Genomic DNA, 112,594 nt, shown 5'->3' with positions numbered 1-112,594 from the left:
CGACCTCACGCCCACCCCGCGCGACCCGCGCCCCGAGCCCGGCGCCGCCTCCCTGTACCAGACCGTCCCGTTCCGGCAGGACACCTCGTACCTCGCGATCGGCGAGCGGACGAACGCGAACGGGTCGAAGAAGTTCCGCGAGGCCATGCTGGACGGCCGCTGGGACGACTGTGTGGAGATGGCGCGGGACCAGATCCGCGAGGGCGCGCACATGCTGGACCTGTGCGTGGACTACGTGGGCCGGGACGGCGTCGCCGACATGGAGGAGCTGGCGGGCCGTTTCGCGACCGCCTCGACCCTCCCGATCGTGCTGGACTCCACCGAGGTCGAGGTGATCCGGGCCGGCCTGGAGAAGCTGGGCGGCCGCGCGGTCATCAACTCCGTCAACTACGAGGACGGCGACGGCCCCGACTCCCGCTTCGCCAAGGTCACCCGGCTCGCGCAGGAGCACGGCGCCGCGCTCATCGCGCTGACCATCGACGAGGAGGGCCAGGCCCGCACGGTCGAGAAGAAGGTCGAGATCGCCGAGCGGATCATCGACGACCTCACCGGCAACTGGGGCATCCACGAGTCGGACATCCTCATCGACACGCTGACCTTCACCATCTGCACCGGGCAGGAGGAGTCCCGGAAGGACGGCATCGCCACGATCGAGGCGATCCGCGAGCTGAAGCGCCGCCACCCGGAGGTGCAGACGACGCTGGGCCTGTCGAACATCTCCTTCGGCCTCAACCCGGCCGCCCGCATCCTGCTCAACTCGGTCTTCCTCGACGAGTGCGTGAAGGCCGGCCTGGACTCCGCCATCGTCCACGCCTCCAAGATCCTGCCGATCGCCCGCTTCGACGAGGAGCAGGTCACCACCGCCCTCGACCTGATCTACGACCGGCGCGCCGAGGGCTACGACCCGCTGCAGAAGCTGATGGAGCTCTTCGAGGGCGCCACCACCAAGTCCCTCAAGGCCGGCAAGGCCGAGGAGCTGGCGGCGCTGCCGCTGGAGGAGCGCCTCAAGCGCCGGATCATCGACGGCGAGAAGAACGGCCTGGAGGCGGACCTCGACGAGGCCCTGACCACCACCCCGGCCCTCGACATCGTCAACAACACCCTCCTCGACGGCATGAAGGTCGTCGGCGAGCTGTTCGGCTCCGGGCAGATGCAGCTGCCGTTCGTGCTCCAGTCCGCCGAGGTCATGAAGACCGCGGTGGCCTACCTGGAGCCGCACATGGAGAAGTCCGACGCCGACGGGAAGGGCACCATCGTGCTGGCCACCGTCCGCGGCGACGTCCACGACATCGGCAAGAACCTCGTCGACATCATCCTGTCCAACAACGGCTACAACGTCGTCAACATCGGCATCAAGCAGCCCGTCTCCGCCATCCTCGAAGCCGCCGAGGAGCACAACGCCGACGTCATCGGCATGTCCGGCCTGCTCGTGAAGTCCACCGTGATCATGAAGGAGAACCTGGAGGAGCTCAACCAGCGCGAGCTGGCCGCCAAGTACCCCGTGATCCTCGGCGGCGCGGCCCTGACCAGGGCCTACGTCGAGCAGGACCTCCACGAGATCTACCAGGGCGAGGTCCGCTACGCCCGCGACGCCTTCGAGGGCCTGCGGCTCATGGACGCGCTCGTCGCCGTCAAGCGCGGCGTCCCCGGAGCCGTGCTCCCCGAGCTGAAGCAGCGCCGGGTCGCCAAGGGCACCGCCGCCCTCCAGGTCGACGAGCCCGAGCCCGGCGGCCGCTCCGACGTCGCCACCGACAACCCCGTCCCCACCCCGCCGTTCTGGGGCACCCGGGTCGTCAAGGGCATCCCGCTCAAGGACTACGCCTCCTGGCTCGACGAGGGCGCCCTCTTCAAGGGCCAGTGGGGCCTCAAGCAGAACCGGGCCGGCGACGGACCGACGTACGAGGAGCTGGTGGAGACCGAGGGCAGGCCGCGGCTGCGCGGCTGGCTGGAGCGGCTGCACACCGAGAACCTGCTGGAGGCGGCCGTCGTGCACGGCTACTTCCCGTGCGTCTCCAAGGGCGACGACCTGATCGTCCTCGACGAGGCCGGCAACGAGCGGACCCGCTTCACCTTCCCCCGCCAGCGCCGCGGCCGCCGTCTCTGCCTCGCGGACTTCTTCCGCCCGGAGGAGTCCGGCGAGACCGACGTCGTCGGCCTCCAGGTCGTCACCGTCGGGTCGCGGATCGGCGAGGCCACCGCCGAACTCTTCGCCTCCGACTCCTACCGCGACTACCTGGAGCTGCACGGCCTCTCCGTGCAGCTGGCCGAGGCCCTCGCCGAGTACTGGCACGCGCGCGTGCGCGCCGAGCTGGGCTTCGCCGGCGAGGAGCCCGCCAGGGTCGAGGACATGTTCGACCTCAAGTACCGGGGCGCCCGCTTCTCGCTCGGCTACGGCGCCTGCCCCGACCTGGAGGACCGCGCGAAGATCGCCGAACTGCTCCGGCCGGAGCGGATCGGCGTCCACCTCTCCGAGGAGTTCCAGCTCCACCCCGAGCAGTCCACCGACGCGATCGTCCTCCACCACCCCGAGGCGAAGTACTTCAACGCCCGGTGACCGTCCGGTGACCGCGCGCTGACGCCGGACCGCAAATCACAGCACCGGCGATGATCGGGACGTACACTTGTCGGTCCAGTGCAGGCCGGTCCCTCCTCCCCGTACCGGGAGTGGGGGCCGGCCTTTCCGTCCCTCCATGGAGGTGTGCCGGATGACCAGTACGGTCCCCGCGTCCCTGATCCACGCCAACGGAAGCTCCGCCCTGCAGGCGGTCTTCCTCGACATGGACGGGACCCTCGTCGACACCGAGGGCTTCTGGTGGGACGCCGAGGTCGAGGTCTTCGCCGACCTCGGACACCGGCTCGACGAGGCATGGCGGGACATCGTGGTCGGCGGGCCGATGACCCGCAGCGCCGGCTACCTGATCGAGTCCACCGGCGCCGACATCACCCTCGACGAGCTGACCGTGCTGCTCAACGAGAAGTTCGAGCAGCGCATCGAGCGGGGCGTGCCCCTCATGCCCGGCGCCGAGCGGCTGCTGGCCGAGCTGGCCCGGCACTCCATCCCCACCGCCCTCGTCTCCGCCTCCCACCGGCGGATCATCGACCGCGTCCTGGAGTCCGTCGGCCGCGACCGCTTCCACCTCACCGTCGCCGGCGACGAGGTCAGCCGCACCAAGCCGCACCCGGAGCCGTATCTGACTGCCGCCCGCGGCGTCGGAGCCGACCCCGCCCTGTGCGCCGTCATCGAGGACACCGCGACCGGCGTCGCCGCCGGCGAGGCGGCCGGCTGCCGGGTCGTCGCCGTGCCCTCCGTCGCCCCGATCCCCGCCATGCCCGGACGGGTCGTGGTCCGCTCGCTCGAAGAGGTCGACGTACCGTTCCTGCGCACCCTCGTCTCGGGAATCTGAGCGAAGCCGAGCGGGAATCTGAGCTTTCTCTGAGGATTACCGCGGGTATTCGCCGAGGCCGCCTTCCGTGAGGTTCTCCCGCCCGCCGCCGCCCGTCTCCCGCGCAATAGGTTCAGGCCACTCCTCGCATTTCCATCGCGTGACCTTGGTCACCCAGCGTGCTCGCCGAGGGGTGGCCTGACCGCGTTCCCCGCCCGGAATGCGAACCTCCGCCGCCCCCTTGTGTCCCGATTCGCTCAGGACCGTCCACCTCGTGCGGCGCATGACTATCGAAGCGGACGCATTCATGATCACCCTTCGATTACTCCCCACCGGCCACCCCGTCCGGCAATAGCGGCGCCGCCCACTAATCTTTCGCGAGTACTTCGCCGCAATCACCGCGTGCGCCGGCGCATACCCAAGTCGCCGAGAACACAGGACCGATCGCAACTTCCCGGCCCGATCGCTCCCGCCCCGACCGGGCGGCCGGCGGCGGAGTGTCGTCCTACCGCTGTACCCCAGGCCGGCTGAGGAGAACGTCCCTTGATGAACCGCAAGACCTTGGTGCTGCCGGCCGTGGCCGGACTGCTCGCCCCCCTGCTCGCCGCCTGCGGCACGGGCGAGGACAACAGAGCCATCGTCGTCGGAACCACCGACCAGTTCGTCGCCACCGAGGAGGCGCCCGCCCCCCTCGACCCGGCCTACGCCTACGACACCGGCGCCTGGAACATCCTCCGCCAGACCGTCCAGACCCTCGTCCACGTGCCCCGCGGCGGCGGCCAGCCCGTCCCCGAGGCCGCCGAGAGCTGCGGCTTCTCCGACACCGCCAGCGAGAGCTACCGCTGCGTCCTGCGCCCCGGCCTCACCTTCGCCGACGGCACCCCCGTCACCGCCGAGGACGTCAAGTACTCCATCGACCGGGTCCGGAAGATCAAGTCCGACAACGGCGCCGCCGCCCTCCTGTCGACCATCGACACCGTCGAGACCAAGGGCGACCGCGAGATCGTCTTCCACCTCAACGCCCCCGACGCCACCTTCCCGTACAAGCTCTCCACCCCCGTCGCCGGCATCCTCAGCAAGGACAAGTACGCCGCCGACGCGCTCCGCGAGGGCTTCGAGGTGGACGGCTCCGGCCCGTACACCCTCAAGACCGAGACGGACGGCGACCAGGCCACCCGCTTCGTCTTCTCCCGCAACCCCCACTACAAGGGCGACATCACGCCCCGCAACGAGAAGGTCGAACTCCGCGCCTACGCCGACGCCGGCACCATGGGCAAGGCCCTGGAGAGCAAGGACATCGACATGATGGCCCGCTCCCTCTCCCAGGAGCAGGTCCGCGACCTCACCGAGAGCCCCAGCGAGGGCATCCGCGTCTCCGAGGTCCCCGGCCTGGAGATCCGCTACCTCGGCTTCAACACCAAGGCCCCCGCCGTCGAGGAGAAGGCCGTCCGCCAGGCCATGGCCGCCGTCGTCGACCGCGGCGCCCTCGTCAACCGGGTCTACGGCCCCACCGCGGAGCCGCTCTACTCGCTGATCCCCTCCAGCATCGCCGGTCACGCCACCCCCTTCTACGAGGAGTACGGCGAGGGCGACCCCGACCGCGCCGCCGCCATCCTCCGCAAGGCCGGCGTCCAGACCCCGGTCAAGCTCACCCTCCACTACACCACCGACCACTACGGCGCCGAGACCGCCCAGGAGTTCGCGACGCTGAAGAACCAGCTCATCGCCAGCGAACTCTTCGACGTCACCGTCAAGGGCACCGCCTGGTCCGAGTTCCGCCCCGCCCAGCGCCGCGGCGACTACGCCGTCTACGGCCTCGGCTGGTTCCCCGACTACCCGGACCCGGACAACTACGTCGCGCCCTTCCTCGACAGCGACAACTTCCTCGGCACCCCGTACGTCAACAAGAAGGTCCGCGACCAGCTCATCCCGCGCTCCCGCCGCGAGGCCGACCGCACCGCCGCCAACCCCGTCTACCAGCAGATCCAGAAGATCGTCGCCCAGGACGTGCCCGTCCTGCCGCTCTGGCAGGGCAAGCAGTACGTCGCCGCGCGCGACGACATCACCGGTGTCGAGTACGCCCTCAACACCTCCTCCGACCTGCTGCTCTGGGAGCTGAGCCGGGGCACCACCGCCTGACCCCTTCGTTGTACCGGCCGCGCAGCCACGCGCGGCCGGCCTGGCAAGAGATCACGAGGCAAGTTCTGTGAAGACGCACCACAAGTGGCTGACCGCCCCGCTCGCCGCGGGCCTCTCCGCCGCCCTCCTCGGCGGCTGCGGCACCGAACAGATACCGGGCTCCGGCTCGGCCGACGCCGTCCGGGTCGGCATGTCCGACGAGATCCTGGCGACCGACCCCGCCGCCGGCTACGACCCCGGCTCCTGGCTGCTGTTCAACAACGTCTTCCAGTCCCTCCTCGCCTTCCCCAAGGGCGGCTCCCTGCCCGAGCCCGAAGCCGCCGAGAAGTGCGCCTTCGGCGACGGCAGCACCGTCTACACCTGCACCCTCCGCCCCGGCCTGAAGTTCTCCAACGGCAACCCGCTCACCTCCGAGGACGTCAAGTTCTCCTTCGAGCGCGCCCTGAAGATCGCCGACCCCTCCGGCCCGGCGCCGCTGCTCTCCACCATCGACACCATCGAGACCCCCGACGAGCGGACCGTCGTCTTCCGCCTCAAGGTCCCGGACGCCACCTTCCCCAGCAAGATCGCCTCCGGCGCCGGCTCGATCGTCGACCACCGCGAGTACTCCGCCGACGCCCTCCGCACCGACGGCAAGGCCGTCGGCTCCGGCCCCTACAAGCTGGACTCCCTCAGCGACACCGAGGCCGTCTTCTCCGCCAACACCGGCTACCAGGGCACCGCCGAGCGCCGCAACGACCGGGTCGCCCTCAAGCTCTACCAGGGCGACCGCGCCGCCCTCGCCAAGGCGTTCGCCGACGGCGACCTCGACGTCGCCTACCGCGGCCTGTCCGCCGGCGACATCTCCGCCCTGGAGGCCTCCACCGAGGACCGCGGCGTCCAGGTCGTCCAGGGCAGCAGCGCCGAGGTCCAGCACCTCGTCTTCAACATGAAGGACCCCGTCGCCGGCAAGCTCGCCGTCCGCAAGGCGATCGCCCACCTCGTCGACCGCGACGCCCTCGTCGAGGACGTCTACAAGTCGACCGCCACGCCGCTCTACTCGATCGTCCCGGCCGGCATCAACGGCCACAACACCGCCTTCTTCGACACCTACGGCGCCCCCGACCCGGCGAAGGCCAAGAAGGCCCTCCGCGCCGCCGGCATCACGGACAAGGTCACCCTCACCCTCTGGTCCACCCCCAGCCGCTACGGCCCCTCCACCGACGCCGAGCTCAAGGCCATCGCCGCCCAGCTCAACGCCAGCGGCCTCTTCGACGCCGACGTCAAGTCCGTCGCCTTCGACCAGTACGAGAAGGACATCGCCGCCGGCAAGTACGGCGTCTACGTCAAGGGCTGGGTCCCCGACTACCCCGACGCCGACAACTTCACCGCGCCCTTCTTCGGCGAGGGCAACGTCCTCTCCAACCACTACGAGAACAAGACGATCACCGGCACCCTGCTGCCGAAGACCGCCGCCACCGCCGACCGCTCCGCCACCGACAAGGAGTACGGCGCGCTCCAGGACGTCGTCGCCGAGGAACTCCCCGTCCTCCCGCTCTGGCAGGGCAAGCAGTACGCCGTCACCCGCGACGGCGTCACCGGCCTCGAATGGACCCTCGACGCCTCCACCGTCTTCCGCTTCTGGGAGCTCCGCACCAGCTGACCCCCGCGGGTACGGCGAAGGGCCCGGCGCGCACCCCGCGCGCCGGGCCCTCCCGTACCGCACCGCCGCTACTGGCCGTTGCCCCCCGGCCGCACCAGACCGCTCTCGTACGCGTACACCGCCGCCTGCACCCGGTCGCGCAGGCCCAGCTTCGTCAGCACATGGCCCACATGCGTCTTGACCGTCGTCTCGCTGACGAACAGATCCGCCGCGATCTCCGCGTTCGACAACCCGCGCGCCACCAGCTTCAGCACCTCCACCTCACGGTCGGTCAGCGTGCCCAGCGTGTCCGGCACCTGCTCCTCGCCCGTCGGCAGATGCGCCGAGTACTTGTCCAGCAGCCGCCGCGTGATCGACGGGGCCAGCATCGCCTCGCCCGCCGCCACCACCCGGATCGCCTGCACCAGCTCGTTCGCCGGAGCGTCCTTCAGCAGGAAGCCGCTCGCCCCCGCGCGCAGCGCCTCCACCACGTACTCGTCCAGGTCGAACGTGGTCAGCACCAGCACCTTCGCCGGCCCGTCACGGCCCGGACCGGTGATCTGCCGGGTCGCCTCCACCCCGTCCATCCGCGGCATCCGGATGTCCATCAGCACCACGTCCGGCTGCAGCGCCCGCACCTGGTCCAGCGCCTGCAGACCGTCCCCGGCCTCACCCACCACCGTGATGTCCTGCTCCGCCTCCAGAATCATCCGGAAGCCGGTGCGCAGCAGCGGCTGGTCGTCGACCAGGAGGACGCGAATCGTCACAGGGGCTCCTTCACGAGGCGGTCGGGTCGCCGCCCATTCTGCCCTGCCCCGCCGGGCCCGCCTCCGCCGGGCGCGCGGAAACGATCTCCAGCGGATAGACCGGGGGAGTCCCCCCGAACTCCGGGCAGACCGCCCGGTGATCGCACCAGCCGCACAGCTTCGTCGGCCGCGGCCGCCAGTCGCCCGTCTCCGTCGCCGTCCGGATCGCGTCCCACAGCGCGTGCAGCTTCCGCTCCACCCGCCGCAGATCCGCCTCCACCGGGTCGTACGTCAGCACGTCACCGCTGCCCAGGTACACCAGCTGCAGCCGGCGCGGGACGATCCCCTTCAGCCGCCACACCACCAGGGCGTAGAACGTCATCTGGAACAGCGCGCCCTCGCTGTACTCCGGCCGCGGCGCCTTCCCCGTCTTGTAGTCGACGATCCGCACCTCACCCGTCGGCGCCACGTCCACCCGGTCGATCACCCCGCGCAGCCGCAGCCCCGACTCCAGCTCCGTCTCCACGAACAGCTCGCGCTCCGCCGGCTCCAGCCGCGCCGGATCCTCCAGCGTGAACCACCGCTCCACCAGCGCCTCGGCCTCCGCCAGCCACTGCCCGAGCCGCTCGCCCGCCGGATCGTCCGCGAACAGCTCGCCCAGCTCCGGCTTCGACTCCAGGAGCCGGTCCCACTGCCCCGGGATCATCGCCTTCGCCCGCGGCACCGTCCGCTCCGCCGCCGGATCGTCGAAGAGCCGCTCGAGCACCGCGTGCACCAGCGTCCCCCGCGTCGCCGCAGCGCTCGGCCTCTCCGGCAGCCGGTCGATCACCCGGAACCGGTACAACAGGGGACACTGCATGAAGTCGCTCGCCCGCGAGGGCGACAGCGACATGGGCGCCCGGGGCCCCTCCGGGAGCCGCTCGCTCGTACTCATGACACAGACCCTACGGCCCGCCACCGACAGCGAGCCGCCTACCATCGACGTATGACCCGTCGCGCTGCATGATCGACCCGTGACGCAGCGGCGCGGTCACCCCCGGCGACGAGAGGAACCCGTGAACCAGGACGAGCCCAAGCCGCAGCGGACCGAGGAACCCGGCGGCGGGATCCTCATGGGCCGGCCCTTCGGCGTGCCCGTCTACGTCGCACCCAGCTGGTTCCTCGTCGCCGCCCTCATCACCTGGGTCTTCGGCGACCAGATCGAACGCGTCCTGCCCGACCTTGGCGCCGCCCGCTACCTGGTCTCCCTCTTCTTCGCCGTCGCCTTCTACGCCTCCGTCCTCGTCCACGAACTCGCGCACACCATCGCCGCCCTCCGCTTCAAGCTCCCCGTCCGGCGCATCCAGCTGCAGTTCTTCGGCGGCGTCTCCGAGATCGAGAAGGAGTCCGAGACCCCCGGCCGCGAATTCGTCCTCGCCTTCGTCGGCCCCCTCCTCTCCCTCGTCCTCGCCGGCGTCTTCTACGCCGCCATGCAGGCCGTCGAGCCCGGCACCGTCCCCGGCGTCCTCCTCGCCGGCCTGATGATCTCCAACCTCATCGTCGCGATCTTCAACCTCCTCCCCGGCCTCCCGCTCGACGGCGGCCGGATGCTCCGCGCCGTCGTCTGGAAGCTCACCGGCAAGCCCATGAGCGGCACCGTCGCCGCCGCCTGGGTCGGCCGCGCCCTCGCCATCACCGTCCTCATCGGCCTCCCCCTCCTCACCCGCACCGGCTGGCTCGGCAACTCCACCGCCGACATCGACGGCTTCACCACCGTCACCGACGCCCTCCTCGCCGCCATCCTGGCCGCCATCATCTGGACCGGCGCCGGCAACAGCCTCCGCATGGCCCGCCTCCGCGAACACCTCCCCGACCTCCGCGCCCGCGCCCTCACCCGCCGCGCCATCCCCGTCGAACCCGAGACGCCCCTCTCCGAGGCCCTCCGCCGCGCCAACGAGGCAGGCGCCCGCGCCCTCGTCGTCGTCGACGGCACGGGCAGTCCCACCGGCATCGTCCGCGAGGCCGCCATCGCCGCCGTCCCCCAGCACCGCCGCCCCTGGGTCGCCGTCACCACCCTCACCCAGGACCTCACCGACGGCATGCGCGTCCCCGCCGAACTCACCGGCCAGCCCCTTCTCGACCACCTCCGCGCCACCCCCGCCACCGAGTACCTCGTCATGGAGGAGACCGGCGAGATCTACGGCGTCCTCTCCACCACCGACGTCGAGCGCGCCTTCGTGAAGGCCATGGCACGACCCTCCCCGTAAGCCCGGTACTCTTGTTCACATGTCCGAACCGACCGGTGCCGCCCGCCGACGCGGGCCCTTCAAGGTCGGGGACCAGGTTCAGCTGACCGACCCCAAGGGCCGCCACTACACGTTCACGCTCGAAGAGGGAAAGAACTTCCACACCCACAAGGGTTCCTTCCCGCACGACGAGCTGATCGGCGCCCCCGAGGGCAGCGTTGTCCGCACCACCGGAAACGTGGCCTACCTCGCGCTGCGCCCCCTGCTCCCCGACTACGTCCTGTCCATGCCCCGCGGCGCCGCCGTGGTCTACCCGAAGGACGCGGGACAGATCCTCGCCTTCGCCGACATCTTCCCCGGCGCTCGCGTCGTGGAGGCCGGCGTCGGCTCCGGCTCGCTCAGCAGCTTCCTGCTCCGCGCCATCGGCGACAGCGGCATGCTGCACTCCTACGAGCGCCGCGAGGACTTCGCCGAGATCGCGAAGGGCAACGTCGAGCGCTACTTCGGCGGCCCCCACCCGGCCTGGCAGCTGACCGTCGGCGACCTCCAGGACAACCTGACCGACACCGACGTCGACCGGGTCATCCTCGACATGCTCGCCCCCTGGGAGTGCCTGGAGGCCGTCTCCAAGAGCCTCGTCCCCGGCGGCATCCTCTGCTGCTACGTGGCCACCACCACCCAGCTCGCCCGCACCGTGGAGTCCATCCGCGAGATCGGCTGCTACGCCGAGCCGCAGCCCTGGGAGTCCATGATCCGCAACTGGCACGTCGAGGGCCTGGCCGTCCGCCCCGATCACCGCATGATCGGCCACACCGGCTTCCTCGTCACCGCCCGCCGCCTCGCGGACGGCGTGGAGCCCCCGATGCGCCGCCGCCGCCCCGCCAAGGGCGCCTACGGCGAGGACTACGACGGCCCCAACAAGGGCTGACACCCCGACAGGAACCAGGCCGACGCCGCCGCCCGACCACCCCGCGCACGGGGAACCGGGCGGCGGCGTCGCCGTGTTCGGCCCCCCTGTTCGACACCCCGGCTGTTCCGCCGCCCTGTGACGTATGGCACGATGCCCGCAACCCCTCGGCACGACCCTCACAGGAGACGTCTCGCGTGCAGCCCTCCGCCGCCCCGGACCCCGTGGACCTCGCACACACCCACGCCCGGCCGCTGCACTGGCTGGCCACCGCCACCGCGACCGCCGCGGTCGTCGCCCTCGCCGGCGCCCTGACCCCCGACGCCGCCGAAGCGGGCCCCGCCACCGCCTCCGCTTCCGCCCCCGCGGCCCCCGGCCCGGCCCCCGCGCCCGACGCCGACACCGCCGCCTACCCGCTCCGGTGCGGGGGAGCGGACCACCGCGTCGCCCAGCGCGTCACCGGCGACCTCGACGGCGACAAGAACCCCGAGACCATTGCGGTCGTACACTGCGAAGCCGGATCCGGAACCCCGCCCGCCGGGCTGTACGTCCTCACCCGCGGCCGCGGCGACCGGGCCGCCGCACGCGTCGTGGCCACCCTCGTCGACCCGCGCGAGCAGCGCAGCGTCACCGGCCTCGCGATCCGTGACGGCGCCGTCCACGCCACCCTGCTCGGCTACTCGTCCCCCGACGTCCCCAGCTGCTGCCCCGACGAGAAGGAGCAGGTCACCTGGGAATGGACCGGCGGCGCCTTCGTCCGCACCGCCGGCACCCAAGCACGCGGCGCCTGACCGTCACTCCGCGTCGGGGCCGTACACCTCGACGCGGTCCCGGACCCGCCGCACATGGATGCAGTCGCCCGGGCACTCCTTCGCCGAGTCCACCACGTCCTGGAGCAGCACCAGCGGCACCGGCGTCGTCGCCCCCACCTCCTGGAGCAGCTCGTCGTCCGCGCTCTTCACATACGCGAGCCCGTCGATGTCCAGCTCGAAGACCTCGGGGGCGTACTGCGCGCAGATCCCGTCCCCGGTGCACAGGTCCTGGTCGATCCAGACCTCCAGAGCCTCCTCGGCCCCTTCGGCCGGCGCCTCGTGCTGCACGCTCATCTCTTCTGCCGTTTCTGCTCCGCGCGGACAATTGAGGCCGCGACCCGCGGGTGTTGACCCCTCACGACGATACAACTGCCCGCTTTCAGAGCGTGAAGGGTGGGTATTCCCCTGGCGAGAGGGGAAGCGCAAGGGTGAAGATCGGACACACCCCCGAGTCTTTTTGATCTAGGGGTTTCAATCATCACCCACGCAGGTAGGGTCAGGATGCGTCCAGCTCCCCTTGGAGGAGGTGAGGACCGTGGCAGCCCACGACGACGACAACAACCGCGGCATCCGGCCGGGGCGGGGGTCTGAAGACCCCGCCGGCCAGGTTGCCTATCTCGAGCAGGAAATCGCCGTCCTGCGCCGCAAGCTCGCCGACTCTCCGCGACACACGAGGATTCTCGAAGAGCGGATCGTCGAGCTGCAGACGAACCTGGCCGGCGTGTCCGCGCAGAACGAAAGGCTGGCGAACACGCTCCGTGAGGCACGCGACCAGATCGTGGCCCTCAAGGAGGAGGTCGACCGGCTCGCGCAGCCGCCGGCCGGCTTCGGTGTCTTCCTGCAGGCGAACGAGGACGGCACATGCGACATCATCACCGGGGGCCGCAAGCTCCGGGTGAACGTGAGCCCCAGCGTCGAGCTCGAAGAGCTCCGGCGCGGCCAGGAAGTCATGCTCAACGAGGCGCTCAACGTGGTCGAGGCCATGGAGTTCGAGCGCGCCGGGGACATCGTCACCCTCAAGGAGATCCTCGAGGACGGCGAGCGCGCCCTGGTGGTCGGGCACACCGACGAGGAGCGGGTGGTGAGGCTCGCCGAGCCTCTGCTGGACGTCACCATCCGCGCCGGCGACGCCCTGCTCTTCGACTCCCGCTCCGGCTACGTCTACGAGGTCGTCCCCAAGAGCGAGGTCGAGGAACTCGTCCTCGAAGAGGTCCCGGACGTCGACTACGACAAGATCGGCGGTCTGGGCAACCAGATCGAGCTGATCCGCGACGCGGTCGAGCTCCCGTACCTCTACCCGGACCTGTTCAAGGAGCACGAACTGCGGCCGCCCAAGGGCATCCTGCTCTACGGGCCGCCCGGCTGCGGCAAGACGCTCATCGCCAAGGCCGTCGCCAACTCCCTGGCCAAGAAGGTCGCCGAGGTCACCGGCCAGCCCGCGGGGAAGTCCTACTTCCTCAACATCAAGGGCCCCGAGCTCCTCAACAAGTACGTCGGCGAGACCGAGCGGCACATCCGCCTGGTCTTCCAGCGGGCCCGGGAGAAGGCGAGCGAGGGCACCCCCGTCATCGTCTTCTTCGACGAGATGGAGTCGCTCTTCCGCACCCGCGGATCGGGCGTCAGCTCGGACGTGGAGAACACCATCGTCCCCCAGCTGCTCGCCGAGATCGACGGCGTCGAGGGCCTGGAGAACGTGATCGTGATCGGCGCCTCCAACCGCGAGGACATGATCGACCCCGCGATCCTCCGCCCCGGCCGGCTCGACGTGAAGATCAAGATCGAGCGCCCGGACGCCGAGGCCGCGAAGGACATCTTCGCCAAGTACCTCACCGCCAACCTCCCGCTCCACACGGACGACGTCGCCGAGCACAGCGGCTCCAAGGCCGCCGCCGCACACGGAATGATCCAGTCCGTCGTCGAGCAGATGTACGCGGAATCCGAGGAGAACCGCTTCCTCGAAGTCACGTACGCCAACGGCGACAAGGAAGTCCTCTACTTCAAGGACTTCAACTCCGGCGCGATGATCCAGAACATCGTCGACCGGGCCAAGAAGATGGCCATCAAGGCATTCCTCGACCACAACCAGAAGGGCATCCGCGTCTCCCACCTCCTCCAGGCCTGCGTGGACGAGTTCAAGGAGAACGAGGACCTGCCCAACACCACCAACCCGGACGACTGGGCCCGCATCTCCGGAAAGAAGGGCGAGCGGATCGTCTTCATCCGCACCCTCGTCACCGGAAAGCAGGGCGCGGACACCGGACGCTCCATCGACACGGTGGCCAACACCGGTCAGTACCTGTAAAACGCACACCGGCTGCGGATGTCCGGAAACCGGGCATCCGCAGCCGTCGCATTCACCCAGGAAAAACTCCCGGCCACATCCGGGAAATACCGCAAGTGATCTCCCCACCAGCGCGGAGCCGCTCTAGGCTCTTCGGTACCGCCGAGTCGCGCACTGAGAGCGCCGCCGGGCAAGGAGGGCCGCATGACCGTACGGCGAGTAATGGGCATCGAGACGGAGTACGGGATCTCCGTCCCGGGACACCCGAACGCCAATGCCATGCTCACCTCGTCCCAGATCGTCAACGCCTACGCCGCGGCGATGCACCGGGCGCGCCGCGCCCGCTGGGACTTCGAGGAGGAGAACCCGCTGCGGGACGCCCGCGGCTTCGACCTCGCCCGCGAGGCCGCCGACTCCAGCCAGCTCACCGACGAGGACATCGGCCTCGCCAACGTGATCCTCACCAACGGCGCCCGGCTCTACGTCGACCACGCCCACCCCGAGTACAGCGCCCCCGAGGTCACCAACCCGCGCGACGCCGTCCTCTGGGACAAGGCCGGCGAGCGGATCATGGCCGAGGCCGCCGAGCGCGCCGCCCAGCTCCCCGGCGCCCAGCCCATCCACCTCTACAAGAACAACACCGACAACAAGGGCGCCTCCTACGGCACGCACGAGAACTACCTGATGAAGCGGGAGACCCCCTTCTCGGACATCGTGCGCCACCTGACGCCCTTCTTCGTCTCCCGCCAGGTCGTCACCGGCGCGGGCCGGGTCGGCATCGGCCAGGACGGGCGCGAGAACGGCTTCCAGATCAGCCAGCGCGCCGACTACTTCGAGGTCGAGGTCGGCCTGGAGACCACCCTCAAGCGGCCCATCATCAACACCCGCGACGAACCGCACGCCGACGCGGAGAAGTACCGCCGGCTGCACGTGATCATCGGGGACGCCAACCTCTCCGAGATCTCCACCTACCTCAAGCTGGGCACCACGGCGCTCGTCCTCTCCATGATCGAGGACGGCTTCATCACCGTCGACCTCGCCGTCGACCAGCCCGTCCGCACCCTCCACCACGTCTCCCACGACCCCGGCCTCCAGTACCTCGTCACGCTGCGCAGCGGCCGGACACTCACCGCCGTCCAGCTCCAGATGGAGTACTGCGAGCTGGCCAGGAAGTACGTGGACGAGCGGTACGGGCCGGACGCCGACGAGCAGACCAAGGACGTCCTGTCCCGCTGGGAGGACACCCTCAACCGGCTCGAGAACGACCCGATGAGCCTCGCCGGCGAGCTGGACTGGATCGCCAAGCGGGAGCTCATGGAGGGCTACCGGCGCCGGGACGGCCTCGACTGGGACGCGGCCCGGCTGCACCTGGTGGACCTCCAGTACGCGGACGTACGGCCCGAGAAGGGCCTGTACAACCGCCTGGCGGCCCGCGGGCGCATGAAGCGGCTCCTCGACGAGGCCGAGGTGGAGCGAGCCGAGACGGCGCCTCCGGAGGACACCCGGGCCTACTTCCGGGGCCGCTGCCTGGAGCAGTACGCCGACGACGTCGCCGCGGCCTCCTGGGACTCGGTGATCTTCGACCTGCCGGGCCGCGACTCGCTCCAGCGCGTCCCGACCCTGGAGCCGCTGCGCGGCACCAAGGCCCATGTGGCGGCGCTCCTGGACCGCTGCCGCACCGCGGAGGAACTCGTCAGGGTTCTCTCCGGCAACTGATTCGAGACCTGAACAGGGGCTGAAACGGCCGGCCCCTGGGAATCATGAAAGCAGTGCCCGGACGTTGTGGAAACGCGGGGGCCGATGTCGGTCCCGGCTTGTAGGGTCTGATCTTGAAGGACCCGTAGCACCAGTCCGAGCGATCCGATTCGAGCGGGGTGAGGAAATGGCGACCAAGGACACCGGCGGCGGACAGCAGAAGGCGACGCGTTCCACGGAAGAGGTCGAGGAGACCACCACGGAGGCGAGCTCCGACCTCAAGGAGCGCCAGGAGAAGCTGAGCGACGACGTCGACTCGGTCCTCGACGAGATCGACGACGTCCTCGAGGAGAACGCGGAGGACTTCGTTCGAAGCTTCGTACAAAAAGGCGGCCAGTAGCCTTCGAATCGAAGGTGATGTCGCAGGGGCGGGGAGATGTCGGAGGCTGTCAAGTTCTGCCGTGGCTGTCGTCGGGACGTGCTGCTCACCGGATTCGCGCGGGACTCCAATCGCGGGGACGGACTACAGCCGAGGTGCCGGGAATGCGTTTCCGTCTATGGGGCCGAGCGCTACCGGATGAGTCAGGCAGCCAAGGGCAAGGTCGTCCGAAGCAAGGCGGATGTGCCGGTGGGTCACAAGCTCTGTCGGCAGTGCGGTGAGATCAAGCCGCACGACGACTGGCACCGCAACGCCACCGCGTCGGACGGCCTCGCCACTTGTTGCAAGACATGCAAGAAAGCGCAGGGGAGAGCCGGGCATCTGAAGCGCCAGTACGGCATCACCGAAGCCGAACGCGACCGGATGATCGCCGCCCAGAGCGGCGTCTGCGTGATCTGCCAGGAGGGTCCGGCGGAACATGTGGATCACGATCATCAGACGGGTAAGGTCCGAGGCGTGCTGTGCTTCAGTTGCAACGCGGCGCTGGGGCAGTTCAAGGATCGGCCGGACGTCATCAGGCGTGCGGCCGCATACGTGGAAGGAAACCTGTGGAACCCAACACTCGTAGCACAGGGCGTCTACCGGCTGCCTTCCTGACGCCGGGCTCTTCGTCCTTCATCGACTTCCTCGCCGACCACTCGCCCGAGCTGCTGCCGGGGAACCGGAAGCTGCCGGAGGGGATCGTCGAGGCTCCGCACGGGACGACCATCGTGGCCGCGACGTTCCCGGGGGGCGTCGTGCTCGCCGGTGACCGGCGAGCCACCATGGGCAACATGATCGCGCAGCGGGACATCGAGAAGGTGTTCCCGGCGGACGAGTACTCGGCCGTCGGCATCGCCGGCACCGCCGGCCTCGCCGTCGAGATGGTCAAGCTCTTCCAGCTGGAGCTGGAGCACTTCGAGAAGGTGGAGGGCGCCACGCTCTCCCTGGAGGGCAAGGCGAACCGTCTCTCCACCATGATCCGCAGCAACCTCGGCATGGCCATGCAGGGCCTCGCCGTCGTGCCGCTCTTCGCGGGCTGGGACGAGGGCCGGGAGAAGGGCCGGATCTTCTCGTACGACGTGACCGGCGGCCGCTCCGAGGAGCACGGGTACGCCGCCACCGGCTCGGGTTCGATCTTCGCGCGCGGCTCCATGAAGAAGCTGTACCGCGAGGACCTCACCGAGCAGCAGGCGACCACCCTGGTCGTGCAGGCGCTGTACGACGCGGCGGACGACGACTCGGCGACCGGTGGCCCGGACCTGGCCCGCCGGATCTTCCCGATCGTCACCGTCATCACCGACGAGGGCTTCCGCAGGCTCTCCGAGGCGGAGTCCTCCGAACTCGCCCGTTCGGTCACCGAGCGGCGTCTGGAGCAGCCGGACGGACCGCGCGCCGCCCTGCTCTGATCCGTACGTCGCCCCCTCACAGCCCAGAAGAAAGGGACGAGCGCCGGTGTCGACACCGTTCTACGTCTCACCCCAGCAGGCCATGGCCGACCGCGCGGAGTACGCCCGCAAGGGCATCGCGCGCGGCCGCAGCCTGGTGGTCCTCCAGTACGCCGACGGCATCGTCTTCGTCGGCGAGAACCCGTCCCGTGCCCTGCACAAGTTCAGCGAGATCTACGACCGGATCGGCTTCGCCGCGGCCGGCAAGTACAACGAGTACGAGAACCTGCGCATCGGCGGCGTCCGCTACGCCGACCTGCGCGGCTACACCTACGACCGGGACGACGTCACCGCGCGCGGCCTGGCCAACGTGTACGCGCAGACGCTGGGCACCATCTTCTCCAGCGCCGGCGAGAAGCCGTACGAGGTGGAGCTGGTGGTGGCGGAGGTCGGCACCGAGCCGGCCGGTGACCAGATCTACCGGCTGCCGCACGACGGTTCCATCGTGGACGAGCACGGCTCGGTCGCGGTGGGCGGCAACGCGGAGCAGATCAGCTCGTTCCTGGACCAGCGGCACCGGGACGGGATGTCGCTCGCGGAGGCCCTGAAGCTGGCCGTGCAGGCGCTCTCCCGGGACACCAACGGCACCGAGCGGGAGATTCCCGCGGAGCGCCTGGAGGTGGCGGTGCTGGACCGGACGCGTCCGCAGCAGCGGAAGTTCAAGCGGATCGTCGGGCGCCAGCTCTCCCGGCTCCTGGAGGCGGACGACGCCGCCGTGACGAAGACGGACGACCCCTCGGACGAGCAGCCCGAGGAGTAGACCCGCACGCGTACGGAGGGGCCCGGTCCTGGTGGACCGGGCCCCTCCGCCTTCTCCGGGACTCAGACGGCCGCTGCCGGGCCCGTGGAGCCGCGCGGGACCAGCTCGACGGGCAGGACGTCCGCCCGGGCCGGTTCGCCCGCCAGGACGGCGAGGAGGGCCTCCATGCCACGACGGCCGAACTCCTGGGCGGGCAGGCGGACGGTGGTGAGCTCCGGTTCGACCGCGGTCGCCAGGGCCATGTCGTCGAAGCCGGTGACGGAGAGGTCCTCCGGGACGCGCAGGCCGAGCCGCCGGGCGGCCTTGCAGACGCCGGCGGCGAGGATGTCGTCGTCGCAGATCACGGCCGTGGGGCGCGGCCCGGGGGCGGCGAGGGCGGCCGCGGCGGTCTCCCGTGCGGCGGCGACGGTCAGCGGCGACCGCACGGTCCGCACCTCGGCCCCGCGCAGCGCCTCGGCGAGCACGGCGGCGCGGACGTCGAAGGTCCAGGAGGGCGCCGCCGACGCCAGGTGCAGGAAGCGGCGGTGGCCGAGGGCCAGCAGGTGGGCGGTGACCAGGCGCATGCCCTCGGCGACGTCGAGGTTGACGTGGGCGGCGGCGCCGGGGCCCGCGGGGTCGCTGTCGAGCATGACGAGGGGGAGGTCGCTGCCGCGGAAGGCGTCCAGGGCGTCGGTCGCCATGGAGGAGGCCAGCACGCCGTCCAGGGCGGCCTGGGCGGAGGCGAAGGGGTCGCGGGCCGGGCCGAGGCCGTCGGGGGAGGGGTAGAGCACCACGCCGAAGCCGTGGTCGGCGGCGACCGCCGCGGCGCCGGTGTACACGTGGGCGAAGAACTCGTTGGTGAGGGCGGGCACCACGAGCAGCGCGGTGCGGGTGCGGCCGAGGCGCAGGTTGCGGGCGGCCAGGTTGGGCCGGTAGCCGAGCTCGCGGGCGGCGGCCCGGACGGTGTCGGCGGTGCGTTCCGAGACCCGCCCCCGCCACTTGTCGCCGAGGACGAGGGAGACGGTGGCCTGTGACACCCCGGCGGTGCGGGCCACGTCCCGGCTGGTGGGGCGGGCGCCGCTACGGGGCTCGGGGGTGTGCACGGGGCCTCCGCGGGGGCGTGTCCGGCCGGTTCGCCGGGTGGGTGTCGAGCGGCGCCGGGTGGACCGGCGTACCGTCGCCATGGTACGTATGACCTCGGACGTTATACGTAAAACCTCGGCGCGAGCCGACGGAGGGGAGACCCGCATGGCCACGGCGCACGGCGGCTACCGCGACATCCTGCGGGCGCCACACGCGCTCCGCCTGCTCACCGGCACCCTGGTCGGCCGGCTGCCCAACGGCACCGGCCCCGTCGCCATGACCCTCTTCGTCCGCGACCAGGGCGGCGGCTACACCCTCGCGGGCGGGCTGGTCGCCGCGTACGGCCTGGCCAACGCCGTCGGGCAGCCGCTGCTGGGCCGCGCCGTCGACCTCAAGGGGCAGCCGCGCGTCCAGCTGCCCGCCGCCGTCCTCTCGGCCCTCGGCATGGCCCTGTTCGCGTTCGCCGGCATCGGGAACCTCCCCCTCGCCTACGCCGCCGTCGTCCTCGCCGGGTTCTTCACCCCGCCCCTGGAGGGCGGTCTGCGGGCCCTCTGGCCGAGCGTCCTGGGCCGCGAGGACCGGGTCCACCGGGCCTACGCCCTCGACGCCGTCGCCCAGGAGGTCATGTTCACCGTCGGCCCGCTCCTGGTGACCCTCCTCGTCGCCCTGTGGTCGCCCGCCGCCGCCCTCCTCGTCATCAACCTCATCGGCGTGCTCGGCGCGCTCTCCGTGGTCCTCTCCGCGCCCTCCCGCGCCTGGCGCTCCGCCCCCCGCGAGGCCCACTGGCTCGGCGCGCTGCGCTCGCCCGGGCTGCTCGCCCTGCTCGGCTCGTTCTTCTTCGTCGGCCTCGCCCTCGGCTCCATCACGGTCGCCGCCGTCGCCTACGCCGACGACCGCGGCACCCCGTCCGTCTACGGCTGGCTGATGGCCGCCCTCGGCCTCGGCGCACTGCTCGGCGGCGTGCTCTACGGCGCCCGCCAGTGGGCCGGCGCCCCGGAGGGCCGGCTCCGGGTCCTGGTCGCCCTGCTCGCGCTCTGCTACCTGCCCCTGACGCTCACCCCCGGACCGGTCGCCATGGCCGCCCTCTCGGCCCTCGCCGGCGTCTTCCTCGCCCCCGTCCTGGCCTGCGCCTTCATCGTGGTGGACCGGCACGCCCCGGCCGGCACCGTCACCGAGGCGTTCTCCTGGCTCGTGACCACCTTCGGCGTCGGCGCCGCGCTGGGCTCGGCCGCCGCCGGACCCGCGATCGAACTCGCCGGAACCGTCGCCGGGTTCGCCGTGGCCGGCGCCGGCGGCCTGGTCGCCCTGCTGGTCCTGCTCGCCACCGGGCGGGTGCTGAACGATCCCGACGCGCCCGGCCGGCGCACGCGACACGCCGCGAGCGGGGGCGCCGCCACCCCCGTACACACGGAAAAGAACGCCCTCTGATCGGAAAATGATCGAAACGGGAACGTCCAACCCGGTTTCAGCACAGGCCGTCAGGCGTAATGTTCAGACATGGACCGCCGCATTTTCGGGCTGGAGAACGAGTACGGCGTCACGTGCACGTTCAGGGGACAGCGCCGACTGTCTCCTGACGAAGTGGCGCGGTACCTCTTCCGCCGAGTCGTGTCATGGGGCCGCAGCAGCAATGTCTTCCTGCGGAACGGTGCCCGCCTGTACCTCGACGTGGGTTCGCATCCGGAATATGCCACACCGGAATGCGACGACGTGATCGAACTCGTCACCCACGACAAGGCCGGCGAGCGCATTCTCGAAGGTCTTCTCGTGGACGCCGAACGCCGCCTGCACGAGGAGGGAATCGCGGGCGACGTCTATCTCTTCAAGAACAACACGGACTCCGCCGGAAACTCGTACGGCTGCCACGAGAACTATCTCGTCGCCCGCCACGGCGAGTTCTCCCGCCTCGCCGACATCCTCATCCCGTTCCTGGTCACGCGTCAGCTGATCTGCGGCGCGGGCAAGGTCCTGCAGACCCCGCGAGGCGCCGTCTACTGCGTCTCCCAGCGCGCCGAGCACATCTGGGAGGGCGTCAGCTCCGCCACCACCCGCTCCCGGCCCATCATCAACACCCGGGACGAGCCGCACGCCGACGCGGAGCGCTACCGCCGCCTCCACGTCATCGTCGGCGACTCGAACATGTCCGAGACGACCATGCTCCTCAAGGTCGGCGCCACCGACCTCGTGCTGCGCATGATCGAGGCCGGCACCGTGATGCGCGACCTGACCCTGGAGAACCCGATCCGGGCCATCCGCGAGGTCAGCCACGACATCACCGGACAGCGCAAGGTGCGCCTGGCCAGCGGCCGCGAGGCGTCCGCCCTGGAGGTGCAGCGCGAGTACTTCGACAAGGCGTCCGACTTCGTCGACCGGCGCGGCATCCGCTCCGGCACCGTCGCCCAGGTCCTCGAACTGTGGGGCCGCACGCTCGACGCGATCGAGCAGGAGGAGCTGGACCGCATCCAGACCGAGATCGACTGGGTGATGAAGTACAAGCTCATCGAGCGCTACCGCGCCAAGCACAACATGACCATGTCGAACCCGCGGGTCGCCCAGATAGACCTCGCCTACCACGACATCCACCGCCGCCGCGGGCTCTACTACCTGCTCCAGAAGAACGGGCAGGCGGCGCGGATCTGCAACGACGTGAAGATCTTCGAGGGCAAGTCCGTGCCCCCGCAGACCACCCGGGCCCGGCTCCGCGGCGACTTCATCCGCCGCGCCCAGGAGCAGCGCCGGGACTTCACCGTCGACTGGGTCCACCTCAAGCTCAACGACCAGGCGCAGCGCACGGTCCTGTGCAAGGACCCGTTCCGCTCGGTCGACGACCGGGTGGAGAAGCTGATCGCCGGAATGTAGGACGATCGCAAGAGCAGGTCGGGGCCCCGCGCGGACGACGCGCGGGGCCCTGGACGTCACGGGCGGGTCCCCTAGAGTGTCCGGACAACTACCGTGCCGTCTGAGATCTGAGGAACACGTGCGCCGACTTGCCGGCCTTCTCGTCGTCCCACTGCTGCTGCTCACCACAGCGGCGTGCGGCAGCGAAACCAAGGGCTCCGATAACGCCTCGATGACCAACGGGCTGCCCGCCATCACCGCGGGGCAGAAGTTCGGCGAGAAGCCGACCCTCTCCAAGGGCGAGGGCGACCCGCCGAAGGAACTCAAGGTCAACGTCATCAGCGAGGGCGACGGCCCGGTGACCAAGGACGGCGACGCCCTCCAGGTCAACTACCTCGGTCAGACCTGGGACTCCACGACCCCCTTCGACAACAGCTTCGACCGGGGCGAGCCGTTCACCCTCACCCTCGGCGCCGGCCAGGTCATCAAGGGCTGGGACCAGGGCCTGAAGGGCCAGAAGGTCGGCAGCCGCCTGGAGATCGGCATCCCGCCGGAGCTCGGCTACGGCGAGCAGGGCTCCCCGCCGAGCATCAAGGGCGGCGCCACCCTGGTCTTCGTCGTCGACATCCTGAAGGCGACCACCATCCCGAAGTCCGCCGAGGGCACCGTCGTCGCCCAGGAGAACAAGGACCTGCCCAAGGTCGGCACCAACACCGACGGCAAGGCCCCCTCGCTGACCGTGCCCAAGACGGACGCGCCCAAGGCGCTCGTCTCCAACTACGTCATCGAGGGCAAGGGCGAGGCCGTCAAGGCCACCGACACCCTGACCGTCCAGTACCAGGGCGTGCTCTGGAAGGACGGCAAGAAGTTCGACAGCTCCTACGACCGGGGCGCCCCGGCCACCTTCCAGCTCTCCGGCGTCATCCCGGGCTGGACCAAGGGCCTGGAGGGCAAGAAGGTCGGCAGCCGCGTGCTGCTCGTCGTCCCGCCGGCCGACGGCTACGGCGACAAGGCCCAGGGCCCGATCCCGGCCAACTCCACCCTCGTCTTCACCGTGGACATCCTGGCCAAGCAGTAGCCGGTCCCCGCGCGACCCGGCCCGCCGCGAGGTAGGTTGTCCGGGTCGCGCGGGCCATCGTCCGCGCGGTTCCACCCGTATGAGGAGCACACTGCAGTGAGCATCGAGAAGCCCGAGGTCGACTTCCCGGGCGGCGAGCCGCCGGCCGACCTGGAGATCAAGGACATCTGGGAGGGCGACGGCGCGACCGCCGCCGCCGGGAACACCGTCCAGGTCCACTACGTCGGTGTCTCCTTCAGCACCGGTGAGGAGTTCGACGCCTCCTGGAACCGCGGCGAGGCGCTGGAGTTCCCGCTCGGTGCCGGCATGGTCATCGCGGGCTGGGACCGCGGCATCCAGGGCATGAAGGTCGGCGGCCGCCGCCAGCTGGTCATCCCCGCGCACCTCGCCTACGGCGACCGCGGCGCCGGCGCCAAGATCGCCCCCGGCGAGACGCTGATCTTCGTCTGCGACCTGGTCGGCGTGAAGTAGGACCGACCGGCTCCGCGCCCCCGGCCGAGGGCCCCCGCCTCCGCGGCGGGGGCCCTCGGCTTTTGTCCGGACACCCCGGGGCGGTACGGTCGGACGTCCGAGAACGGAACCGGGGAAGAGGGTGCAGGGCGTCCATGGCGATTGCCAAGGCCGAGCGGCTGATGAATCTCGCGCTGTGCCTGCTCGGGACGCGCCGCGCGCTCAGCAAGCGCGAACTGCGCGGCTCGATCGAGGCGTACCTGGAGGCCAGCGGGGACGAAGCCTTCAACCGCATGTTCGAGCGGGACAAGGACGACCTCCGCGAGCTCGGCCTGGTCATCGAGACCGTCGAGAACCTCGACGGCGAGACCGGCTACCTCGCCCGCCGCGACTCCAACCGCCTCCCGCCCATCACCCTGGACGCCGAGGAGGCCGCCGCGCTCGGCCTCGCCGCCCGGGTCTGGCAGCAGGCCCGCCTCGCCGGCGCCGCCAGCGGCGCCCTCCAGAAGCTCCGCGCCGCCGGCATGCCCGAGGCCGAGGAGACGTACGACATCCAGCCCAGCGCCCTCGAACCCCGCATCCCGGTGCACGAGGCCGCCTTCGAGCCGCTGATGCTCGCCTGCCGCGACCGGCGCCCCGTCTCCTTCGACTACCGCAAGGCCAACGCCGCCCGCCCCGAGCCCCGCCAGGTCGAGCCCTGGACGCTGGAGTGCTGGCGCGGCCACTGGTACCTGGCCGGCTGGGACCGCGACCGCGGCGCCGAGCGCGTCTTCCGCCTCTCCCGCATCACCGGCCGGGTCCGCTCCCGCGCCGGCGCCTTCACCGCGCCCGTGCCCGACGCCGTCACCGTCCGCGAGACCGTCGAGAGCTGGGCCGGCGAGACCGCCACCCGCTCCGCCCGCATCCGGCTCCGGGCCGGCTGCGGCTACCCGCTGCGCGCCCGCGCCACCGAGACCAGCGAGGGCACCGACGGCTGGGACGAGCTGGAGATCCCGTACGGGCACGGCCTCGACGCCTGGCTCGTCGAGTTCGGACCCGACGTCGTCGTACTGGAACCGGCCGACCTGCGGGCCGACGTGGTGGAGCGGCTGCGCGCCGTCGCCAAGGGCTGAGGGGGAGACGAACCGCATGGCTGCCAACGCGATCGACCAGACGAGGCGGATGCTCTCCCTCGTCACCTACCTCCGCGAGCGCCCCGGCGCCCACGTCGCCGACGTGGCCCGCGCCTTCGGCATCACCGAGGACGAGCTGATCTCCGACCTGGACGTGCTGCCCATGTGCGGCACCAGCTTCCGGGGCGGCGACCTCCTCGACATCGACACCGACGGCGACCGGATCTGGTGGCACAACCCGGACGACGTCGCCGAACCGCTGCGGCTCGCCGCCGACGAGGCCACCGCGCTGCTCGTCGCCGCCCGCGCCGTCGCCACCCTGCCCGGGCTGCGCGAGGGCGACCGGGACGCGCTGGTCCGCGCCACCGCGAAGCTGGAGGCCGCCGCCGGTGAGGCCGCCGGCGCCAGCGCCCGCCTCTCGGTCACCTTCGAGTCCGAGGGCGGCGTCTTCGCCGAGGTCGACCGGGCCATCTCGGAGCGCAAGCGGCTCTGGCTGCGCTACTACTCGCCGGCCCGCGACGAGCTCACCGAGCGCGAGGTCGACCCCATCCGCCTCTTCGCCGTCGGCCACACCTACATGGAGGCGTGGTGCCGGCTGTCCGAGGCGCGCCGCACCTTCCGGCTGGACCGCGTGGCCGAGATCCGGATCCTGGAGGAGGCCGCCGCGCCGCCGGAGCTGGAACTGCGCGACCTCTCCGAGGGGCTGGTGCAGCCCTCGGCCGACGACCCCGAGGTGGTGGTCGAGGTCGGCCCCGGCGGCCGCTGGGTCGCCGAGTACTACCCGCACGACCGGGCCGACGAGCTGCCCGACGGCGGGCTGCGGATCACCCTGCGCACCCCCGACCCGGCCTCGCTGAAGCGGCTCGCGCTGCGGCTCGGCAGCGACGGGCGGATCGTCTCGCCCGCCGGGCTCGCGGACAGCGCCCGGGAGGCGGCGAGCGCCGCGCTCGCCGCGTACGAGGGCGTGTGAGCCTGCCCCGTACGCCCTTCGGAGAAGGAGCCGGGCGGGGCGGGTGGCGGAAGGTCCAGGGAGTTCGAGACAGGGAGAGTTGAGGGAAATGTCCGTGATGCCCGATCTGTCGGTGAGTCCGGTCCTCTTCAAAGCCGCCTGCCCCGACTGCCGCTGCCGCTTCGAACTCACCGCCGGCGCCCTGCGCCTGGCCATCGGAGCCAGCCGCCGCACCACCTTCTACTCCTTCACCTGCCCGGAGTGCGGCAGCGCCGTCCGCAAACCCGCCGGCGAACGCATCGTCGAACTCCTCACCGGCGGCGGCGTCCGCACCCTCCGCCTCCACACCACCGCCTGACCACCGGCCCACCCCCCAACGGCTAGGCTCGCCCCATGCTCTGGCCCATGCTCGCGATCGCCCTCGGCTTCCTCGGCCTCGCCGTCCTCGGCGTCCTCGCCGTCAAGGTCTTCCTGGAGGTCCGGCGCCTCGCCCGCCAAGTGGCCGTCACCACACAGCGCATCCAGCGCGCCGCCGAGGACCTGGAGACCGCCGCCACCGGACTGGCCCGAACCAGCCGCTCCCTGCCCTGAGTCGGCCCCTCGCCCCGCCCCGATCCGGCCTGATCAGGGCCCCTCGGACGCAATCGCGAGTATGCACGGGCATTGCCCGACGTTTACTCCTGCGGGTTACGATCGCAGACAGCGCGGTGGCCGGACGCATGTCCGACCGGCCGGGCACGCACCCATGCCGCCTCGGTGAGAAGAGAGACCACAGTATGTTCCGTCAGATCGGTCCCCTTGAGATCAGCCTCATCCTGCTGGTCGTCGTGCTCCTCTTCGGCGCCAAGAAGCTCCCGGAGATGGCCCGCTCCCTCGGCAAGTCGGCCCGCATCCTGAAGAGCGAGGCGAAGGCCATGAAGTCGGAGGGCCAGGAGTCCGCCCCCGCCGAGGCGCCCGCCGAGCAGGCCGCCCCCGCCCAGCGCACCATCAAGGCCGCCCCCGGCGACGTGACCGGCGGCCGCCCCGTGACCGAGGCGTCGGACTCCACCCAGCGCTGACCACCCCCCGGCGCTGAACCGCCCGCCCCGCACGTACGCCGCACCGCGGCCTGCCCGCACGAGATGAGGACGTGGGTTGCCCAAGTCTGCCCGCATGAAGAAGGAGAAGGATCCCGAGGGGCGGATGCCGCTCGCCGATCACCTCCGTGAGCTGCGCAATCGCCTCGCCAAGGCGATGCTGGCGGTCGTCGTCGCCTCCGTGGTGGCGGCGTTCTTCAGCCAGCAGCTGATGGACCTTCTGTCGTCCCCCGTACCGAAGTGCGACCCGGACAGCTCGCTGGCCGCGAACACCGGCGGACGCTGCGTCGTCCTCGCCTACCAGACCATGCTCTCGCCGTTCACCTCCACGGTGAAGGTGGTCATGCTGGCCGGCCTCATCGTCTCCAGCCCGGTCTGGCTCTACCAGCTCTGGGCCTTCGTCGCGCCCGGCCTGCACAAGAGCGAGAAGAAGTACACGTACTGGTTCGCCTCCGTCGCCGTCCCCCTCTTCGTGGCCGGTGCCTGGACGGCGTTCTACATCATGCCCGTCAGCGTGCGCGTCCTCATCAGCATCACCCCCGAGGTCGCCTCCAACTTCCTCTCCCTCGACGACCTCCTGGACTTCACCACCAGGATGGTCCTCGTCTTCGGCCTCGCCTTCGAGCTGCCGCTGTTGCTGATCATGCTCAACCTCACCGGCGTGGTCACCGGCAAGCGCATGGCCGGCTGGTGGCGCGCCATGGTGATGGGCACCTTCGTCTTCGGCGCCGTCGCCACCCCCTCCACCGACCCGCTCGGCATGATCGCCCTCGCCGGACCGATCATCGTGCTGTACTTCATCGCCGTCGGCTTCTCGATCCTCAACGACAAGCGCCGGTCCCGCCGCGACCCCGACGCCCAGCTCGCCGACGACGAGGCGTCCGTCCTCGACCTCACCCCCGAACCGGTCGGCGCCCTCGACCCCGTCCCCACCGCCCACGCCCTGCCCGAGCAGGCCGGCGGCGACAGCGACGGCGCCCGCGCCCACCGCACCGGCGGCTACGACGACATCACCTGACGTCACCGGCGGGCACGACGACGCCGCCCGACGCCGACGACGGCCACGACGCGACACCGGCGGCCACGGCATCGCCCGACGTCACCGCGCCGTCACCGCCCGTCCGCAAGGTCCCCCCGGTCACCGTCCGCGGGGACCTTCGCCGTCCCCGGCCGCCCCGCACGGCCCTCCATAAAGATCGCGTGGCTGTCAGAGGGGGCGGGTAGTCTCGAAGACAAGATGACAGAGGACCTCACCCCAGCCGAGGCGTACGCGGCCGCACGCGCGCGCAACGCAGAGCAGGCCACCGCACTGGCCCCCTTCCGAGAGATGTACGAGTTCGGCCTGGACCCCTTCCAGATCGAGGCGTGCCAGGCTCTCGAAGCGGGCAAGGGCGTGCTCGTCGCCGCCCCCACGGGCTCCGGCAAGACCATCGTCGGCGAGTTCGCCGTCCACCTCGCCCTCACCCAGGGCCGCAAGTGCTTCTACACGACCCCCATCAAGGCGCTGTCGAACCAGAAGTACGCCGACCTCGTCAAGCGGTACGGCCCCGACAAGGTCGGCCTCCTCACCGGCGACAACAGCGTCAACGGCGACGCGCCGATCGTCGTCATGACCACCGAGGTCCTCCGCAACATGCTCTACGCGGGGTCCCAGGCCCTCTCCGGCCTCGGCTACGTCGTCATGGACGAGGTGCACTACCTCTCCGACCGCTTCCGCGGCGCCGTGTGGGAGGAAGTGATCATCCACCTCCCCGAGTCGGTCACCCTCGTCTCCCTCTCCGCCACCGTGTCCAACGCCGAGGAGTTCGGCGACTGGCTCGACACCGTGCGCGGCGACACCGACGTCATCGTCTCCGAAGAGCGCCCCGTCCCCCTCTGGCAGCACGTCCTCGCCGGCCGCCGGATGTACGACCTCTTCGAGGAGGAGACCGACCACGGCGGCCGCGGCGCCGCCCGCCGCGAGGTCAACCCCGACCTCCTCCGCCTCGCCCGCACCGAGAACTCGCGCACCTACAACCCCCGCGACCGCCGCCGCGGCAAGATGGTCCGCGAGGCCGACCGCGAGCGCGAGCGCCGCCAGCGCTCCCGCATCTGGACCCCCGGCCGCCCCGAGGTCATCGAACGCCTCGACGCCGAGGGACTCCTCCCCGCCATCACCTTCATCTTCAGCCGCGCCGGCTGCGAGGCCGCCGTCCAGCAGTGCCTCTACGCCGGCCTCCGGCTCAACGACGACGCCGCCCGCCTCCGCGTCCGCGAGATCGTCGAGGCCCGCACCGCCGCCATCCCCGACGAGGACCTCCACGTCCTCGGCTACTACGAGTGGCTGGAAGCGCTGGAGCGCGGCATCGCCGCCCACCACGCCGGCATGCTCCCCACCTTCAAGGAGGTCGTCGAAGAGCTCTTCGTCCGCGGCCTCGTCAAGGCCGTCTTCGCCACCGAGACGCTCGCCCTCGGCATCAACATGCCCGCGCGCACCGTCATCCTGGAGAAGCTCGTCAAGTGGAACGGCGAACAGCACGCCGACATCACCCCCGGCGAGTACACCCAGCTCACCGGCCGCGCCGGCCGCCGCGGCATCGACGTCGAGGGCCACGCCGTCGTCCTCTGGCAGCGCGGCCTCGACCCCGAGCACCTCGCCGGCCTCGCCGGCACCCGCACCTACCCCCTGCGCTCCAGCTTCCGGCCCTCCTACAACATGGCCGTCAACCTGGTCGACCAGTTCGGCCGGCACCGCTCCCGGGAACTCCTGGAGACCTCCTTCGCCCAGTTCCAGGCGGACCGCTCCGTCGTCGGCATCTCCCGCCAGGTCCAGCGCAACGAGGAGGGCCTGGCCGGCTACCGCGAGGGCATGACCTGCCACCTCGGCGACTTCGAGGAGTACGCGCGGCTCCGCCGCGACCTCAAGGACCGCGAGACCGAACTCGCCAAGCAGGGCGCCGCCCAGCGGCGCGCCCAGGCCGCCGCCTCCCTGGAGAGGCTGAAGCCCGGCGACGTCATCCACGTGCCCACCGGCAAGTTCGCCGGCCTCGCCCTCGTCCTCGACCCCGGCATCCCCGCCGGCCGCACCAACGGACACCGCGGCTTCGAGCACCACGACGGCCCCCGCCCCCTCGTCCTCACCGCCGAGCGGCAGGTCAAGCGCCTCGCCTCCATCGACTTCCCCGTCCCGGTGGAGGCCCTGGAGCGGATGCGCATCCCCCGGACCTTCAACCCCCGCTCCCCGCAGTCCCGCCGCGACCTCGCCTCCGCCCTGCGCTCCAAGGCCGGGCACATCAACCCCGAACGGCACCGCAAGCAGCGCTCCGGCGCCGCCGACGACCGCGAGATCGCCCGCCTGCGCAGCGCCCTCCGCGCCCACCCCTGCCACGGCTGCGACGAGCGCGAGGACCACGCCCGCTGGGCCGAGCGCTACTACCGGCTCCAGCGCGACACCCGGCAGCTGGAGCGGCGCATCGAAGGCCGGACGAACACCATCGCCCGCACCTTCGACCGGATCGTCGCGCTCCTCACCGAGCTCGACTACCTCCGCGCCGACGAGGTCACCGACAACGGCAAGCGGCTCGCCCGGCTCTACGGCGAACTCGACCTGCTCGCCAGCGAATGCCTCCGCGAAGGCGTCTGGGAAGGACTCGACCCCGCCGAGCTCGCCGCCTGCGTCTCCGCCCTCGTCTTCGAGGCCCGGCAGGCCGACGACGCCGTCGCGCCCAAGGTCCCCGGCGGCCGCGCCAAGGCGGCGCTCGGCGAGATGGTCCGCATCTGGGGCCGCCTCGACGGCCTGGAGGAGGAGTTCAAGATCAGCCAGGCCGAAGGCGTCGGCCAGCGCGAGCCCGACCTCGGTTTCGCCTGGGCCGCCTACCAGTGGGCCTCCGACAAGAGCCTCGACGAGGTGCTCCGCGAGGCCGAGATGCCCGCCGGCGACTTCGTCCGCTGGTGCAAGCAGGTCATCGACGTCCTCGGCCAGATCGCCGCGGCGGCCCCCAAGGAGAACAGCACGGTCGCGAAGAACGCGCGCAAGGCCGTGGACGCCCTCCTGCGCGGCGTGGTGGCCTACAGCTCCGTCGGCTGACACACCCTCACATCCCTGGAGGACGGCCCGTGGTGGAGACACCACGGGCCGTTCCCGTACGAACTCCCGGGTTGTCCACAGGGGGTTGTCCACAGGGCTGGCGCGAGGACCGGACCGTCCGCTTGCATGGACCCACACACCGCGCAAGCCAGTGGGGGAGGGGACGAACGTGACCACGCACGCCGGCACCGAGACCGGGATCACCATCGCCGAAGGACCACGCGGCGTGCCGCTCCTCGGCAACCTCCCCGCCTTCGGGAAGGACCCCCTCGCCTTCTTCGAACGGCTCCGCGAGCGGGGCGACGTCGTCCGCTGGCGCTTCGGCCCCAGCCCCGTCCTCTTCATCGCCCACCCGGACACCATCGGAGAACTGCTCACCGAGGTCGAGAACACCTTCGACCAGCCCGACCTGGGCATCGCCCTGCGCACCCTGCTCGGCAACGGCGTGGTCGTCGCCAAGGGCCGCGACTGGCGCCGCAAGCGCTCCCTGGTCCAGCCGTCCGTCCGCCCCAAACAGGTCCGCTCCTACGCGGCCACCATGGCGGAGTGCGCCGTCGCCCTCGCCGACCGCTGGACCGACGGACAGCGGATCGACATCAAGAAGGAGATGGCCGCCCTCACCCAGCTCATCGCCGTCCGCACCATCTTCGGCACGGACACCGCCGCCGACGCCGAAGCCATCGGCCGGGCCATGGACGTCGCCCAGCAGGAGATCGGGGCCGAACTCAGCGGCATCGGCGCCCTGCTGCCCGACTGGATCCCGACCCCCGGACGCGCCCGGGTCAGGCGCGCCACCGCCGTCATCGACGCCGAGGTCTCCCGTATCGTCTCCCGCCACCGCGACGGCGGCGAGGACCGCCCCGACCTCCTCAGCCGGCTCCTCACCGCCCGGGACGAGACCGGCGCCCACCTCTCCGACCGCGAGATCCGCGACGAGACGGTCACCCTCTACATCGGCGGCCACGAAACCACCAGCTCCACCCTCGTCTGGGCCTGGTACCTGCTCTCCCGCAACGAGAAGGCAAGGCGCACCCTCACCGAGGAACTGGACCGCGTCCTCGCCGACCACGAGCCCGGCTACGACGACTACGCCTCGCTCACCTACGCCCAGGCGGTGGTCAAGGAGACCCTCCGCCTCTACCCGACCATCTGGCTCCTCACCGGCATCGCCAAGGAGGGCGCCACCCTCGGCGGCAGCCCCGTTCCGCCCGGCACCCGCGTCTGGTCCAGCCAGTGGGCCACCCACCGCGACCCCCGCTGGTACGGCGACGCCGACACGTTCCGCCCCGAGCGCTGGCTCACCGACGCCGAGGGCCGGCCGGCGGAGAAGATCCCCGAATACGCCTGGTACCCCTTCGGCGGCGGCCCCCGCGTCTGCCTCGGCACCCGCTTCGCCCTCGTCGAAGCCGTCCTCGTCCTCGCCGTCCTGGCCCGCCGCTACGACCTGAACGTGGAACCCGAGGAGATACGCCCGGTCCCCAGCCTCACCCTCCAACCGGACCGCGAGGTCCTCGCGACGGTCCACTCCCGACAGCGGGGCTGAGGCGCCACCACCGCACCGCGACGGCCGAGCCCGGTCACGCCCCGTCGGCGAGAGCGCCCGCGAGCGCCCGCAGCTCGTCGGCGCGGAGGACGCGGTCGCCGAAGCCGGGGAGCGGGACGTGCAGCGCGGCCGTCCAGCGTTCCGGGATGGCCCCGGAGCCGTACACGGCGCCCGCCAGCATGCCCGTGACCGCCGCGACCGTGTCCGTGTCCCCGCCGAGGTCGACCGCGGCCACCAGGGCCTCCTCGAAGGTTCCGGTGGTGCGCAGCGCCCACACGGCGGAGCCGAGACAAGGCCAGACGGCGCCGTTGAACTCCGTCGCGTCCTCGGGCCGCCACCCGGGCGCCAGGACCGTGGCCCAGCGCTCCCGCTCAGCCGCGTCCACCTCGGCCAGGGCCTCCGGAACCACGGCCGACGGGTCCTCGCCGAGCAGGGCGACACGGACCAGTTCGTGCAGGAGGGCGGTGCCCTCCCAGGCGGCCCGGTGCCCGTGGGTGAGGGCGGCCAGCCGGCGGCCGGCCTCCATGGTGGCCGCGCGGCCCCGGGGAGCGAAGTGGACGGCGGACGTGGAGGCCCGCATGAGACAGCCGTTGCCGGCGCCGCGGCCTTCCACCTGGTAGTCGACGGCGGCGGCCAGGTCCCACGTACCGCCGCCCAGCAGCACCCGTTCCGTCTGAAGACCGATGTCCTTGGGGTCCGCCGCCGCCCAGCGGCGGAACCGGTCGAACACGTCGGGCAGATCGAGCCCGCCCCGTTCGACCAGCGACTCCCCGACCAGCACGGCCATCTGGGTGTCGTCCGTGGCCTCCCCCGGATCCCAGCCGCCACCGCCGCACAACTCCCCGACACCGTCAGGGAATCGGTCACGGAAGGCGCCGGGAAGGCCGAACTCGAAGGGCGCGCCCAGGGCGTCGCCGACGGCGGAGCCGAGGACGGCGCCCACGGCGCGGTCGAGGGAGGTCATGGCGTCAGCGTAGGCGGCGGGGCTGGGACGCGGGGCCGGGGGTGGGATCCGGGGTGGGGTGGGGGAGGGAGGGGTGGGTGGGGGAGGGGGAGGGGGGAGCCCCCCGGAGGGAGAGGGTGGTGGCTGCTGTCGTGAGGAGTGCGATCGTGGCCGCCGTCGTGAGGGTGGTGGCGTCGGGGTGGAGGAGGGGCTGGCCTCGGAGGGCCTGCCAGGTGAGGAGGGCGAAGGTGGCGGTGTAGGCGGCGGAGGCGGTGAGGACCAGGCGGAGGCGGACGCGGGGGTCGGCGAGGCGGGGGAAGCGCGGGGCGAGGGCGGTCAGGACGAGGAGGAGCAGGGGCAGGAGCTGCAGGGCGTGCATGCCGAAGAAGTGGGCGATGCGCAGGTCTCCGCCGGTGGCCGCCCAGCCGGTGACGGGGAGGGCGGCGCCGCCGTCCGGGACGCCGACGCTGTGGGCGCCGACGATCGGCGGGTCGGTGGCGGCGAGCTGGTCGGGGGTGGGCTGGACCATCAGGAAGCCGACGGCGGCGCCGGCGAGCGCGATGAGCGAGGAGAGGCGGACGGCCCAGGCGGTGGCGCGGTCGAGGATGCGGGCGCGGAGCAGGAGGACGGCGATGGTCAGGGCGCCCAGCCAGAGGATCACCACGGTGAGGCCCATCGCCTGGAAGACGGCGGCGTCGAAGGGGGTCTCCTGGTTGAAGTGGCTCTGCCTGCCGCGGACGACCTGGAGGGTGATCATCACCATCTCCAGGGCGCTGGCGACCGTGACGACCGTGCCGGCCCACCAGCCGACGCGCTTGCCGCGGGGCAGCAGGCTCAGCATCCAGGCGAGCGACAGGCAGTAGGCGACGAACGAGACGGCGAACTTGAAGGGCTTGGTCCAGATCGGGGCGCCGACGAGGGTGCGGTCGTCGAGCAGGATGCCGCCGGCGCTGACGAGGGCGAAGACGGCCATCGCCGCGGCGAACCAGAGGAGGGGCCGGTGCAGACGGTCGCTCGTGGGTGGTGAGGCCGCGGCGGCGGAGGCGGGCATGGGTGTGCGCGTGGACATACGGATCCCCCCGTTGTCGTTATGGATAGTGGCGCTTGCCGCTATCTGATAGTGCCACTATCTATGATGGAGGGGAGTCCGGCAAGGCCGTCACGGCAGGGGAAAGGTGAACACGCGGTGCGCATCGGCGAGTTGAGTCGCAGAACCGGGGTCTCGGTGCCCACGATCAAGTTCTACGTGCGGGAGGGACTGCTTCCGGCCGGCCGGCTGACGAGCCCGAACCAGGCCACGTACGAGGAGACACACGTACGGCGGCTGCGTCTGATCCGGGCCCTGATCGACGTCGGCGGGCTGTCCGTGGCGGCCGTGCGCGAGGTGATCGCGGCCGTCGACGACCCCGGCCGGCCCGTCCACGACCTGCTCGGCGAGGCGGCCGTGCGCATGGTGCCCCGCTACGGCGGCGAGCCCGCCGAGGACGGCCGGTTGTCCGAGGCGCGGGAGCGGGTCACCGAACTCGTCCGCGAGCGGGACTGGCGCGTCTTCCCCGGCAACCCCGCCGCCGAGGCGCTGGCGGTCGCGCTCGCCGCCCTCGGCTCCGTCGGGCACGAGCGGTTCGGCGAGGTGCTCGGCGCCTACGCGGACGCGGCCGAGCAGGTCGCCCGGGCCGACCTCGCCTACGTCGCCCACCACGTGGCCCGCGAGGAGCTGGTCGAGAGCGTCGCCGTCGGCACGGTCCTCGGGGACGCGCTCTTCGCCGCGCTCCGCCGCCTCGCCCAGATCGACGCCTCGGACCGCGTCTTCGGGGGCAAGGGGGAGGTCTTCGGGGGCGACGGGGAGGGGGAGGAGGGGAAGTGAAACGGAGGAGGGGTGGGAGCCGTTGTCGGCTCCCACCCCTCCTCCGTCGGCTCCCGCCCCTCCCTGCGCGGGCGTCAGGCGGCCCGCGGGTGCTCCTGCTCCCGCTCCACCTGCTCGTTCCACTCGCGCTTGATCGCGCGCCACGCCTCGTCCGTCTTGCCCAGGCGCCAGTAGCCCGAGATGGACAGCCGCTCGCGCGCCACCCGCCGCTCCATGCGCAGATGGCGGCGCAGCTCCTTCACGAAACCGGCCTCGCCGTGGACGAAGGCGTGCACGTCGCCCGCCGGGAAGTCCAGCTTCCGCACGGCCTCGACGAGCGCCTCGCCGGCCGGGCGGCCGGAGCGGTGCAGCCAGGTCACCTCGACGCCGTCCGCCGTCGCGAACTTCTGCTCGTCGGCGGCGTCCTCGATCTCCACGAAGGCGTGCACCCGCGCGCCCGCGGGCAGCCGCTCCAGCGCCACCGCGATCGCCGGCAGGGCGCTCTCGTCGCCCGCGAGAAGGTGCCAGTCGGCCGCCGGGTCCGGGGCGTAGCCACCGCCGGGACCGAGGAACCGCACCGTCTCGCCCACCTGCGCGCGGGCCGCCCAGGGGCCCGCGAGGCCCTCGTCGCCGTGGACCACGAAGTCCAGGGTCAGCTCGCGGTGGACCGGATCCCAGGCGCGCACCGTGTACGTGCGGGTCGTGGGCCACTCCTCGCGGGGCCGCTCGGCCCGGATCCGCTCCATGTCGAACGGCTCCGGGTAGGTCACGCCCTCGGGGGCGAAGAGCAGCTTCACGTAGTGGTCGGTGTAGGTGCCGGCGTCGAAGCCGTCGAGGCCCGGTCCGCCGAGGACGACCCGCACCATGTGCGGGGTGAGCCGCTCGGTGCGGACGACGTGCGCCTCGGTGGCCTTGGGGGCCTTGCGGGCCGGCTGCTCTGCCACGGCGGACTCTCCTGACTGCCTGGGGGCGTGCCGCGGGGCACACCTGAGACTTAGGTATGCCTAAGCTAGCATCCCGCGCCCGCTCACGCCCCGGCACGGCGGTGCGTGAGCACCGCTACCGCGAGAACCCCGCCCGGCGCGTGCGTCAGGCCCCCGGCCGGACGCCCGCCAGGACCGGCAGCAGGCGGGTGAGCGCGCCGCCGAGGTTCCAGCGCGTCGCGAGGGCCTGCAGGGCCGCCGGGTCGTGCGGGGCGGCGGGCAGCGTCGGGTCGAAGTCCGGCAGCGGCACGTCCCGGGCCACCCGGACCACCGTCGGCGCCACGTCCAGATAGGCCGCCGCCTCGACGATCCCGCGCCGCTTGGCCGGCGTCAGCTTCGAGGTGCGGTCCTCGGCGGCCGCCCGTACGCCTGCCAGGTCGCCGTACTCGGTGATCAGCTGCGCGGCGGTCTTCTCGCCGATGCCCTTCACGCCGGGCAGGCCGTCGCTGGCGTCGCCGCGGAGCGCGGCAAAGTCCGCGTACTGGTCGGGCCGCACCCCGTACTTCGCGCGGATCAGCTCGGAGTCCACCAGATCGCAGTCGCCGACGCCCTTGCGCGGGTACAGGACCCGGACCGCCCGCTCGTCGTCGACGAGCTGGAAGAGGTCCCGGTCGCCGGTCACGATGTCGACCGGGCCCTCGGCCCGCTCCGCCAGCGTGCCGATCACGTCGTCCGCCTCGTACCCGGCGGCGCCGATCCGGGCGATGCCGAGCGCCGCGAGGACGGACTCGATCACCGGGACCTGCGGGGACAGGGTGTCCGGGATCTCCTCCTCGTCCGGCCCGGTCTCCGTCTCCACGGCGACCCGGTGCGCCTTGTACGAGGGGATCAGGTCCACCCGCCACTGGGGCCGCCAGTCGTCGTCCCAGCAGGCCACGAGCTCGTCCGGCCGGTGGTCCTGCACCAGTCGGCCGATGAAGTCGAGCAGCCCGCGCACGGCGTTCACCGGCGTCCCGTCCGGGGCCCGGACCGAGTCCGGCACGCCGAAGTACGCGCGGAAGTAGAGGCTGGCGGTGTCCAGGAGCATCAGGCGTCGCGTCACACCCCGATCATGCCGCACCCCACCGACAGCGCGGCGGAGCCGGCCGCGCACGCCGCTCCCGTGACCCCCGTCACCTTTCCGTTTGCCCCCGGAGGCCCGGGGCAGGCGCGTGCCCGGAGCGGACCCGGTAAGGGGCCCTGAGCAGTGGGCCCCGTACGCGACGGGTGGTGCGGGCAGATCCCGCCGCGCTCCACGGCGCGTGCGCGGGGGTGGCGCGCCGTTTCTCCCCGCTACCCGTGAGGTGAATGTGTCCAGGCTCCAGGCCGACCACCTGTTCAAGGTGTTCGCCAGACGCCCCGCCGACGAGTCGGAGGCCGTCCGTGCCCTCGTCGCCGGCGCCGACCGCGACGCGCTCCGCGAGGACGGCGTCACCGCCGCCGTCGTCGACGCGTCCTTCGTGGTCGAACCGGGTCAGATCTTCGTGGTCATGGGCCTCTCCGGATCCGGCAAGTCGACCCTCCTGCGCATGCTCAACGGCCTGCTCGAACCGACCGCGGGCCGCGTCCTCTACGACGGCGACGACCTCACCGCGCTCACCCCCCGCGCGCTGCGCGAGGTCCGTTCCCGCCGCGTCAGCATGGTCTTCCAGCACTTCGCGCTCTTCCCGCACCGCACCGTCCTGGAGAACGCCGGCTACGGCCTGGAGGTCCAGGGGGTCCCGCGCGCCGAGCGCGAGAAGCGCGCCGCCGAGGCGCTGGCCCTGTGCGGCCTGGCCGGCTGGGAGAAGTCCTGGCCGGACGAGCTCTCCGGAGGCATGCAGCAGCGCGTGGGCCTGGCCCGGGCGCTCGCCACCGACGCCGACCTGCTCCTCATGGACGAGTCCTTCAGCGCCCTCGACCCGCTGATCCGCCGCGACATGCAGGACCAGCTCCTGGTCCTCCAGAAGAAGCTGAAGAAGACCATCGTCTTCATCACCCACGACCTCAACGAGGCCATGCGCCTCGGCGACCGCGTCGCCGTCATGCGCGGCGGCCGGATCGTGCAGCTCGGCACCGCCGAGGACATCCTCGTCCGGCCCGCCGACGACTACGTGGCCTCCTTCATCCAGGACGTCGACCGCTCCCGGGTGCTCACCGCCTCCGCCGTCATGACCGCCGCCGAGGGCCCCGTCGACCCGGACGCCCCGGTCGTCGGCCCCGACACGCTCCTCGCCGACCTGTGCGCGCTCGCCGCCGCGGGCCCGCACCCGGTGACCGTGCGCGAGGACGGCGGTCCCGCCCTCGGAGTCGTACAGAAGGAAAGGCTTCTCGCCGTGCTCGGCGGACAACCGACCGGGCCGGCCGCCGAGGAGGTGGCCCTCCATGCCTAGGCTTCCCCTCGGCTCCTGGGTCGACAGCTCCGTCGACTGGCTCCAGGCGCGGCTCTCCTGGCTGTTCGACGCGGTCAGCGGCGGCATCACCGGCCTCTACGACGGCATCGACGCCGTCCTGTCGGCGCCGCAGCCGCTGCTGCTCGCCGGCATCCTCGCCGTCGTCGCCTGGTGGCTGCGCGGTCTCGCCGCCGGTCTGCTCTCCTTCGCCGGGCTGGCTCTCGTCGACTCCGTCCAGCTGTGGGACGAGGCGATGGCGACGCTCTCGCTGGTGCTCGTCGCCACCCTCGTCACCCTGGTGATCGCCGTCCCGCTCGGCATCTGGGCGGCCCGCTCGAAGACGGTCAGCACGGTGCTGCGGCCCGTCCTCGACTTCATGCAGACCATGCCGGCGATGGTCTACCTGATCCCCGGCATCATCTTCTTCGGCGTCGGCGTCGTCCCCGGCATCATCGCCACCATCGTCTTCGCGCTGCCGCCCGGCGTCCGGATGACCGAGCTCGGCATCCGCCAGGTCGACGCCGAACTCGTCGAGGCCGCCGAGGCGTTCGGCACCACCCCGCGCAGCACCCTGCTCCGCGTCCAGCTGCCGCTCGCCGTCCCGACGATCATGGCCGGCGTCAACCAGGTCATCATGCTGGGCCTCTCCATGGTCGTCATCGCCGGCATGGTCGGCGGCGGCGGACTCGGCGGCGCCGTCTACCGCGCCATCGGCAACGTCGACATCGGCCTCGGCTTCGAGGCCGGCGTCTCCATCGTCGTCCTCGCCATGTACCTCGACCGGATGACCGGCGCCCTGGGCCGCCAGGTCTCCCCGCTCGGCCGACGCGCCCTCGCCAAGGCCCGCGCGGCCACCGCCCGCCGCCGCACCGCCCAGCTGTGGGCGCACCGCCCGCAGCCCGTCACCGCGCTCGTCGGCGTCGTCGTCCTCGCGCTCGTCGCGGGCGGGTCCGGCTTCCTCGGCGGCTCCGGCGCCACCTCGACCACGGCCTCCGGCGCGGGCGCCGGCCACGGCAGGAAGGTCAGCATCGGCTACATCCCGTGGGACGAGGGCATCGCCTCCACCTACCTGTGGAAGGAACTCCTGGAGCGCCGCGGCTACGAGGTCGAGACCAAGCAGCTGGAGGCCGGCGCGCTCTACACCGGCCTGGCCGGCGGGCAGCTCGACTTCCAGACCGACGCCTGGCTGCCCGTCACCCACGCCCAGTACCTGGAGAAGTACGGGAACAAGCTGGAGGACCTCGGCTCCTGGTACGGCCCGACCTCCCTGGAGCTGTCCGTCCCCTCGTACGTCAAGGACGTGCGGTCCCTCGCCGACCTGAAGGGCAAGGGCGACCGCTTCAAGGGCCGGATCGTCGGCATCGAGCCCAGCGCCGGGATGATGGGCATCCTCAAGGACAAGGTCCTGAAGGAGTACGGCCTGGAGGGCGAGTACGAGGTCGTCGACGGCTCCACGCCCGGCATGCTCGCCGAGCTGAAGCGCGCCTACGAGCGCAAGGAACCGGTCGTCGTCACCCTCTGGTCCCCGCACTGGGCCTACTCCGCCCACGACCTGACGAAGCTCGCCGACCCGAAGGGCGTCTGGGGCAAGGGCGACGGCGTGCACACCCTGGCCCGCAAGGGCTTCAGCGAGGACAACCCCGAGGTGGGCGCCTGGCTGAAGGACTTCACGCTCACGGAGAAGCAGCTCACCGGCCTGGAGGCGCAGATCCAGCGCACCGGCAAGGGCAAGGAGCAGCAGGCCGTCCGGACGTGGCTGGACGCCCAGCCCGGGCTCGCGGAGCGACTCGCCCCGCAGTGACCGGACCTCACCCGCCGGACAGGGGCGGTCGCCGGACGTGACCGGCGGCCGCCCCTTTCGCCGGCCCTTTCCGCCACGACGCGAAACCCCGGCCCAAAGCTGCGTAAGGTGCAGGTAACCGGTCGGTACGCGACGAGGCAGCCGGCAGAGGGAGGGAGTGGCCATGGACGAGAAGGAAGCACCCCGCGTGGGCGCGGCCGTCAAGAGGCGGCGCCGGGCCCTCCAGCTCACCCTGGCCGTGGTCGCCGCCCGCAGCGGCCTGTCCGTGCCCTTCCTCAGCCAGATCGAGAACGAGCGCGCCCGCCCCAGCCGCCGCTCCCTGGAGCTGGTCGCCGAGGCCCTCCAGACCACCGCCGCGGAACTCCTCGCCGTCGCCGAGGCCGCCCGCACCGTCGACGTCGTCCGCGCCGACGAGGGCACCGACGCCATGCCGGACGGGGTACGGCGGCTGGTGCGCGGCCGGCACCAGCTGCACGCCCTGGAGTTCACCGGCGAGCAGGACGCGGGCCGCGAGTGCCAGCACCGCAACGACGAACTGCTGTACGTCGCCGACGGCGCCGCCGAGGTCGAGGCCGAGGGCCGCGCCCACCGGCTGGGCCGCGGCGACTCCCTGTACCTCTCCGGCGGCGTGCGGCACCGCTGGCGCGCCACCGAGCCGGGCACCCGCCTCCTGGTCGTGGCGGTCGCGGACCACGTCGAGGTCGAGGAGGAGTGACCGAGGTCCGGGGGCGGACGCCGCGGGTGGTGTCCCTGGTGCCCTCGCTCACCGAGGCCGTCGCCGTCACCGCGCCCGGCCTGCTCGTCGGCGCCACCGACTGGTGCAGCCACCCCGCCGGGCTCGACGTCGCCCGGATCGGCGGCACCAAGAACCCCGACGTGCCCGCCGTGCTCGCGCTCCGGCCCGATCTCGTCCTCGCCAACGAGGAGGAGAACCGGGCGGCCGACCTGGACGCTCTGCGGGCCGGCGGCGCCGAGGTGCTGGTCACCGAGATCCGCACCCTCGACCAGGGGCTGACCGCCCTCGGCGACGTCCTCGCCGCCTGCGGCGCGCCCCGCCGGCCGCGCTGGCTGGCGGAGGCGGAGGAGGCGTGGGCCGCCGTGGAGCCGGTCGCGGACGGGGGCGTCACCGCCGTCGTCCCGATCTGGCGCCGGCCGTGGATGGTGCTCGGCCGGGACACCTTCGCCGGCGACCTCCTCGCCCGCCTCGGCGTCCGCAACCTGTACGCGGGCCACCCCGAGCGCTACCCGAAGGTGCCGCTCGGCGAGCTGACCGGGGCCCGCCCGCGGCTCGTGGTGCTCCCGGACGAGCCGTACCGCTTCACGGCGGCCGACGGCCCCGAGGCGTTCCCCGGGACCGCGGCCGCGCTCGTCGACGGGCGGATGCTCACCTGGTACGGGCCGTCGCTGGCACGGGCACCGCGGGTGCTGGCGCGGGAGCTGCGAGCAGCGCTCCGCTGACCAGGCCGCGCACGGTGTGGGTGCCGGCCACCAGCCAGGCCGCGGCGAGGAACGCGTACAGGCCGATCGCGAGCCAGCGGAAGGCGTCCAGGCCGGTGTGGCGGGCGAGCCCCTCGGCGCCGGTGACGCAGGTGCCCACGGGGAAGGTGAACGCCCACCAGGTCATCGCGAAGCCCATGCCCGCGCGCCGGGCCCGCACCACCATCGCCCCGGCCAGTGCCAGCCACAGCAGCGCGAAGCCCGTCACGGGCACGCCGTAGAGGACGGCGAAGGCGGCGAAGCCGTGCGCGTAGGTGGCGGGGAGGACGCCGGCGGCGGCGTCGGCGAAGGCGTTGGCGGCGGTGGTCGACTGGCCGAGGGGGCCCAGGACGAGGAAGAGCGTCGGGGTGAGCGCGAGGGGCAGCGGGCCGTCGAGGACGAGCCGGCCGAAGACCAGCGGCAGCATCACCAGGGTGGCGAGCAGGCTGATGCCGAACATCGCGTAGCAGGCGATCAGCAGCGTCTGGCGGGCCTGGCCCTCGGGCAGGTGGGGGAGGAGCAGGGGGCCGAGCGCGGCGGAGACCATGGGGGCGACGACGGGCAGCAGCCAGACGGGGGACGCCTGCTCGATCCGGTGCCGGACCACCATCAGGTACGGCACGGCGACGGCGGCGGCCAGTCCCACCGCGGTGCCGGCGGTGAACAGGACGGCGTCCAGGGCGACCGCGGCGGGGAGGCCGATCCAGTCCCGGCCGAGGGTCAGCGTGCCGCCGCCGACGGCGAGCAGCGCCATCGACAGACAGCCGTAGAAGGGGGCCACGGCCGGGTCGAGGAGATGGGCGCGGGCCTGGTCGCGGTGGCGGTGCCAGTGCGCGGCCCGGGCGGTCAGCAGGGCCAGCAGCATCGCGAGGGAGAGCGCCCAGACGGCGGTGCAGACGGTACGGAGACCGGGCACGGTGACGGGGAGCGCGGCGCCCGCGGTGCCGACGACGGAGGTGCCCATCACGGAGGCGTACCAGTTGGGTCCGAGGTGACGGACCGAACGGGTCGCCCGGGCGCCGGGGGTGGTGGCGCCGAGGAGGGGGCGGGAGGGTGCGAGGCTTGCCATGACTCCACCGTCGCCGCCGGCCGCGGCCCCCACCAGGGATCATGGGGCTATGACGTCATAAGCTGGCTTTATGAGCAGGGAGCGGGACGGCGGCGCGGGGGCGGAGCGGGGCACGGCCACGGGCGGGGGCGCCGGGGGGAGAAGGACGGCGGCCGCGGCCCTCGCGGCCGCCGGCGGCGGCGCGGGTACGGGGGCGGGCCCGGGCCCCGGGGCGTGGGAGCCGGCGACGGCGCACCTGTCGCACCGGGTCCCCGACCTCGGCGCGCTCGAACTGCTCCTCGCCGTCGCCCGGCACGGCAGCCTGGGCGCCGCCGCCCGCGAGGTCGGCATCACCCAGCCGGCGGCCAGCAGCCGCATCCGTTCGATGGAGCGGCAGCTCGGCGTGGCGCTCGTGGACCGCTCGCCGCGCGGTTCCCGGCTCACCGACGCGGGCGCCCTGGTCACCGACTGGGCGCGGCGGATCGTGGAGTCCGCCGAGGCGTTCGACGCGGGGGTGCAGGCGCTGCGGGGGCGCCGGGACTCTCGGCTGCGGGTGGTCGCGTCCATGACGATCGCCGAGTACCTGCTGCCGGGCTGGCTGATCGCGCTGCGCGCCGAACGCCCGGACACCGCGGTGTCGCTCCAGGCGGGCAACTCGGCGGTGGTCGCGGAGCGGCTGCTCGCGGGCGAGGCGGACCTCGGCTTCGTCGAGGGGCTCGCCGTCCCGGACGGGCTCGACGGCACCGTCGTCGCGCACGACCGGCTCGTGGTGGTGACCGCGCCCTCGCATCCGTGGGCCCGCCGCCGCACCCCGATCGACCCGGCCGAGCTGGCCGCGACGCCGCTGGTGCTGCGGGAGCGCGGTTCGGGCACCCGGCAGGTCCTGGACGCGGCCCTCGCCGGGCACGGCGGGCTGGCCCGCCCGCTGCTCGAACTGGCTTCCACCACCGCCGTGAAGGCGGCGGCGGTCACCGGCGCGGGTCCGGCGGTCCTCAGCGAGCTCGCGATCGCCGAGGAGCTGTCCGGCCGCCGTCTGGTCGCCGTGCCGGTGGCCGGCGTCCGGCTCAGCCGCGACCTGCGGGCCGTCTGGCCCACCGGCCACCGGCCCACCGGTCCGGCCCGCGACCTGCTCGCCCTGACGAGGGCCCGGCCGGGCGGCTGAGGCCGGACCGGGACCCGTCACAGCCGCGCCGCCCGGTGGGTGATCCGACCGTCGACCGCCGTCAGGAGGACCGGGACGTCGGGGAGTTCGGCGGCCGGGGTGGTGAGCGGGTCGGCCGCGAGGACCGTGAGGTCGGCGCGGTGGCCGAGGGCGAGCCGGCCGGAGGACCGCTCCTCGCCCGCCGCGTACGCGGGGCCCGTCGTCAGCCCGCGCAGCGCCTCCAGCGGGGTCAGCGCCTGCTCCGGGCCGTGCGGCGGCTGGGCCAGGTCCCGGGTCGGGCGGCGGTGCACGGCGCCGGCCAGCACGCCCAGCGGGGGGAACGGCGCGATCGGCCAGTCCGAGCCCAGCACCACGGTCGCCCCGGAGTCCACCAGGTCCCGGCAGCGCCAGGCGCGCCCGGCGCGCTCCTCGCCGAGCCGGCGGGACCAGTTGTCGGTGTGGTCGGCGCGGGTGAAGTCGCAGCAGTGGGTGGGCTGCATGGAGGCGATGACGCCCAGCTCGGCGAAGCGGCGCAGGGTGTCGTCGGGGACCGTCTCGATGTGCTCGACCCGGTGTCGTACGGCCGGGTCGCCGCCGGTCGCCCGCGCCGTGGCGACGGCGTCGAGGACGTGCCGGACGGCGGCGTCGCCGATGGCGTGGGTCGCGGTCGGCACCCCGGCCCGGTGCAGCGAGCCGATGATCTCCGTGTACGCCTCCGGGTCCGGCCAGAAGGCGTGGGTGGACTCGCCGTGGCGGTCGGGCCGCTCCAGCCAGGCGGTGCCGTTGTCGATGGTGCCGTCCATGAAGAGCTTCACGCCGGCGACCTGCCACAGCGCGCCGCCGCGTCCCTGGAGGTCGATCAGCTCCTGGACGCCGGCGGCGTCGGCGCCGGGCTGGCACCAGGGCGCCACCCGGAGCCGCAGCGGCAGCCGGCCGGCGGCGTCGAGCTCGGCGAAGAGGTCGAGGCTGGCGCCGTTGGCGTCCATGACGTGCCCGCCGGTCAGGCCGGCCGCCGCCATCCCGTCCAGGGCCGCGGCCAGCCGCTCCAGGCGCTCGGCGCGGGTCGGCTGCGGGGCGACGCGTTCGACCAGTTCGCAGGCGGCGTCCTCCTGGAGCAGCCCGGTGGGGCGCCCGTCGGCGTCGCAGACGATCTCGGCGGACGCCTGCTCGAACGTGCGCGGGCCGTCGATGCCGGCGAGTTCGAGGGCGCGGCGGGAGGCGAGGGCGGAGTGCGCGTCGAAGAGCAGCAGGAAGGCGGGCACCCCGTGCAGGACGGTGTCGAAGGGGGCGATGCCGACCGGCCTGTCGCCGAAGACGTTCGGGTCGAGCCCCCAGGCGAAGAGCCACTCGCCCCGGCGCAGGCGGCGCGCCTCGCGCCCCAGCGCCTCCCGGACGTCGGCGAGATCGGCGCAGCCGGAGAGGTCGAGGCCGCCGGTCAGCTCGGCGCCGGTGACGGGGTGGACGTGCCCGTCGACGAGGCCGGGGGTGACGACGGCGCCCTTCAGGTCGACGACGGGTGTGGCGGGCCCGGCGAGTTCCCGTATCTCGCGGTCGTCGCCGAGCGCGGCGATCCGCCCGTCCTCGCCCACGGCGAGCGCGCTCGCCGCGAGGAAGGCCCCGGTGCCGGGGTCGAGCAGACGGGCGGAGTGCAGGACGAGTCGGGTGGACACGGGGGAGCTCCTTGCGGTGGTGGTACGGGAGGGCTGAGCGCGGCGCGGCGGGCGGGGGAGGGCACGCGAGGGTGCGGGGTGGGGCAGGGCACGTGAGCGTGCGCGGTGGGGCAGGGCATGCGAGGGTGCGGGGCGGGGGAGGGCACGCGAGGGTGCGGGGTGAGGGAGGGCACGTGGGCGTGCGGGGCTGGGCAGGGCACGTGAGCGTGCGGGGTGGGGGCAGGTCACGCGAGCTCACCGGGGCGCGTAGGGGCGTCCGGTGCCGTCAGGCCGGGGTGGCTCCCGTCGTGCCCGCCGTCACCGCCGCTTCGGCGGCGTCGGCCGGGGAGAACGTGAGCGGCAGGGTGCCGGTGGCGCCGGGGGCGTCGAGGGTGCCGTGCGGGAGGGCGAGGGCGCGTTCGGCGGTGCTGACGGCGAGACGGGTCACGGCCGGGGGCCGGTCGGTGCGGTCCGAGTTGGCGTGGGCGCCGAGGCCGTCGAGGACGACCAGGATCTGGATGGCCGCCGACCTGGGGTCGTCGGTGCGGAACTCGCCGCGGTCGACGCCGTCGCGGATCAGCTCCTCCAGCCGGTCGTCGGAGGCCAGTTCCATCCGCGTGACCCGCTCCCGCAGGACGGGCCGGTAGCGGCTCAGGTGCCGGGCGTTGATCCAGAGGCGGCTGATGTCGTCGTAGGCCTCGCCGGACGACAGCGCGAAGTAGCGGGCCAGGTACTGCGCGGGCGTGCCGTCCGGGCGCTCGGCCGGCAGCAGCGCGTCGAGCTCGCCGAGGGCCGCGACCGAGAACGCCTCGGCCACCAGGTCCTCGGCCGAGGGGAAGTAGTGGCTGATCAGTCCGGGCCGGACGGCGAGCTCCTCGGCGACCCGCCGCAGCGTGACGCACTCCAGCCCTTCGGTGAGGGCGACGCGCGCGGCGGTCGCCACGATCTCCGCCCGCCGGGCCTCGGGTGATTTCCGGATGCGCTTGCGCTGAACGCTTGACGACATACCGGCGATGCTATTGAGTGTGCGACCAATAAGCAACCAGGTGGGCAATCACGCACCGGAGGGCCGCATGGCTTCCACGATCCCCGACCCGCGCCCCGGGACAGAGCGCGCGCCGGCACCCCCGCCGGCGGGCGACCGGCCCGGCCGCGTCGAGGCCCACGGCATCGACCACATCCCGGACGGCGAGCGCCACGGACACCCCCGTGAGCTGTTCTCCGTCTGGGCCGCGGCGAACGTGAACTACCTGAGCCTCGTCATCGGCGGCACCCTGGTCCTGATGGGCCTCACCCTGGCGCAGGCCATCGGCGTCATCGTCGTCGGCAACCTCTTCTGGGTCCTCACCGGCGTGCTCGCCACCTCGGGACCGGCCGCCGGCGCGCCCAGCGAGGTCGTCACCCGCACCCTCTACGGGGTCCTCGGCAACCGCGTGAACAACGCGGTCGGCGGCTGGCTGGTCTCCGTCTGCTACTTCGCGCTCAACCTCGCCGCCGCCGCGACCGCCGCCTTCGCGCTCGTCGCGAAGACCGGCATACCCGTGAACACCCCGGTGCAGGTCGCGGTCATCGTGGTCATCGCCGCCCTCACCCTGGCGATCAGCGTCTACGGCCACGCGCTGATCATCAAGCTGTACCTGCCCATCACGCTGGCCCTGAGCGGGGCGTTCGCCGTCGTCGCCCTCGCCGTGTTCCGGCACGCCGACTTCTCGTACGCCCCCGCCGAGCGGCTCTCCGGCGCCCCCCTGTGGGCGGTGCTGATCGCGGGCACCACGATGATCGCCTCGGGCCCGCTCTCGTACACCACGAGCGCCGACTTCTCCCGCTACCTGCCCCGCGACAGCTCCCCGCGCGCCATCGCGCTGTGGACCGCGCTCGGCGCGTTCGTCCCGAGCGTCGTGGTCTGCTCGCTGGGCGCCTTCGCCGCCACCGCCGTCGACATGACGGACCCCCAGACGGCGCTCCAGGGAATCCTGCCGGGCTGGTTCACGCCGGTCTTCCTGCTCGCCCTGGTCCTCGGCACCATCGCCATCAACGCCCTCACCGCCTACAGCGCCGGCCTCGCCCTCCAGGCCGTGGGCCTGCGCGTCCGGCGTACCGTCAGCGTCCTCTTCGACGGGGCCGTCGCGGTCGCCCTCACCCTCTACGGGCTGCTGGTCTCCGACTTCCTGGACACCGTCAGCAACGCCCTCCAGGTCATCACCGTCCTCACCGGACCGATGATGTGCGTCTACGCCGCCGACATCCTGCTCCGCCGCAACCGCTACGACGCGGCCGCCCTCGCCGACGAGCGCCCCGGCAGCCCCTTCTGGTACACCGGCGGCGTCAACCCGGCCGGCGCCACGGCCCTGCTCGGCGGCGTCGCGGCCGGCGCCCTGTGCGTCGACAGCGTCTACACGGGACCGGTCGCCGCCGCCCTCGGGATGGACCTCTCGCTGCCCGTCGGCATGGCCGTCGCCACCGCCCTCTACCTGGTCCTCGGCCGGCGTCCGGTCGCGGCCACCACCCCCGCCGCCTGACCGCGGCCCCCGCACCGCGGGGCGGCCGGACCGCCCACCCCGGCCGCCCCGCACACCTTTCCCCAGCCTGGCGCGCCTCCCTCGGCCCCGCGCACCCCCCCCGGCTCTCGGCTCGGCCTCAGCCGTACCCCGCAGGGCCGCCCTCCGTGCGGCGGCCGGCCGGACGAGCCCCCGGATGAGGGCACCAGGCCCGCGCCCAGCCGGTCCACGGCCTGGTGGTGGTGCCGCGCGCCTCAATGGGCCGCGGACATACCTTTCACGCCAGGAAGCCGCGCAACAGCGCCGCCGTCCCCGCGCAGTGCTCCCGCGCCACCTCGCGCGCCGCGTCCGCCTCCCCGTCCAGGACCGCCTCCACCAGGGCCGTGTGCTGGTGCTGGGAGTGCTCCAGATTGCGTACGAGGAGCGGGATGCCGTCCAGCAGGTCGTTGACGGTCGCGCGGACCGCCGCGTACTGGGCCGTCAGGCTGGGGGAGCCGGAGAGCTCCGCGAGCGTGAGGTGGAGCAGGGTGTCCTGGCGGCGGTAGTCGGCCAGCGGCGCGTCATGGGTGGCCGCCAGCGCCGCCCGCAGCCGCTCGGCGCCGGCCTCGTCGAGCCCGTGCGCCGCGCACAGCCCGGCCGCGCCCACCTCCAGGACCTCCCGGAAGCGCAGGGCGTCCTCCATGTCGACGGCGGCGATCCGGCGGCGCAGCTCGTCCTCGTCCGCCGTCCGCGTCCGGGGCAGCACGAACGTTCCGCCGTACCGGCCGCGCCGGCTCTCGACCAGCCCCTGCTCCTGGAGGACCTTGAGGACCTCGCGGAGCGTGACCCGGCTGATCCCCATCCGCTCGGCCAGCTCCCGCTCGGCGGGCAGCCGCTCGCCGTCGGGGACCAGACCCAGGCGGACCACCTGGAGGATCTGCTCCAGGGCCTCCTCGAAGCCGTTGCCGGCCCGCACCGGCCGCAGCACCGGCGTCAGCCGGTCGGCCGGGCCGGCCGGTTCACTCGTACGGACCACTTCTGGTCGCCCCTTCCCCTGGTACTTCCCAAGCAATGGTGTCTCCCCATACCTTATGACTCCCGGCAGGCCCGAACGAGGAGAGTCGTCCCGTGGCAGACCGCACAGCACCGCTCGCCGTCGAGGAACTGCGTTCCCTGGTGGCGGGTGGTGAGATCGACACCGTTGTTTTGGCGTTCCCGGACATGCAGGGCCGGCTTCAGGGCAAGCGGTTCGCGGCCCGGTTCTTCCTGGACGAGGTTCTCGCCCATGGCACGGAGGGCTGCAACTACCTTCTCGCGGTCGACACCGAGATGAACACCGTGGACGGCTATGAGATGTCGTCGTGGGACCGGGGTTACGGTGATTTCGCGATGCGCCCGGATGTGGCGACGCTGCGCCGTGTTCCGTGGAACGAGGCGACCGCCATGGTGACGGCGGATCTGGCCTGGGCGGACGGCTCGCCCGTCGTCGCGGCGCCGCGCCAGATCCTGCGCCGGCAGCTGGAGCGGCTCGCGGAGCTGGGTTTCACCGCGCATGCCGGTACCGAGCTGGAGTTCATCGTCTTCCGCGATTCCTATGAGGAGGCGTGGGATGCCGGTTACCGGGGCCTCACGCCGGCCAATCAGTACAACATCGACTACTCGGTTCTCGGCGGGGGGCGTGTGGAGCCGCTGCTGCGGCGGATCCGCAACGAGATGGCCGCTGCCGGGCTGACCGTGGAGTCGGCCAAGGGGGAGTGCAATCCCGGGCAGCACGAGATCGTCTTCCGCTATGACGAGGCTCTGGTCACGTGTGACCAGCACGCCGTCTACAAGACGGGCGCGAAGGAGATCGCCTCCCAGGAGGGCTGCTCGCTGACGTTCATGGCGAAGTACAACGAGCGTGAGGGCAACTCCTGCCACATCCACCTCTCCCTCCAGGATGCCGCGGGCACCAACGTGATGGCCGGCGACGACGGGCACGGCATGTCCGCGGTCATGCGGCATTTCCTCGCCGGGCAGCTCGCGGCCCTGCGGGACTTCTCCCTTCTCTACGCCCCGAACATCAACTCCTACAAGCGGTTCCAGCCCGGTTCCTTCGCCCCGACCGCTGTCGCCTGGGGCCACGACAACCGCACCTGCGCGCTGAGGGTCGTCGGCCACGGCCCTTCCACCCGCTTCGAGAACCGGGTCCCGGGCGGGGACGTCAACCCCTACCTGGCCGTCGCGGCGATGATCGCCGCCGGCCTGCATGGCATCGAGCACGGCCTCGAACTCCCGCCCGCGTGCACCGGCAACGCCTACGCCGCCGACCACGCCCACGTCCCCACCACCCTGCGCGAGGCCGCGGAACTGTGGGAGACCAGCGAGATCGCCAAGGAGGCGTTCGGCACCGACGTCGTCGCCCACTACCGCAACATGGCCCGCGTCGAACTCGCCGCCTACGACGCCGCCGTCACGGACTGGGAACTGCGCCGCTCCTTCGAACGCCTGTGACAGAAGAGAGAAGTACGTTGCTTCAGGTATTGAATCCGGCGACCGAGGAGCTGGTCGCCACCATCCCGGCGGCCACGGCCGCCGACGTCGACGCCGCCGTCACCCGTGCGGCCGCCGCCCAGCGCGGCTGGGCGGCTGCCGCGCCCGGTGACCGGGCCCGGCTGCTGCGCCGATTCGCCACCGTCGTCGACGCCCACACCGAGGAACTGGCCCTTCTGGAGGTCCGCGAGGCCGGACACACCCTCGGCAACGCCCGCTGGGAAGCCGGCAACGCCCGCGACCTCCTCGACTACGCCGCCGGCGGTGTCGAGCGGCTGACCGGCCGGCAGATCCCCGTCCCCGGCGGCCTCGACCTCACGATCCTCGAACCTCTCGGCGTGATCGGCGTGATCGCACCCTGGAACTTCCCCCTCCCGATCGCCGCCTGGGCCACCGCTCCCGCCCTCGCCGCCGGCAACGCCGTGATCCTCAAACCCGCCGAGACCACCCCCCTCACCGCGCTCCGCCTCGCCGAACTCGCCCTGGAGGCCGGACTCCCCGAGGGGCTGTTCCAGGTCCTGCCCGGTACCGGCCCGGTCGCCGGCAACGCGCTCGTCGAACACCCGGGTGTCGCGAAGATCGTCTTCACCGGCTCCACCCGCGTCGGGAAGTCGATCATGGCGAAGTGCGCGGGCCAGGTGAAACGCGTGACCCTCGAACTCGGCGGCAAAAGCCCCAACATCATCTTCGCCGACGCCGACCTGGAAGCCGCTGCGGCAGCCACACCGATGTCGTTCCTGGACAACAGCGGCCAGGACTGCTGCGCCCGCACCCGCATCCTCGTCCAGCGCAGCGTCCACGACCGTTTCCTCGCACTCCTCACCCCCGCGATCGAGGAGATCACCGTCGGCGACCCGCTCGACGAACGGACCCAGATGGGACCGCTGATCTCCCGCGCCCACCTCGACCGCGTCCGCTCCTACATCCCCGACGACGCCGACGCCATCCGGGGCAAGGCGCCCGAAGGCCCCGGCTTCTGGTTCCCCCCGACCGTCCTCACCGGCGTTGCCGAGACGGCGCCCTGCGCCGTCGAGGAGATCTTCGGCCCCGTCGCCGTCGTCCTGCCCTTCGACGACGAAGCCGACGCGATCCGCCTCGCCAACGCCACCGACTACGGCCTGTCCGGCTCGATCTGGACCCGCGACATCGGCCGCGCCCTGCGCACCTCCCGCGCGGTGCGGGCCGGGAACCTGTCGGTCAACTCCCACTCCAGCGTCCGCTACTGGACCCCCTTCGGCGGCTACCGGCAGTCCGGCCTCGGCCGCGAACTCGGCCCCGACGCGCTCGCCGCTTTCACCGAGACCAAGAACGTCTTCATCAGCACGGAAGGCTGACCATGAGCACCGAAGAGATCATCTGCCGCCGGCTCGCCGGCCGCACCGCCGTCATCACCGGCGCCGGCAGCGGTATCGGCCTGGCCACCGCCCGCCGTCTCGCCTCCGAAGGCGCCCACATCGTCTGCGGCGACATCGACGAGAGGGCCGGCAAGGCCGCCGCCGAAGCCGTCGGCGGCACCTTCGTGAAGGTCGACGTCACCGACCCCGAAGAAGTCGAGGCACTGTTCCGGACGGCCTACGACACCTACGGCTCGGTCGACATCGCGTTCAACAACGCCGGCATCTCACCCCCCGACGACGACTCCATCCTCGACACCGGCCTGGAGGCCTGGAAGCGGGTCCAGGAGGTCAACCTCACCTCCGTCTACCTCTGCTGCAAAGCCGCCCTCCCCTACATGCGCCGCCAGGGCAGGGGCTCCATCATCAACACCGCCTCCTTCGTCGCCCGCATGGGCGCCGCCACCTCCCAGATCTCCTACACCGCCTCCAAAGGCGGCGTCCTGGCCATGTCCCGCGAACTCGGCGTCCAGTTCGCCCGCGAAGGCATCCGCGTCAACGCCCTCTGCCCCGGCCCCGTCAACACCCCCCTCCTCCAGGAGCTGTTCGCCAAAGACCCCGAACGCGCCGCCCGCCGCCTCGTCCACATCCCCCTCGGCCGCTTCGCCGAAGCCCACGAGATCGCCGCCGCCGTCGCCTTCCTCGCCAGCGACGACTCCTCCTTCATCAACGCCACCGACTTCCTCGTCGACGGCGGCATCTCCGGCGCCTACGTCACCCCGCTGTAGGCCCTACAGGAAGGTCCGGCCCTCGCCCCGGTAGGTGGGGACCGTGTCCACGACCCGGTCCCCCTCCACCAGGTGCAGCACCTCGAACCGCTCGCACAGCTCGCCGGCCTTCGCGTGCCGGAACCACACCTTGTCGCCGATCCGCAGATCGTCGGCCGGCGAGCCCAGCAGCGGGGTCTGCACCTCGCCGGGGCCCTCCTGCGGGTCGTACCGCAGCCCTTCCGGCAGGTACGGGACGGGCAGCCGGTCCCGGCCGGCCGCGCCGGACGCCGGGTAGCCGCCGCCGAGCACGGTCACGACGCCGACGCCCGGCCGACGCACCACGGGCTGCGCGAAGAGCGCCGCCGGCCGGCCGCTGAAGGACGAGTAGTCGTCGAAGAGCCGCGGTACGTAGAGCCCGGACCCGGCGGCGATCTCGGTGACCGCGGCCTCGGCCGCGGTGTGCTGCACGCTGCCGGTGCCGCCGCCGTTCACGAACTCCAGGTCCGGCGCCACCGCCCGTACGGCCCCGACCACCGCCGCCCGCCGCTCGGCCAGCTCCCGGCGGGCCACCGCCTGCATCGCCCGGACCGCCCGGGACCGCAGCGGCCGGCCGGCCACCGCGTCGCCGACTCCCGCCACATGCCCCTCGTAGGCCATCAGGCCCACCAGCCGGAACCCCGGCCGGCGGACCACCGAGCGGGCCAGCTCGGCCAGCTGCGCCGGGGTCCGCAGCGGGGACCGCCGGGCCCCGATCCGTACCCGGCCGCCCAGGAGCCGCAGCGAGGTGTCCATCTCCAGACAGACCCGGATCTCCTCCGTGCCGCCGGACCGCGCCGCGTCCACCAGATCGAGCTGCGCCACGTCGTCGACCATCACCGTCACCGCGGCGGCGAGCTTCGGATCCCGGGCGAGTTCGGCGAAGCCGGCCCGGTCGGCCGACGGATAGGCGAGGAGGACGTCCTCGAACCCGGCCCGTGCCAGCCACAGCGACTCGGCGAGCGTGAACGACATGACCCCGGCGAAGCCGTCCCGCGCCAGCACCCGCTCCAGGAGCGCCCGGCACCGCACCGACTTGCTGGCCACCCGGACCGGTTTCCCGCCCGCGCGCCGCACCAGATCGTCCGCGTTCGCGTCGAACGCCTCCAGATCGACGAGCGCCAGCGGCGCGTCGAGGGCGGCGGTGGCCCGGTCGTACCGGGCGCGGTCGGCGGCACGAGGAGTCATGGCCCGAGCTTGCCAGACCGTCAGGGGGGTGGGTACCCCTGGGTTCCCGCGCGGCGGGGAACAGCCCGTAGAGTGACGGGCATTGTCGGCAGGAGCAGGGGGCGGGATGACCAGCGAGCAGAACCCCCGCGCGTCCCGCGTCACCGAGACCCTCCCGCCTCCCGCGGCCCCCACGGGCGCTCCCGCCGAGCCCGCGCCGCAGGCCCCCGCGACGCCCTCCGCCTCCGGCGCCCCGCAGCCCCCCACGAGCGGCCTCGCGGCCCTCACCACCGAACTCACCCCACCCCGCCCGACCTCCCCGGCACCCGCCGCGCCCGGTACGCCCCCGCGCCCGGAGCCGCGTACCTCCGCGCGCCCCGCACCCGCCTCGGCCCCCCTCCCCCCGGCCCGCTCCCCGCAGCCCCCGGCCGCCGGCCCCCAGCGCCCCGACGCCACCCCGCCCCGCCCGGCCGCCACCCCGCCGCGCCCTGCGTCCGCCCCCCTGCCTCCGGCATCCACTCCGCCCCGCCAAGCCGGCTCCGGGCCCTCCCGCCCGGCCGCCGGCCCACAGCACCCTGACGCGCCCGCACCCCGCCCGGCCGCCACCCCGCCGCGCCCGGCGTCCGCCCCGCCGCGCCCGGCCGCCGCCTCGCCGGCTCCCGCGTCCGTCCCCCAGCCCCCGGCACCCACCCCGCCGCGCCAGGTCGGCTCCGGGTCCTCCCACGCGGCCGCCACCCCGCCGCGCCCGGCCGCCGCCCCCTCGCGCCCGGCAGCCCAAACCCCCGCGCCCGCAGCCGCCCCCGCGCGTCCCGCCCCCGCCTCCGCACCCCTTCCCCCGCCCCGTGCCCCGCACCGTCCGTCCGCCGCGCCATCCGCCGCGCCACCGTCCCTCACCCCGCCCGTCCTGCCGGGCACGCCGGGCGTCGAGACGACCGCCCGGCTGCGGCCCGTGCGGGTGCCCGCGTACGGGGCGGGGACGGACGAGACGCCGGTCGAGACGACCACCCGGCTGCGGCCGATACGGGAGCGACGGCGGGGCAGGGCCCTGGCCGTCGGCGCCTGTGTCGTGCTCGGGATCGGGCTGATCGGCGGCGCCCTCGCCGGGGTCTGGCTCGCCGCCTCCGGCGACGGGAAGCCCGCCGAGCCCGCCGGGTACGCCGTCGCCAAGGAGCTCTGGCACAACGCGCCCGTCGACACCCTCTTCCCCCGCACCCTCACCGCGCCGCACGCCGGCCCCGGTCCCTCCGCCCGCACCTGGACCCGGATCGTGGTCGCCCCCGACGCGCCCTGCGCCCCCGCCTCCGTCGCCCCGAAGCTGCTCGCCGCCCTGCGCCCGCTGGACTGCCGGCGCGTGCTGCGCGCCACCTACACCGACGCCACCGCCAGCAGCGTCCTCACCGTCGGCCTCGTCTTCACCCAGGCCGACGTCACCGCCCAGCGCGCCCTCGACGGCCGCAGGCTCGCCGCCCGCCTCGGCCAGGACGTGCCGCCCGCGCTGCCGGGCCCCGGCACCGTCGCCGCCCGCTTCGGCCCCGCCCAGCGCGCCGGCTGGTGGGTGACCGCCCCCGCCGACCTGCCCGTCGTCGTCACCGCCGTCTCCGGCTTCGCCGACGGCCGGGTCGTCGAGCGCCCGGTCCCCGCCGACCAGGCCATGAAGAAGGGCCGCACGGACGCCGTGGCCCAGTCCGGCCTCGGCCACGAGGCCCTCGGCATCGCCGAGCGCCTGGAGAAGCAGCTCCGCACCACCGCCCTCGACGCGGCGAAGGAAGAGGAACAGCGGTGACCCGGCCCCGTACCCGCGTCCGCGCGGCGGCGACCGCGCCCGCCGCCGTCCTGCTCGCCGCCGCCTTCGCCGTGCTGCCCGCCGCCGCGCCCGCGCACGCCGACGCCATCCGCGACCGCCAGTGGGGCCACGAGACCCTCCGCGTCGACGAGGCGTGGCGCACCACCAAGGGCGAGGGGATCACCGTCGCCGTCCTCGACACCGGTGTGGACGCCGGCCACCCCGACCTCTCCGGCTCCGTCCTGCCCGGCAAGGACCTCATCGGCTTCGGCGCCGCCGAGGGCGACGCCACCTGGGCCCGGCACGGCACCGCCATGGCCGGCATCATCGCCGGTCACGGCCACGGCTGGGCCGACGACAGCGGCGTCCTCGGCATCGCCCCCGGCGCCCGGATCCTGCCCGTGCGGGTCATCCTCGAAGGCAAGGACAAGGCCCGCGACAAGGCCCGCAAGACCCGCGGCACCGCCCTCGCCCAGGGCATCCGCTGGGCCGCCGACCACGGCGCCGACGTCATCAACCTCTCCCTCGGCGACGACTCCGAGTCCGCCCACGCCGACCCCGGCGAGGACGCCGCCGTCCAGTACGCCCTCGGCAAGGGCGTCTCCGTCGTCGCCTCCGCCGGCAACGGCGGCGAGAAGGGCGACCACATCTCCTACCCGGCCGCCTACCCCGGCGTCATCGCCGTCACCGCCGTCGACCGGTACGGCACCCGCGCCTCCTTCTCCACCCGCCGCTGGTACGCCACCGTCAGCGCGCCCGGCGTCGACATCGTGATCGCCGATCCCGACCGCAAGTACTACGAGGGGTGGGGCACCAGCGCCGCCGCCGCGTTCGTGTCCGGCGCCGTCGCCCTGGTCCGCTCCGCCCACCCGGACCTCACCCCGGCCCAGATCAAGCAGCTCCTCGTCGACACCGCCCGCGACCGCCCCGACGGCGGCCGCAGCGACGCCAAGGGGTACGGCACGGTCGACCCGGCCGCCGCCATCGAGGCCGGCGCGGCGCTGAAGGGCGGCGACCCGAAGAACGCCACCGCCGGCCACCGCGGCCGGTACTTCGGCCCCGGGCCCGTCCCGGCCGCCGAGGAGGACACCGCCCCCGGCCTCCTCGCGCCGCTCGCCGGCGGCCTCGGCGCGCTCCTCCTGGTGGCCGCCGTCCTCCTCCACCGGGCCGGCCGGACCCGCTGACGGCCCGGCGGCCGGAGCCCGGGGACCGGCCGGTTAGGCTCGGGGCGTGGAGCTCAAGAACATCCCGGACCCCGGTTTCTCCGACGACGACGGCACCGCCGACCCGGCGCTCGCCGCGGCCCTCGCGGCCTGGGCGGAGGACAGAACCGCCCACGGGCCGGTCCTCGACGCGCTGCGCGGAGCTCGGCTCCTCGTCCCCGTCGTGGCCATGCTCGGCGAGGTGGAGACCGACCCGGAGACCGGGCTGAAGCGCGAGAAGACCAGCGACATGGCGGTGCCGACGCTGACCGCCGGCGACCGGCGCGGCCTGCCCGCCTTCACCTCGATCGCCTCGCTCGCCCTGTGGGACCCGGCCGCCCGGCCCGTCGCCGTCCCGCTCCGGCAGGCGCTCGCCGCCCTCGTCCACGAGAAGGCCGACACCCTCGTCCTCGACATGGCCGGCCCGGTGCCGTACCAGGTGAGCGGCTCCGCCCTGCTCGCCCTCGCCGAGGGCCGCACCAGCACCGACCCGCTGGACGACCCGGCGGTACGGGACGCGGTCCGCGCCGTGGTCGCCGCCGAGCCCGCCGTCCTCCGCGCCCACCTCGGCCCCGGCACCGCCGACGGCACCCTCGCCCTGGTCCTCGCCGACGACGCCGCCCCCGCCGAGGCCGCCCAGCGGGTGGCCCGGGCCCTGGCCGCCGACGAGACGCTGAGGGCCCGCCTGGTGCGGGGCCTCGACCTGGCACTGCTGCCGGCCGCGGCCACCCCTCCGGGCGAGCCCTTCTATGTGAAGCGGTCCTGAAGAAGAAGCGGTCCCAGCCGCACTCGCGGCTGCCAGCCGTACCCCGCCCCCGTGGCCCTTCGGGCCGGGAGCGGTGGTGGCGGCTGCCAGCCGTACACCGCCCCCGTGGCTGCGGTCTTCCGGGGGGCGACCCCCGTACCCCCGTGGCCCTTCGGGCCGGGCGCGGTGGTGGCGGCTGCTAGCCGTACACCGCCCCCGTGGCTGCGGTCTTCCGGGGGGCGACCCCCGTACCCCCGTGGCCCTTCGGGCCGGGCGCGGTGGTGGCGGCTGCTAGCCGTACACCGCCCCCGTGTACTTCTCGCCCGGGCCCTGGCCCGGCTCGTCGGGGACGAGGGACGCCTCGCGGAAGGCGAGCTGGAGGGACTTCAGGCCGTCGCGCAGGGGGGCCGCGTGGAAGGACGAGATCTCCGTCGTGCTCGCGTCCAGCAGACCCGCGAGCGCGTGGATCAGCTTGCGCGCCTCGTCGAGGTCCTTGTGGGCGTCGCCCTCCTCGGTGAGGCCGAGCTTGACCGCTGCGGCGCTCATCAGGTTGACGGCGACGGTCACGATCACCTCGACCGCCGGGACCTCGGCGATGTCGCGGGCCATGGCCTCGAAGTCGGGGTTGTCGCCGGCCTGGTCGGGGGCGGTCGTGGACTCGTTCTGGGGGGTCTCGCTCATGCCCCACACGATAAGCGGGCGGACGGTTCGCGCCGACCGCCGGGTCCTGCTAACCTGGTGTAACGACCGGCCGGACACCTGTGTGCCCGGCCCACAAGTGGAGGCTCCGATCTCCCACCTGACCGCCCTCGCGGGCGGCGGGTCACCGGTCAGGTGGCGCCCATCGTTCCGTACGGACGATGGAGCCGCCCGATATTGCGCCCCGCGGCAGACCGTGGTGGTGCTCCGGTTTGCGTTGGAGCCCCGCCTGTGTCCCGTCGGGGCATTTTTTGTTTGCCCGCTCGGTTGGTCTCAGTGATTTGACGTGACGTGTCCGTCCGCCAAGGCGGTCGCGTGGTGCTACCGAGGAGGATCCATCAGCGCCGAGCCCCGCATCAACGAGCGGATTCGCGTTCCCGAGGTGCGTCTTGTCGGCCCCAGCGGCGAGCAGGTGGGCATCGTCCCCCTTGCCAAGGCCCTGGAGCTCGCGCAGGAGTACGACCTCGATCTTGTCGAGGTCGCGGCGAACGCCCGTCCGCCCGTGTGCAAGCTCATGGACTACGGGAAGTTCAAGTACGAGTCGGCCATGAAGGCCCGTGAGGCGCGCAAGAACCAGGCGCACACGGTCATCAAGGAGATGAAGCTCCGGCCGAAGATCGACCCGCACGACTACGACACCAAGAAGGGCCACGTCGTCCGCTTCCTCAAGCAGGGCGACAAGGTCAAGATCACGATCATGTTCCGTGGTCGTGAGCAGTCCCGGCCCGAGCTTGGTTACCGCCTGCTGCAGCGCCTCGCCGAGGACGTCCAGGAGCTGGGCTTCATCGAGTCCAACCCGAAGCAGGACGGCCGGAACATGATCATGGTTCTGGGTCCGCACAAGAAGAAGACCGAGGCCATGGCCGAGGCGCGCGAGGCCCAGGCCGCGCGCAAGGCGGAGCGCCAGGGCACCGCCCCCGCGGCCGGTGCCGAGGAGGCTTCGGCCGACACGTCGGCCGAGAACGCCGAGGCGTGATCCGACGGGGCTGCCCCAGCGGCAGCCCCGGGTCCCGCCCGGTAACCACACGAAGAATTGACGCTCCCGGTTGTCCGGTGCCCGCACCGGGGGAGCGCCACTGACGAGGAGATAACGGCGCCATGCCGAAGAACAAGACGCACTCCGGTGCCAAGAAGCGCTTCAAGGTCACCGGCTCCGGCAAGATCATGCGGGAGCGCGCCGGCAAGCGCCACCTGCTCGAGCACAAGTCGTCCAAGCTGACGCGTCGCCTCACCGGCAACGCCGAGATGGCCCCGGGTGACGCCGCCAAGATCAAGAAGATGCTGGGCATCTGAGCTTGATCTCCCGCCCTCGGCCGACGAGGGCATCCGGCCAAGACCGGGACCCATCCGTTTTCCGGGTCGTGTGAACACACCACGGCCCCGCTACAAGGAGTAAGAAGTGGCACGCGTCAAGCGGGCAGTCAACGCCCACAAGAAGCGCCGGGCGATCCTCGAGCAGGCCTCCGGCTACCGCGGTCAGCGTTCGCGCCTGTACCGCAAGGCCAAGGAGCAGGTCACCCACTCGCTGGTCTACAACTACAACGACCGGAAGAAGCGCAAGGGCGACTTCCGTCAGCTGTGGATCCAGCGCATCAACGCCGCTGCCCGCCAGAACGGCATGACGTACAACCGCCTCATCCAGGGTCTGAAGGCCGCCAACATCGAGGTGGACCGCAAGATCCTCGCCGAGCTGGCCGTCAACGACATCAACGCGTTCGCCGCGCTGGTCGAGGTCGCGCAGAAGGCCCTCCCGGCCGACGTCAACGCCCCGAAGGCCGCCGCCTGATCTTCCAGGCCGCAGTGCTTCCGACCGGACCCGCAGGCCCCGCGCCTGCGGGTCCGGCGCGTTGACACCCTCCGTACCCGAGCCGAGCCGAGACTGAGAGCCCCAGGCACATGTCCACCCCCGAGCTGATCTCCCCGCGTTCCCCGCGCGTCGTCGCCGCCCGGCGGCTCGCCAAGCGCAACTTCCGGGGCAAGGACCGCCTCTTCCTCGCCGAGGGACCCCAGGCCGTCCGCGAGGCCGTCGCACACCGGGGCCCGGACGGCGCCCCCACGCTCGTCGAGCTCTTCACCACCGTCGAGGCCGCCGAGCGGTACGCGTCCATCGTCGACGCCGCCCTCGCCTCCGGCGCCCGCGTCCACCACGCCTCCGACGCCGTCCTCGCCGAGGTCTCCCAGACCGTCACCCCGCAGGGCCTCGTCGGCGTCTGCCGCTTCCTCGACTCGCCGTTCGAGGAGATCCTCGCCGCCCGGCCCAAGCTCGTCGCCGTCCTCGCGCACGTCCGCGACCCCGGCAACGCCGGCACCGTGCTCCGCTGCGCCGACGCCGCCGGCGCCGACGCGGTGATCCTCACCGACGCCTCCGTCGACCTGTACAACCCGAAGTCGGTCCGCGCCTCCGTCGGCTCCCTCTTCCACCTCCCCGTCGCCGTCGGCGTCCCCGTCGAGCAGGCCGTCGCCGGCCTCCAGGGCGCGGGCGTCCGGATCCTCGCCGCCGACGGCGCCGGCCAGGACGACCTCGACGACGAGCTCGACGCCGGAACCATGGGCGGCCCCACCGCCTGGATCTTCGGCAACGAGGCGTGGGGGCTGCCCGAGGAGACCCGGGCCCTCGCCGACGCCGTCGTCCGCGTCCCCATCCACGGCAAGGCGGAGAGCCTCAATCTGGCCACCGCCGCCGCGGTCTGCCTGTACGCCTCCGCCCGCGCCCAGCGCCCCCGCCGCTCCGCCTGACCGTCCCGGGGGCCGCACTTCACCGCTGTGATTCGGCCACCGGGTGTGCTCTTCCGGCTCCCGTTGGTCACCCTCGCCCAGTAGAGTGACGCACTCGGGGCCCACTGCGGTACACGGAGGGGTGGGAGCAGGGGATGACGGCCGGCACGGACAGTCCCGCGCGGACCGCGCAGCGACGAGCCGACGGGGCGCGCGCGCCCGAGCCGTGGCCCGGGATCGATCCGGACGACCTGCCCGACGGGCTCGTCGTCGCCGACGAACGGGGCCGCGTGGTCTGCTTCAACGCCGCCGCCAGCCGCATCACCGCCGTCCCCGCCCCCGAGGCGCTCGGCCTTCCGCTCGACCAGGCGCTGCCCCTGGAGGACCTCAAGGGGCACCGCTGGTGGCCCCTCACCGACCCGTACGGCGGCCTCGCCACCCGGCGCGGACAGCCCGAGCGGAACCTGCTGCTGCCCGGCGGGCGCGAGGTCCTCGTCTCCGCCCGGTACGTCCGCGAGCACCCCACCGGCCCCGTCCGCCGGGTCGTCGTCTCGCTGCGCGGCACCGAGGCCCGCCGCCGCTCCGAGCGCAGCCACGCCGAGCTCATCGCCACCGTCGCCCACGAGCTGCGCTCACCGCTCACCTCCGTGAAGGGCTTCACCGCCACCCTCCTCAGCAAGTGGGAGCGGTTCACCGACGAGCAGAAGCGGCTGATGCTGGAGACCGTCGACGCCGACGCCGGCCGCATCAAGCGGCTGATCGCCGAACTCCTCGACATCTCGCGGATCGACTCCGGGCGTCTGGAGGTCCGCCGCCAGCCCGTCGACATCGCCGCCGCCATCGGCCGGCACGTCCAGGTGCACACCACCGGCGGCCAGGCCCCCGACCGCTTCTTCGTCCGGACCCGGCCCGGACTGCCGCCGCTCTGGGCCGACCCCGACAAGATCGACCAGATCCTCGGCAACCTCCTGGAAAACGCGGTGCGCCACGGCGCCGGAACCGTCACCATCGAGGTGGCGCCCCGCACCGCGGGCACCGACGGCACCGGCGAGGACGGGACGGAGGTCACCGTGAGCGACGAGGGCCCGGGCATCCCCGAGGAGTCCATGAACCGCGTGTTCACCCGCTTCTGGCGGGGCAGCAAGCGCGGCGGCACCGGACTCGGCCTCTACATCGTCAAGGGCCTCGTCGAGGCCCACGGCGGCACCATCACCGTCGGACGCGGCCCGCGCGGCGGCGCCGAGTTCCGATTTATCCTGCCCGTCGGCGCCCCGGCCCATCTCGTCTGACGTCTCACCCACCGAGACCTGACGGGATCCAGAGCCACCGGGGCCCCCACGGGCTCATCAGCGTGTCCCCACCCCGTTAGACTCGACCTTTGGCACGTTTGCGCCCTTGTCGTCTGTCGTCGAACCGGGGTCGCCCCAGCCAAGCCCAACGGAAGCACGGGAAGAGATGTCGGCACCCAATAAGTCGTACGACCCGGTCGAGGTCGAAGCCTTGAAACCGGAAGAGATCGAGCGCATGCGGGACGAGGCGGTCGCCGCCTTCGCGGCCGCCGGCGACCTCGACGCGCTCGCGCACGCCAAGACCGCGCACACCGGCGGCACCTCGCCGCTCGCGCTCGCCAACCGCGAGATCGGCGCGCTGCCCCCGCAGGCCAAGGCCGCGGCCGGCAAGCTCGTCGGTCAGGCCCGCGGCGCCGTCTCCAAGGCGCTCGCCGCCCGCCAGGCCGAGCTGGAGGCCGAGCGTGACGCCCGCGTCCTCGTCGAGGAGGCCGTCGACGTCACCCTGCCGTACGACCGGATCCCGGCCGGCGCCCGCCACCCGCTGACCACCCTCATGGAGCGCGTCGCCGACGTCTTCGTCTCCATGGGCTACGAGGTCGCCGAGGGCCCCGAGGTCGAGGCCGAGTGGTTCAACTTCGACGCGCTCAACTTCGTCCCGGACCACCCGGCCCGGCAGATGCAGGACACCTTCTTCGTCCAGGGTCCGGAGGGCACGACCGGCGACGAGTCCGGTGTCGTGCTCCGTACCCACACCTCGCCGGTCCAGGCCCGCACCCTCATCGACCGGGAGCCCCCGGTCTACGTGGTGTGCCCCGGCCGCGTCTACCGCACCGACGAGCTCGACGCCACGCACACCCCGGTCTTCCACCAGATCGAGCTGCTCGCCGTCGACGAGGGCCTCACCATGGCCGACCTCAAGGGCACCCTCGACCACATGGTCCAGGCGCTCTTCGGCCCGGACATGAAGACCCGGCTCCGCCCGAACTTCTTCCCGTTCACCGAGCCGTCCGCCGAGATGGACATGCTCTGCTACGTCTGCCGCGGCGAGTCCGTCGGCAACCCCGACCGGCCCTGCCGCACCTGCGGCAGCGAGGGCTGGATCGAGCTCGGCGGCTGCGGCATGGTCAACCCGAAGGTGCTCATCGCCTGCGGTGTGGACCCGGAGAAGTACAGCGGCTTCGCCTTCGGCTTCGGCATCGAGCGGATGCTGATGTTCCGGCACAACGTGGAAGACATGCGAGACATGGTCGAGGGTGACGTCCGGTTCACCCGGCCGTTCGGGATGGAGATCTGATGCGGGTCCCGCTTTCTTGGCTGCGGGAGTACGTCGACCTGCCGGCGACGGAGACCGGCCGCGACGTCCAGGCCAAGCTCATCACCGCCGGCCTCGAGGTCGAGACCGTCGAGCAGCTCGGCGCCGGCCTCACCGGCCCGCTGGTGGTCGGCAAGGTCCTCACCATCGAGGAGCTGACGGAGTTCAAGAAGCCCATCCGCTTCTGCACCGTCGACGTCGGCCAGGCCAACGGCACCGGCGAGCCCCAGGAGATCATCTGCGGCGCCCGGAACTTCGCCGTCGGCGACAAGGTCGTCGTGGCCCTGCCCGGCGCCGTCCTCCCCGGTGACTTCCGCATCGCCGAGCGCAAGACGTACGGCAAGGTCTCGCGCGGCATGATCTGCTCCAGCGAGGAGCTGGGCATGGGCGAGGACCCGAACCACGGGATCATCGTCCTGCCGCCGGAGCACGAGGTCGGCCTCGACGCCACCGTCCTCCTGGAGCTGTACGACGAGGTCCTCGACATCGCCGTCACCCCGGACCGCGGCTACTGCCTCTCGATGCGCGGCGTCGCCCGCGAGGCCGCCATCGCGTACGGGCTGCCGCTGCGCGACCCGGCGCTCCTCGACGTGCCCGCGCCGAACTCGTACGGCTACCCGGTCCAGGTCACCGACCCGATCGGCTGCGACCGCTTCACGGCCCGCACGGTCGTCGGCCTCGACCCCGAGGCCCGGTCGCCGATCTGGCTGCAGCGCCGCCTCCAGAAGGCCGGCATGCGCCCGATCTCGCTCGCCGTCGACATCACCAACTACGTGATGCTGGAGCTCGGCCAGCCGCTGCACGCCTACGACCGCACCCGGCTCGACGGCCCCATCGGGGTCCGCCGCGCCGAGGCCGGCGAGAAGATCACCACCCTCGACGGCACCGCGCGCGTCCTCGACGCCGCGGACCTCGTCATCACCGACAACCGCGGCCCCATCGGCATCGCGGGCGTCATGGGCGGTGCCCACACGGAGATCGCCGACCCGGTGACCGACCCCGAGACCGGTGCCGTCACCGGCTCCACCGAGGTCGTCATCGAGGCCGCGCACTTCGACGCCATCTCGATCGCCCGCACGGCCCGCCGCCACAAGCTGTCCTCCGAGGCGTCCAAGCGCTTCGAGCGCGGCGTGGACCCGCAGGCCGCCGCCGCTGCCGCGCAGCGCACGGTGGACCTGCTGGTGCTGCTCGCGGGCGGCACCGCCGAGGCCGGCGTCACCGAGATCGCCGCCCCGTCGGCCCCGCGCACCATCTCCATGCCGGCGAACCACCCCGACAAGGTCGCGGGTGTGGCGTACGGCCGCGAGACCGTCGTCCGCCGCCTCCAGGAGATCGGCTGCGACGTCTACGGCCAGGACGAGCTCGTCGTCACCGTGCCCTCGTGGCGCCCCGACCTGAACGAGCCGAACGACCTCGCCGAGGAGGTCATCCGGCTGGAGGGCTACGAGAACCTGCCCTCCACGCTGCCGAAGCCCCCGGCCGGCCGCGGCCTCACCGAGCGCCAGCGCGTCCACCGCCGGGTCGGCCGCGCCCTCGCCGGCGCCGGCTACGTCGAGGCCCTGAACTACCCCTTCATGGGGCAGCAGGCGCTCGACCAGCTCGGCCTCGACGCGGACGACGCCCGCCGCGAGGTCGTCACCCTCGTCAACCCGCTCTCCGACGAGGAGCCCGCGCTCCGCACCACGCTGCTCCCCGGCCTGCTCGCCGCGCTGCGCCGGAACGACAGCCGCGGCAGCCACGACCTGGCCCTCTTCGAGACCGGTCTGGTCTTCCGCCCGGAGGGCGAGCCGAAGGTCGCCGTCCGCCTGCCGGTCGACCGGCGTCCCACCGACGAGGAGATCGCCGGCGTCAACGCCGCGCTGCCCGCGCAGCCGCGCCGCGCCGCCGTCGTCCTCGCCGGCGCCCGCGAGCAGTCCGGCTGGTGGGGCAAGGGCCGCCCGGCCGACTGGGCCGACGCGATCGAGGCCGCCCGCACCGTCGCCGCCGAGGCCGGCGCGGAGCTGCTGATCGAGGCCGACCAGCACGCCCCGTGGCACCCGGGCCGCTGCGCCGCCTTCCACGTCATGGTCGACGGGGTCAAGACCCTCGCCGGCCACGGCGGCGAGCTCCACCCGCGCGTCGTCAAGGCGCTGGGCCTGCCGGCCCGCTCCTGCGCCATGGAGCTGGACCTGGACGTCCTGGAGCGGTCGAGCACCGGCCTTGTCAAGGCCCCGCGCATCTCCGCCTTCCCGGTCGCCACCCAGGACGTGGCCCTGGTCGTCGAGCAGGCCGTCCCGTCCGCCGAGGTCGAGCGGCACCTGACCGAGGGCGCGGGCGAGCTCCTGGAGTCCATCCGCCTGTTCGACGTCTACACCGGCGACCAGGTCGGCGAGGGCAAGAAGTCCCTGGCGTACGCGCTGAAGTTCCGCGCCGAGGACCGCACGCTCACCGTCGAGGAGGCCACCGCCGCCCGCGACGCCGCCGTCGCCCGGGCCGCCGAGCACACGGGCGCCGTCCTGCGCGGCGCCTGACGCCACACCGGCACCCACGAAGGGCCGCCCCGGGACCACCTCCCGGGGCGGCCCTCCGCCGTTCCCGGGCCCCTCGCACCCGTACGGGCCGGCGGTGGCCGGTCGTCCGTTCGCGTGGCGCGCCCCTGGCGTGGGGCGGCGCGCCGGGGGCGCTCACTCCTTCGGGTGAGATCGCCGGGGGGTGTTCCGCCGTGGTCCGCGCGGTCGGCAGAATCGACGCGGCCACAGGGGCGGACCTGTGTGCCGCGGGGCCTTCGGGCGCCGTCGGGGCTCGGGAAGGGCCGTACATGATCCGTACCAGCCGTGACGACCGCCGCCGTACCAGGGCCCTGAGTGCCGTCGCCTCCCGGCTCCGCCGGTCCGCCCCGCTCGCGCTCCCCGTCGGCTGGGGCGCCGCGGCGGTGGCGTGGAAGTTCGGCTGTCCGCTGGCCCGGCAGCCCGGGCTGCCGATGCGGATCGCGACCAGCATCGTCTTCCTGACCGTCGGCACGGGGCTGGTCCTCGGGGTGCGGTGGCAGCTGCGGCGCGAGCTGGCCCGGGTGCGGGCCGTCGCCGAGGCGACCCAGCTGGTGCTGCTGCGCCCGCCGCCCGCCCGGCTCGACGGACTCGCCCTCGCCGCCGGGCAGTTGTCGGCCACTCGTGGCGCCTCGGTGGGCGGCGACCTGTACGAGGCGGTGGCGACGCCGTACGGGGTGCGGATCGTCGTCGGGGACGTGCGGGGCCACGGCCTGGCCGCCCTGGGCGCGGTCGTCGCCGTCCTGGGGAGCTTCCGGGAGGCCGCCCACGACGAGGCCGAACTCGGCGGGGTGCTGCGGCGGTTGGAGCGGGCGCTCCAGCGGCACCTGCGGGAGCGGGCCCGGGACGAGCATCCGGCGGGCGGCGGGGGAGAGCCCGAACACCCGGTGGCCGAGGAGTTCGTGACGCTGCTGCTCCTGGAGGTCCGGCCCGACGGGCGGCTCGCCGTCCTCGACTGCGGCCACCCGGCCCCGTACCGGATCGGCCCCCGGGTGGAGCGGCTGCCGGTGGGCGAACCGCTGCCGCCGCTCGGCGTGCTGCCGCTGCCGGACGTGCTCGTCCCGTACACCGCCGCCCGCCTGCTGCCCGGCGAGACGCTGGTGCTGTACACCGACGGGGCGGAGGAGGCCCGGGACGACCGCGGCCGGTTCTTCGGCCTCGAAGCGGCGCTCGCCCGGAGCGCGGGACGGCCGCCCGGGGCCGTCGTCCGGCAGACCCACGAGGCGCTGCTGCGGCACACCGGCGGCCGGCTCGACGACGACGTGGCCCTGCTCGTCGTCCGCAACGACCGCGTCCGCGTACCGGCGCAGCCCGCCGAACCCGGGCTGCGCCGTCCCCGGCCCGCTCCCTCCACCCACTGCTGAGCGGAGGGACCGGGGATACGGGCGCCGCCCGCCCCGCCACGGAGTGTCGGGCAGATCTGGCGGGGCGGGCGGCGCGGACCGGGCGACCGCACTGTACGAGGGGGAGCCGGCGGCCCGGTCGTTCTCGCCTGCTGGCGAGAACCCCAGTCAAGCGCTACGGCTCCGCCGGCGGGAGCGCGCACGGACCGGAAGAACGGGTACTTCGTTCACACCCCGTGCGAAATCGCACCGCGCGAATTCGGCCACCGCTACGCTGAGTTCACCGAGCGACCGGAGGGGCCATGCAGCCCAACACCCTGCTCGACGCCCTCCTGGACGAGGCGGGCGTCTCCAACGCCGGGCTCGCCGACCGTGTGAACCGGGCCGGACGGGCCAGGGGCCTTGCCCTGCGTTACGAACACACCGCCGTGGCACGGTGGTTGAAGGGCCAGCGGCCGCGTGGCCAGGTGCCCGACCTGATCTGCGAGGTGCTCGCGGCCCGGCTCGGCAGGCCCGTCACCCTCGACGACATCGGGCTCGGCGTGCCCGGCGGCGGCCCGCCCGCGCCCGGCACCCCGCTCTCCGGCTTCGTCGACCGGGCCACCGCCCTGTGGCGCTCGGACGAGCAGCAGCGCCCGTACCTGGTCTCCGCCCCGGCGGTGACCGGCACGCCGGCGGTGATGCCGGTGTGGGAGTGGGAGAACCCGCCGGAGGACACCGACGTCTCCCGGACGGGACTGACCCGGGTGGAGCCCGCCGACATCGCCCTGCTCATGGCGGCCCGCGCGCACTACGAGCAGATGTACCGGAAGGCCGGCGGCATCGCGACCCGGGCCAGGATCGTCGGCTTCCTGACCACCGAGGCCGCGCCCCGGTTGCGCGGCTCCTACAGCGACGCCCTGGGGCGCGCCCTGCACCGGGCCACCGGGGGACTGGTGGCGGTGGCCGGGATCTGCGCCTACGACGGCGACGCGCACGGTCTCGCGCAGCGCTACTTCCACCAGGCGCTGCGGCTCGCGAAGGCCAGCGGGGACCGGGCGTTCGGGGCGTACGTGATCGCGCTGATGGTCAACCAGTCGTTGCTGCTCGGGGAGTTCCGGCAGGCGGTGGCCTTCGCGGAGGCGGCGCTGCGGGGGGCCGACGGGACCATCACCCCGGCGCTGGCGGCCGATCTGACGGCGATGCAGGCGAAGGCGTACGCCCGGCTCGGCGACGGGCGGGCGGCGCTCGACTGCATCCGGCGGGCCGAGGCGGCGGCGGAGCGGATCGCGCCGGCGGCGGAGCCGGCCGAGACGGGGTACGTGCAGCCCGGCCTCGTCAACGTGCAGGTCGCGGAGGCGCTCCTCAGTCTGGGTGATCTCGCGGGGGCGTACGAGCAGGCGGCGCGGGCGGCGCGGGCGCCTTCGCACGACCGGGGCCGGGTGCACCGGCTCGCGCTGCTCTGCCAGGTCGAACTGCGGCAGGGCGAGGCGGACTCGGCGGCGCGGACGGCGGTCGAGATGACCGAACGGGCGCGCGGGATGGAGTCCCGGCGGCTGCGGGACCGGCTGCGGCAGGCCCGGGAGTACCTGCTGGCCAGCGACGCGGGGGACGCGCGGGAGGCGGCGGAGCTGATCGACGGGGCGTTGCGCGTTCCCCTCTGACCGTCGAACTGATGCGATATTGCCACCGAACACGCGCCTACCAGTCGGAAGGTGGCAAGAACGTGCAGTGGACGAAACTGAGTGAACGCTCCGTCTATGAAAACCGTTGGTTCCGAGTGAACCTCGCGGACGTCGAACTCCCGGACGGCCGCCACCTCGACCACTATCTGATCCGACTCCGCCCCGTCGCCGCCGCGACCGTCGTCAACGACGCCGACGAGGTCCTCATGCTCTGGCGCCACCGCTTCATCACCGACAGCTGGGGGTGGGAGCTGGCCGCCGGCGTCGTCGAGGACGGCGAGACCCCCGAGGCCGCCGCCGCCCGCGAGATGGAGGAGGAGACCGGCTGGCGGCCGGGGCCGCTGCGCCACCTCCTCACCGTCGAGCCCTCCAACGGGCTCAGCGACGCCCGGCACCACCTCTACTGGACGGACAGGGCCGGCTGGACCGGCCCGCCGGCCGACGGCTTCGAGTCCTCGCGGCGCGCCTGGGTGCCGCTGAAGGAGGTCCCGGAGCTGATCGCCCGCGGCGAGATCCCGGCCGCGAACATGGCGGCGGGGCTGCTGATGCTCCGCCATCTGCGGCTCGGCTGACGTCCGCCTGACGGCGGGGAAAGGCGAACGGCCCGTACCTGTGCGGGGGTACGGGCCGTTCCGGTCGCGGAGAGCGACATCCGTGGGACGCCGGGGGCGTCAGGGGGTGGGTCAGGAGTAGACGTAGAAGCCGGAGCCCGTCTTGCGGCCCAGCCGGCCCGCGTCCACCATCCGCTGGAGCAGCGGGGGAGCGGCGTACAGCGGCTCCTTGAACTCGGAGTACATCGAGTCGGCGATCGAGGCGATCGTGTCGAGGCCGATCAGGTCCGAGAGCTTCAGCGGGCCCATGGGGTGGGCGCAGCCGAACTCCATGCCGTTGTCGATGTCCTCGCGGCTCGCGATGCCGGACTCGAACATCCGGATCGCCGAGAGCAGGTACGGCACGAGCAGGGCGTTCACGATGAAGCCGGAGCGGTCCTGGGCGCGGATGGCGTGCTTGCCGAGCACCTTCTCGGCGAAGGCCTGCGCCCGGCTGATGGTGCCCTCGGAGGTGGTGAGGGCGGGGATCAGCTCGACCAGCTTCTGCACGGGGGCCGGGTTGAAGAAGTGGATGCCGACGACGTGGTCGGGGCGGGAGGTCGCCACGGCCAGCTTCACCAGCGGGATGGAGGAGGTGTTCGAGGCCAGGATGGCGTCCGGCCGGGTCAGGACCTGGTCGAGGACCTGGAAGATCTCGGTCTTGACCTGCTCGTTCTCGACGACCGCCTCGATGACGAGGTCGCGGTCGGCGAACTCGCCCAGGTCGGTGGTGAAGCTCAGGTTCGCCAGCGCCGCGTCCCGCTCCTCCTCGCTGATCTTGCCGCGTTCGGCGGCCTTGGTCAGCGAGTTCAGCAGCCGGGTACGGCCGATCTCCAGGGCCTCGCCGGTGGTCTCGGCCACCTTCACCTCGAGGCCGCTCCGGGCACACACCTCTGCGATGCCCGCGCCCATCTGGCCGCAGCCCACCACTCCGACGCGCTCAATGTCGGCCATGGAGTCCGTCACCTCGTGCCTTTCGCTCTTCTCTGGCGGCGGGCCCCCGTGTGATTCCGGTGCGCACGCCTCGACCCCATGACGTTACTCCGATTCGCGCGATGATCGATCGGTCGAGGAGGGGGCATGCTGTCCGTGGGGGTGTGACGTATCCGACAGCTGAGGGGTACAAGTGCGGCCTATCGGGAGAAGAGGGTTTGTGACGACCGCAACGGGAGCGGCATTCGCCGTCGTGGGGCCGGGCGCCTCCGGTGCCTCCGCCCGACGCCCCTCGATACGGGAACGGGACGGGGGGCGGACCTCGGCGCGGGCCGCTCGTTCCGGGGGATTCCGGGGCATGTGGGTGGCGACGGTCGCCAACCGGGACTGGCCGTCGCGCGCCGGTCTGACCGCCGCCGAGCAGAAGGCCGAGCTCCTCGCCCACCTGGACAAGGCGGTGGAGCGGCGGCTCAACGCGGTCGTCCTCCAGGTCCGGCCCACCGCCGACGCACTGTGGCCTTCGCCTCACGAACCCTGGGCGCAGTGCCTCACCGGCACCCAGGGACGCGACCCCGGCTGGGACCCGCTGGGCACGGCCGTCACGGAGGCGCACGCGCGCGGTCTGGAGCTGCACGCCTGGTTCAACCCGTACCGGGTGGCGAACCACACGGACCCGTCCCGGCTCGCCGCCTCCCACCCGGCCCGGCTCCACCCCGACTGGGCCGTGCCGTACGGCGGGAAGCTGTACTACGACCCCGGGCTGCCCGAGGTCCGCCGCTTCGTCCAGGACGCCATGCTCGACGCGGTGCGCCGCTACGCGCTGGACGCCGTCCACTGGGACGACTACTTCTACCCGTACCCGGTGGCGGGGGAGGGCTTCGCGGACGACGAGACGTACGCCCGGCACGGCGCGGGCTTCCCGGACCGCGCGGACTGGCGGCGGCACAACACCGACCTGCTGGTCTCGGAGATGTCCGCCCGGATCAAGGAGGTCAGGCCGGGGACGGCCTTCGGGATCAGCCCCTTCGGGGTGTGGCGGAACATCGCCGACGACCCCGAGGGCTCGGACACCCGCGCCGGGGTGGCCACCTACGACGACCTGTACGCGGACACCCGCAAGTGGGTCAGGGAGGGCTGGATCGACCACGTGGTGCCGCAGCTGTACTGGCACCTCGGCCACCCCTCCACCGACTACGCCACGCTGCTCGACTGGTGGCACGCGGCGGTACGGGGGACGGGCGTCGGGCTCTACATCGGCGAGGCGCTCTACAAGGCCGGCGACCCGGGCCAGCCCGAGGCGTGGCAGGACCCGAAGGAGCTGTCACGGCACCTCGCGCTGGCCGCGGAACGGCCGGGCGTCGGCGGGCACTGCTTCTTCGCGGCGAAGGAGGTCACGGAGGACCGCAACGGCGCTCTCGCCACCGCCGTGGCCGACCACTACCCGACCCGGGCCCGGGCTCCCCGGACCGCCTAGCGCTGCTGTCCGGGGTGGCGGACGACGGTGTCGGGGCCCGGCGACATCAGGGCCTCGTGACCGTCGTCGTCGAACTTCACCTTGTACGGGGGAGCGCCGTTCTCCCCCCGCACCTCGAGGACCTGGGCCGTACGGTCGTGCTGACCTACGGTCCGGCCGTGCACCAGCAGTTTGTCGCCCACATTCGCCTGCATCACGGACCTCCTCGCGCGCGAAACGACCCCTGCCCTGCCATTGTGACGCAGGTCACGGCGGGGCGCCGCCTCCGGGTCAGCTCTTCGCGCGCTGGGTCACCGCGATGCAGACCAGCACGCCGGCCGCCGCGACCGGGGCGGCCAGCGGCAGGGTCTCGCCGAGCAGGAAGACCGACCAGAACAGGGTGAGCAGCGGCTGGGCGAGCTGGAGCTGGCTGGCGCGCGGGATGCCGATCGCGGCCATGCCCCGGTACCAGACGTACAGGCCGAAGAAGGTGGAGCCGGCGGCCACCCAGACCAGGCCGATCACGCCGTGGGCGGTGAGGTGCACCGGCTCCAGGGCGAGCGCCACCGCCGAGGCGGGGGCCATCAGCGGCAGACAGAGCACCAGCGCCCAGCCGATCACCTGCCAGCCCGGCATCAGCCGCGCGAGCCGACCGCCCTCGGTGTAGCCGGCGGCGCAGACCAGCAGCGCGCCGAAGAGGTAGAGGTCGCCCGCGGAGAGCGCGCCGCCGCTCTGCTGGACGGTGAAGGCGATCACGACGGCGGCGCCGGAGACGGCCGCGAGCCAGAAGGTGCGGGACGGGCGGCGGCCGGTCCGGACGGCGGCGAAGGCGGCGGTGGTGAGCGGCAGCAGGCCGACCACGACGGCGGCGTGCGAGGTCGTCGAGGTCTGGAGGGCGAGCGTGGTGAGCAGCGGGAAGCCGACGACCACGCCGCCGGCGACCACCGCGAGCCCGGCCCAGTGCCGGCGCTCCGGCAGCGGTACGCGGCCGACGAGCAGGAAGGCCCCGGCGATCAGCGCGGCGAGCGTGGAGCGGACGGCCACCAGCGACCACGGGCCGAAGCTCTCCAGGCCCCACACCGTCGACGGGAAGGTCAGCGAGAAGGAGACCACGCCGAGCAGGGCGAGCAGGGTGCCCTGGAGCGGGGCGGTCCCGGCGGGCGGCGCCGTCGCCGGAGCGCTTCCGGTCGTCGTGTCGACCGCTATCGTCATCGGGGCAGTAGCGCTATTCTGTGCTCTCATGCATGAGCGTAGCAGTGTGGCCGAACTGGCGAAATCCCTGAAGGCGGAGCTCGACCGCTACTCTCCTGGTGGAAAGCTGCCGTCGAGTCGGGCCCTGGTCGAGCGCTACCGGGTCTCCCCGGTGACCGTCAGCCGCGCCCTCGCCCAGCTCGCCGCCGAGGGGCTGGTCGTCACCCGCCCCGGCGCCGGCGCCTTCCGGGCCGAGACCCGCGCCCCCGCCACCGCCGGCGACACCTCCTGGCAGGAGCTGGCCCTCAGCGCCGACGCCGCCTCCGAACTCGTCCCCCGCGCCGTCGACGCCTCCGGCGTCCTCGTCACCCTCGCCGCGCCCCCGCCCGGCGTCATCGAGTTCAACGGCGGCTACCTCCACCCCTCCCTCCAGCCCGAGCGCGCCCTCTCCGCCGCCCTCGCCCGGGCCGGCCGCCGCCCCGGCGCCTGGGGCCGTCCGCCCACGGACGGGCTCACCGACCTCCGCGAGTGGTTCGCCCGCGAGATCGGCGGCGGCGTCACCGGTGCCGAGATCCTCATCACCGCCGGCGGTCAGTCCGCCCTCACCACCGCCCTGCGCGCGCTCACCGCGCCCGGCACGCCCGTGCTCGTCGAGTCGCCCACGTACCCCGGCATGCTCGCCGTCGCCCGCGCCTCCGGACTGCGCCCGGTGCCCGTCCCCACCGACGCCGACGGCGTCCGCCCCGACCTCCTCGAAGCCGCCTTCCGCGCCACCGGCGCCCGGGTCCTGGTCTGCCAGCCGCTCTTCCAGAACCCCACCGGCGCCCTCCTCCCGCCGGACCGCCGCCGCGAGGTCGTCCGCATCGCCCGCGCCGCCGGCGCCTTCGTCGTCGAGGACGACTTCGCCCGCCGGCTCGTCCACGAGGACGCCGGACCCCTCCCGCCGCCGCTCGCCGCCGACGACCCCGACGGCGTCGTCGTCCACGTCTGCTCCCTCACCAAGATCACCTCGGCGAGCCTCCGCGTCGGCGCCCTCGCCGCCCGCGGCCCCGTCCTCGAACGCCTCCGCGCCATCCAGGTCGTCGACAGCTTCTTCGTCCCCCGCCCGCTCCAGGAGGCCGCCCTCGAACTCGTCGGCTCCCCGGCGTGGCCCCGCCACCTGCGGACCGTCTCCCAGGAGCTGAAGGCCCGCCGCGACACCCTCACCGCCGCCGTCGCCCTCCACCTCCCCGAACTCGCCCTGCCCCACGTGCCCTCCGGCGGCTACCACCTCTGGCTCCGCCTCCCCGACACCCTTGCCGAGCCCACCTTCCTCGCCACCGCCCTCCGGGCCGGCGTCACCGCCGCCCCCGGCCGGCCCTACTTCTGCGCCGAACCCCCGGCCGGCCACATCCGGCTGAGTTTCGCGGGTGTCGCCGGGCCCACGGAGATCGCCGAGGGCGTCCGCAGGCTCCGGACCGCCATGGACGAACTCCTTCCGTGACACCGGGCGGCGCGGGCGGGCGCCCGCGCACCTCTCCGCCGGCCCGGAAAACCCGCCTGACACGTGCCCACGGCTTTGGCATCCTCCGGCCATGAACGACACCACCACCGCCACCCTCCACGGGAGCTACGAGATCTCGGCCGACCCGGCCCGGCTGGACGCCGCCCGCATCCACCACTGGCTCTCCACCGACGCCTACTGGGCCCTCGGCCGCACCCGGGAGAAGCAGGACAGCGCCATCGCCGGCTCGCTCAACTTCGGCGCCTACCACCGCGACACCGGCGAACTCGCCGCCTACGCGCGCGTGGTCACCGATCACGCCACCTTCGCCTGGCTCTGCGACGTCTACGTCGACCGCCCGGCCCGCGGCACCGGACTCGGCACCGCCCTCGTCACCGCCGTCCGCGACCACCTGGAGCCGTACGGGCTCCGCCGGATCATGCTCGCCACCGCCGACGCCCACGGCGTCTACGAGAAGGTCGGATTCACGCCACTGCAGAATACGGACAAGTGGATGGCTCTCGGACAGCACTGAACCGGGGCCTCCCGGTCCCCCCGCCGCGCCCCTTGACCCGCGGCCCCACCGGCCTCACGATCGCGGCCATGGGTCTTCGGGTCACGCTGGTCGCGGCGGCGCGCAGCTCCTCCCTGCTCGCCGAACGCTTCGACGACGACCGGCCGCTCGACGAGGCCGGATGGTACGAGGTACAGCACGCCGCGCCCGCCCTCCTCCCGCTCGGCGCGGCCGAACTCCGCTACTGCTCCCCGACGCAGCGCAGCCGCGCCACCGGCACCGCCCTCGGCTACGCCCCGCTCGCCCAGCCCGCCCTCCGCGACTGCGACATGGGCCGCTGGCGCGGCCTCACCCTCGCCGAGGTCGCCGCCCTCGAACCGGCCGCCGTCGACGCCTGGCTCGCCGACGCCCGCTCCGCCCCGCACGGCGGCGAACCCCTCCTCGCCTTCATCTCCCGCATCGGCGGCTGGCTCGACACCCGCCCGGACGGCGACCCCGCCGGCGGCGACGTCACCGTCGTCGCCGTCGCCGAGCCCTCCGTCGTCCGCGCCGCCCTCGTCTACGCCCTCCGGGCCGCCCCCGCCACCTACTGGAGCGTCGACGTCCGCCCCCTCTCCACCGTCACCCTCATCGGCCGCCCCGGCGCCTGGCACCTCCACCTGGACGCCCCGGCGCTGCGCTGACCGGCGGGGACGGCCGGGCCCCGGCGCGGAGCGGCTAGCCTGGGGGCACGATGAACCGTTTGACCACGCCATGGGGCGACGTCACGCTCACCCGCCACCCCGAGGACCCGCGCGATCCGCTGCGCGCCTGGGACGCGGCCGACGAGTACCTGCTGAACCACCTGGCCGAGACCGGCACCGGCCTCTCCGGCACCGTCGCCGTCCTCGGCGACCGCTGGGGAGCCCTCGTCACCGCGCTCCACGCCGCCGGGGCCGGGGAACTCGTCCAGATCTCCGACTCGTACCTGGGCCGCGAGGCCACCCGCGCCAACCTCGCCCGCGCCGGGGCCGCCCCCGACGCCGTCCGGCTCCTCACCACCCAGGACCCGCCGCCCGAGCGGATCGACGTCCTCCTCGTCCGCGTCCCCAAGAGCCTCGCGCTCCTGGAGGACCAGCTGCACCGGCTCGCCCCCGCCGTCCACGCGGACACGGTGATCGTCGGCACCGGCATGGTCAAGGAGATCCACACCTCCACCCTGACCCTCTTCGAGCGGATCCTCGGCCCCACCCGCACCTCGCTCGCGGTGAAGAAGGCCCGGCTCATCCACACCACCCCCGACCCGGCCGCCGCGCCCGGGCCGAACCCCTGGCCGTACCGGTACGCCCTCCCGGCCGACACCCCCGCGCCCGGCCTCGCCGGCCGCACGGTCGCCAACCAGGCGGGCGTCTTCTGCGCCGACCGCCTCGACATCGGCACCCGCTTCCTCCTCGGCCACCTGCCGCGCGGCCTCGGCCACGCGCGCGTGGCGGACCTCGGCTGCGGCAACGGCGTCGTCGGCCTCGCGGTGGCCCTCGCCGAGCCCGACGCCGAACTGCTCTTCACCGACGAGTCGTACCAGGCCGTCGCCTCCGCCGAGGAGAACTTCCGCACCCACGCGGGCGAGGACCGCACGGCGGAGTTCACCGTCGGCGACGGCCTCGCGGACGTCCCCGCCGGCTCGCTCGACCTCGTCCTCAACAACCCGCCCTTCCACAGCCACCAGGCCACCACCGACCGCACCGCCCGCCGGATGTTCTCCGACGCCCGGCGCGCGCTCCGGCCCGGCGGTGAACTGTGGGTCGTCGGCAACCGCCACCTCGGCTACCACGTCACCCTCCGCCGCATCTTCGGCACCAGCGAACTGGTCGCGAGCGACCCGAAGTTCGTGGTCCTGCGCGCGGTCAAGCGCTGAACCGCCGAGGGGCCGCCGGGACCGACGGCCCCTCACGTGTCCGGGAAGACCAGGTCCAGGGTGCGGAGACGGTCCGCGTCCGTCGTGATGTCCAGACTGACGATCCGGTCGCGGCGGAAGCCGACCGCCACCGCCGCGACGGGACCCCCTCCGGCGGCGAACGCCACCACCCCGACCGCGCCGTCGACCAGCGCGGGCCGGACCGCGCCACCCGGCCGCGCCGACAGCGCCGCCGAGGCCGCCAGGGCCACCGCCGCGGCCCCGTGCACCGGCCCCCGCTCCGCGTACGCGACGGCCTCCGGGTCGAGCAGTCCGGCCAGCGCGACGGCGTCACGCGCGCGTGCGGCGGCCAGGAAGGCCTCCACGAGCGCCCGCCGCCCCGGAACGCCCCCCTCCCGCGCCGCGCCGCCGCCCCGCAGCCGCTCCCGGGCCCGCCGCGCCCGCCGGGCGGCGTCGTCGGCGGACCCGCCCATGACCCGGGCCGTCTCCCCGGGCGCCAGCCCGAAGACGTCGTGGAGCAGGTACGCGAGCCGCTGACGGGGGCCGAGCCGGTCCAGCACGGCGAGGAAGCCCATCAGCACGGTCTCGTCCAGCCCGTCCGGTACCGGTTCCGGGCCCGGCCGGTCGTTCCCCGCCGCCCCGCGCACCTGCCCGCCGGCGTCGAGGCAGGCGCGGGCGACCAGGGCCGTCAGACAGAGCCGCGCCACCGCCGGAGCGTCCGTCCCGAGGCCGGCCCGGACCCGGCCGAGGACGGCCTCCGCGCCGGCCTCCGCCCCCGCGCCGAGCAGCCGCAGGGCCACGCCCCGCAGCCGCTCCTCGTCGGCGTCGAACCACGCGCCCAGCGCGGTCACCACAGCGTCGTCGTGCATGGGGCCACTCACTTCCCGTCAGGTTCCGTCACCTGGATGACGGGGCGGCCGCGCCCGTTGTGACGCGGGGCCGGGACGGGCGTTGTCGGTGCCGGGTGTCACGATCGAGGCAGCGACACACGGGACGCGGGGGAGGGGCCGGGATGACGGAGCGGGAGCGGGCGGTCGGGGAGATCGTCGCGGTGTTCGCCGAAGCCGCGCCGGTGGGATGGCGGCGGGCCGCGTTCCACTGGCAGGAGAGCGACGGCGGGATCTCGATGGGGGGCGGGTACGAGACGGCGGACGGCGGACAGCAGCGGCTGCCGCTGCGGACCGTGCACCGCCGCCTCGTCGAACCCGCCCGGGTCCTGCGGGAGTCGTGCGGGACGTCCGGCAGCACCGCCGAGCTGGAGTGCGCCGCCGACGGGACGTACCGCCTGGTCGTCGCCCCCACCGCGGGCACGCGGCCCGGTCTGGGCGGCGGCGGGATCATCCTCGACCCGGCCGCCCGGCTGCCCGAGCCGGGGCTCGCGGAGGAGACCGGCACGGCGGCCCCGGCCGGCGACCCCGAAGAGGCGGTCGCGCTCTTCCGCGCGATCCTGGCGCGGCGCGCCGCACTCCTCGGCGGCCCCGAGCGACTGCCCGCGCCCGCGCGCGAGAGCGCGATCGAGACGGCCGAGCGGCGACTCGGCGCCCGGCTCCCCGCCGACCTCCGCGCCCTGTACGCCCTCGCCGACGGCGACCTGGTCGACGGCAGGCACCGCGACGTCCTGGGCGAGGCGGGCTGGCTGAGCCTCGACGGGATGGTCGCCGCGCACGCGCACCAGGCGGTGCCGGACTGGATGGGCTGGAGCCTCGGCTGGGACGCGGTGATCCTCGACGCCGAACCGCCCCGGCGGGTGCGGCGCTGCACCGGCGATCCCACCCGGATCCCGTTCCTCACCAACGAGGACGGCAACTACCGGGCGGTGGACCTGGCCCCGGCCCGGCACGGCCACCCCGGACAGGTCATCGTCGTCGGCCGCGACCACGCCCACGGCGCCACGTACCTCACGGAGTCGGTCACGGCGCTGCTGAGGTGGGCGCTCGGCGAGCTGGAGCGGGGCGCGTACGAGGTCGCCGACGGGAACGTCTGGCTCGACCGCGCCCTCAGCTCCGCCCAGCGGCTCCGGCCGCGCCCCGGCACGGTGGCGGAGCCGCCCGGCCCGGAGGTCCAGGAGGTCGAGGCGCGCGGCGCGGACGGCCCCGTCGACCTCGGCGCCCTCGCGGGCGCCCCGGCCCTGCGCCGGGTGACCCTGTACGGCGGGGCGTCGGCCCGGGACCTGACCCCGCTCCGTACGGCCCCGGTCGAGTCGCTGACCACCGCCCTGACCGGCACCGCGGGCGGCCTGGCCCCGCTCGCCGGCCATCCCCGCCTTCGCGCCCTGCGCCTGACGGGTGCCGCTGCACCGGTCGACCTGGCTCCGCTCCGCACGGTCCCCGGCCTCTGCGGCCTGGCCCTGAGCGGGGTGCCGCTCGCCGACCCGTCGGTCCTCGCGGAGCTGCCCGGCCTGCTGTACCTGGTACTGGACCGGCGCCAGTGGGCGGCGCTCCTCGACGCGGGCGGGGCGCCGACGGGCCTGGCCGCGGCGGGCCTCGGCGAGCCGGACGCCGGGCTCGACGAGACGCTCGACCTGGCCGCCCGCCTGGGGCACCCCCTGGACGCCTTCCGGGCCGAAGGAACCCTCCCCGCCCCGCCCGTACCCGCCTCCGCGAGGAACCGACAGACGGCCGCGACCCCGAGGAGCCCCGGCGCCCCCGGGCCGACCCCGTAGGCCGGCGACGCGGCCCGCCGGTCGGCCGGCAGGGGGCCCGGGCAGGGCTCAGCCGCGCAGCAGCAGCTCGCGGGCGAGCGTCCGCCGTGCGTCGCCGAGTTCGGCGTCGACGCGTGCGGCCCGCTCGGCGTCCAGCACGATCCGGGGCGCGAAGGCGCCCGCGGCGAGGAGCCGGTGTCGCAGGTGCGTGGGCGGATGGGTGCTGTCGACGCTGTGCCCGCGGAGCTCGGCGACGCGGCGCAGCCGCTCGTACTCGGAGGCGGGGACCGCGCCGGCCTGGGCGGCGAGTCGCTGCCACAGGCCCTCGGCGGCGTCCTCGGAGCGGGCGCCGGTCCGCCGGGTGCGGGTGGCGACGGCCTCCCGGCGGAGCATGCCCGCCACGGCGTCGGCGCTGAGCAGCCGGTCCATCAGCGCGGCGGCGGCCCGCGAGCCGCCGGTCCGGGCGGCGGCCTCGTCGGCCAGGTACTCGGCGCGCTGCGCGCCCCGCAGCGTCAGGTGGTCCAGCAGGCCCGCCACCCCGTCGACGGCCATCCGGGGCAGCGCGGTCGCGAGGTTCGTCAGGTCGTCGAGCAGTGACTCGGACGGCTGCGGGGCCAGCGTGTACGACCAGGTGTCGAGGGACTGGAAGGCGGTGGAGACGACGAGGGCGTGACGGGTGTCGCCGTGCGCGTAGTGGCCGAACTCGTGGCCGAGGAGGACGACCCGTTCCTGTGGGGAGAGCGTCTCCCACAGTCCGAGGCCCACGGTCAGGACCCGCTGCCGGCGGATGCCGTAGGTGCGCACGGAGGCGTTCACGTCGGCGTCGACCACCACCGCCTCGACCCCCGTGGTGCCGACCGCGGCGGCGACGTCGTCGAGAAGGCCGAAGAGTTCCGGCGCGTCGGCGCGGCGCAGCACGGGCAGGTGCGCGGCGGTCTTCCGGAGGCTGCCGAGGCGGGGCCGGAGCACCAGCGCGACGAGGAGCGGGAGCGCGCCGAGGACCGGGACGAGGCCCTGGCCCGCGGCGATCATCGCGATGCCGCCGCCGAGGAGGGCGAGGGTGAGGCCGTGGACGGCCAGGGCGAGGCAGGTGGCGAGCCACCCGGACCGGCCGCGTCCGGCCCGGGACGCCTTCTCGCCGGACTCGTCGGACGGGCCGGGCTCGCCGGGCCCGCCGCTCGCGATGAGGTCGGCGAAGAGCTGTTCCCCGTAACGGTGGGCGAGCCGCCGCCTCACCCGGTCGATCCGCCCGGCTGGCGGTGCCTCCTCGCTGGCGCCGGGATCGGTGTTCCAGCCGCAGCCGGCGCACCAGGCGACGTAGGCGCCGCCGCCGGTCAGGGCGGTTCCGCAGTCAGGGCAGCCGGTGTCGGCCGCCCGTCTTTCGTCGACCGTCTCGGTCATGGTGGTCCCCCCACCGGGGGAGGCCGCGACGGCGACCGTCCCCCTCGTTCTCGTGCCGTGTCCGTGCCTGACGTGTTCCTGTCGTACACGCAGGTGAGGGGGACTTTAGGCCATCGGGACCGGTCGTTCTCGGCGAGGCCGCGAGGCCGCGAGGCCGCGAAGGGCCGTCAGACCTCCGTCGCGCGCTCCAGCGCCGCCAGCTCCCGGTCGGCGCGTTCGGTCACGAGGGCGAGGACGCGGCCGGCGGCCGCCAGGTCCTCGGGCGGGATGCCGCCCCAGACGCGGGCCGAGAGGGGGGCCGCCTCGGCGGCGACGGTGGCGAGCAGCTCGCGGCCGGCGTCCGTGGGCAGGAGGTGGGGACCCTCGGCGACGAGCAGGGCCTTGGTCAGCAGGGCGTCGAGGGCGGCGTGGGCGTCGGCCGGGTCGCCCTTGACGCTCGCGCGGACCCGGGCGACGAGCTCGTCCGGGGTCGACGGGGCGTCGGCGGTGACCGCCGCGCGCAGCGATATCTGCTGGAGGAACGTGACGCCGTGCCGGCCAAGGACGTGCTCCAGGACGCCCCGGGCCGCGTAGTGGGCCAGGCCGAGCATGCGGGAGTCGGCGGCGGGCGCGGTGGTGTTCGTGGTCATGGTGTTGCCCCCTGAGTGGTCTCGTCGGTGGTCGTACCGGTCTGTTCTCGTACGGAAGGTGCGGAGGGTGCCGAGGGTGCCGGCGGTGCGGAGGGTGCCGAGGGAGTGGCGGAGGGAACGAGGGGCACGTCGAGCAGGGCCGCCAGCTCCGCGGTGAACGCGTGGGTCCGCGCCCCGTCGAGGCCGCCCAGCGGCTCCAGGAGCTGCTGGAGCAGGTCCTGCACCACGGCGACGGCCCGCCGGGTGACGGTCCGCCCCTCCTCGGTGAGGGAGAGCTGCACGGCGCGCGGGTCCCGGGGGTCCCGTACCCGCTCGATCAGCCCGGCCGACTCCAGGGAGCGGGCGAGCTTGGAGACGTACAGCGCCTCCATCCCGGTGTGGTCGGCGAGCCGCCGCTGGCTGGGCCGCTCTCCGTTGCGCTGCATGCCGTGCAGCGACGCGACCAGCGAGTACTGCGCGTGCGTGAGGCCCAGCGGGGCCACGGCGCGGTCGACCGCGACCCGCCACTTGTTGGCGAGCCGCCACACCAGAAAGCCGGGCGTCGGGCCCGGGGTTCCCTTGCTCATGACGGATACAGTACATGGCTACTATGTACATGGCTACTAAATAGGGGAGCGTCGCGGATGCGCCCCGCCCGGGCCCCCGGCACCCTGGGGAGTGAACCCTTCGCGCGACCTCATGCGGCTCGTTGCATAAAACTACGGCGACACGTATAGTCATGCCATCCATGAGGAGGGTTTCGATGACGGTACGAGCAGCAGTCGCAGGCGCGAGCGGATACGCGGGCGGGGAACTCCTGCGCCTGCTCCTCGCGCACCCCCACGTCGAGATCGGCACCCTGACCGGCCACTCCAACGCCGGCCAGAAGCTCGGCGGCCTCCAGCCCCACCTGCTGCCGCTCGCCGACCGGGTTCTCGCGCCCACCACCGCCGAGGAGCTGGCCGGCCACGACGTCGTCTTCCTCGCCCTGCCGCACGGCCAGTCCGCCGCCGTCGCCGAGCAGCTCGGCCCGGACGTCCTCGTCGTCGACATGGGCGCCGACTTCCGGCTGAAGGACCCGGCCGACTGGGAGGCGTACTACGGCTCCCCGCACGCCGGCACCTGGCCCTACGGCCTCCCCGAACTGCCGGGTGCCCGCGCCGCGCTGGAGGGGTCCAAGCGCATCGCGGTGCCCGGCTGCTACCCCACCGCCGTCTCGCTCGCCCTCTTCCCGGCGTACGCGGACGGGCTCGCCGCCCCCGAGGCCGTGATCGTCGCCGCCTCGGGCACCTCCGGCGCGGGCAAGGCCCTCAAGCCGCACCTCCTCGGCAGCGAGGTGATGGGCAACATGACCCCGTACGGCGTCGGCGGCGGCCACCGGCACACCCCGGAGATGATCCAGAACCTGTCCGGCCCGGCCGGCGAGCGGGTCTCGGTCTCCTTCACCCCGACCCTGGCCCCGATGCCCCGCGGAATCCTCGCCACCTGCACCGCCGCCGCGAAGCCCGGCACGACCGCCGAGGCCGTCCGCGCCGCCTACGAGAAGGCGTACGCGGACGAGCCCTTCGTCCACCTCCTCCCCGAGGGGCAGTGGCCCGCGACGGCGTCCGTCCACGGTTCCAACGCCGTCCACCTCCAGGTCGCGTACGACGCCGACGCGCACCGGATCATCGCGATCAGCGCCATCGACAACCTCACCAAGGGCACCGCCGGCGGCGCGGTGCAGAGCATGAACATCGCCCTCGGCCTTCCCGAGGACACCGGACTCTCCACGATTGGAGTCGCTCCATGAGCGTCACCGCAGCGCAGGGATTCACGGCGGCGGGCATCGCCGCCGGGATCAAGCAGAACGGCAACCCGGACCTGGCCCTCGTGGTCAACACCGGGCCGCGCCGCGCCGCCGCGGGAGTCTTCACGTCCAACCGCGTCAAGGCCGCCCCGGTCGTCTGGTCCCAGCAGGTCCTCGCCGACGGCGAACTGACCGCGGTCGTCCTCAACTCGGGCGGCGCCAACGCCTGCACCGGCCCCAAGGGCTTCCAGGACACCCACGCCACCGCCGAGAAGGTCGCCGAGGTCCTCAGCGGCCAGGGCACCGAGGTCGGCGCCGGCGAGGTCGCCGTCGCCTCCACCGGCCTGATCGGCGTCCTCCTGCCGATGGACAAGCTCCTCCCGGGCGTCGAGAAGGCCGCCGCCGAACTCTCCGCGCACGGGGGTGAGAAGGCCGCCATCGCCATCAAGACCACCGACACCGTCCACAAGACCGCCGTGGTCACGAAGGACGGCTGGACGGTCGGAGGCATGGCGAAGGGCGCGGGCATGCTCGCCCCCGGCCTCGCCACCATGCTCGTCGTCCTCACCACCGACGCCGACGTGGACGCCGAGGGCCTCGACACCGCGCTGCGGACCGCCACCCGGCTCACCTTCGACCGGGTCGACTCCGACGGCTGCATGTCCACCAACGACACCGTCCTCCTGCTCGCCTCCGGCGCCTCCGGCACCGCCCCCGCCCAGGACGACTTCGCCGAGGCCGTCCGGGAGGTCTGCGCCGACCTCGCCCGCCAGCTCATCGGCGACGCCGAGGGCGCCAGCAAGGACATCCGCATCGAGGTGATCAACGCGGCGACCGAGGACGACGCCGTCGAGGTGGGCCGCTCCATCGCCCGCAACAACCTCCTCAAGTGCGCCATCCACGGCGAGGACCCCAACTGGGGCCGCGTGCTCTCCGCCATCGGCACCACGGGCGCCGCCTTCGAGCCCGACGAGCTGAACGTCGCCATCAACGGCGTGTGGGTCTGCAAGAACGGCTCCGTCGGCGAGGACCGCGACCTCGTCGACATGCGCTACCGGGAGGTCGTCATCACCGCCGACCTCGCCGCCGGCTCCGAGTCCGCCGTGATCTGGGCCAACGACCTGACCGCCGACTACGTCCACGAGAACAGCGCCTACTCGTCATGACCAACGCCACGCGGAAGCACACCGCCCTCCCGAAGGCCCAGACGTTGATCGAGGCCCTGCCCTGGCTCACCCGCCACCACGGCAAGACCGTCGTCATCAAGTTCGGCGGCAACGCCATGATCGACGACGAGCTGAAGGCGGCCTTCGCCCAGGACGTCGTCTTCCTGCGCCACGCCGGACTCAAGCCGGTCGTCGTGCACGGCGGCGGCCCGCAGATCAGCGCCGCCCTCGACCGGCACGGCATCGTCAGCGAGTTCAAGGCGGGCCTGCGGGTCACCACCGAGGACGCCATGGACGTCGTACGGATGGTGCTCGCCGGCCAGGTCCAGCGCGAGCTCGTCGGGCTGCTCAACCAGCACGGCCCGCTCGCCGTCGGCCTCACCGGCGAGGACGCCCACACCATCACCGCCACCAGGCACCTGCCGGAGATCGACGGCGAACGGATCGACATCGGCCGCGTCGGCGAGATCACCGCCATCGACACCGGCGCCATCCAGGCGCTCCTGGAGGACGGCCGCATCCCGGTCGTCTCCTCCATCGCCCGCTCCCAGGACGACGGACATGTCTACAACGTCAATGCTGATACGGCGGCTGCGGCACTCGCTGCGGCGCTGGGCGCCGAGACCCTGATGGTCCTGACCGACGTCGAGGGCCTCTACGAGGACTGGCCGAACAGCGACGAGGTCATCAGCCGGCTCACCGCGAGCCAGCTGGAGAAGCTGCTGCCCGAGCTCTCCAGCGGCATGGTCCCCAAGATGGAGGGCTGCCTGCACGCCGTCCGCAACGGCGTCACCACCGCCCGCGTCATCGACGGGCGCGTCCAGCACTCCATCCTGCTGGAGATCTTCACCGACGAGGGCATCGGCACGATGGTCGTGCCGGACGCAGAGGGGGACGCATGAGCAACGACCGGCTGACCGAGCGGTGGCAGGGCTCGCTCATGGACAACTACGGCACCCCGCGCCTGCCCCTGGTCCGCGGCGAGGGCGCCAAGGTGTGGGACGCCGACGGCACCGAGTACCTGGACTTCGTCGGCGGCATCGCGGTGAACGCCCTCGGCCACGCCCACCCGGCGGTCGTCGAGGCGGTCACCCGCCAGATCCAGAGCCTCGGCCACGTCTCCAACCTCTTCGTCGCAGAACCGCCCGTCGCCCTCGCCGAGCGGCTCCTCGGCCTCTTCGGCCGGCCGGGCCGGGTCTTCTTCTGCAACTCGGGCGCCGAGGCCAACGAGGCCGCGTTCAAGATCGGCCGGCTCACCGGCCGGACCCACATGGTCGCCACCGAGGGCGGCTTCCACGGCCGCACCATGGGCTCCCTCGCCCTCACCGGCCAGCCCGGCAAGCAGGCCCCGTTCCTGCCGCTCCCCGGCGACGTCACCCACGTCCCGTACGGCGACGCGGAGGCGCTGAGGGCCGCCGTCACCGAGGAGACGGCCCTCGTCGTGATCGAGCCCATCCAGGGCGAGAACGGCGTCGTCGTCCCGCCGCCCGGCTACCTCAAGGCCGCCCGCGAGATCACCCGGGCCACCGGCACCCTCCTCGTCCTCGACGAGGTGCAGACCGGCATCGGCCGCTGCGGCCACTGGTTCGAGCACCAGGCCCACGAGGGCGTCGAGCCCGACGTCGTCACCCTGGCCAAGGGGCTCGGCGGCGGCCTGCCGCTCGGCGCCACCGTCGCCTTCGGCGCGGCCGCCGAGCTGTTCGCCCCCGGCCACCACGGCACCACCTTCGGCGGCAACCCGGTCGCCTGCGCCGCCGGCCTCGCCGTCCTCGACACCCTCGGCGCCGACGCGGCCCTCGACCACGTCAAGTCCGTCGGCGAGCGGCTGCGCTCCGGAATCGAGGGCCTCGGGCACCCGCTCGTCTCCCATGTCCGTGGCGCGGGCCTCCTGCTGGGTATCGTGCTCACCGAGCCCCTCGCGCCCCAGGTGCAGCAGGCGGCTCAGGACGCCGGCCTCCTGGTGAACGCGCCCGCCCCCGACGTCGTACGGATCATGCCTCCGCTGGTCCTCACCGACGCCGAGGCGGACACCTTCCTCCGGGCCCTGCCGGCCGTCCTCGACAAGGCGCACCAGGCGTACGAGGCGAACGGGCAAGGACGAACCGGGGAATGAGGCGACGATGACCGACGCGCAGGGGAACGAGCACGGAGGGCCGTCGGTACCGCAGACCCGCACCGCACGCCACCGCAGGATCGTCGACATCCTCAACCGGCAGCCGGTGCGGTCGCAGAGCCAGCTCGCCAAGCTCCTCGCGGACGACGGGCTGAGCGTCACCCAGGCGACGCTCTCCCGCGACCTCGACGAGCTCGGCGCGGTGAAGATCCGCAACACCGGCGGCGAGCTGATCTACGCGGTCCCCAGCGAGGGCGGCTTCCGCACCCCGCAGGCCCCCCTCGGCGAGTCCGCCAAGGAGGAGCGGATGCGCCGGCTCTCCGGTGAACTCCTCATCTCCGCCGAGGCGTCCGCCAACCTGGTGGTGCTCAGGACCCCGCCGGGCGCCGCCCAGTTCCTCGCGTCCGCCATCGACCAGGCCGAGCTCCACGCGATCCTCGGCACCATCGCGGGCGACGACACCCTGCTGCTCATCTCCCGCGACCCGACGGGCGGCCAGGCCCTCGCCGACCACCTGCTGCGCCTGGCGCAGAAGGGGAACTGAGCACCGTTCAGTAGCGCGTGACCGCCGTCGGCCCCCGCCGGGTGCCGACGGCGATGTGCGGCCGCCGCGCCGGATCGGCCCAGGCGAGGATCGCCCGCATCGCGTCCGCCGGCACGGAGACGCATCCGGCCGTGGCCCCGCGCCCGTTCACGTGCAGGAAGATCCCGGCGCCCCGCCTCCGCACCGGGCGGGCGTAGTTGAAGCCGATGACGAGCGCGTGCGCGTACTGCGTGCCGTACGCGACGATGTGCTCGGCCTCCGCGGCGCGGCAGTCCGCCGGCAGCTTCTCGACCCAGCGGTTGTACGCGCGCGAGTCGTTGTCCTGGCACCACCACGAGTCCGCGGTCGCGCGTACGTAGCGGAAGCGGGTACCGGCCGGAGCGGCGCGGATCCCGAAGGCGTACGGCAGGTCGAACAGCCCCGTCGGCGTGGTGTGCGTCCCCTGCCGCCGGGTGGCGCCCTCCGCCAGCCCCTTCGCCCCGAACCGGGCCGGCGCCGACCCCGCCCGCACCCACCGCCTGCCGCGCCGGTCCCACCAGGTGACGGTCCCGGTGGTGGCGGAGGCGTCCGCGGCCACGGCGGTGATCAGCTGGGAGCCGCCGCCGGTGTCCGCCATCCGCGCGGGCAGCGGGACCGCCGGGGGAGTCGGCGCGGAGGCGAGGGAGAGCAGCACGGCGCCGAGCGCGAGAAGGGTACGCATGGCGGCGACGCTAGGCGGCCCGCCGGCCGCCGGCCACGCTAGTGACCCGACCGGGGGAGCGGCGGCAGCGGCAGCGGCAGCGCGGGCAGCCCGTCGATGCTGGTGGCGATGTGCTCCTTGCCCTCGCAGTAGGTGTTGAACTCCTCGTCCGTCTTCCGGTTGAAGAAGTCGGCGTGCAGCGACCGCTCCTCCCGGTACTCCATCACCGGGACCGCGAAGCCGCACGAGTCGCTGATCCGCCGCGCGTGCACCACGACGATCGCCCGCGCGCTGCCCTGGTCCTTCACCGCCTCCTCGGGAAACCGCCCGAAGAGCTCCGGCCACCGCGGATCGTCCCGCAGCACCACCTCGCCCTCCCCGTGCACCCGGACCACGGTCGGCGGACCGGAGAAGGCCGTCCACATGAGGGTGATCCGTCCGTTGCCCGGCTCCCGCAGATGAGCCAGCGTCTCGGCGGTGCTTCCGCCGAAGTCCACGTAGGCGAGGGTCAGTTCGTCGAGGACGACGAGCGTCCCCTTCCGCCCCTTGGGAGAGAGGTTGACGTGCCCGTCGCCGGACAGCGGCGCGGTGGCCGTGAAATAGAGGGGCTGTTCCTCGATGAAGGCCCGCAGCCGCCCGTCGATACGCTCATACGTTTTTCCCATGGCGTCATTCTCCGCCCGCCCCGCACCGTGATGACGTCCCGTCTCACGGCTCAGACCCGCCACGGCCACAGCGCCCGCCGAGCCTCCCGCACGACGGCGGGCTCGGGGTCGCCGAGCAGTGCCTCCATCCGCGCCGGCTCCACGGCGTCCAGCAGCCGCAGCCCGGCCACCGCCGATGCCCGCACCCGCCCCTCCCGATGCCGCGTCAGCTCCCGCAGCAGCGCCGCGTCCACCGCCCGACTGCCGCACTCCCCGAGGCCGAGCGGCGCCCGCGCCGGCACCTCCGCGCCCGCGCAGGCGGCCCGGTACAGGGTCACCGGGTCGCCCCCGCCCTGCCGCACCACCCACCGGGCGCACGCGCGCGTGCGCCCCGACCGGTCGTAGAGGTACGGCTCCGCCTCCGCGTGCCGCCCGGCCCCGCGCAGCGCGGTCACCCCGGCCGCCCGCACCCGCCCGAAGCGGGACCCCAGGAGGACGGGCACGGTCGCGTCCGGCGCCCCGGCGGCCACGGCCGCCGAGGCGGCCCGCTCCTGCACCACCGGGTCGTGGTCGTCCGCGGCCACGAGGGCGAGCCCGAGGCCGTCGTACAGCCCCCGGTCGAGCGCGACGGCGAGCGCGGCCCGCCGGGTGACGCCGTCACGGCAGCCGAACAGCAGGGCCTTCACCCGCGCCCCGTCCCCGCCGCGCAGCAGCCCGTCGAGGAGTTCGGCCGCCGCGCCACCGCGCAGGCGCCGGGCGAGCCGCAGGATCACCGGCGCGGTGACGGCGAGGGTCTCGTGCGAGGCGGTGGGCAGTGCCTCCCGCAGCAGCGCCAGGGCACGCGCGCGTACGGGCTGCACCCAGTCCGCAGCGCGGACCACGACCAGGGGAAGCACCTCCGGCCGGCCCGCCGCGTAGGCCAGGGCGGCATGCCGGATCCGCCCGTCGGGGTCGCACAGCGCGAGCGCGAGCTGCGCCTCGGTGGGCGTCTCCCGCACCCGGTCGGCGGCCCGTTCCCACAGGCCCCGCCACCCGGGCCCGTGGGCCCCGGTGAGCCACCCGTGCGCGGGCGCGAGGGCGCCGTACCGCACCGTCAGCCGTACGTCCTCGTCCAGATGGGCCCAGCCCTTCGGCCGCGTCACGTCCAGCACCCGGTACAGGGGAAGCCCCCGCCCCAGGCGCCGTACCGCCGCCTTCCGTGATTCCCCGTGTGCCATGCGGGGAGGCTAGACGCCGGTCGCCTGCCGTCGCCCGTGGTTTTCCGGGTCCTGCGATCCGCGCCTCCTCCGCGCGCCCGGCGCCGGCCGCCGGGGGCCGTGTCCTCGCCGGGCGGAAGCCGTTCTCCCCGGCGAGGGTGGTGCGTGGGGCCCGGCGGCCGTTCGCCCGTCATGCGGCGGATCCGCCCCCCCGCCTTTGACGAATCATGCGGAGTTCTGCATACTCATGCATCACGGGTTTCGAAGGATCGAGGCGAGGAGCAACCAGAAGTGAGCAGCAACAACGGTGACGTCCGGCTCTGGGGCGGGCGCTTCGCCGACGGTCCGGCCGAGGCCCTCGCGAAGCTCTCCGCCTCGGTCCACTTCGACTGGCGTCTCGCGCCGTACGACATCGCCGGATCCCGCGCGCACGCGCGCGTGCTCCGCAAGGCGGGGCTGCTCACCGAGGACGAGCTGACCAGGATGCTGGCCGGGCTCGACCAGCTGGAGGCGGACGTCGCCGACGGCTCCTTCGTCGGCACCATCGCCGACGAGGACGTCCACACCGCCCTGGAGCGGGGTCTCCTGGAGCGGCTCGGTGCCGAGCTCGGCGGCAAGCTGCGGGCCGGGCGGTCCCGGAACGACCAGGTCGCCACCCTCTTCCGGATGTACCTCCGGGACCACGCCCGGATCATCGGCGGGCTCGTCGCCGACCTCCAGGACGCGCTGGTCGGCCTCGCCGAGGCGCACCCGGACGTCGCCATGCCCGGCCGGACCCACCTCCAGCACGCCCAGCCGGTGCTCTTCGCCCACCACGTCCTGGCCCACGTCCAGTCCCTCTCCCGGGACGCCGAGCGGCTGCGCCAGTGGGACACCCGGACCGCGGTCTCCCCGTACGGCTCCGGCGCCCTCGCCGGCTCTTCCCTCGGGCTCGACCCGGAGGCGGTCGCCAAGGACCTCGGCTTCGAGCGCGGCTCGGCCGGGAACTCGATCGACGGCACGGCCTCCCGCGACTTCGTCGCCGAGTTCGCGTTCATCACCGCGATGATCGGCGTCAACCTCTCCCGGATCGCGGAGGAGATCATCATCTGGAACACGAAGGAGTTCTCCTTCGTGACCCTCCACGACGCCTTCTCCACCGGCTCGTCGATCATGCCGCAGAAGAAGAACCCGGACATCGCCGAGCTGGCCCGGGGCAAGTCCGGTCGGCTCATCGGCAACCTGTCCGGCCTGATGGCCACCCTCAAGGCCCTGCCGCTCGCCTACAACCGCGACCTCCAGGAGGACAAGGAGCCGGTCTTCGACTCCTGCGACCAGCTGGAGGTCCTGCTCCCCGCCTTCACCGGCATGATGGCCACACTCACCGTCAACCGCGACCGCATGGAGGAACTGGCCCCGGCCGGCTTCTCCCTCGCCACCGACATCGCCGAGTGGCTGGTCAAGCAGGGCGTGCCGTTCCGGGTCGCCCACGAGGTGGCCGGCGAGTGCGTCAAGGTCGCCGAGTCCGAGGGCAAGGAGCTGGACGAGCTGACGGACGAGCAGTTCGCCAAGATCTCCGAGCACCTCACCCCCGAGGTCCGCACCGTCCTCGACGTCCCCGGCGCCCTCGCCTCCCGCGACGGCCGGGGCGGCACCGCCCCCTCCGCCGTCGCCACCCAGCTGATCGAGGTCAAGGCCGACCTGGTCGTCCAGCACGCCTGGGCCACCGCCAAGCAGAAGTAACCCGGGGGACGCCCTCAGCGGGTCACAGCGCCGCCGCCCAGTCCGCGAGCGCGTCGAAATCCGGCCGGAGCAGTCCGAGCCGGGGATCGACGTGCAGCAGCAGGGCGGCGGTGTCGTGTCCCCGCTCCACATACGCGTGGTCGTACGGCGTGATGTCGTCGTCCACCCACGCGAACGGCCGCCCCCGCGCGTACTCCAGGACGTACCGGGTCTTCCAGAACGTCCCGTCCGGGGCGGCCCCGTGCATCTGCGGCCAGTCGATGAACGGCAGCTCGGGCAGCCCCAGGTGCGGGCCTATCCACTCGTTGGCCTCGCCCTTCCACGTCGTCGCCCACACCAGCTCGTACGCCTCCGCCAGGGCGAGCAGCTCCGGCCCGTGGCCGGGGTTCAGCCACACCCGCAGCGGCTTGGTCTCGAACCAGCCCCCCGGCCGCATCCGGTGCGTCCGGTATCCCTCCGGCCGGCGCTCGCGCCGCGCCGCGTAGGGATTGAGCGGTCCGTCCACGTCGATCAGCAGCAGCGGCTTCGTCATGCGCCCAGCATTCCGTCCCGCCTCGCGTGAGGCGTAGAAATTTCATATGAGACAAAGATGTCTCACTCGGTGTATGGTCGTCTCATGTCAGTCGACCGCACCCAGGTGCTCCGCACCGCCGCCGCCCTGCTCTCCCGCAAGGCGACCGCCACCATGGACGAGGTCGCCCGGGCCGCCGGCATCGGGCGGGCCACGCTCCACCGGCACTTCGCCGGGCGGGACGCGCTCGTGCGGGCGCTGGAGCAGATGTGCATCGAGGAGGCCGAGGCCGCGCTCGACGCGGCCCGGATCGAGGAGGGGCCCGCCGACGACGCCGTCCGGCGGCTCGTCGCCGCCTCCCAGCCCGCCGCCCCGCTGCTCTCCTTCCTCGTCACCGAGAACCAGCTGTTCGAGGGGGACGGGCAGAACGAGGGCTGGGCCCGGCTCGACGCCCGGCTCGCCGCCCTCTTCCGGCGCGGCCAGGAGGAGGGCGCCTTCCGGATCGACCTGAGCCCCGCCTGGCTCTGCGAGGCCTTCTACGGGCTGATCAGCTCGGGCGCCTGGGCCGTCGCCGACGGGCGCGTCGCCGCCAACGACTTTTCGTACATGATCGCCGAGCTGCTGCTCGGCGGAGCGCGCAGGAGCGTGGAGAAGTGATCACCGAAACCGTCCGCTACGACAAGGGCAACGAGGAAAGCCATACCGAGGGCGTCCGCCGCCCCGGCCGGTGGCTCGCCCTCGCCGCACTCGTCCTGGCCGTGCTGCTGGTGGCCGTGGACGCCACCGTGCTCGGCCTGGCGACCCCGTTCCTCTCCGAGGACCTGAAGCCGACCGGCACCCAGCTGCTCTGGATCGGCGACGTCTACTCCTTCGTCATCGCCGGCCTGCTCGTCTCCATGGGCAGCCTCGGCGACCGCATCGGCCGCAAGAAGCTGCTCCTCGTCGGCGCCGCCGCCTTCGGCGCCGTCTCCGTCCTGAACGCCTACGCGTCCAGCCCCGAGATGATGATCGCCGCCCGCGCGCTGCTCGGCGTCGCCGGCGCGACCCTGATGCCGTCCACGCTGGCCCTCATCCGGAACCTCTTCCACGACCCGCGCGAGCGCAGTCTCGCCATCGGCATCTGGGGCGCCATGGCCGCGGCCGGCGCCGCCGTCGGCCCGGTCGTCGGAGGCTTCCTCCTGGAGCACTTCTGGTGGGGCTCGGTCTTCCTCATCAACCTGCCCGTCATGGCCGTCCTGGTCCTCATCGGCATCCGGCTGATCCCCGAGTCGAAGAACCCGAACCCGGGCCCGTGGGACCTCCCCAGCGTCGCCGCCTCCCTCGTCGGCATGATCGGCGTCGTCTACGCGGTCAAGGAACTGGCCTCGCACGGCCTCACCCTCGACGTGGCCGTCGCCGCGCTCGCCGGCGCCGGCGGCCTCACCTGGTTCGTCCGCCGCCAGCTCACCCTGCCGGCCCCGCTCCTGGACATGCGCCTGTTCCGCAACCGCGGCTTCTCCGGCGCCGTCCTCGCCGACCTGCTGACCATCCTCGGCCTCGCCGGCCTGGTGTTCTTCCTGTCCCAGTTCTTCCAGCTCGTCCAGGGCCGCTCGCCGCTGGAGGCCGGCCTCGCCGAACTGCCCGCCGCCATCGGCTCGGTGACCGCCGGTCTGCTGGCCGGCCGGGTCGCCCGCCGCTACTCGGTCCGCTCGGTCGTCGCCGGCGGCCTCGCCGCCATCGGCCTCGCCCTCGCGGTCCTGACCCTCATCGGCCGGTCCACCGGCTACCCGTTCCTCGGCGCGACCCTGCTCGTCGTCGGCGTCGGTGCGGGCCTCGCCTTCACCGTCACCGCCGACGTGATCCTCTCCAGCGTCCCCAAGGACCAGGCCGGGTCCGCGTCCGCCGTCTCCGAGACGGCGTACGAGCTCGGCGCCGCCCTCGGCATCGCCGTCCTCGGCTCCATCGTGACCGGCGTCTACCGCGGCTTCACCACCCCGGCCGGCGTCCCCTCCGACGTCGCCGCGGCCGCCCACGACTCGCTCGGCGGCGCCGTCGAGGCCTCCGCGGCCCTCGACCCGGCCCCCGCCGGCGCCCTGGTGGCGGCCGCCCAGGACGCCTTCGTCGACGGCCTGCGGATCGCCGCCGGCGTCGGCGCCGCCGTCCTCCTCGCCACCGCCGCGGCCGCCTGGTTCCTCCTCAGGGACCAGAAGCTCGCGGACGGCGTCGAACACTGACGCACCCGCCCCGCGCACGAGGGCGCCCCCGGACGGATCCGGGGGCGCCCTCACGCGCACGAACGGGCCGGCCGACTAGGCGGCTTCCTTCGCCTTCGTGGCGTACATGTCCACGTACTCCTGGCCCGACAGCCGCATGACCTCCGCCATCACCGAGTCCGTCACCGCCCGCAGCACGTACCGGTCGCGGTCCATGCCCTCGTACCGGGAGAACTCCAGCGGCTCGCCGAAGCGGACCGTCACCTGCGCCGGGCGCGGGAAGCCCGCGCCGCTCGGCTGCACCTTGTCCGTGCCGATCACCGCGAACGGCACCACCGGCGCGCCGGTCATCAGCGTCAGCCGCGCCACGCCCGTACGGCCCCGGTAGAGCCGGCCGTCGGGGGAGCGGGTGCCCTCCGGGTAGATCGAGAAGATCTTGCCCTCCTCGATGACCCGGCGGCCGGTCATCAGCGCCGCCACACCACCGCGGCCGCCGTCCCGGTCCACCGGGATCATGCCGACGCTGGTGAAGAACCAGGCCATCAGCCGGCCCTTGATCCCCTTGCCCGTCACGTACTCGTCCTTGCCGATGAAGAAGACCTGGCGGTCCAGGCAGATCGGCATGATCATCGAGTCGATGAAGGTGAGGTGGTTGCCCGCGAGGATCACCGGACCGGTCCCGGGAACGTTCTCGGCGCCCTCGACACGGGGGCGGAACATCAGACGCAGGATCGGACCGAGGGTGGCCTTGACGATCGCGTGACGGGACAACGGTTCCTCCGGTGTCGGGCGGGCGGCTCCGGGAGCCGACGGTGCAGCACGGGACGATACTCGCGGGTCGCCGCCCCGCGCACATCGGGTTCACCGAACGGATACACGGTGTTGACGCGTGTTTGCGCCATGTTCCGCCCAGGTCCGCCGCCCGTAGGGGATCACTGCCTACCGTCGGCTCCACCGATCGACAGGTGCGGGACATCACACAGGAGGACCTCCATGACCCAGGGCGCACCCAGGACCCCGGCCCGGCGGACGCTGCTCGGCGCGGCCGGCGCCGCCGCGTTCGGCGTCACCGCCGGACTCGCCGCCGGCCCGGGCACCGCGCAGGCCGCCGAGACCGGCCGCCCGCACGGCCAGGGCCACGGGCGCGGCTACCGCTCGCTCCCCGTCCCGACCGTCATCGCCCACCGCGGCGCCAGCGGCTACCGCCCCGAGCACACCCTCGGCTCGTACGCGCACGCCCTGGACCTCGGCGCCCACGTCATCGAGCAGGACCTCGTCCCCACCAAGGACGGACACCTGGTCTGCCGCCACGAGAACGACATCACCGGCACCACCGACGTCGCCGACCACCCCGAGTTCGCCTCCCGCCGGACCACCAAGTCGGTCGACGGCGTCTCGTACACCGGCTGGTTCACCGAGGACTTCACCCTCGCCGAGCTGAAGACCCTCCGCGCCAAGGAGCGGATCCCCGGCACCCGCCAGGAGAACACCCTCTACGACGGCCGCTGGACCGTCCCCACCTTCGAGGAGGTGCTGCGCTGGGCCGACGAGGAGGGCCGCCGGCGGGGCCGCGAGATCTGGCTCCACGTCGAGACCAAGCACCCCTCGTACTTCCGCTCGATCGGCCTCGGCCTGGAGGAGCGCCTCGCCAGGCTGCTCCGCCGGTACGGCCGCCACCGCGCGCACTCCGCCGTCTTCCTCCAGTCCTTCGAGCCCAGCAGCATCCAGCGCCTGTCGAAGCTGGTCGACTCCCCGCTGGTGGTCCTGCTCTCCGGCGCGGCCACCCGCCCCTGGGACTTCGTCGAGGCCGGCGACCCGCGGACCGTCGCCGACCTCGTCGCCCCGGCCGGACTCCGCTGGATCGCCTCGTACGCCCAGGGCATCGGCCCCACCCTCGACCTGGTCATCCCCAAGGACGCCACGGGCCGGCTCGGCACCCCCACCACCCTGGTGCGGGACGCCCACGCGGAGGGCCTGATCCTCCACCCGTACACCCACCGCAACGAGAACGCCTTCCTGCCGGCCGACTTCCGCCGCGGCACGGACCCGGCCGCGTACGGCGACGCCTTCGGCGCCCTGCGGCGGTACCTGGAGACCGGCATCGACGGCGTCTTCTCCGACAACCCCGACACGGCCCTGCTGGCCGCCGCGGACCTCGACGCCCGCTGACCCGCCCGGACCACCCGGCCAGCGCCGTACGCCGACCGGGTGGTTCCCCGCCCGGGGCGCAACCGCGCCGCCGCGCCACCGCATCGTGCCGTTCATGACCTCCCCGGAAACCCTCCTCGCCACCCTCACCCCGCTGCTCGCCGCCGAGTCGCGCGCGGAGGCCGCGGCCGCCGGGATCGAGCCCGGCGACCTCGAACAGGCCGTCTGGCTGCGGCTCCTGGAGCGGCTCAGCGCCGACGGCGCCCCCGAGCGCCCCGCCGACTGGCTCCGCCGCGCCGTCCGCGCCGAGGCCCGCCGGGCCCGCCGCACCAGCGGACGCGAACGCCCGTACCACGACGGGGAGACCCGCCCCGAGGCGTACGGCCCCGGTCCCGAGGGCTCCGCCCTCACCGCCGAACGCCGCCGGACCCTGCGCGCCGCCGTCACCCGGACGCCCGGCCGCTGCCCCCGCCTGCTGAACGCGATGCTCGACCCCACGGACCCCACCTACCGCGAAATCGCAGGAACGTTGGGTATCTCACAAGGCAGTCTGGGGCCGATGCGTTCCCGTTGCCTGGGATGCCTGCGCAGAATGCTCGCGGCAGAGGTTCCCGCATCCGGCCGACGGGGAAGGGTGCGTGGTACCGATCGGTGACCAGATGAGCGGGAGGCATGCACACATGGGCCTGAGTGTGACCATCTCGGCGGCGGACGCGCGCGACGCGGAGCAGATCCTGAAGCTGCAGTACCTCTGCTACCAGAGCGAGGCCGAGCTGTACGGGGACTGGTCCATGGAGCCGCTGACCCAGTCGCTCGACGCCGTCCGCGCCGAGCTGGCGGACGGGTACGGTCTGGTGGCCCGGCTCGGCGACGAGGTGATCGCCTCCGTCCGCGCCCGGACCGACGAGGACGGCACGGTCCACATCGCCAAGCTCATCGTCCACCCGCGCATGCGCCGCCACGGCATCGGCGGCCGGCTGCTCGACGCCATCGAGCGCCACTTCGCCGGGGCGGACGCCGCCCCCAAGCGCTTCCAGCTCTTCACCGGCCACCGCAGCGAGGGCAACCTCCGCCTCTACCGCGCCAAGGGCTACGCCCAGGTCGGCGTCCGCGAGGTCGGCCCCCGGCTCACCCTCGTCACCCTGGAGAAGGCCGCCTGACGCCGGTCAGGCGGTGCGCGACCGGCGCAGCCACCAGATGCCGCTGAGCGGCAGCAGCACCGGGATGAAGACGTAGCCGTAGCCGAACTCGGACCACACCGTGGAGTCCGGGAAGGCCGACGGCTCGACGAGCGTCCACGTCCCGACGACCAGCACGCCCGCGAGCTCGGCGGCGCAGCACACCAGCGCCGCCCTGCGGGCCGTCTCGCCGCCCCGGACGAGGGTGTACGTGATGAACACGTAGACGACCGCCGCGACCGCCGAGAGCGTGTACGCCAGCGGCGCCTCGTCGAACTTGGCGCTGATCTCGTAGACCGAGCGCGAGGCCGCGCCCACCGACATCACGCCGTACAGCCAGACCAGCAGCATGCCGGGGCCGGTGACGAGCCGGGTCCGTGCCTGGGTCTCCGCCATGGTCAGCCCACCGTCCAGATGTCGAAGAGACGCACCTCGAGCACGGCGAGCACGACCGCGCCCGCCGCCACCGTCGCCGAACCCCAGCGGGTCCGCTCGGCCAGCGACATGAAGCCGGCGATCGGCACGGCGCACAGCGCGCCGAGCAGATAGGCGACGAAGATCGTCGTGCCCTCCTCGGCCTTCTCGCCGCGGACCAGCTGCACGATGCCGACGATCAGCTGGACCAGGACCAGGAAGGTCACCACGGCCATGCCGATGAAGTGCCAGTCCTTGGTGGGCTGGTCCCGGTAGGCGGCGAAGCCGCACCAGGCGGCGAGGGCGAGCGCGGCCACCGAGACCGCGATCGTGAGGGCGTCAAGCATGCGCCCGAGGGTATTACGGCCCGAATGCCCCGATGCCCCCACCCCACCCCACCCCGGCCGCCGCGGCACGGCGGCCCCCCGCCGCCCCGGCCACCGCGGCCCCCCGCCGCCCCGGCCCCGGCCCACCGCCGCCCCGGCCACCGCGGCCCCCCGCCGCACCGGCCCCGGCCCACCGCCGCCCCGGCCACCGCGGCCCCCCGCCGCACCGGCCCCCGGCCCACCGCCGCCCCCAAGCCCCCCGAGTCGCCCCCGAGCACCGTGGCCTTGGCCACATCCCCGGCCCCCTGCCCCCCACCCCCGCGCCCCCGAGGGCCCTCTCCCTCGCAGGCGGCGCAGGGGGCGGGGCGATCGCGGGGGCGTCCGGCCGCGTCTCAGGGGCGTCCGGAATGCGGACACCTGACTTCCGTTCGCGACTGCGCATGCTTTACTTGCAGCCATGACCACGACGAGCAGCCGCATCCTTGCGACCGAGGCGAACACGACGCCCGGTGCTCGTTGTATGTGTCGAATGTGCGCCTTCTGAGGGCCCCCGCCTGAGCCTCGCGCCCCGAAGCGAGACCCGACGGCCGAGCCGATCCGCCCGCCCCACCGGCGCCGGACCGCGCCCGCCCCGCGCACACCGCCCCCCGGCCGACCGCCGGAGCGGCCCCCGTGCGCCTGACTGTCCGAATGACGAATGCCCCGTGCACGGCGGACCCACGCGTCGCGCACTCGACAGTGACGGAAACCCCTGTGATCACCACTTCGGGCCTGACCAAGGTCTACGAGTCACGCGGCCGCCAGGTCACCGCCCTGGACGGCGTCGACCTCCACGTCCGCGAGGGCGAGGTCTTCGGCGTGATCGGCCAGAGCGGCGCCGGCAAGTCCTCCCTGATCCGCTGCGTCAACCTCCTGGAGCGCCCCACCTCCGGCACGGTGACCGTCGACGGCGTCGACCTCACCGCCCTCGCCGGCAAGGGCCGCCGCGCCGGCAAGGACCTGCGCCGGGCGCGCAGCAGCATCGGCATGGTCTTCCAGCACTTCAACCTGCTGTCCTCCCGCACCGTGAAGGACAACATCGAGCTCCCGCTGGAGATCCTCGGCGTCCCGTCCGCGGAGCGCTCCCGCCGCGCCCTCGAACTCCTCGACCTCGTCGGCCTCGCCGACAAGGCGAAGAACTACCCCGGCCAGCTCTCCGGCGGCCAGAAGCAGCGCGTCGGCATCGCCCGCGCCCTCGCCGGCGAGCCCAAGGTCCTCCTCTCCGACGAGGCCACCAGCGCCCTCGACCCGGAGACCACCCGCTCGATCCTCCAGCTCCTGCGCGACCTGAACCGGCAGCTCGGCCTCACCGTCCTGCTCATCACGCACGAGATGGACGTCGTCAAGACCGTCTGCGACTCCGCCGCCCTCATGCAGAAGGGCCGGATCGTCGAGTCCGGCACGGTGAGCGAACTCCTCGCCACCCCCGGCTCCCAGCTCGCCGCCGAACTGTTCCCGGTCAGCGGCCACGCCACCGGCCTCGACCGCACCGTCGTCGACGTCACCTTCCACGGCGAGGCCGCCACCCAGCCGGTGATCTCGCAGCTCTCCCGCACGTACAACATCGACATCTCCATCCTCGGAGCCGCGATGGACACCGTCGGCGGGAAGCAGATCGGCCGCATGCGGATCGAACTGCCCGGCCGGTACGAGGAGAACGTCGTCCCGATCGGCTTCCTGCGCGAGCGGGGCCTCCAGGTCGAGCCGGTCGACGAGCCGCGCGACCCCGCGGACTCCGCCGCCACCGCCGTCCCCGTACAGCAGCCGCACGTGCTCGTGAAGGAGAGTGCCAAGTGACCTGGGAAGAGATGCGCCCCCTGCTCGAACAGGGCACGGTCGACACCCTCTACATGGTCCTCTGGGCCACCGTCGTCACCATCGTCGGCGGCCTCCCGCTCGGCCTCCTCCTCGTCCTCACCGACAAGGGCGGACTGCTCCAGAACCGGCCCGTGAACAAGGTCGTCGGTGCGATCGTGAACATCGGCCGCTCGCTGCCGTTCATCATCCTGCTGATCGCCCTGATCCCCTTCACGACCTTCGTCGTCGGCACCTTCATCGGCCCCACCGCCATGATCGTGCCGCTCGCCATCGGCGCCATCCCCTTCTTCGCGCGCCTCGTCGAGACCGCGATCCGCGAGGTCGACCACGGTCTCGTCGAAGCCGTCCAGTCCATGGGCGGCGGCATCCCGACCATCGTCCGCAAGGTGCTGCTCCCGCAGGCCCTGCCCTCGCTGGTCGCCGCTGTCACCACCACCGTCATCGTGCTCATCGGCTACTCCGCGATGGCCGGCGCGGTCGGCGGCGAGGGCCTCGGCTCCAAGGCCGTCACCTACGGGTACCAGCGCTTCGACACCACCTTCATGCTCGTCACCGTCGTCGTCCTGGTCGCCATCGTCACCGTCGTCCAGCTCCTCGGCGACGGCGTCGTACGGCTCCTCGCCCGCCGCGGCCGCACCGCCTGACGGCACCTCAGACCTCTTCGCCCCGCGAAGACAAGAGCCCGGACTCGTTGTCCAGGCGTCCACCGCTCCACATGAAAGAGGCACTCTTCGTGCGTAAGAACATCAAGCTCACCGCCGGCTTCGCGTCCGTCACCGCCCTCGCCCTCGGCCTCACCGCCTGCGGCACCTCGTCGGACCCGTCCTCCGCCAAGGACGCGGCCGGCTCCGCCGACAAGGCGCTCGTCGTCGCCGCGTCCCCGACGCCGCACGCCGACATCCTGAACTTCGTCAAGGACAAGCTGGCCGCCAAGGCCGGCCTCAAGCTGGAGGTGAAGGAGTTCACGGACTACGTCCTGCCGAACACCGCCACCCAGTCCGGCCAGGTCGACGCCAACTTCTTCCAGCACAAGCCGTACCTCGACGACTTCAACAAGAAGAACAAGACCACCATCGTCCCCGTGGTCGACGTCCACCTGGAGCCGCTCGGCCTCTACTCCAAGAGCCTGAAGTCCGTGAAGGACCTCAAGGCCGGCCAGACCGTCGCCGTCCCCAACGACACCACGAACGAGGGCCGCGCGCTCCACCTCCTCGCCGAGAACGGCCTCATCACCCTCAAGGAGGGCGTCGGCACCGACGCCAAGCTCTCCGACATCACCGACAAGAAGGGCCTGGAGTTCAAGGAGCTGGAGGCCGCCACCGTGCCCCGCGCCCTGAGCGACGTCGACGCCGCCGTCATCAACGGCAACTACGCGATCGAGGCCGACCTCTCCCCGGCCAAGGACGCCCTGGTCCTGGAGAAGGCCGAGGGCAACCCGTACGCCAACTTCCTCGCCGTCAAGGAGGGCAACGAGAAGGACGCCCGCGTGCTGAAGCTCGCCGAGCTCCTCAACTCGCCCGAGACGAAGAAGTACATCGAGGACACCTACAAGGGCTCCGTCATCCCCGCCTTCGGCGCCGCCAAGTAAGGCCACCGGTACAGTCCTTGAGCGGAAGGCCCCGCCCGCCCCGTCCGGCGCGCGGGGCCTTCCGCGCGTCACCCCCATGTCCGACCCGGCCATGCGCACGCCGCGTCCCATGCTGCATGCTGTGCGTTCACGGTCTCAACGGACGGTCTTCGGTACGGAGCTGCGCATGACTACCACCTTTCCGGACATCTCCATCAGCACGGACCGGCTGGTGCTGCGCCCGTACGAAGAGGCCGACATCCCCGCCTTCGTCGAGATGATGAACGACGAACTCGTCACCGCCTGGACCTCCGTCCCCCACCCGTACGCGCGCGCGCACGCCGAGGACTGGGTACGCAGGATCGCTCCTGCCGAACGCACCGAGGGCCGCGGCATCGTCTTCGCCGTCACCGAGTTCCTGACCCAGCGTCTGGTCGGCACCGTCCACCTGTACGACACCGACTGGCGCGTCCGCGCCACCGAGGTCGCCTACGTCACCGCCCCCTGGGCCCGCGGCGAGGGATACGCCACCGAGTCCGTCCTCGCCGTCGCCCAGTGGCTCTTCCGCGACCGCGGCTTCGAACGCCTCCAGCTGCGCACCGCCGCCGACAACACCGCCTCCCAGCAGGTCGCCCAGAAGATCGGCTGCATCAGCGAGGGCGTCCTGCGGAACGCCTGGATAGCGCGCAGCCTCACCGAGGGCGGCGAGTGGACCGACATCCGCACCGACCTCATCGTCTGGAGCCTCCTCCCCGAGGACCTCGACGGCGTCGCCGACCAGATGGCCGAGGCCGGATACTCCTCGTACACCGACTGGAGCTGAGCCTCCCGAGAGCCGACCCGGGGTACGCTCGACCCGCCCCCGACCTGCGACGACACCACAGGAGACAGACGCGATGGCCGACCGGGTCACGGTGATCGGCTGGGACGGCTCGCCCCTCACCGCGGCGGCCAGGTCCGCGCTCTCGGCCGCCACCCTGGTGGCCGGCGCCGCCCATCACCTCGCGCTCCCCGAAGTACCCCCCGGCGCCGAACGCGTCCGGCTCGGCAGCGTCGGCCTCGCCGCCCGCCGGATCGCCGGCCACCGCGGCACCGCCGTCGTCCTCGCCGACGGCGACCCCGGCTTCTTCGGCGTCGTCCGCACCCTCCGCGCCCCCGAGCACGGCCTGGAGGTGGAGGTCGTCCCCGCCGTCTCCTCGGTCGCCGCCGCCTTCGCCCGGGCCGGCATGCCCTGGGACGACGCCCGCGTCGTCGTCGCCCACCAGCGCACCCTGCGCCGGGCCGTCAACGTCTGCCGCGCCCACCCCAAGGTCGCCGTCCTCACCTCGCCGGGCGCCGGCCCCGCCGAACTCGCCCTCCTCCTCGACGGCGTCCACCGCACCTTCGTCGTCTGCGAGGAACTCGGCACCGCCCGCGAACAGGTCTCCGTCCTCACCTCCGACAAGGCCGCCGACCACACCTGGCGCGACCCCAACGTCGTCCTCGTCATCGGCGGCGCCGGTGGCACCGGAGCCTCCGCCGCCCCCTGGCTGATGGGCCACGACCCGGCCGCCGGGGCCGTCCGCGGCTGGGCCGGACCGACGGAGGAGGAGCACGGCTCCGAGGGCCGTCCCGGCGCCGGCCAGGACCCCACCCTGCGTGCCGTCCAGCTCGCCCGGCTCGGCCCCCGCACCGGCGACCTCGTCTGGGACGTGGGCAGCGCCGGCGGCGCCTTCGCCGTCGAGGCCGCCCGCTTCGGCGCCGCCGTCATCGCCGTCGACGCCGACCCGGCCGCCCGCGCCCGCACCGAGGCCGCCGCCCGCCGCGACGGCGTCCTCCTCCAGACCGTCACCGGCCGCGCCCCGCACGTCCTGGAGAGCCTTCCCGAGCCCGACGTCGTACGGATCGGGGCCGGCGGAGTCCCCGTCGTCACCGCCTGCGCCGACCGCCGCCCCGAACGGATCGCCGCCCACGCCACCACCCGCGACGAGGCCGAGGCGATCGGCTCCGCCCTCGCCGACGGCGGCTACGCCGTCGAGACCCGGCTGCTCCAGACCGTCGGCCTCGATCCCGCCGACTGGACGGAGCGCGAGCGCTCCGTCGTCTTCCTGCTCACGGGCCGCCGGACCACCGGCGCCCCGTGATCCGGCTGTCCGTCCGGGCAGGTAGGCTGGCCGATTGTTGTACCGCACGGGGACGTTCGGCGTGTTGTTCGTCAATGTCCTGAAACGGCGACCGGCTTGACCCGTTCTCGACGGTCATCGGTGTGCGGGACACCGGGGGGACCGCGCGACGTGGCGCAGTCCACAGCGCACCGTGGCGGAACCGCCTGCCACGATGGGCGCGGGCCGCGACAATGCTTGGGTGTCGGTGGGCTTCCGTGCCGCGCGGCGCACGCGCTCGTTCTCGTTGACGGGCGCAGCTCTGAAGGAACACAACGATGGGCGAGGGGTACGCATGACGGACACCGGCCAGGTCCCGGGCGAGGGACTGCCGGAGAACGCAGGCATGGTCGAGCAGCCGGGCATCCCCGCTCCGGGCGCGTACACCTTCCTGGACCCCTCCGGCCCGCTCCCCGAAGACGACGACATGCTGCTGATGCCGGGCGCCCAGGGCGCCTGGAGCGAGCAGGCCCCGGGCGCCGTGCCCGCCCCGCCGATCGCCGTCCCCGCCCCGCCCGTGGTCCCGCCGCAGGCCGGCCCCGAGGGCACCGACCCCGGCGCCGTGCCGCCGCAGGCCGCCGCCCCGCTGGGCGACCCGCTCACGGACCCGCTGCCGGACCCGCTCACCGACCCGCTGCCGGACCCCCTCACCGGCCCGCTCCCGGACGGCCTCGTCCTCGCCGACCAGCTGACCGCCCCCGCCACGCCGGCGCACGGCGTCCCGGCGCCCGGCGCCACCCCGCCGCAGGGCGTGCCGCTCGCCCCGCAGCCGCCGCTCGGCACCCCGGCGCACGGCGTCCCCGTCGCCCCGCAGGAGCCCGTCGCCACCGCCCACGGCTACGAGCCCGGCATCCTCGACACCGGCGCCCACGAGGCCGCCGGCCGCGACTCCGGCTCCGTCGACCTCGGCGGCGTCCGCGTCCCGCCGCCGGCCGCCCCCTCCCGGCGCCCGCTCCACATGGGCCCGCCGGTCCCGGAGACCGCCACCGGCGGCGTCGTGCGCTCGCTCGCCGACCGCGGCCCGGCCGCGCCGGTGCCGCCGCAGGTCCCCGCCCCGGCCCCCGAGCCCCTGGTGGCCACCGGCCCCGTGCCCGTCCCCGTACGGAACCCCGGGCCGCCCACCACCGGCCCCGAGTACTTCGAGATCGCGCAGGACCAGCAGACGGCCCCGCAGGGCGCCGAGCCGTGGGCCGCGCAGCCGCAGGAGCCCCCGGCGCCCGCCGAGGCCCCCGCAGAAACGGTCGTCCCGCAGAGCGGGCACTTCGTGCAGGTCGAGGGCTCGGTCCCGACCGCCGAGCAGCCGGCCCCGACGCCGACCCCGGCCGCCGGGACCCCGCTGCCCGAGCCGGAGGCCGTGACGCCGGAGACCGCGACCCCGGACGCCGTCGCGCCCGAGGCCGTGGCGCCCGAGGCCGTGGCGCCCGAGGCCGCCGAGGCCCAGGCCCCCGAGGCCGTCGTCCCCGCCCCGCGCGAGGGCGAGCCCGCCGCCGAGGCGGCGCCGCCGGCGGCCCCCGAGGCCGTGGCGCCGGAGGCCGTCGTGCCCGCCGAGGCGACCGAGCCGGTGGCCGAGCAGCCGGCGGAGGCCCAGGCCGAGGAGCCCGTGGCCGAGGTCGTGGAGCCCGTCGCCGAGGCCGCCGTGGCCGAGGCCGTGGAGCCCGCCGCGCCCGCCGATGTACCCGTACAGGCCGAGGCCCCGGCCGTGGAGACCCCGGCGGCCGAGCCCGTCCCGGAGGCCCCGGCGGCCGAAGCCGAAGCCGAGGCGCCCGTCGACGCCCCGGTCGAGGCCCCGGCCGGGGCCGAGGCCCCCGCCGAGCCCGCCGCCGCCGAGCAGCCGGCCGAGCCGGTCCCGGCCGAGGAGCCGGCGGCCGCCGAGGAGACCCCGGCCGAGGAGCCCGCCGCGGCGGCCCCCGCCGAGCCCGTCGCGGCCGAGCCGGTGCCCGCCGACGCGGTCGCGGCCGAGCCCGCCTCCGCCGAGGTCACCGTCGACACCGCCCCCGCCGAGACCTTCGCCGACGCCGCCGCCGAGGCGCCCGCCGAGGCCCCCGTCCTGGCCGTCGCCGAGGAGATCCCGGTCGTCGCCGAGGACGCCGCCGAGGACCCGGCCGAGCCCCGCCCGGCCGCCCCCGGCTACGACGACGCCGAGCGCGAGGCCGTGCTCCGGGTGATGCGCGAGCGCCGCGACATCCGCAACGGCTTCCGCTCCGACCCGATCCCGCACGAGGTGCTGCTCCGCGTCCTGGAGGCCGCCCACACGGCCCCCAGCGTCGGTCACTCGCAGCCCTGGGACTTCGTCGTCATCCGCTCCGCCGAGACCCGGCAGACCATGCACGAACTGGCCCAGCGCCAGCGCGAGGCGTACGCCAAGTCGCTGCCGAAGGCCCGCGCGAAGCAGTTCAAGGAACTGAAGATCGAGGCCATCCTCGACACCCCGGTCAACATCGTGGTCACCGCCGACCCGACCCGCGGCGGCCGGCACACCCTCGGCCGCTACACGCAGCCGCAGATGGCCCCGTACTCCTCGGCCCTCGCCGTCGAGAACCTCTGGCTCGCCGCCCGCGCCGAGGGCCTCGGCGTCGGCTGGGTCAGCTTCTTCGACGAGCGCGAGATGGTCCGCGAGCTCGGCCTCCCCGAGCACCTGGAGGTCGTCGCGTACCTCTGCGTCGGCTACGTCGACGAGTTCCCGGACGAGCCCGAGCTGATGCAGGCCGGCTGGGCCAAGCGCCGCCCGCTCTCCTGGGTCGTCCACGAGGAGACGTACGGCCGCCGCGCCCTGCCCGGCGAGGAGCCGCACGACCTGCTCCAGGAGACCGTCGCCGCCATCCGCCCGCTGGACGCCAAGGCGCTCGGCGAGGCGTGGGAGCGGCAGAAGCGGATGACCAAGCCGGCCGGCGCGCTCGGCATGCTGGAGATCATCTCCGCGCAGCTCTGCGGCCTCTCCCGGGTCTGCCCGCCGCCGATCCCCGAGCCCGCCGCCGTCGCGATCTTCGCCGGCGACCACGGCGTGCACGCCCAGGGCGTCACCCCCTGGCCGCAGGAGGTCACCGGCCAGATGGTCGCCAACTTCCTCGGCGGGGGAGCGGTCTGCAACGCCTTCGCCAACCAGGTCGGCGCCGAGGTCTGCGTCATCGACGTGGGCGTCGCGAGCGAGCTGCCCGCCACCCCCGGCCTGCTGCCCCGCAAGGTCCGGGCCGGCTCCGGCGACTTCACCACCGGCCTCGCCATGACGCGCGAGGAGACGATCGCCGCGATCGAGGTCGGCATCGAGACCGCCCGCGACCTGGTCGCGGCCGGCAACAAGGCGCTCCTCACCGGCGAGATGGGCATCGCGAACACCACCGCGTCCGCCGCCCTCATCTCCGTCTTCACCGGCGTCGACCCGGCCGAGGTCACCGGCCGCGGCACGGGCATCAACGACGAGACCCACGCCCGCAAGGTCGACGTGGTCCGCCGCGCCCTCGACCTGCACAAGCCGGATCCGCAGGACCCGATCGGCGTCCTCTCGCAGATCGGCGGCCTGGAGCACGCCGCCCTCGTCGGCTTCATCCTGGGCGCCGCCTCGCTGCGCACCCCGGTGATCCTCGACGGCGTCTCCACCGGCGCGGCGGCGCTCGTCGCCCGGGCCGTCGCCCCCGAGTCGCTGGCCGCCTGCATCGCGGGCCACCGCAGTGCCGAGCCCGGCCACGTGGCCGCGCTCAACAAGCTGGGCCTGCGCCCGCTGGTCGACCTGGACCTCCGCCTCGGCGAGGGCACCGGCGCCCTGCTGGCCCTCCCGCTGGTGCAGAGCGCGGCCCGCGCCATGCACGAGGTCGCGACCTTCGACTCCGCGGGCGTCACCGAGAAGTAGCCCGTACGGCCCCGGTGCCGCCCCCTCCGCCGGGAGGGGGCGTCACCGGGGCCGCCGCACGTCCGCGACCAGGGTCACAGGGTGTCCGCGCCAGGTCACCGATATCGTGGTCACCGGGCCTTCCCGCCCGCCCCACCAGCCGCTTCACCGCCGCAGCGGCCCCCAGGGCCTGCCTGACCATTTCCGTCGGGTCCGGCCCGCCCGGCACGCACGCTCGCCGTACGGCCGAAACGCCCCAGTAGCTCCGCTACGAGGGCGCCCCGGCCGCACGCCGATCGCACGCACCGAACGACCCGGCCTGATCCGACGCGAATGGTCAGACAGGCCCAAGCCCCTCTGAGGAGCCGCCCGCACATGGCCGAGCACGTCGAGCACCCCGCCTACCCCGTCGGTCTCCGCCTCGCCGGCCGGCGCGTCGTCGTCCTCGGCGGCGGCACGGTCGCCCAGCGCCGCCTGCCCGCCCTCATCGCCGCAGGCGCCGACGTCACCCTGATCTCCCCGTCGGCCACCCCCTCCGTGGAGGCCATGGCCGAGACCGGCGAGATCACCTGGGTCCGCCGCCGCTACGAGGACGGCGACCTCGCCGACGCCTGGTACGCGCTCGTCGCCACCACCGACCCGGCCGCCAACGCCGCCGCCTCCGCCGAGGCCGAGCGCGCCCGCGTCTGGTGCGTTCGCTCCGACGACGCCGACGCCGCCACCGCCTGGACCCCGGCCACCGGCCGCGGCGACGGCGTCACCGTCGCCGTCCTCACCGGCCACGACCCGCGCCGTTCGGCCGCCGTCCGCGACGCGATCCTGGAGGGCCTGCGCGACGGCTCCCTCGCCGCGCCCGCCCAGCGCGCCCGCACCCCCTTCGTCGCCCTGGTCGGCGGCGGCCCCGGCGACCCCGACCTCATCACCGTCCGCGGCCGCCGGCTGCTCGCCGAGGCCGACGTCGTCATCGCCGACCGGCTCGGCCCCCGCGACCTCCTGGACGAGCTGCCGCCGCACGTCGAGGTGATCGACGCGGCGAAGATCCCGTACGGCCGCTTCATGGCCCAGGAGGCCATCAACAACGCGCTGATCGAGCACGCGAAGGCCGGGAAGTCCGTCGTCCGCCTCAAGGGCGGCGACCCGTTCGTCTTCGGCCGGGGCATGGAGGAGGTGCAGGCGCTCGCCGCCGAGGGCATCGCCTGCACCGTCGTGCCCGGCATCTCCAGCTCCATCTCGGTCCCCGGCGCCGCCGGCATCCCGGTCACCCACCGCGGCGTCGCCCACGAGTTCACCGTGGTCAGCGGCCACGTCGCCCCCGACGACCCGCGCTCGCTCGTCGACTGGGCCTCGCTCGCGAAGCTGACCGGCACCCTGGTGATCCTCATGGGGGTCGACAAGATAGGGAAGATCGCCGAGGCGCTCGTCGCCCACGGCAAGGCCCCCGACACCCCCCTCGCCCTCGTCCAGGAGGGCACCACCGCGACCCAGCGCCGGGTGGACGCCACCCTCGCCACCGTCGCCGACGTCGTGAAGGCGGAAGAGGTCCGTCCGCCGGCCGTCATCGTGATCGGCCCGGTGGTCGCGGAGGGCCCCGGCAAGCGCACCCGCTGACACCCACCGAAGGAGCGTGGGGCGGGCGGCGGCGACCGCCGCCCGCCCCACGCATTGGCACCACACCCCGGACAAGGCAGTATCACCCCGTGGCCGAACTCATCACGATCACCGACCCCGACGACCCCCGCCTGCGCGACTACACCGGCCTGACCGACGTCGAACTCCGCCGCCGGCGCGAACCCGCCGAGGGCCTCTTCATCGCCGAGGGCGAGAAGGTCATCCGCCGCGCCAGGCAGGCCGGTTACGAGATGCGGTCGATGCTGCTCTCCGCCAAGTGGGTCGACGTCATGCGCGACGTCATCGACGAGGTCCCCGCGCCGGTGTACGCCATCCAGCCCGACCTCGCCGAACGCGTCACCGGCTACCACGTGCACCGCGGCGCCCTCGCCTCCATGCAGCGCAAGCCGCTCCCCGAGGCCGGCGAACTCCTCGCGGGCGCCCGCCGGGTGGCGGTCATGGAGTCGGTCAACGACCACACCAACATCGGCGCCATCTTCCGCAGCGCCGCCGCCCTCGGCATGGACGCCGTCCTGCTCTCCCCGGACTGCGCGGACCCGCTCTACCGCCGCTCGGTGAAGGTCTCCATGGGCGCCGTCTTCTCCGTCCCGTACGCCCGCCTGGACACCTGGCCGCGCGGTCTGGAGGCGGTACGGGAGGCGGGCTTCCGGCTCCTCGCGCTCACCCCGGCGGAACAGGCCACCTCCATGGACGAGGCAGCCCCGCACCGCCTGGACCGGGTCGCCCTGATGCTCGGCGCGGAGGGCGACGGCCTCTCCACCCAGGCGCTGCGCGCCGCCGACGAGTGGGTGCGCATCCCGATGGCCCACGGCGTCGACTCGCTCAACGTGGGCGCGGCCGCGGCCGTCGCCTTCTACGCGGTGACGGCGGGCCGCCCCGAGGCGTAGCCCGCCGCGGATCAGCCCTGGAGGGCCTGGGCGGCGGCGATGCCCAGGGCCACCAGCAGCGTCACCACCACGAAGACGACCAGCCGCTGGCGCAGCAGCCGCGGATTGGCCGGGCGGCGGCCGGTGGACGTCGTCCGGTTCCCCTGCCGGGCCCCGGGCCGCGACTGCGGCCCCCGCGAGCCGCCGCCGGTACGGGAGGGCGCCGAGGGCCGCGAGGACGGCGCGGGCCCGCGCCCCCGGGCGGCCGCGCGCTCCGGCTCGCGGCCCCGGGTGTCCCGCTCCGTGTACCGCTCGGTCGGCCGCAGCGTGCCGCGCTCCTCCACCCGCTCGCGCGGGGCCGGCGGCCGGGCGGCCGGCAGCCCCTGCGCCTCGCGGGCGGCGATCTCCTTGAGCCGCATCGACAGCTGGAGCGTGCTGGGCCGGTCCTCCGGGTCCTTCGCCAGACAGGCCCGGATCAGCGGCGCGAGCGCGTCGGGCACGCCCTGGAGCTGCGCCTCCTCGTGCACCACGCGGTAGAGCATGACCTCGGAACTGCCGTGCCCGAAGGGGGAGTCGCCCATCGAGGCGTACGCGAGGGTGGCGCCGAGCGAGAAGACGTCCGTCGCCGGCGTCACGGCGGCGCCCCGCACCTGCTCGGGCGCGAGGAACCCGGGGGAGCCGACCGCGGTGCCGACGTGGGTGAGGGTGCTGGCCCCGGTGGCCCAGGCGATCCCGAAGTCGATGATGCGGGGGCCCTTGGGGGAGAGCAGGATGTTCGACGGCTTCAGGTCGCGGTGGACGACCCCGGCCTCGTGGACGGCGACCAGGCCCTCGGAGAGCGCGGCGCCGATCGACGCCACGTCGGCGGCCCGCAGCGGACCCTCCTCGGCGACCCGGTCGTGCAGCGAGGGGCCGGGCACGTACTGGGTGGCGAACCAGGGCCGTTCGGCGTCGAGGTCGGCGGCGACCAGCCGGGCGGTGCAGCCGCCCCGGATCCGCCGGGCCGCCGACACCTCGCGGGCGAACCGCGACCGGAACTCCTGGTCCTCGGCCAGATCGGGCCGGATCACCTTCAGGGCCACCCGCTGACCGCGCCGGTCGGAGCCGAGGTACACGACCCCCATCCCTCCGGCGCCCAGCCTGCGGTGGAGCCGGAACGCCCCGACGATCCGCGGGTCCTCGCGCCGGAGCCGCATCATCGCCATGTCCGTCCCCTCGTCCGTTCGACGTGGCACAGCTTACGTAGTGCCGCCCCCGCGCGCTCATAGGCCGCGCCCTCCCACCGGCATCGATTGTCAGTGCTGAGGGGGAAGGAGGCCCCGGCCCCCACCGAACCTCCTCTTCAACACCCCTTCCCGCACAACCCACTTGACCGGGCCGTCCGACAACTCCCGCGGCCCCGCCCGCGCCGGCGTGCCCGCCCCGCGCCCGCCTCCCCGCCAGGCTCCCCGGCGGACGTGACCCATGTCACCCCACCCCTCCTCCCGGGGGCGGGGGCGTGTCCCTTCCGGGATGACCCCGACCCCCCGTGCCCCGTCTCCACCCAGGGGAGTACTCCGGGAGGAGTGGTGTCATCCTCCCGTAGGCCCGAAAGCCGGTACGCGGGCATGACGCCCGGGCGCCTTCCGCTCCCTAGTGTTGAGGTCATGCGGTGGGCGCGACTCTCGTCCCCCGAGGAACACGCGCCCACCGCACCGGAACCACACGGGAACATCCCTACAGAGACCGACAGGAGAGGACCATGGCCTTCACGGCACACCGGTCGACCCCCCGCCCCGCGGGACGCCGTCACCCCCTGGTCGCCACCGCCATGGTCCTCCCTCTCGCGGCCCTGCTCGCGGTCGTCTTCGGCGGCTGGGACGCGGTGGTCACACAGGCGTCGTCCGTGGGCGTGATGCTGGGGCGCTGAGCGGCGCCCCGGACCCGGGAGAGCGGCCCGGGTCG

103 protein-coding genes (1 of these 103 only partly in view) are annotated in these 112,594 nt (G+C 73.5%); 74 read left to right on the top strand and 29 right to left on the bottom strand.

The window, feature by feature from the left end; translation table 11 throughout:
* From metH to ABFY03_RS08300, 4 genes are all read left to right on the top strand, one after another.
* On the top strand, positions 1-2,554 hold the 3' portion of the coding sequence (metH, locus tag ABFY03_RS08315) for a methionine synthase (protein ID WP_346169589.1). It extends 962 nt beyond the left edge of the window; the window shows 2,554 of its 3,516 coding nt (coding positions 963-3,516); its start codon lies off the left edge, out of view; it ends in the stop codon at positions 2,552-2,554.
* A 151-nt stretch (positions 2,555-2,705) separates the two neighbouring features.
* Positions 2,706-3,404 carry an HAD family hydrolase gene (locus ABFY03_RS08310; protein ID WP_319008725.1) on the top strand — a complete coding sequence of 233 codons (699 nt, stop codon included), beginning with the start codon at positions 2,706-2,708 and terminating at the stop codon, positions 3,402-3,404.
* A gap of 525 nt (positions 3,405-3,929) precedes the next feature.
* On the top strand, positions 3,930-5,522 hold the full coding sequence (locus ABFY03_RS08305) for an ABC transporter substrate-binding protein (RefSeq protein ID WP_319008724.1): 1,593 nt from the start codon (positions 3,930-3,932) through the stop codon (positions 5,520-5,522).
* A 67-nt stretch (positions 5,523-5,589) separates the two neighbouring features.
* Positions 5,590-7,164 carry an ABC transporter substrate-binding protein gene (locus ABFY03_RS08300; protein ID WP_319008723.1) on the top strand — a complete coding sequence of 525 codons (1,575 nt, stop codon included), beginning with the start codon at positions 5,590-5,592 and terminating at the stop codon, positions 7,162-7,164.
* A gap of 68 nt (positions 7,165-7,232) precedes the next feature.
* On the opposite strand, the gene ABFY03_RS08295 is transcribed toward ABFY03_RS08300, so the two are convergent.
* Together ABFY03_RS08295 and ABFY03_RS08290 are read right to left on the bottom strand one after the other, a co-directional pair.
* The gene (locus ABFY03_RS08295) at positions 7,233-7,910 is read right to left on the bottom strand and encodes a response regulator (RefSeq protein ID WP_030494404.1); all 678 of its coding nucleotides are present in this window, start codon (positions 7,908-7,910) and stop codon (positions 7,233-7,235) included.
* A gap of 10 nt (positions 7,911-7,920) precedes the next feature.
* On the bottom strand, positions 7,921-8,823 hold the full coding sequence (locus ABFY03_RS08290) for a RecB family exonuclease (protein ID WP_319008722.1): 903 nt from the start codon (positions 8,821-8,823) through the stop codon (positions 7,921-7,923).
* Between the two features lie 178 nt (positions 8,824-9,001).
* Between ABFY03_RS08290 and ABFY03_RS08285 the strand changes: the two genes are divergently transcribed.
* From ABFY03_RS08285 to ABFY03_RS08275, 3 genes are all read left to right on the top strand, one after another.
* Positions 9,002-10,135, top strand: a complete 1,134-nt coding sequence (locus ABFY03_RS08285; RefSeq protein ID WP_319008730.1) for a site-2 protease family protein — start codon at positions 9,002-9,004, stop codon at positions 10,133-10,135.
* A 19-nt stretch (positions 10,136-10,154) separates the two neighbouring features.
* Entirely contained in the window at positions 10,155-11,042 is an 888-nt protein-coding gene (locus ABFY03_RS08280; protein ID WP_031013975.1) for a tRNA (adenine-N1)-methyltransferase, read from the top strand.
* Positions 11,043-11,218: 176 nt separating this feature from the next.
* Positions 11,219-11,812, top strand: coding sequence for a hypothetical protein (locus ABFY03_RS08275; protein WP_319008721.1), 594 nt, complete (start codon positions 11,219-11,221; stop codon positions 11,810-11,812).
* A gap of 3 nt (positions 11,813-11,815) precedes the next feature.
* On the opposite strand, the gene ABFY03_RS08270 is transcribed toward ABFY03_RS08275, so the two are convergent.
* Positions 11,816-12,127, bottom strand: coding sequence for a ferredoxin (locus ABFY03_RS08270; protein WP_346169588.1), 312 nt, complete (start codon positions 12,125-12,127; stop codon positions 11,816-11,818).
* Between the two features lie 241 nt (positions 12,128-12,368).
* On the opposite strand from ABFY03_RS08270, the gene arc reads away from it, so the two are divergent.
* The 6 genes from arc (at position 12,369) to prcA (ending at position 18,435) form a co-directional block, all read left to right on the top strand.
* Complete coding sequence (arc, locus tag ABFY03_RS08265) at positions 12,369-14,135, top strand: proteasome ATPase (protein WP_319008719.1); 1,767 nt, start codon at positions 12,369-12,371, stop codon at positions 14,133-14,135.
* 183 nt (positions 14,136-14,318) lie between these two features.
* Positions 14,319-15,830, top strand: a complete 1,512-nt coding sequence (dop, locus tag ABFY03_RS08260) for a depupylase/deamidase Dop (protein ID WP_319008718.1) — start codon at positions 14,319-14,321, stop codon at positions 15,828-15,830.
* Positions 15,831-15,996: 166 nt separating this feature from the next.
* Positions 15,997-16,209: a ubiquitin-like protein Pup gene (locus ABFY03_RS08255; RefSeq protein WP_030494396.1), complete on the top strand. Its 213-nt coding sequence runs from the start codon at positions 15,997-15,999 to the stop codon at positions 16,207-16,209.
* A 36-nt stretch (positions 16,210-16,245) separates the two neighbouring features.
* Positions 16,246-16,845: an endonuclease VII domain-containing protein gene (locus tag ABFY03_RS08250; RefSeq protein WP_319008717.1), complete on the top strand. Its 600-nt coding sequence runs from the start codon at positions 16,246-16,248 to the stop codon at positions 16,843-16,845.
* On the top strand, positions 16,797-17,636 hold the full coding sequence (gene prcB, locus ABFY03_RS08245) for a proteasome subunit beta (protein WP_319008716.1): 840 nt from the start codon (positions 16,797-16,799) through the stop codon (positions 17,634-17,636). Before ABFY03_RS08250 ends, prcB begins: the two co-directional genes overlap by 49 nt.
* A 46-nt stretch (positions 17,637-17,682) precedes the next feature.
* The gene (gene prcA / locus ABFY03_RS08240) at positions 17,683-18,435 is read left to right on the top strand and encodes a proteasome subunit alpha (protein WP_030494393.1); all 753 of its coding nucleotides are present in this window, start codon (positions 17,683-17,685) and stop codon (positions 18,433-18,435) included.
* Between the two features lie 62 nt (positions 18,436-18,497).
* On the opposite strand, the gene ABFY03_RS08235 is transcribed toward prcA, so the two are convergent.
* A complete protein-coding gene (locus tag ABFY03_RS08235; protein WP_319008715.1) occupies positions 18,498-19,517 on the bottom strand; it encodes a LacI family DNA-binding transcriptional regulator in 1,020 nt (339 codons plus the stop codon).
* A 145-nt stretch (positions 19,518-19,662) separates the two neighbouring features.
* On the opposite strand from ABFY03_RS08235, the gene ABFY03_RS08230 reads away from it, so the two are divergent.
* The 12 genes from ABFY03_RS08230 (at position 19,663) to ABFY03_RS08175 (ending at position 32,609) form a co-directional block, all read left to right on the top strand.
* The gene (locus ABFY03_RS08230) at positions 19,663-20,925 is read left to right on the top strand and encodes an MFS transporter (protein ID WP_319008714.1); all 1,263 of its coding nucleotides are present in this window, start codon (positions 19,663-19,665) and stop codon (positions 20,923-20,925) included.
* A gap of 69 nt (positions 20,926-20,994) precedes the next feature.
* Complete coding sequence (gene pafA, locus ABFY03_RS08225) at positions 20,995-22,356, top strand: Pup--protein ligase (RefSeq protein ID WP_319008713.1); 1,362 nt, start codon at positions 20,995-20,997, stop codon at positions 22,354-22,356.
* A gap of 118 nt (positions 22,357-22,474) precedes the next feature.
* Positions 22,475-23,413: an FKBP-type peptidyl-prolyl cis-trans isomerase gene (locus ABFY03_RS08220; protein ID WP_346169587.1), complete on the top strand. Its 939-nt coding sequence runs from the start codon at positions 22,475-22,477 to the stop codon at positions 23,411-23,413.
* Between the two features lie 96 nt (positions 23,414-23,509).
* Entirely contained in the window at positions 23,510-23,884 is a 375-nt protein-coding gene (locus tag ABFY03_RS08215) for an FKBP-type peptidyl-prolyl cis-trans isomerase (RefSeq protein ID WP_319008711.1), read from the top strand.
* A gap of 134 nt (positions 23,885-24,018) precedes the next feature.
* A complete protein-coding gene (locus tag ABFY03_RS08210) occupies positions 24,019-24,975 on the top strand; it encodes a helix-turn-helix transcriptional regulator (RefSeq protein WP_319008710.1) in 957 nt (318 codons plus the stop codon).
* A 16-nt stretch (positions 24,976-24,991) separates the two neighbouring features.
* The gene (locus tag ABFY03_RS08205; RefSeq protein ID WP_319008709.1) at positions 24,992-25,945 is read left to right on the top strand and encodes a helix-turn-helix transcriptional regulator; all 954 of its coding nucleotides are present in this window, start codon (positions 24,992-24,994) and stop codon (positions 25,943-25,945) included.
* 88 nt (positions 25,946-26,033) lie between these two features.
* Entirely contained in the window at positions 26,034-26,282 is a 249-nt protein-coding gene (locus ABFY03_RS08200; protein WP_319008708.1) for a hypothetical protein, read from the top strand.
* 35 nt (positions 26,283-26,317) lie between these two features.
* A complete protein-coding gene (locus ABFY03_RS08195) occupies positions 26,318-26,515 on the top strand; it encodes a hypothetical protein (RefSeq protein WP_319008707.1) in 198 nt (65 codons plus the stop codon).
* 185 nt (positions 26,516-26,700) lie between these two features.
* Positions 26,701-26,982, top strand: a complete 282-nt coding sequence (gene tatA, locus ABFY03_RS08190) for a Sec-independent protein translocase subunit TatA (RefSeq protein WP_319008706.1) — start codon at positions 26,701-26,703, stop codon at positions 26,980-26,982.
* 76 nt (positions 26,983-27,058) lie between these two features.
* Complete coding sequence (gene tatC, locus ABFY03_RS08185) at positions 27,059-28,018, top strand: twin-arginine translocase subunit TatC (protein ID WP_487222183.1); 960 nt, start codon at positions 27,059-27,061, stop codon at positions 28,016-28,018.
* Between the two features lie 219 nt (positions 28,019-28,237).
* Positions 28,238-31,066, top strand: coding sequence for a DEAD/DEAH box helicase (locus ABFY03_RS08180; protein ID WP_319008705.1), 2,829 nt, complete (start codon positions 28,238-28,240; stop codon positions 31,064-31,066).
* A gap of 169 nt (positions 31,067-31,235) precedes the next feature.
* Positions 31,236-32,609, top strand: a complete 1,374-nt coding sequence (locus ABFY03_RS08175; protein WP_346169586.1) for a cytochrome P450 — start codon at positions 31,236-31,238, stop codon at positions 32,607-32,609.
* A 34-nt stretch (positions 32,610-32,643) separates the two neighbouring features.
* Here ABFY03_RS08175 and ABFY03_RS08170 read toward each other — a convergent pair whose 3' ends face one another.
* Together ABFY03_RS08170 and ABFY03_RS08165 are read right to left on the bottom strand one after the other, a co-directional pair.
* The gene (locus tag ABFY03_RS08170; RefSeq protein WP_319008703.1) at positions 32,644-33,573 is read right to left on the bottom strand and encodes an ADP-ribosylglycohydrolase family protein; all 930 of its coding nucleotides are present in this window, start codon (positions 33,571-33,573) and stop codon (positions 32,644-32,646) included.
* A 4-nt stretch (positions 33,574-33,577) separates the two neighbouring features.
* Positions 33,578-34,525 (bottom strand): hypothetical protein, encoded by a 948-nt coding sequence (locus tag ABFY03_RS08165; protein WP_346172215.1) that lies wholly within the window; start codon positions 34,523-34,525, stop codon positions 33,578-33,580.
* A 213-nt stretch (positions 34,526-34,738) separates the two neighbouring features.
* Between ABFY03_RS08165 and ABFY03_RS08160 the strand changes: the two genes are divergently transcribed.
* Positions 34,739-35,416 (top strand): MerR family transcriptional regulator, encoded by a 678-nt coding sequence (locus ABFY03_RS08160; RefSeq protein WP_319008702.1) that lies wholly within the window; start codon positions 34,739-34,741, stop codon positions 35,414-35,416.
* Between the two features lie 74 nt (positions 35,417-35,490).
* Here the strand turns inward: ABFY03_RS08160 and ABFY03_RS08155 are convergent, their stop codons facing one another.
* A complete protein-coding gene (locus tag ABFY03_RS08155; RefSeq protein ID WP_319008701.1) occupies positions 35,491-36,339 on the bottom strand; it encodes a siderophore-interacting protein in 849 nt (282 codons plus the stop codon).
* A 145-nt stretch (positions 36,340-36,484) separates the two neighbouring features.
* The gene (locus ABFY03_RS08150) at positions 36,485-37,405 is read right to left on the bottom strand and encodes a 5'-3' exonuclease (RefSeq protein WP_386723730.1); all 921 of its coding nucleotides are present in this window, start codon (positions 37,403-37,405) and stop codon (positions 36,485-36,487) included.
* A 262-nt stretch (positions 37,406-37,667) separates the two neighbouring features.
* Between ABFY03_RS08150 and ABFY03_RS08145 the strand changes: the two genes are divergently transcribed.
* The 4 genes from ABFY03_RS08145 (at position 37,668) to ABFY03_RS08130 (ending at position 41,988) form a co-directional block, all read left to right on the top strand.
* A complete protein-coding gene (locus ABFY03_RS08145) occupies positions 37,668-38,729 on the top strand; it encodes a quaternary amine ABC transporter ATP-binding protein (RefSeq protein WP_319008699.1) in 1,062 nt (353 codons plus the stop codon).
* Complete coding sequence (locus ABFY03_RS08140) at positions 38,722-40,530, top strand: ABC transporter permease/substrate binding protein (protein WP_319008698.1); 1,809 nt, start codon at positions 38,722-38,724, stop codon at positions 40,528-40,530. Before ABFY03_RS08145 ends, ABFY03_RS08140 begins: the two co-directional genes overlap by 8 nt.
* A gap of 163 nt (positions 40,531-40,693) precedes the next feature.
* A complete protein-coding gene (locus tag ABFY03_RS08135) occupies positions 40,694-41,245 on the top strand; it encodes a helix-turn-helix domain-containing protein (protein ID WP_346169584.1) in 552 nt (183 codons plus the stop codon).
* Complete coding sequence (locus ABFY03_RS08130; RefSeq protein ID WP_319008696.1) at positions 41,242-41,988, top strand: helical backbone metal receptor; 747 nt, start codon at positions 41,242-41,244, stop codon at positions 41,986-41,988. Before ABFY03_RS08135 ends, ABFY03_RS08130 begins: the two co-directional genes overlap by 4 nt.
* Here ABFY03_RS08130 and ABFY03_RS08125 read toward each other — a convergent pair.
* The gene (locus tag ABFY03_RS08125) at positions 41,915-43,075 is read right to left on the bottom strand and encodes a TDT family transporter (RefSeq protein ID WP_346169583.1); all 1,161 of its coding nucleotides are present in this window, start codon (positions 43,073-43,075) and stop codon (positions 41,915-41,917) included. The two genes, ABFY03_RS08130 and ABFY03_RS08125, sit on opposite strands and share 74 nt — an antisense overlap.
* 70 nt (positions 43,076-43,145) lie before the next feature.
* On the opposite strand from ABFY03_RS08125, the gene ABFY03_RS08120 reads away from it, so the two are divergent.
* Positions 43,146-44,216 carry a LysR family transcriptional regulator gene (locus ABFY03_RS08120; RefSeq protein WP_319008694.1) on the top strand — a complete coding sequence of 357 codons (1,071 nt, stop codon included), beginning with the start codon at positions 43,146-43,148 and terminating at the stop codon, positions 44,214-44,216.
* A gap of 17 nt (positions 44,217-44,233) precedes the next feature.
* Here the strand turns inward: ABFY03_RS08120 and ABFY03_RS08115 are convergent, their stop codons facing one another.
* On the bottom strand, positions 44,234-45,865 hold the full coding sequence (locus tag ABFY03_RS08115) for an amidohydrolase (RefSeq protein ID WP_346169582.1): 1,632 nt from the start codon (positions 45,863-45,865) through the stop codon (positions 44,234-44,236).
* A gap of 265 nt (positions 45,866-46,130) precedes the next feature.
* Positions 46,131-46,850 (bottom strand): TetR/AcrR family transcriptional regulator, encoded by a 720-nt coding sequence (locus ABFY03_RS08110; RefSeq protein WP_319008692.1) that lies wholly within the window; start codon positions 46,848-46,850, stop codon positions 46,131-46,133.
* Positions 46,851-46,917: 67 nt separating this feature from the next.
* Between ABFY03_RS08110 and ABFY03_RS08105 the strand changes: the two genes are divergently transcribed.
* Positions 46,918-48,363 (top strand): purine-cytosine permease family protein, encoded by a 1,446-nt coding sequence (locus ABFY03_RS08105; protein WP_346169581.1) that lies wholly within the window; start codon positions 46,918-46,920, stop codon positions 48,361-48,363.
* A gap of 256 nt (positions 48,364-48,619) precedes the next feature.
* Here the strand turns inward: ABFY03_RS08105 and ABFY03_RS08100 are convergent, their stop codons facing one another.
* Positions 48,620-49,357 (bottom strand): FadR/GntR family transcriptional regulator, encoded by a 738-nt coding sequence (locus tag ABFY03_RS08100; protein WP_346169580.1) that lies wholly within the window; start codon positions 49,355-49,357, stop codon positions 48,620-48,622.
* A gap of 92 nt (positions 49,358-49,449) precedes the next feature.
* On the opposite strand from ABFY03_RS08100, the gene ABFY03_RS08095 reads away from it, so the two are divergent.
* From ABFY03_RS08095 to ABFY03_RS08085, 3 genes are read left to right on the top strand one after another with little or no spacing between them, the layout of a single operon-like run.
* Positions 49,450-50,814, top strand: coding sequence for a glutamine synthetase family protein (locus ABFY03_RS08095; protein ID WP_319008689.1), 1,365 nt, complete (start codon positions 49,450-49,452; stop codon positions 50,812-50,814).
* Positions 50,815-50,831: 17 nt separating this feature from the next.
* A complete protein-coding gene (locus ABFY03_RS08090) occupies positions 50,832-52,187 on the top strand; it encodes an aldehyde dehydrogenase family protein (RefSeq protein WP_346169579.1) in 1,356 nt (451 codons plus the stop codon).
* A 2-nt stretch (positions 52,188-52,189) separates the two neighbouring features.
* A complete protein-coding gene (locus tag ABFY03_RS08085; protein ID WP_346169578.1) occupies positions 52,190-52,975 on the top strand; it encodes a 3-oxoacyl-ACP reductase in 786 nt (261 codons plus the stop codon).
* Between the two features lie 3 nt (positions 52,976-52,978).
* Here ABFY03_RS08085 and ABFY03_RS08080 read toward each other — a convergent pair whose 3' ends face one another.
* A complete protein-coding gene (locus ABFY03_RS08080; RefSeq protein WP_319008686.1) occupies positions 52,979-54,181 on the bottom strand; it encodes an amino acid deaminase/aldolase in 1,203 nt (400 codons plus the stop codon).
* Between the two features lie 106 nt (positions 54,182-54,287).
* Here ABFY03_RS08080 and ABFY03_RS08075 point away from each other — a divergent pair, with 106 nt between their 5' ends.
* From ABFY03_RS08075 to ABFY03_RS08065, 3 genes are read left to right on the top strand one after another with little or no spacing between them, the layout of a single operon-like run.
* On the top strand, positions 54,288-55,943 hold the full coding sequence (locus ABFY03_RS08075) for a hypothetical protein (protein WP_346169577.1): 1,656 nt from the start codon (positions 54,288-54,290) through the stop codon (positions 55,941-55,943).
* The gene (gene mycP / locus ABFY03_RS08070) at positions 55,940-57,127 is read left to right on the top strand and encodes a type VII secretion-associated serine protease mycosin (RefSeq protein ID WP_319008684.1); all 1,188 of its coding nucleotides are present in this window, start codon (positions 55,940-55,942) and stop codon (positions 57,125-57,127) included. Before ABFY03_RS08075 ends, mycP begins: the two co-directional genes overlap by 4 nt.
* A gap of 46 nt (positions 57,128-57,173) precedes the next feature.
* A complete protein-coding gene (locus ABFY03_RS08065) occupies positions 57,174-57,911 on the top strand; it encodes an SseB family protein (RefSeq protein ID WP_346169576.1) in 738 nt (245 codons plus the stop codon).
* Positions 57,912-58,181: 270 nt separating this feature from the next.
* On the opposite strand, the gene ABFY03_RS08060 is transcribed toward ABFY03_RS08065, so the two are convergent.
* A complete protein-coding gene (locus ABFY03_RS08060; protein ID WP_319008682.1) occupies positions 58,182-58,571 on the bottom strand; it encodes a DUF1844 domain-containing protein in 390 nt (129 codons plus the stop codon).
* A 304-nt stretch (positions 58,572-58,875) separates the two neighbouring features.
* Between ABFY03_RS08060 and infC the strand changes: the two genes are divergently transcribed.
* The 10 genes from infC to ABFY03_RS08010 all read left to right on the top strand — a co-directional run bounded on the left by infC (position 58,876) and on the right by ABFY03_RS08010 (position 70,009).
* Complete coding sequence (gene infC, locus ABFY03_RS08055; protein ID WP_081958947.1) at positions 58,876-59,565, top strand: translation initiation factor IF-3; 690 nt, start codon at positions 58,876-58,878, stop codon at positions 59,563-59,565.
* Between the two features lie 122 nt (positions 59,566-59,687).
* The gene (gene rpmI, locus ABFY03_RS08050) at positions 59,688-59,882 is read left to right on the top strand and encodes a 50S ribosomal protein L35 (protein ID WP_030204697.1); all 195 of its coding nucleotides are present in this window, start codon (positions 59,688-59,690) and stop codon (positions 59,880-59,882) included.
* Positions 59,883-59,988: 106 nt separating this feature from the next.
* A complete protein-coding gene (rplT, locus tag ABFY03_RS08045) occupies positions 59,989-60,375 on the top strand; it encodes a 50S ribosomal protein L20 (protein WP_030493496.1) in 387 nt (128 codons plus the stop codon).
* Between the two features lie 110 nt (positions 60,376-60,485).
* Entirely contained in the window at positions 60,486-61,325 is an 840-nt protein-coding gene (locus tag ABFY03_RS08040) for a TrmH family RNA methyltransferase (protein ID WP_319008681.1), read from the top strand.
* Positions 61,326-61,459: 134 nt separating this feature from the next.
* Positions 61,460-62,593, top strand: coding sequence for a sensor histidine kinase (locus tag ABFY03_RS08035; protein WP_346169575.1), 1,134 nt, complete (start codon positions 61,460-61,462; stop codon positions 62,591-62,593).
* A gap of 166 nt (positions 62,594-62,759) precedes the next feature.
* Complete coding sequence (gene pheS, locus ABFY03_RS08030) at positions 62,760-63,887, top strand: phenylalanine--tRNA ligase subunit alpha (protein WP_319008679.1); 1,128 nt, start codon at positions 62,760-62,762, stop codon at positions 63,885-63,887.
* The gene (pheT, locus tag ABFY03_RS08025) at positions 63,887-66,415 is read left to right on the top strand and encodes a phenylalanine--tRNA ligase subunit beta (protein ID WP_346169574.1); all 2,529 of its coding nucleotides are present in this window, start codon (positions 63,887-63,889) and stop codon (positions 66,413-66,415) included. Before pheS ends, pheT begins: the two co-directional genes overlap by 1 nt.
* A 287-nt stretch (positions 66,416-66,702) precedes the next feature.
* On the top strand, positions 66,703-67,794 hold the full coding sequence (locus tag ABFY03_RS08020; protein WP_346169573.1) for a PP2C family protein-serine/threonine phosphatase: 1,092 nt from the start codon (positions 66,703-66,705) through the stop codon (positions 67,792-67,794).
* Positions 67,795-68,075: 281 nt separating this feature from the next.
* Entirely contained in the window at positions 68,076-69,416 is a 1,341-nt protein-coding gene (locus ABFY03_RS08015; protein WP_319008676.1) for an NsdA family TPR-like regulatory protein, read from the top strand.
* 62 nt (positions 69,417-69,478) lie between these two features.
* The gene (locus ABFY03_RS08010) at positions 69,479-70,009 is read left to right on the top strand and encodes an NUDIX hydrolase (RefSeq protein ID WP_319008675.1); all 531 of its coding nucleotides are present in this window, start codon (positions 69,479-69,481) and stop codon (positions 70,007-70,009) included.
* Between the two features lie 111 nt (positions 70,010-70,120).
* On the opposite strand, the gene ABFY03_RS08005 is transcribed toward ABFY03_RS08010, so the two are convergent.
* Positions 70,121-70,981, bottom strand: a complete 861-nt coding sequence (locus ABFY03_RS08005; protein WP_319008674.1) for a 3-hydroxybutyryl-CoA dehydrogenase — start codon at positions 70,979-70,981, stop codon at positions 70,121-70,123.
* Positions 70,982-71,153: 172 nt separating this feature from the next.
* Between ABFY03_RS08005 and ABFY03_RS08000 the strand changes: the two genes are divergently transcribed.
* Positions 71,154-72,434 carry a glycoside hydrolase family 10-like protein gene (locus ABFY03_RS08000; RefSeq protein WP_386723725.1) on the top strand — a complete coding sequence of 427 codons (1,281 nt, stop codon included), beginning with the start codon at positions 71,154-71,156 and terminating at the stop codon, positions 72,432-72,434.
* On the opposite strand, the gene ABFY03_RS07995 is transcribed toward ABFY03_RS08000, so the two are convergent.
* Complete coding sequence (locus tag ABFY03_RS07995) at positions 72,431-72,628, bottom strand: DUF1918 domain-containing protein (RefSeq protein ID WP_319008672.1); 198 nt, start codon at positions 72,626-72,628, stop codon at positions 72,431-72,433. The genes ABFY03_RS08000 and ABFY03_RS07995 overlap by 4 nt on opposite strands.
* Positions 72,629-72,704: 76 nt before the next feature.
* Complete coding sequence (locus ABFY03_RS07990) at positions 72,705-73,655, bottom strand: DMT family transporter (protein ID WP_346169571.1); 951 nt, start codon at positions 73,653-73,655, stop codon at positions 72,705-72,707.
* On the opposite strand from ABFY03_RS07990, the gene ABFY03_RS07985 reads away from it, so the two are divergent.
* The 4 genes from ABFY03_RS07985 (at position 73,654) to ABFY03_RS07970 (ending at position 77,495) form a co-directional block, all read left to right on the top strand.
* Positions 73,654-75,087, top strand: coding sequence for an aminotransferase-like domain-containing protein (locus tag ABFY03_RS07985; protein WP_346169570.1), 1,434 nt, complete (start codon positions 73,654-73,656; stop codon positions 75,085-75,087). The genes ABFY03_RS07990 and ABFY03_RS07985 overlap by 2 nt on opposite strands.
* A gap of 91 nt (positions 75,088-75,178) precedes the next feature.
* Positions 75,179-75,622 (top strand): GNAT family N-acetyltransferase, encoded by a 444-nt coding sequence (locus tag ABFY03_RS07980; RefSeq protein ID WP_346169569.1) that lies wholly within the window; start codon positions 75,179-75,181, stop codon positions 75,620-75,622.
* 68 nt (positions 75,623-75,690) lie between these two features.
* Complete coding sequence (locus ABFY03_RS07975; RefSeq protein WP_319008668.1) at positions 75,691-76,284, top strand: histidine phosphatase family protein; 594 nt, start codon at positions 75,691-75,693, stop codon at positions 76,282-76,284.
* Between the two features lie 59 nt (positions 76,285-76,343).
* Positions 76,344-77,495 (top strand): methyltransferase, encoded by a 1,152-nt coding sequence (locus ABFY03_RS07970; protein ID WP_386723724.1) that lies wholly within the window; start codon positions 76,344-76,346, stop codon positions 77,493-77,495.
* A gap of 32 nt (positions 77,496-77,527) precedes the next feature.
* Here the strand turns inward: ABFY03_RS07970 and ABFY03_RS07965 are convergent, their stop codons facing one another.
* On the bottom strand, positions 77,528-78,364 hold the full coding sequence (locus tag ABFY03_RS07965; protein WP_319008666.1) for a sigma factor-like helix-turn-helix DNA-binding protein: 837 nt from the start codon (positions 78,362-78,364) through the stop codon (positions 77,528-77,530).
* Positions 78,365-78,507: 143 nt separating this feature from the next.
* Between ABFY03_RS07965 and ABFY03_RS07960 the strand changes: the two genes are divergently transcribed.
* Positions 78,508-80,157 (top strand): SMI1/KNR4 family protein, encoded by a 1,650-nt coding sequence (locus ABFY03_RS07960; RefSeq protein ID WP_346169567.1) that lies wholly within the window; start codon positions 78,508-78,510, stop codon positions 80,155-80,157.
* Between the two features lie 48 nt (positions 80,158-80,205).
* Here ABFY03_RS07960 and ABFY03_RS07955 read toward each other — a convergent pair whose 3' ends face one another.
* The 3 genes from ABFY03_RS07955 to ABFY03_RS07945 all read right to left on the bottom strand — a co-directional run bounded on the left by ABFY03_RS07955 (position 80,206) and on the right by ABFY03_RS07945 (position 82,732).
* Positions 80,206-81,537, bottom strand: a complete 1,332-nt coding sequence (locus tag ABFY03_RS07955) for a M48 family metalloprotease (RefSeq protein ID WP_346169566.1) — start codon at positions 81,535-81,537, stop codon at positions 80,206-80,208.
* A 167-nt stretch (positions 81,538-81,704) separates the two neighbouring features.
* Positions 81,705-82,166: a MarR family transcriptional regulator gene (locus tag ABFY03_RS07950; RefSeq protein ID WP_346169565.1), complete on the bottom strand. Its 462-nt coding sequence runs from the start codon at positions 82,164-82,166 to the stop codon at positions 81,705-81,707.
* Complete coding sequence (locus ABFY03_RS07945; protein ID WP_346169564.1) at positions 82,163-82,732, bottom strand: MarR family winged helix-turn-helix transcriptional regulator; 570 nt, start codon at positions 82,730-82,732, stop codon at positions 82,163-82,165. Before ABFY03_RS07945 ends, ABFY03_RS07950 begins: the two co-directional genes overlap by 4 nt.
* Positions 82,733-82,908: 176 nt before the next feature.
* Here ABFY03_RS07945 and argC point away from each other — a divergent pair, with 176 nt between their 5' ends.
* Genes argC through ABFY03_RS07920 form a run of 5 tightly spaced genes read left to right on the top strand, consistent with a single transcriptional unit; the run spans position 82,909 to position 87,757 of the window.
* Complete coding sequence (gene argC / locus ABFY03_RS07940; protein WP_346169563.1) at positions 82,909-83,937, top strand: N-acetyl-gamma-glutamyl-phosphate reductase; 1,029 nt, start codon at positions 82,909-82,911, stop codon at positions 83,935-83,937.
* On the top strand, positions 83,934-85,100 hold the full coding sequence (argJ, locus tag ABFY03_RS07935) for a bifunctional glutamate N-acetyltransferase/amino-acid acetyltransferase ArgJ (protein WP_346169562.1): 1,167 nt from the start codon (positions 83,934-83,936) through the stop codon (positions 85,098-85,100). Before argC ends, argJ begins: the two co-directional genes overlap by 4 nt.
* Positions 85,097-86,002, top strand: coding sequence for an acetylglutamate kinase (argB, locus tag ABFY03_RS07930; RefSeq protein ID WP_319008659.1), 906 nt, complete (start codon positions 85,097-85,099; stop codon positions 86,000-86,002). Before argJ ends, argB begins: the two co-directional genes overlap by 4 nt.
* Positions 85,999-87,213 (top strand): acetylornithine transaminase, encoded by a 1,215-nt coding sequence (locus ABFY03_RS07925; protein WP_319008658.1) that lies wholly within the window; start codon positions 85,999-86,001, stop codon positions 87,211-87,213. Before argB ends, ABFY03_RS07925 begins: the two co-directional genes overlap by 4 nt.
* Positions 87,214-87,220: 7 nt before the next feature.
* A complete protein-coding gene (locus ABFY03_RS07920; RefSeq protein ID WP_030756161.1) occupies positions 87,221-87,757 on the top strand; it encodes an arginine repressor in 537 nt (178 codons plus the stop codon).
* Between the two features lie 7 nt (positions 87,758-87,764).
* On the opposite strand, the gene ABFY03_RS07915 is transcribed toward ABFY03_RS07920, so the two are convergent.
* The 3 genes from ABFY03_RS07915 to ABFY03_RS07905 are packed head-to-tail and all read right to left on the bottom strand — an operon-like array spanning position 87,765 to position 90,297.
* On the bottom strand, positions 87,765-88,457 hold the full coding sequence (locus ABFY03_RS07915) for a L,D-transpeptidase family protein (protein WP_346169561.1): 693 nt from the start codon (positions 88,455-88,457) through the stop codon (positions 87,765-87,767).
* Positions 88,458-88,495: 38 nt separating this feature from the next.
* Positions 88,496-89,101, bottom strand: a complete 606-nt coding sequence (locus ABFY03_RS07910; protein ID WP_346169560.1) for a pyridoxamine 5'-phosphate oxidase family protein — start codon at positions 89,099-89,101, stop codon at positions 88,496-88,498.
* Positions 89,102-89,151: 50 nt separating this feature from the next.
* Complete coding sequence (locus ABFY03_RS07905) at positions 89,152-90,297, bottom strand: hypothetical protein (RefSeq protein ID WP_346169559.1); 1,146 nt, start codon at positions 90,295-90,297, stop codon at positions 89,152-89,154.
* A 270-nt stretch (positions 90,298-90,567) separates the two neighbouring features.
* Between ABFY03_RS07905 and argH the strand changes: the two genes are divergently transcribed.
* Positions 90,568-91,998 (top strand): argininosuccinate lyase, encoded by a 1,431-nt coding sequence (gene argH, locus ABFY03_RS07900; protein ID WP_319008654.1) that lies wholly within the window; start codon positions 90,568-90,570, stop codon positions 91,996-91,998.
* A gap of 22 nt (positions 91,999-92,020) precedes the next feature.
* Here argH and ABFY03_RS07895 read toward each other — a convergent pair whose 3' ends face one another.
* Positions 92,021-92,530, bottom strand: a complete 510-nt coding sequence (locus ABFY03_RS07895; protein WP_319008653.1) for an HAD domain-containing protein — start codon at positions 92,528-92,530, stop codon at positions 92,021-92,023.
* Between the two features lie 84 nt (positions 92,531-92,614).
* Here ABFY03_RS07895 and ABFY03_RS07890 point away from each other — a divergent pair, with 84 nt between their 5' ends.
* Positions 92,615-93,166, top strand: coding sequence for a TetR/AcrR family transcriptional regulator (locus tag ABFY03_RS07890; protein WP_319008652.1), 552 nt, complete (start codon positions 92,615-92,617; stop codon positions 93,164-93,166).
* Positions 93,163-94,722, top strand: coding sequence for an MFS transporter (locus tag ABFY03_RS07885; protein WP_386723723.1), 1,560 nt, complete (start codon positions 93,163-93,165; stop codon positions 94,720-94,722). The genes ABFY03_RS07890 and ABFY03_RS07885 overlap by 4 nt, the downstream gene beginning before the upstream one ends.
* 75 nt (positions 94,723-94,797) lie before the next feature.
* On the opposite strand, the gene ABFY03_RS07880 is transcribed toward ABFY03_RS07885, so the two are convergent.
* Positions 94,798-95,421: a lysophospholipid acyltransferase family protein gene (locus tag ABFY03_RS07880; protein ID WP_386723729.1), complete on the bottom strand. Its 624-nt coding sequence runs from the start codon at positions 95,419-95,421 to the stop codon at positions 94,798-94,800.
* A 273-nt stretch (positions 95,422-95,694) separates the two neighbouring features.
* On the opposite strand from ABFY03_RS07880, the gene ABFY03_RS07875 reads away from it, so the two are divergent.
* The 3 genes from ABFY03_RS07875 (at position 95,695) to ABFY03_RS07865 (ending at position 98,009) form a co-directional block, all read left to right on the top strand.
* Positions 95,695-96,870, top strand: coding sequence for a glycerophosphodiester phosphodiesterase (locus ABFY03_RS07875; protein WP_346169558.1), 1,176 nt, complete (start codon positions 95,695-95,697; stop codon positions 96,868-96,870).
* 94 nt (positions 96,871-96,964) lie between these two features.
* Positions 96,965-97,504 carry a sigma-70 RNA polymerase sigma factor region 4 domain-containing protein gene (locus ABFY03_RS07870; RefSeq protein ID WP_319008649.1) on the top strand — a complete coding sequence of 180 codons (540 nt, stop codon included), beginning with the start codon at positions 96,965-96,967 and terminating at the stop codon, positions 97,502-97,504.
* Positions 97,505-97,529: 25 nt separating this feature from the next.
* Complete coding sequence (locus tag ABFY03_RS07865) at positions 97,530-98,009, top strand: GNAT family N-acetyltransferase (protein WP_346169557.1); 480 nt, start codon at positions 97,530-97,532, stop codon at positions 98,007-98,009.
* A 6-nt stretch (positions 98,010-98,015) separates the two neighbouring features.
* Here ABFY03_RS07865 and ABFY03_RS07860 read toward each other — a convergent pair whose 3' ends face one another.
* Both ABFY03_RS07860 and ABFY03_RS07855 read right to left on the bottom strand, forming a co-directional pair.
* Positions 98,016-98,423, bottom strand: a complete 408-nt coding sequence (locus ABFY03_RS07860) for a hypothetical protein (RefSeq protein ID WP_319008647.1) — start codon at positions 98,421-98,423, stop codon at positions 98,016-98,018.
* A gap of 2 nt (positions 98,424-98,425) precedes the next feature.
* A complete protein-coding gene (locus tag ABFY03_RS07855) occupies positions 98,426-98,788 on the bottom strand; it encodes a hypothetical protein (RefSeq protein ID WP_030493535.1) in 363 nt (120 codons plus the stop codon).
* Positions 98,789-99,520: 732 nt separating this feature from the next.
* On the opposite strand from ABFY03_RS07855, the gene ABFY03_RS07850 reads away from it, so the two are divergent.
* The 8 genes from ABFY03_RS07850 to ABFY03_RS07815 all read left to right on the top strand — a co-directional run bounded on the left by ABFY03_RS07850 (position 99,521) and on the right by ABFY03_RS07815 (position 110,671).
* Positions 99,521-100,603: a methionine ABC transporter ATP-binding protein gene (locus ABFY03_RS07850; RefSeq protein WP_319008646.1), complete on the top strand. Its 1,083-nt coding sequence runs from the start codon at positions 99,521-99,523 to the stop codon at positions 100,601-100,603.
* Complete coding sequence (locus tag ABFY03_RS07845) at positions 100,600-101,268, top strand: methionine ABC transporter permease (RefSeq protein WP_346169556.1); 669 nt, start codon at positions 100,600-100,602, stop codon at positions 101,266-101,268. Before ABFY03_RS07850 ends, ABFY03_RS07845 begins: the two co-directional genes overlap by 4 nt.
* An 89-nt stretch (positions 101,269-101,357) precedes the next feature.
* Positions 101,358-102,212 (top strand): MetQ/NlpA family ABC transporter substrate-binding protein, encoded by an 855-nt coding sequence (locus ABFY03_RS07840; protein WP_346169555.1) that lies wholly within the window; start codon positions 101,358-101,360, stop codon positions 102,210-102,212.
* 166 nt (positions 102,213-102,378) lie between these two features.
* A complete protein-coding gene (locus ABFY03_RS07835; RefSeq protein ID WP_031011897.1) occupies positions 102,379-103,014 on the top strand; it encodes a GNAT family N-acetyltransferase in 636 nt (211 codons plus the stop codon).
* Between the two features lie 73 nt (positions 103,015-103,087).
* Positions 103,088-104,314, top strand: coding sequence for a precorrin-6y C5,15-methyltransferase (decarboxylating) subunit CbiE (gene cbiE / locus ABFY03_RS07830; RefSeq protein WP_319008643.1), 1,227 nt, complete (start codon positions 103,088-103,090; stop codon positions 104,312-104,314).
* 313 nt (positions 104,315-104,627) lie between these two features.
* On the top strand, positions 104,628-108,176 hold the full coding sequence (cobT, locus tag ABFY03_RS07825) for a nicotinate-nucleotide--dimethylbenzimidazole phosphoribosyltransferase (RefSeq protein WP_346169554.1): 3,549 nt from the start codon (positions 104,628-104,630) through the stop codon (positions 108,174-108,176).
* Between the two features lie 354 nt (positions 108,177-108,530).
* Positions 108,531-109,763, top strand: coding sequence for a uroporphyrinogen-III C-methyltransferase (gene cobA / locus ABFY03_RS07820; RefSeq protein ID WP_346169553.1), 1,233 nt, complete (start codon positions 108,531-108,533; stop codon positions 109,761-109,763).
* 89 nt (positions 109,764-109,852) lie between these two features.
* Entirely contained in the window at positions 109,853-110,671 is an 819-nt protein-coding gene (locus tag ABFY03_RS07815) for a TrmH family RNA methyltransferase (RefSeq protein ID WP_319009866.1), read from the top strand.
* Between the two features lie 11 nt (positions 110,672-110,682).
* On the opposite strand, the gene ABFY03_RS07810 is transcribed toward ABFY03_RS07815, so the two are convergent.
* A complete protein-coding gene (locus ABFY03_RS07810; protein ID WP_319009865.1) occupies positions 110,683-111,855 on the bottom strand; it encodes a serine/threonine-protein kinase in 1,173 nt (390 codons plus the stop codon).
* A gap of 536 nt (positions 111,856-112,391) precedes the next feature.
* On the opposite strand from ABFY03_RS07810, the gene ABFY03_RS07805 reads away from it, so the two are divergent.
* Positions 112,392-112,559, top strand: coding sequence for a hypothetical protein (locus ABFY03_RS07805; RefSeq protein WP_319009864.1), 168 nt, complete (start codon positions 112,392-112,394; stop codon positions 112,557-112,559).
* Positions 112,560-112,594: the final 35 nt, after the last annotated feature.

It is taken from the genome of Streptomyces roseofulvus (assembly GCF_039534915.1).
Lineage (GTDB): Bacteria > Actinomycetota > Actinomycetes > Streptomycetales > Streptomycetaceae > Streptomyces > Streptomyces roseofulvus.
This window is presented reverse-complemented; position numbering and strand designations above follow the sequence as displayed.

Bases quoted from the DNA above. Each gene is read 5' to 3' on its own strand.
- ABFY03_RS07990 (WP_346169571.1), bottom strand. From the start codon at position 73,655: ATGAGAGCACAGAATAGCGCTACTGCCCCGATGACGATAGCGGTCGAC.
- ABFY03_RS08135 (WP_346169584.1), top strand. From the start codon at position 40,694: ATGGACGAGAAGGAAGCACCCCGCGTGGGCGCGGCCGTCAAGAGGCGG.
- ABFY03_RS08150 (WP_386723730.1), bottom strand. From the start codon at position 37,405: ATGCTCCTGGACACCGCCAGCCTCTACTTCCGCGCGTACTTCGGCGTG.
- ABFY03_RS08085 (WP_346169578.1), top strand. From the start codon at position 52,190: ATGAGCACCGAAGAGATCATCTGCCGCCGGCTCGCCGGCCGCACCGCC.
- ABFY03_RS08210 (WP_319008710.1), top strand. From the start codon at position 24,019: ATGGCGATTGCCAAGGCCGAGCGGCTGATGAATCTCGCGCTGTGCCTG.
- cobA (WP_346169553.1), top strand. From the start codon at position 108,531: ATGGCCGAGCACGTCGAGCACCCCGCCTACCCCGTCGGTCTCCGCCTC.
- rpmI (WP_030204697.1), top strand. From the start codon at position 59,688: ATGCCGAAGAACAAGACGCACTCCGGTGCCAAGAAGCGCTTCAAGGTC.
- ABFY03_RS07870 (WP_319008649.1), top strand. From the start codon at position 96,965: ATGACCTCCCCGGAAACCCTCCTCGCCACCCTCACCCCGCTGCTCGCC.
- ABFY03_RS07860 (WP_319008647.1), bottom strand. From the start codon at position 98,423: ATGGCGGAGACCCAGGCACGGACCCGGCTCGTCACCGGCCCCGGCATG.
- ABFY03_RS08075 (WP_346169577.1), top strand. From the start codon at position 54,288: ATGACCAGCGAGCAGAACCCCCGCGCGTCCCGCGTCACCGAGACCCTC.
- ABFY03_RS08230 (WP_319008714.1), top strand. From the start codon at position 19,663: ATGGCCACGGCGCACGGCGGCTACCGCGACATCCTGCGGGCGCCACAC.
- ABFY03_RS07810 (WP_319009865.1), bottom strand. From the start codon at position 111,855: ATGGCGATGATGCGGCTCCGGCGCGAGGACCCGCGGATCGTCGGGGCG.
- ABFY03_RS07855 (WP_030493535.1), bottom strand. From the start codon at position 98,788: ATGCTTGACGCCCTCACGATCGCGGTCTCGGTGGCCGCGCTCGCCCTC.
- ABFY03_RS08015 (WP_319008676.1), top strand. From the start codon at position 68,076: ATGCAGCCCAACACCCTGCTCGACGCCCTCCTGGACGAGGCGGGCGTC.
- ABFY03_RS08110 (WP_319008692.1), bottom strand. From the start codon at position 46,850: ATGTCGTCAAGCGTTCAGCGCAAGCGCATCCGGAAATCACCCGAGGCC.
- ABFY03_RS07890 (WP_319008652.1), top strand. From the start codon at position 92,615: ATGTCAGTCGACCGCACCCAGGTGCTCCGCACCGCCGCCGCCCTGCTC.
- cbiE (WP_319008643.1), top strand. From the start codon at position 103,088: ATGGCCGACCGGGTCACGGTGATCGGCTGGGACGGCTCGCCCCTCACC.
- ABFY03_RS07920 (WP_030756161.1), top strand. From the start codon at position 87,221: ATGACCGACGCGCAGGGGAACGAGCACGGAGGGCCGTCGGTACCGCAG.
- argC (WP_346169563.1), top strand. From the start codon at position 82,909: ATGACGGTACGAGCAGCAGTCGCAGGCGCGAGCGGATACGCGGGCGGG.
- ABFY03_RS08165 (WP_346172215.1), bottom strand. From the start codon at position 34,525: ATGGCCGTCTTCGCCCTCGTCAGCGCCGGCGGCATCCTGCTCGACGAC.
- ABFY03_RS07950 (WP_346169565.1), bottom strand. From the start codon at position 82,166: ATGACCACGAACACCACCGCGCCCGCCGCCGACTCCCGCATGCTCGGC.
- ABFY03_RS08280 (WP_031013975.1), top strand. From the start codon at position 10,155: ATGTCCGAACCGACCGGTGCCGCCCGCCGACGCGGGCCCTTCAAGGTC.
- ABFY03_RS08120 (WP_319008694.1), top strand. From the start codon at position 43,146: ATGAGCAGGGAGCGGGACGGCGGCGCGGGGGCGGAGCGGGGCACGGCC.
- ABFY03_RS07965 (WP_319008666.1), bottom strand. From the start codon at position 78,364: ATGCACGACGACGCTGTGGTGACCGCGCTGGGCGCGTGGTTCGACGCC.
- ABFY03_RS07960 (WP_346169567.1), top strand. From the start codon at position 78,508: ATGACGGAGCGGGAGCGGGCGGTCGGGGAGATCGTCGCGGTGTTCGCC.
- ABFY03_RS07985 (WP_346169570.1), top strand. From the start codon at position 73,654: ATGCATGAGCGTAGCAGTGTGGCCGAACTGGCGAAATCCCTGAAGGCG.
- ABFY03_RS07915 (WP_346169561.1), bottom strand. From the start codon at position 88,457: ATGCGTACCCTTCTCGCGCTCGGCGCCGTGCTGCTCTCCCTCGCCTCC.
- ABFY03_RS07865 (WP_346169557.1), top strand. From the start codon at position 97,530: ATGGGCCTGAGTGTGACCATCTCGGCGGCGGACGCGCGCGACGCGGAG.
- tatA (WP_319008706.1), top strand. From the start codon at position 26,701: ATGTTCCGTCAGATCGGTCCCCTTGAGATCAGCCTCATCCTGCTGGTC.
- pheT (WP_346169574.1), top strand. From the start codon at position 63,887: ATGCGGGTCCCGCTTTCTTGGCTGCGGGAGTACGTCGACCTGCCGGCG.
- ABFY03_RS08285 (WP_319008730.1), top strand. From the start codon at position 9,002: ATGGGCCGGCCCTTCGGCGTGCCCGTCTACGTCGCACCCAGCTGGTTC.
- ABFY03_RS08270 (WP_346169588.1), bottom strand. From the start codon at position 12,127: ATGAGCGTGCAGCACGAGGCGCCGGCCGAAGGGGCCGAGGAGGCTCTG.
- dop (WP_319008718.1), top strand. From the start codon at position 14,319: ATGACCGTACGGCGAGTAATGGGCATCGAGACGGAGTACGGGATCTCC.
- ABFY03_RS08020 (WP_346169573.1), top strand. From the start codon at position 66,703: ATGATCCGTACCAGCCGTGACGACCGCCGCCGTACCAGGGCCCTGAGT.
- pafA (WP_319008713.1), top strand. From the start codon at position 20,995: ATGGACCGCCGCATTTTCGGGCTGGAGAACGAGTACGGCGTCACGTGC.
- ABFY03_RS07905 (WP_346169559.1), bottom strand. From the start codon at position 90,297: ATGGCACACGGGGAATCACGGAAGGCGGCGGTACGGCGCCTGGGGCGG.
- ABFY03_RS07980 (WP_346169569.1), top strand. From the start codon at position 75,179: ATGAACGACACCACCACCGCCACCCTCCACGGGAGCTACGAGATCTCG.
- ABFY03_RS08005 (WP_319008674.1), bottom strand. From the start codon at position 70,981: ATGGCCGACATTGAGCGCGTCGGAGTGGTGGGCTGCGGCCAGATGGGC.
- ABFY03_RS08125 (WP_346169583.1), bottom strand. From the start codon at position 43,075: ATGGCAAGCCTCGCACCCTCCCGCCCCCTCCTCGGCGCCACCACCCCC.
- ABFY03_RS08080 (WP_319008686.1), bottom strand. From the start codon at position 54,181: ATGACTCCTCGTGCCGCCGACCGCGCCCGGTACGACCGGGCCACCGCC.
- ABFY03_RS07880 (WP_386723729.1), bottom strand. From the start codon at position 95,421: ATGTTCCGCCCCCGTGTCGAGGGCGCCGAGAACGTTCCCGGGACCGGT.
- ABFY03_RS07925 (WP_319008658.1), top strand. From the start codon at position 85,999: ATGAGCAACGACCGGCTGACCGAGCGGTGGCAGGGCTCGCTCATGGAC.
- ABFY03_RS08200 (WP_319008708.1), top strand. From the start codon at position 26,034: ATGTCCGTGATGCCCGATCTGTCGGTGAGTCCGGTCCTCTTCAAAGCC.
- ABFY03_RS07910 (WP_346169560.1), bottom strand. From the start codon at position 89,101: ATGGGAAAAACGTATGAGCGTATCGACGGGCGGCTGCGGGCCTTCATC.
- ABFY03_RS07835 (WP_031011897.1), top strand. From the start codon at position 102,379: ATGACTACCACCTTTCCGGACATCTCCATCAGCACGGACCGGCTGGTG.
- ABFY03_RS08250 (WP_319008717.1), top strand. From the start codon at position 16,246: ATGTCGGAGGCTGTCAAGTTCTGCCGTGGCTGTCGTCGGGACGTGCTG.
- ABFY03_RS08255 (WP_030494396.1), top strand. From the start codon at position 15,997: ATGGCGACCAAGGACACCGGCGGCGGACAGCAGAAGGCGACGCGTTCC.
- ABFY03_RS08180 (WP_319008705.1), top strand. From the start codon at position 28,238: ATGACAGAGGACCTCACCCCAGCCGAGGCGTACGCGGCCGCACGCGCG.
- ABFY03_RS07975 (WP_319008668.1), top strand. From the start codon at position 75,691: ATGGGTCTTCGGGTCACGCTGGTCGCGGCGGCGCGCAGCTCCTCCCTG.
- ABFY03_RS07955 (WP_346169566.1), bottom strand. From the start codon at position 81,537: ATGACCGAGACGGTCGACGAAAGACGGGCGGCCGACACCGGCTGCCCT.
- ABFY03_RS08195 (WP_319008707.1), top strand. From the start codon at position 26,318: ATGCTCTGGCCCATGCTCGCGATCGCCCTCGGCTTCCTCGGCCTCGCC.
- ABFY03_RS07945 (WP_346169564.1), bottom strand. From the start codon at position 82,732: ATGAGCAAGGGAACCCCGGGCCCGACGCCCGGCTTTCTGGTGTGGCGG.
- ABFY03_RS07875 (WP_346169558.1), top strand. From the start codon at position 95,695: ATGACCCAGGGCGCACCCAGGACCCCGGCCCGGCGGACGCTGCTCGGC.
- ABFY03_RS08105 (WP_346169581.1), top strand. From the start codon at position 46,918: ATGGCTTCCACGATCCCCGACCCGCGCCCCGGGACAGAGCGCGCGCCG.
- pheS (WP_319008679.1), top strand. From the start codon at position 62,760: ATGTCGGCACCCAATAAGTCGTACGACCCGGTCGAGGTCGAAGCCTTG.
- ABFY03_RS07805 (WP_319009864.1), top strand. From the start codon at position 112,392: ATGGCCTTCACGGCACACCGGTCGACCCCCCGCCCCGCGGGACGCCGT.
- ABFY03_RS08140 (WP_319008698.1), top strand. From the start codon at position 38,722: ATGCCTAGGCTTCCCCTCGGCTCCTGGGTCGACAGCTCCGTCGACTGG.
- ABFY03_RS07895 (WP_319008653.1), bottom strand. From the start codon at position 92,530: ATGACGAAGCCGCTGCTGCTGATCGACGTGGACGGACCGCTCAATCCC.
- argB (WP_319008659.1), top strand. From the start codon at position 85,097: ATGACCAACGCCACGCGGAAGCACACCGCCCTCCCGAAGGCCCAGACG.
- ABFY03_RS08040 (WP_319008681.1), top strand. From the start codon at position 60,486: ATGTCCACCCCCGAGCTGATCTCCCCGCGTTCCCCGCGCGTCGTCGCC.
- ABFY03_RS08305 (WP_319008724.1), top strand. From the start codon at position 3,930: ATGAACCGCAAGACCTTGGTGCTGCCGGCCGTGGCCGGACTGCTCGCC.
- cobT (WP_346169554.1), top strand. From the start codon at position 104,628: ATGACGGACACCGGCCAGGTCCCGGGCGAGGGACTGCCGGAGAACGCA.
- ABFY03_RS08290 (WP_319008722.1), bottom strand. From the start codon at position 8,823: ATGAGTACGAGCGAGCGGCTCCCGGAGGGGCCCCGGGCGCCCATGTCG.
- ABFY03_RS08060 (WP_319008682.1), bottom strand. From the start codon at position 58,571: ATGAGCGAGACCCCCCAGAACGAGTCCACGACCGCCCCCGACCAGGCC.
- ABFY03_RS08035 (WP_346169575.1), top strand. From the start codon at position 61,460: ATGACGGCCGGCACGGACAGTCCCGCGCGGACCGCGCAGCGACGAGCC.
- ABFY03_RS07995 (WP_319008672.1), bottom strand. From the start codon at position 72,628: ATGCAGGCGAATGTGGGCGACAAACTGCTGGTGCACGGCCGGACCGTA.
- argJ (WP_346169562.1), top strand. From the start codon at position 83,934: ATGAGCGTCACCGCAGCGCAGGGATTCACGGCGGCGGGCATCGCCGCC.
- ABFY03_RS08170 (WP_319008703.1), bottom strand. From the start codon at position 33,573: ATGACCTCCCTCGACCGCGCCGTGGGCGCCGTCCTCGGCTCCGCCGTC.
- ABFY03_RS08310 (WP_319008725.1), top strand. From the start codon at position 2,706: ATGACCAGTACGGTCCCCGCGTCCCTGATCCACGCCAACGGAAGCTCC.
- ABFY03_RS08205 (WP_319008709.1), top strand. From the start codon at position 24,992: ATGGCTGCCAACGCGATCGACCAGACGAGGCGGATGCTCTCCCTCGTC.